This window comes from Streptomyces gobitricini, from assembly GCF_039532985.1.
Lineage (GTDB): Bacteria > Actinomycetota > Actinomycetes > Streptomycetales > Streptomycetaceae > Streptomyces > Streptomyces gobitricini.
The window spans coordinates 113,215-210,045 of record NZ_BAAASR010000015.1 but is presented as its reverse complement, the minus strand read 5'-3'; the positions used below and the strand labels follow the sequence as shown (position 1 = coordinate 210,045).

Sequence of the window (96,831 nt, the reverse complement as noted above, 5' to 3'; positions counted from 1 at the left end):
CGCCCCGGGGGGCGGACAGGGGCCGCGGCTTCCGCCGCGCGGCGGGCCAGCAGCGTGGTGGAGCGGCCGTCGAGGTACGGCAGCACCACCGCCTGGCCGCCCCAGCCGCGCAGCACCTCCGCCTCCGGCAGGTCCTCCGCGGAGTAGTCGCCGCCCTTCACCCACACGTCCGGCCGCAGCCGGCTCAGCAGCTCCGAGGGCGTGTCCCCGTCGAAGACGGCGACCGCGTCGACGCTGCCGAGGCCCGCGAGCACCCGCACCCGGTCGGGCAGCGGGTTCAGGGGCCGGCCGGGGCCCTTCAGCCGCTCGACGGACTCGTCGGAGTTCACGCACACGATGAGGCAGTCGCCGATCCGGCGGGCGCTCTCCAGCAGACCCACATGGCCCGCGTGCAACAGGTCGAAGCAGCCGCCCGTCGCGACCACCGTCCCACCCCGCGCGCGCACCTGCTCCGCCAGCACGAACGGGTCGGCCTCCGGCATCTCGCGGCGCGCGGTCGACGGCGGCGTACGCCACAGCGACGGGTTGCCCGCGCCGCCCGCCGCGACGAACGCCGCCGCCTCGGCCACCGCCCGCTGCACCGCCTCCTCCGGCAGGGCTCCGTCCGCCAGCGCGGCGGCCGTCGCGGCGGCGAAGCAGTCACCGGCACCGCACGCGTCGCCCTGCGCCCGGTACGGTGCCGGGATCAGCATCGGGGTGGCGGCGCCGGGCCGGGTCAGCAGCACGCCCCGCTCGCCGAGGGTGACGGCCACGGTCGCCACCCGCCAGCGTTCCGCCAGGTCGGCGCCCCGCTCCGCGAACGCGCGCAGCGAGTCGCCGTCGCCGCGGCACAGGGCCATGGCCTCGGCGGCGTTCGGCGTGACGATCCGCGAGCCCGGCACCGGCGTGTCGCCCTTGAGGTGCGGGTCCCACACGACGGGTACCTTGGGTGCCACGGCCGCCAGGTGCGCGCGTACCGCGCTCGCGGTGTGCCGCCCGTAGTCGGCGACCAGTACGGCGTGGGCCTGCGCGAGGGTGTCCCGCACCGCCGCGTCCGGCTCTCCCGGGTCGCCGCCGCCGCGGTCGATCCGCACCAGGGGGCGGCCACTGGCGAGCACCCGGGTCTTCACCGGCAGGGTGCCGTTCAGGGGCAGCTCCACCAGTCGGACCCGGCCGCGCAGCGAGCGCCGTACCGCCTCGCTGGCCGGGTCGTCGCCCAGCGCGGTCACCAGCACCACGTCCCGCCCGCCGCGTGTGGCGAGCGCGGCGGCCAGCCCGGCCCCGCCGGGGCGGCGCTGGTCACCGGTGACGTCGACGACCGGGGCGGGGGCGTCCGGCGCCAGCCGGGTGGACACGCCCTCGATGTCCTCGTCCAGCAGGACGTCGCCCACGACCACCAGGGGCTTGTACTCGCTCATGACATCCTCCGCCGGGCCGCGACCGGCGCCGACGCGCCCGCCGCTCGAGTGGGCCGCCCCGCCGTGCTCGCCCCCGCCGCTCCGGCGGTGACCGCCGCGTCGAAGAACTCGCACAGCAGGTGGACGGCCACGAGGTGGGCCTCCTGCACGGTCGCGGTCGAACCGGCGTCGACACAGCACGCCTCGTCGGCTGCCTCTGCCAGGGGGTTGGGCCGTGGACCGGTCAGCGCCCACACCCTGAGCCCGGCCTGCCGCGCGGTCATGGCCGCCGCGATCAGGTTGGCGCTCTTCCCCGACGTGGACAGCAGCATCAGGACGTCACCGGGACGGCCGTGGGCGGCGACCTGCCTGGCGTACACCTGGTCGAACCCGTAGTCGTTGCCGATGGCCGTCACACTGGACGTCTCGGCGTGCAGCGAGATGGCCGAGAACGCGGGCCGTTCCCGCTGGTAGCGGCCGACCAGCTCGGCGGTGAGGTGCTGGGCCTGCGCCGCGCTGCCACCGTTGCCGGCGGCGAGCAGACGGCCGCCCACGGGCAGGACGGCCGCGAGGTGGGCGCCCCATTCCGCGATCCGGTCCAGATGGTGGCGCCGGAGCCGGTCGAGCGCGTCCTGCAGCGCCCGGCAGTGCTCGTGCGCCGCTTCGAGGGTGGGGGGAGCGAGGGGATCGGTCATGGCGTTCGGGCGTACCGCGTTCCGTGTTGCCGCGGAACGGCGGCGGGGCCCACACCTCCTTCGGACTTCGTCGTACCGGTGGACCGGTGGACCGGGTCAGGCCACGCCCGTCACGGCGGGCCGGGCGGCGAGTACCGCTGCGTACTCCTTCTCGGTGGCCGCGGCGACCCGCGCCCAGCCGTACCGGCTCAGCACCCTGCGCCGGCCGGCCGCGCCGCACGCCGTCCGCTGCGCGGGGTCGGCGAGCAGTTCACCGACCGCGCGGGCCAGCGCGTCGGGGTCCCGGGGCGGCACCAGCCGCCCGGTGATCGGGTCGGCCACGGTGTCGAGCTGGCCGCCGACCGCGCTGGCGACGACGGGCCGCCCGCACGCCATGGCCTCCAGCGGCACGATGCCGAACGGCTCGTAGTCCGCCGGGCACAGCACCACGTCCGCGCTGCGCAGCAGCGGCGCCACGTCCTGCGGCGCCACGCCCCCGGTGAACCGGACCCGGTCCGCGACGCCGGCGAGCCGGGCGATCTCCCGCAGCCGGCGCACCTCCGGGTCCTCGTGGAGCCGGTCGGCCGGGGGGCCGCCGACGACGAGCAGCTCGGTGTCCGGCAGCCGGGTCAGCGCCGTGATGGACACCGCCGCGCCCTTGCGGGGCACCAGCCGTCCCAGCTGGATCAGCCGGTACCGGTGGCGGCCGTCCCGTTCGGCGGCCGGGCCCTCCGGGCAGAACACCTCGGTGTCCACGCCGCACGGCACGACGCCCACCTTGTCGGCGGGGATCCGCATCCGGCCCAGCTCGAAGACCTCGTCGTGGCAGGTGGCGATCACCCGGTCGCAGCCCAGGCCCACCTCTCGTTCGAGGGCGACACGTTCGGGCGGACTGGTGTCGGCCTGCTTCTGGTGACGCCGCTTCACCGTTCCGAGCGCGTGGTACGTGTGCAGGAACGGCAGACGCGCCGCCCGGGTCGCCCGCAGGGAGGCCACGCCGGACATCCAGAAGTGCGCGTGCACGAGGTCGGGGGCCCGGCCCCGCCACTCGCGGGCCATCCATCGGCCGAAGTCGGCCATGTAGGGAAGGAGTTCGTCCTTCGGGATGGGCTCGGGCGGCCCGGCGGGCACATGGTGCACCTCGACGCCGGGACGCAGCAGCACCCGGTCGGGCAGGTCCCGTGCGTCGCGCCGGGTGTACACGGTGACGCGGTGGCCACGGTCGGCGAGGGCGCTCGCGAGGCGGGCGACGTGCACGTTCTGGCCGCCCGCGTCGACGCCGCCCAGCACGGCGAGCGGGCTCGCGTGCTCGGAGACCATGGCGATGTACATCCCACGGCCGCCCGGGGCGGGGCCGCCCTCCGCGCCGATGTCGATGTCGATCGCCTCGGCGTCCGGAGCGCCCGGACCGAGCGCACCGGGGCGGAGCGCGTCGGCGGCCTCGATGGCCTCGGCCTCCGCGTCGATGTCGCCGAGCGCGCCGACGTCCACGGGCCGCCGGCCGGGGCCGGTGCCCACCGGGTCCAGGGGATCGAGGGATGTCATGAGCGCACCTCCGTCATCACGCGCTCCCAGTCGTCCAGGAAGCGTTTGAGCCCGTACCGTTCGAGCGCCGCCTGGCGGGCCCGCGCGCCGTCCTCGGCCGCCGCCTCCGGCTCGTTCACATAACGCCGGGCGGCCCGCGCCAGCACCTCGGGCCGTGTCGACAGCGTTCCGGCACCCGCCGGCACCGCCTCGATCGCCTCGGTCGTGGCCAGCGCCACGACCGGCATGCCCAGGTGCATGGCCTCCAGCAGCGACAGGCCCAGCGAGGTCCAGCGGATGGGGTGCAGGTACAGCCGCCGCTCCGCCATCGCCGAGTGCAGCTCCCGCTGCGGCAGGTCGGTGCCGCGGCACCGCTCCTCGGGCACGCCCAGGTGCCGGGCGAGGCCCTCGGTGCGCATGCCGAACACGTCCAGCGGCGCGGCCTCGGCCAGCGCGGGCAGCAGGTCCGTACCGGTGTACCGGCCGCGCCGGACCGGTTCGTTGACGACGACCGCCGCCCGCGCGAGGCGCCCGGTGTACAGGTGGCCGGGGTCGACGATGCCGTGCTCCACGACCTCGGTCCGGGTGGAACCGTTGTCCCAGAACAGCCGGTTGAAGTGCGTGACGTGGACCAGCGTCACGTCGTCCCGGTCGGCGCACGGGTGCCGGGTGTCGGGCACGTCCCCGTCGGGGGCGTTGTGCTCCAGGTACACCGCCGGCACGTCGCGGCCGGGACGGCGCCCGCCCAGCCAGCGTTCGGCCAGGTCCCACTCGTGCGGGCGCTGGAGGACCACCAGGTCCACCGGCAGCTCCCGCAGTCGCTCGGGCGCCACCTCCCGCACCGAGTCGGGCCAGGTGAAGGTACGCGCCCGGCCGAGCCCGTCCGGCCCCCGGTCGGGGGTGACGGGTACCAGGTAGGTGTGGGGCCCCTGGACGAAAGCCGTCGTCCACGACCCGTGCACATGCCACAGCAGGATGTTCATCGTCCGTCTCCTCCCGTCACCGCGCGGCGTCGTCGGTGTCGTCGGAGCGGAAGAAGTCCCCGCGCCGTACCGCGTACGGGCCGATGGCCAGGAGGTCCACGGGCGACGAGCCGAAGCACTCCAGGGCGTCGCGCGGGTCGTCCACCATCGGCCGGCCGGCCGTGTTGAGGCTGGTGTTGACCACGACCGGCAGTCCGGTGCGCCGCTCGAACTCCGTCAGCATCCGCGCGACCAGCGGCTCGGTCCGCCGGTCCACCGTCTGGATGCGCGCCGTCCCGTCGACGTGCACCACGGCCGGGATGCGGTCCCGCCACTCGGGCGCCACGTCGTGGACGAACAGCATGTACGGGCTCGGGATCACCCCGTCGAAGATCTCCGACGCCCGGTCCGCGAGCACCATCGGCGCCACCGGCCGGAACTGCTCACGCCCCTTGACGTCGTTGAGCCGCTCCAGGTTGCCCGCGTGACCCGGGTGCGCCAGCAGCGAGCGGTGCCCGAGCGCCCTCGGCCCGAACTCCGAACGTCCCTGGAACCACGCCACGATCGCGTTGTCCGCGAGCGCCTCGGCCACCGTCTCCGCGATGTCCGCCGGCCGGTCGAACGGCACCGCCGCCGTCTTCAGCCAGGCGCCGAGCTCCGAGTCGGACCAGTCCCGCCCCAGGTCCGCGCCGGGCATCGGGTCCGGATCGTCACCGCCGCCCGCCGCGAGCAGCAGCGCCCCGCCCAGCGCCGTACCGGCGTCACCGGCGGCGGGCTGGACCCACACCCGGTCGAACGGCCCCTCGCGGGCGATCCGCGAGTTGGCCACGCAGTTGAGGGCGACACCCCCGGCGAGGGTGAGGACCCGGTCGTGGGTCCGGCCGTGCAGCCAGCGCACCAGGTCCAGCAGCGTCTCCTCCAGCACGGCCTGCGCGCTGGCGGCGATGTCGGCGTGGTCCTGCGTCCACGCCTCGTCCGGGCGGCGGCGCGGGCACAGCTCCGCCCAGGGCACCCCCGCCGCGTGGAACCCGCCGTCACCGGTGGGGTACACGTACCGGCGGAGCTCCGGCAGCATGCGGGGGCTGCCGTGCGACGCGAGCGCCATCACCTTGAACTCGTCGGAGGAGCGCAGGAAGCCGAGGTGGTCGGTCAGCTCCTCGTAGACCAGCCCCAGCGAGTGCGGCAGGTCCTGCGCGTACAGCGGCTCCAGCCGGTCGTGGACCCGGCGCGCCGCCAGGTGCGAGGCCCGCTCACCCCGGCCGTCGAGGACCAGCACCGAGGAGGTGTCGGCTCCCTCGGCGGCGAAGGCGCCGGACGCGGCGTGCGCCATGTGGTGCGGTACGAAGCGGACGATGTCCGGGTCCAGGCCCGGCAGTGACGCCTTGAGGAATCCGGGCGCCTCACGCGCGTACGTCAGCCGGAGGTGGTCCCACGGGTCGTCGAGGCCCATCTCTTCGGCGGGACGGGCGAGTCCGGGGTCGAAGGAGTACGCCACCGCGTCGAGGTCCTGGGGGCGCAGACCCGCCCGCTTCAGGCACCAGGCGGCGGCCTTCTCGGGCAGTTCCCAGGCGGAGAACGGCAGTGGCCGCTTGCCGTGCTTGCGGCGTGAGAACCGCTCCTCCTCCGCGGCGGCGACGGTCCGGCCGTCGATGACCAGCGCGGCGGCGGGATCGTGGAAGAGAGCGTTGATTCCGAGAATGCGCATGGGGTCCCAGGCCTTTCGGCGAGTCGGGGTGGCACGGACGGGGACGTCCGGGGGTCAGGAGCGGGAGTCCTCGTGGTCGCGGAACCAGGCGATGGTGCGCCGCAGACCCTCTTCCGCATCGACGCGCGGCTCCCATTCGAGCTTGTCGCGGGCGAGCGTGATGTCGGGGCACCGCACCGCGGGGTCGTCCGTGGGCCGTTCGATGAAGCGGATCTCCGAGCCCGAGCCGGTGAGTTCGATGACGAGCCGGGCCAGTTCCAGCATGGTGATCTCGGTCGGGTTGCCGATGTTCACCGGGCCGCGCAGGCCGTGGGCCGCCGCGGCGAGGATGCCGCGCACGGTGTCGTCGATGTAGCACAGCGACCGTGTCTGCAGCCCGTCTCCGGTGACCGTGAGGGGCTCGCCGGACAGCGCCTGGCGTACGAAGGTGGGGACGGCCCGGCCGTCGTGGCCGCGCATCCGCGGACCGTAGGTGTTGAACAGCCGTACGATGCCGGCGTCCGTGCCGTGCACCTCGGCCTCCGCCGTGGTGAGCGCCTCACCGAACCGCTTGGCCTCGTCGTACACACTGCGCGGCCCGACCGGGTTCACGTTGCCCCAGTACCGCTCGTTCTGCGGGTGCTGCTGGGGGTCGCCGTACACCTCGGAGGTGGAGGCGAACAGGAACCGGGCGTCGCTGCGGTGGGCGAGGGCCAGCGCGTGGCGGGTGCCGAGGCTGCCGGCCTCCAGGGTGTGCAGCGGCAGCCGCAGGTAGTCGGCGGGGGAGGCGGGTGACGCGAAGTGCAGCACCAGGTCCGGTGGCCGGTCCACGGAGAACGGCTCTGACACGTTCGCCTCGACGAGCGTGAAGCCGGGGCGGTCGAGCAGCCCGGATATGTTCTCCGGCCGGCCGGTGCTGAAGTCGTCCACGCAGGTGACGGCGGTGCCCGAGTCCAGCAGGGCGTGGCACAGGTGCGAACCGACGAAGCCGGCGCCGCCGGTGACGACGGCGTGCTCCCAGCTGCGCGAGAAGGCGGTGGTCATACGGTCTCCTCCGACGGGTGCCGAACGTGAACGGCGGGCGAGTGCCCGCCGCACCTGCGTCCAGGCTGGGCCGAACGGGGGCCGGGGGCGCGGTGGTCTGAGCCGTTGGAGTGGTCACGCCGAGTGAACAGGGGGCCGAGCGGCGCGCCTGCCGGGCTTCCCGCTCGCGCCGTCGCGGCAGACGGGCGGTGTCCGGGACGTACGGCTCGACGTGACGGGACTTCGCGGACGCGGCCTCGGAGCCGGGCGCCGCGCCTGCCCGGAGTGCGCCGGACCACGGCAGCCGCGGGCGGTGCGCCGCCGCCTCGGCGACCGGCCGGGGCGCCCGGGGTGCGCGCCGCGCCCCGGCCCGGGGTGGTCGGCGGGGAACGGGTTGCCGGAGGCCTGGCCATGAGGCGGCGCGTGGGACCGCGCCCGGCCACCGGCGCCGGGGGCGACGGGGGCCTCGGAGCCCGGCGGGGGCGTCGAGTCGGTGGCGCGGCACGGTGGCGCCCGGGGTGGCGCGTGCCGGGGCCCGGCGGGGCGCCGGGGTCCGGCGGGGGAGCAGGGCACAGCCCGGGGTGGGCGCCCCGGCCCGGCGCGCTCGCGCGACGGCGGGCAGGACGTCGGGCGCGACATCCCGGTTGGTCGGGCGAGCGCGCCACGATGGTCCGTGCGCCAGGGGTCTTTCGGGGACGGGCCACGCGGGCCCGCCGGGGACGGCCTCCCCCGGCGGGCGCCGGGTCAGGGGGCGACGGTCTCGCTGGTGATCAGGTCGACCAGGGCCGGCAGGCCGCCCTCCGCGAGCGCACGGCGCTGCTGGTCCGCCGGGGTGCCCTGCTGGAGCAGCCGGTGCACCAGCGAGGTCACCTCCCGGGTGTCACCGGCCTCGTCGAGCGCGGGTGTCACATGGTCCAGCAGCATGACCAGCACGTCTCCGGCCCGGCGCGCCCGGCCCTCGGGGTCGACCAGCAGACCGCTCAGACCATGACGGGCGGCGTGCCAGTTCGACGCCTGGAGCAGTTCCGGCGGGCACTCGGGCAGCGGCAGCCCCGCCTTCTCGTCCCGAATGGCGGTGGCGATCAGGCCCCGCACGATCCCGGCGAACATGACCGCCGCATCGGCGCGCAACTGCACATCCGCGCAGCGCACCTCGACCGTCGGGTACTTGTCGGACAGCCTCGCCTGCCAGTACAGCTGGCCGGTGTCCGTGATGATCCCGGTGTCCAGCAGCGTCTGTACGCGCCTCTCGTGGTCCTCCAGCGAGGTGAAGCAGGGCGGCGGCCCGCTGACCGGCCAGCGCCCGAAGACCACCGTGCGCCAACTGGCGAAGCCGGTGTCCTTGCCGTCCCACAGGGGCGAGTTGGCCGACATGGCGACCAGGACGGGCAGCCAGACACGGATCCGGCTCAGGACGGCGACACCCATCTCGCGGTCCGGTACGGCCGCGTGCACATGCATCCCGTTGACCAGCTGTTCGGCCACGAGCTGCGGCGCCTGGGAGCGCATCGCCAGGTAGCGGGCCTTCTGGGTGACCGGCACCGGCGCCGGCTCCCGGTAGGGAGCCGTCGCACAGGCGGCGATCCGGCAGCCGTTCTTCTCCGCCGCCGTGCCCAGCGCGTGCCGCAGCCGCAGCAGGTGGCCGCCGGCCTCCTCCAGGTCGGTGCACACCGGTGTGGCGATCTCCACCTGGGCCTGCAACAGCTCCGACTGGACCTCCGCGTCCTCGACGATCGGTTCCAGCCCCGCGGCCGCGCGCACCTGTTCCGCGAGCGGGACCGGCAGGCATGTGTCCGGATCGAGCAGCAAGTACTCTTCCTCGACCCCAATGGTGATCATGTCGTCCCGGGTACCCTCTGAACGATCGGATGAATCGGACATAGTCGGTCCGCCTGGTCAGCTCGTGCGATCAGCCCACATAGCGGCGCGCCGTCGACGTGCGCTGGGCCTCCGCCAGCGCCGTCAGCCGCGCCTCCACCGCCGGCGGCACGACCCGCCGCTCCCGCAGCACCCACGGCAGCCCGGCGATCGCCAGGGCGAACGCCCGCAGCGATGCCCGGTCGCGGGGCACCGTACGCGCCAGGTCCAGCGTCCGGCGCAACGCCGGGAGCGCCGGCCGGCGCAGCCAGCAGAACCACAGGGTGTTGCGCAGCCCGTGCACCCGCCGCAGGGTCGGGTTCCGGGCCGCCGAGGGCGCGTGGTGGACGGTCATCCGGTCCACGTACGCCAGCCACCAGCCCTGGGTCGCCAGATCCGTGGCGAGCAGTTCCTCCTCACCGCCCAGCCACAGCCGCTCGCTGAACCCGCCCGCCGCCAGGAACGCGTCCCTGCGCAGCACGGTCGCCGCCGCGAGGAACGAGCCGAGCGCGGGGCCGGGCAGCCAGTCCGGGCCGGGGACCGGCGAGTCGCGCAGCTCGGCCACGATCGGGTCCTCCCGGCCGCCAGGCTGGACGAGGATCCGCGCGGTGACCGCCACGAGCCCGTCATGCCGGTCCAGCAGGCCCGCCCCGCACGCCAGCGCCCCCGGCTCCCACCACGAGTCGTCGTCACAGAAGGCGACGTACGGCGTACGGGCCCGGCGTACCGCGAGATTGCGGCCCACCGCGCCCAGGTTCCGGCCCGGCGTCAGCAGCGTGACGTCCGGGTGGAGCCGGGCGACGGCCTCGGCGGTGCCGTCCGTCGAGCCGTTGTCGGTGACGATCACGGGCGGGCGCTCCGGCAGCGCGGCGAGCTTCCCGAGCGTACGCAGCAGCTCGTCGCGCCGGTCGCGGGTGATCACGACGACCGTCGTGCGGGGATCCGTCACGGTACGGCTCCTTCCACGGCCCCCCGTACGTCCAGGCGGCGGGCCGCCTCCTCCACGGCGGCCGGAAGCGGCCGGCGCTCCCGCAGCGCGACCGGCAGCCGCTCCAGCAGGGCGCGCAGCGCGTCCCTGGCCTCCGGGTCCCGACGGGCCCGCACGGCGATCCCGCGCGTGTGCCGCAGCGCCACGGCGAGGGGGCGGCGCAGCCACGCGGTGAGCGCGGCGTTGCGGAGCTGGACGGCGGGCCGGCCCGGGCGCACTCCGCCGGCCGGGCTGTGCACCGCCACGACGTCGGGGGAGTGGCACACGCCCCAGCCGTGGGCCGCCAGGTCGTACGCGAGCAGCGTCTCCTCGCCACCGAGGAAGAAGATCGGGTGATAGCCGCCCGCCTCCAGGAAGGCGTCCCGCCGGGCGACGGCGGCGCAGGCAAGGAACCCGAGCACCGGCGGCCCCGGAAGATCGGCGACGGGGTCGAGGGGGGAGGCGGCGAGCAGGTCGTTCAGTGGGTCGGGCTCCCCGTCGGGGCCGACCCGGACGCGGGCGGCGAGCAGCCCGAGCCTGGGGTGGCGGTCCAGCAGGTCCGCCGCGCACGCCAGCGCCCCCGGCTCCCACCAGGAGTCGTCGTCGCTGAAGGCCACGTACGGCGTACGGGCGTGCCGTACGCCGAGGTTGCGACCCGGCGCGCCGAGGTTGCGGCCCGGACTCAGCAGCGTGACGGCGGGGTGGTGCTCGGCGACCGCCTCCGGCGTGCCGTCGGACGAGGCGTTGTCGACGACGATCACCGGCGGTCGCTCGGGCAGCGCGGCGAGACGGTCCAGCGTCTCCAACAGCTGGTCACGGCGGTTGTGGGTGATCACCACGACGGTGGTGCGGCTGTCCGCGCTCACGGGACTGGTCACGGCCGGGCTACCTCCGGGTGGTCGGACAGGGCTTTGAGGACCTCGTCGGGCCGGATGCGCAGCAGCTGGGGGTCCGGTTCCCGCCCGTGCGGATCGCCGGGTGGCCCGGGATGCCACAGCGCCACGTGCCGCGTACCCGGTGGCGGTCCCCACAATCGGGGTGAAACCGGACCGAACAGGGTCACCGAGGGGACGCCGTACGCCACGGCCAGATGGGCGATCCCCGTGTCACCGCTCACCACGGCCGCGGCACCCGCGAACAGCGCCCCCAGCCGGTCGAAGGGCAGCCCGCCCCGGAACACGTCCACGCCTCCGTCCGGCGCCCCGTCCAGGACCCTGTCCAGCAGCTCGTCCTCGCCCGGCCCACCCGTCAGCGCCACCCGGTGGCCGCGCCGCAGCAGCCCCCGCACGACCGACGCGTACCGCTCCGCGGGCCAGCGCCGCGACCCGGAGTCGGCGCCCGGGTGCACGACGACCGCCCCGGGCGCGGGGGACGCGACGCCAGGCACCGGAAGCCGCACGTCACCGGGGTCGGCCGGGATGCCGTACCACTCCAGCAACCGGCACCAGCGGGTCCGCTCGTGCTCGTCGCCCGTCCACGCGGGCCCCGCGATCTCCGGTGTGCCCGGGTGCGCGAATGCCAGCAACCGCCCCGGCCGCAGCCTCTGCAGCAGCCGGTGACTCGCAGGCCCGTTCCCGTGCAGGTCGACCGCGACCTCCGGCGGCGGCCCCTGCCAGTCCAGCCCCGCCGGTACGGCCCGGCCCGGTGCCGACGCGGACAGCAGCCGGTCCACCGCCCCGGACGCCAGGGCGGGCGCCGCCAGTTGCTCCGGAGCGGCGAGGACGATCTCGTACGCGGGAAACCCTCTCCGCAGCCCCCGCAACGCGGGCACTCCGGCCAACAGGTCACCGAGGCCGAGCGCTCGCAGCGCGAGGAGCCGGGGCCTCTCGCCGGGACGTCCCCCCCGCCCCGCCGGGCGATCGTCCTCAGCGGGCCGTTCAGCGGGCCTCGGCCGGGCGCCGGCCGAGGCGGGGCCGTGGCCCGGCGGGGCCGTTCCCGCGGAGGCGGGTCGCTCCGGCGGGGTCCCGGAGGCGAGACGCCCGGGCCCGCCGGTCCCGGACAGACGATTTTGGAGGGGCCGCGCCCTCCGCCCCCCGGCACCGGACGGCCTGCCCCGCGCCGCCCTGGGACGGCTCACTCCCCGCCCTCCAGCAGCTTCTCCACGGCCGCCGGCACGTCCTCCGCCGTCACCCCGTCCAGGCACGGGTGGCCCGGCACCGGACACTCCCGGGCGCGGCTGTCCGCGCACGGCGCCGACTGGTCGCCCAGCAGGACGTGCGGGACGCCGTACGGGCCCCAGCGTTCGGCGGGGACGACCGGCGAGAACAGCGAGACGATCGGGGTGCCGACGGCCGCCGCGAGGTGCGCCGGGCCGGTGTTGCCGACCACCACCGCGCCGGCCGCCGCCAGCACGGCCGCCAGTTGCGGCGGCTGCGTCCGGCCGCCCAGGTCCAGCCCGTCCCGGCCGGCGACCAGCGCGGTCAGCTCCCGCTCGTCGGGCCCGCCGGTGACGACGACCCGGTGTCCGGCGCCGGCCAGCAGCCGTACGGCGTGCGCGCACCGCTCGGCGCTCCACCGCCGGGCCGCCACGCTCGCGCCCGGGTGGACCACCACGTACGGCCCCGGCCCGGTCAGTTCCGGCGCGCCGGGCGCGTGCCGGACGCGCAGCCGCCCGTCGTCGCCGGGCGGCCGGGGGAAACCCGCCGCCTCGGCGAGGTCCAGCGCGGCCTCCGCCTCATGGGCGTGCGGCGCCCGCCGGTGGCGTACATCCAGCAGCGAACCGGGGGCGTCCACGCTGTCGGCGGCGATGTGCGCGACGCCCGCCATGCGCAGCAGGAGCGCGGCGGGCAGGGGACTCTGGTGGAACGAGGTGAGGACCAGCGCGGCGTCCACGCGCGCGGCGGCGACACGGTCCACCACCCGGTCGATGTCGGCGCGCCGCACCGGCGGCGGACCGAACCCCACCCAGGGCGCCTCCCACACCAGCACGTCGTCCACGCCGGGCAGCAGCCGCGCGGCGGGGGCCCCGCGCGGCCCGCACAGCAACGACACCCGGTCAGCCCGGTCGGCGACCGCCCGGACGGCGGGCCCGGCGAGCAGGACGTCCCCGAAGCTGTCGAGCCGCACGACGAGCGCTCTCATACGGGCCTCCCACCCGCCGCCGCGTGACCGTCCGCCGTACGACGGCCCGCCGCCACGTGACCGTCCGCCGTACGACCAGCCGCCTGCGCGTGGCCGTCCGCCGCCGCGTGACCGTCCGCCATGGGGCCGCCTACCGCGTGACCGCCCACTGCGCGACCAGCCGCCGGCGCGTGACCGCCCACTGAGTGATCAGCCGCCGGCGCGTCACCGTCCGCCGTACGGCCGTCCGCCACGGGGCCGGGCGCGGCCCGCGGTGGCGTGGCGCGCGGGCGGCGCGGGTCGTCCCGGAGCACGTGCCTGACCGCGCTCAGCAGGTCCTCGCACACGTGCGGGGCGGACGCCACCTCCTCGGGCAGGGTCCGCGCGGTCGGGACGAGGACACCGCGCGCGCCCGCCGCCCGTGCCGCGTCCATGTCCGAGCCGATGTCGCCGATCACCACGCAGTCCTCCGGCCGCACCCCCAGGAGGCGCGCGGCCTCCACCACCAGGCCCGGCGCGGGCTTCCGGCAGCCGCAGCCGTCCTCGGGGGCGTGCGGACAGCAGGCCCACGCGTCGAAGGGGCCGAGCAGGCTGTCCACCCGGGCGTTGACCGCCCGCACCTCGGCCTCGGTCAGCAGGCCGCGGCCGATGCCCGACTGGTTGGAGACCACCCCGAGCCGCAGGCCCCGCCGCCGGAGCATGTCCAGCGCCTCGCGCGCGCCCGGCATGGGCCGGACCTTCTCCGGGTCGCCGTTGTACGGCACGTCCTCGACGAGTGTGTCGTCACGGTCGAACAACACCGCCGCCGGGCGCGTCACAGGACGCCGTCCCAGCTCTCCGCCGACCGGTGGCGCAGCTCCCCGGAGATCCGGTGCCAGGTGGCGAGCGCGGGGATCACCGCGCTCGTGACGGCCATCGTCACCATCTCGTCGACCGTCCGGGGCCCGGGCGCGATCCGCGCCCGCGCGAACTCGGCGGTCCCCAGCGCCCAGGCCGTCGCCGCGAACACCGCCGCCCGGCGCCGTCCGGCGGACGCCAGCAGCAGGGCGCCGACACCCGCCGCGGTGACCGCCGCGTGCCGCCGGATCCGGCCGCGCGGCGCGGCGGCCCGTTCCCACCAGTCGGGGCCGTGCAACCGCTTCATCAGGGCGTCGTCCGCGTTGCCCTTCTGGAGCCGGACGGACACCCACCGGTCGGCGGGGCGCACCGGATGCTCGGTGAGCCGCTCGCCGCGGACGATCCGCCAGCCCGCGTCGATGACCCGCAGCGCCAGATCGGCGTCCTCCCGGAAGGCCCGGGGGAACCGCTCGTCGAAACCGCCGACGGTCTTGAGCACCTCGGTGCGGTACGCCATGTCGGCGGTCACCCACAGGGCGCCCTGGAGGCCCGCCGTGTTGCGTTCCCAGTCGGTGGGGCGGCGGTCGGCGGGCAGCGGCACCCGGACGACGCCCTGGACGCCGCCGGTGTCGGGGGACGCCTCCGCCAGGTCGCGGGCGAGTTGCTCGCGCCAGTGCGCGCTGACCCGGACGTCGTCGTCGAGGAGGACCGTCCACGGTTCGTCCACCAGCCGCGCCCCGGTGTTGCGGGCGGCCGCGGGGCCGACGCCGCCGGTGTGCACGACCATCGCGCGGTCCGCGAGCGCGCCCAGCGCCTCCACCGGCAGCGGGGTGTCCGGGGCGCCGGGGCGATCGTCCACCAGCACGATCCGGCTCGGCTCGGGTCCGTCGCAGGAGGCGAGGGCGGTGAGGCAGTCGACGAGGCAGGGCCGTCCGATGGTGGGGACGACCACGGCGTACGAGGCGAGCGAGGGGATCATGCGTCTGCGCCTCCACATTCTGGGTCGGTTTCCGGAGCGAGGTACGGAATGCCCACGTTCAGTCACTTTATGCACATCCCCCGGTGCGCCGCACGGGATCAGCCCGCCAGGTGACGCTCCATCCAGTCGGCGGCCGCACGCCGGAAGAGCCGCCGGTTGTCGGCCCGCCGGAACTCGTGCCCCTCCTCGCGGAGCACCAGCAGCTCCGCCGCGTGCCCGCGTTCCCGGGCCGCCCGCACCACCTGCTCCGACTCGCCCGGCGGCACGTTCGTGTCGTGCTCGCCGTGCACCGCCAGCAGCGGGACGCGCAGCTCGTCGATCCGGCTCATGGGGGACAGGGCGCGCAGTAGTTCCCGGTCGCGCGTGGGATGGCCGTACTTGTGGGCCGCCGACTCCGCGATCCACGGTTCCGTGCCGGCGAAGAACGTGCCGAAGTCCGACATCCCGCACACCGCGACGCCCGTACGGAAGAGATCCGGGTGCCAGACCAGCGACGCCAGCGTGAGGTAACCGCCGTACGAGCGTCCCATCACGGCGAGCCGCGTCGGGTCGGCGCGCCCGGTCAGGATCACGTGCGCCGCGCAGTCCGCGACGTCCGCGATCGCGGCGTACCGGCCCGTACCGAGGTCGGCGTCCACGAAGGACCGCCCATAGCCCGAGGAGCCCCGCACATCGGGCGCGAAGACGTCCAGGCCCCGCCCGGTCAGCTCGTGGTACAGCGGCTCGAACACCGGCCGTTCCTGCTCCTCAGGGCCACCGTGAAGGTGGATCACGCACGGCGCCGGGCGCCCCTCGGCACGCCCCGGCGCCCGGTAGTACCAACCGCCCAGCACCAGCCCGTCGCGCGCGGTGGGCCGCAGCGGCGCCGGACGCACGGGCGGACGGCCCGGAGGCACGGCGTCCTCGTCCCGGGACGACCACGGCGTCCGCGCGGCCGGGGCGCCGCGGGGCAGCCACCAGACGCCGGGGCGCCGCTGCGAACCGGACAGCGCCAGCACCAGCCCGCCCGGTCCCGCCCGGCCGATCCGGGTGACCACCTCGTGGGGCAGGGCCACGTCGTGCGGCGGTGCCGTGCCCGTGGCCCCGCCCCACGGCGCCGTACCGGTGGCGTCGCCACCGGGTGCGGGCGCGGCGGGCCCGGCCGCCGGGAGGCCCAGCGTCTGGAGCGCGCTGGCGCCCCGCACGTTCCAGGCGAGCGCGGCGGTGTGACCGTCCTCGGCGAACGCCAGCAGCTCAAGGTCGCTGCCCTCCCGCTCGGCCAGCACCGACAGGCCGGTCCGCCGGCCCTCGGGGTCCAGCCCGGCGGCCAGCAGTGCCGCGAACTCCCGCTCGTGGTCGCTGCGCAGCCACACCGTCCGGCCGTCCGGCGAGAAGCGGCCGATCCACGGGTCGCCGTCGGCCACCCGCAGCACCGATCCGGTGCCGAGGTCGGAGGTACGCACCACCACGGCCTCCCGGCGCCCGCGCGGTCCCCGGCGGACCAGCGCCAGCCGCCCGTCCGGGCTGATGTCGCAGACGCGGAGCGTCGCGGCGCCGCTCTCGGCGGCGACCAGCACGGCCGAAGCCATCCCGTCGGGGTCCACCAGGTAGGCGCTCAACCGGTCCCGCAGGACACCGTCGGCCGACGGCCCGCCGGGCCGGGGGCCCACCTCGCCCCGGCGCGCGCCGCCCAACAGGGTGGCGTGTCCGTCCCGCTCCACCCAGTCGGGCGGCAGCTCTCCGAACACCTCCCGCTCCTCCGCGGCGGCATCCTCGCGGGCGAGGGCGCCGAGCCCCGGCGGGGGTTCGGCGACCGTGACCGCCACGGCCGAGCCGTCGCGCGCCCAGCAGCCGAGGTAGGCCGAGCTGCCGGGGTCCCCGCCCGCCACGATCCGCCGTCCGGTGCCGTCCGGGCGTACGCACAGCACCCGGGTGTGCTCGCCACCGCCGGGCGCGACGGTGTAGGCGATCCAGCGCCCGTCGGGCGACCACGCCACCTCGGTCACCGGGTCGGGGTCGGCGTCGAGCAGGCGGATGCCCGGCCCGTCGACCGCCCCGTGCGCCGGCCCCGTCCACAGCTGCGGCACCCCCGTGCGGTCGCAGATGAACGCCACCTGCTCGCCGGTGGGGTCCGCCGACGGGTACCAGCAGCCGTGCGAGATCAGCGGCTGGGGGGTGTCCCGGGCGCCGGCCGCGTCGGTGAGCGGCACCAGCAGCGGTGCCACCGACGAGGCCCCGGTCAGCTGATCCTGTGCGTCTGCAGCCATATCTCCAGCAACGCTACGTGCCACAGGGCGTTCGCCCCGCGCTTCGTACGGTGGTCGTCGGGGGCGGCGAGGAGCTCGTCGAGGTACTCGCGCCGGTACAGGCCGCGTGCCTTCGCCTCGGGCGCGTTCAGGGCCTGCCGCACCCGTTCGAGGACGGGGCCCGCCATGTGCCGGATCGCCGGCACCGGGAAGTACCCCTTCGGCCGGTCGACGACCTCCCGCGGCAGCAGGGCCCGCCCGGCGTCCTTGAGCACGCCCTTGCCGCCCTCCGCCAGCTTCAGCTCCGGCGGGCAGGCCGCGGCCAGCTCCACCAGCTCGTGGTCGAGGAACGGGGTGCGCGCCTCCAGGCCCCAGTCCATGGTCATGTTGTCGACCCGCTTGACCGGGTCGTCCACCAGCATCACGTGCGTGTCCAGCCGCAGCGCCGCGTCCAGGGCGGTCTCGGCGCCGGGCGGCGCCATGTGCTCACGGACGAACCGCGCGGAGACGTCGTGGTCGGTGAGCAGGTGCGGCTGGAGGATGCGGGCCATCTCGGAGTGCGGCCGGTCGAAGTACACCTCGGCGTACCGCTCGGGCTCGCGCTCCCGCTCGACGGCGGCCATGTCCTGGTACCAGCGGTAGCCGGCGAACACCTCGTCGGCGCCCTGGCCGCTCTGGACGACGCTGACCTCCTTGGAGACCAGCTCGGACAGCAGGTGGAAGGCGACCACGTCATGGCTGATCATCGGCTCGCTCATCGCCGCGATCGCCCCGTCGAGGGCGGTCGACACCCGGTCCGAGGGCACCATCAGCTGGTGGTGGTCGGTCTCGTACCGGCGGGCGATGAGGTCGGAGTACGTGAACTCGTCACCCTCCTCGCCGCCCTCCGCCTCGAACCCGACGCTGAACGTCGCCAGGTCCTTCTGGCCCTCCTCGGCCAGCAGGCCCACGATCAGCGACGAGTCGAGACCGCCGGAGAGCAGTACGCCGACCGGCACGTCGGCGACCATCCGGCGCCGCACCGCCGTCCGCAGCGCGTCCAGCACCGCGTCCCGCCAGTCACCGGCGTCCATCCCGGCGAACTCGGGGCGGCGCGTGTACGACGGCTGCCAGTAGCAGCGGTCGGTGTACGAGCCGTCCGGCTCGACCACCCGTACCGTCGCGGGCGGCAGCTTGCGCACCCCGGTGAGCACCGTGCGCGGCGCCGCCACGGTGGCGTGCCAGCTCAGGTACTGGTGCAGCGCGACCGGGTCGAGCGAGGTGTCGATCCCACCGCCGGCGAGCAGGGCGGGCAGCGTCGAGGCGAACCGCAGCCGGCCGGGCGCGTGGCTCAGATACAGGGGCTTGATGCCCAGCCGGTCCCTCGCCATCACCACTCGGCCGGTGTCGTTCTCGACGACGACGAACACGAACATGCCGATCAGGTGGTCGACGCAGTCCATGCCCCACTGGCTGTAGGCCTTCAGGATCACCTCGGTGTCCGAGGTGGAGAAGAACCGGTGTCCCAGGGCGCGCAGCTCGGCGCGCACCTCCTGGTAGTTGTACACGCACCCGTTGAACACCCCGGTGAGGCGGGCCTCGGTGTCCGTCATCGGCTGCGCGCCGCGCTCCGAGAGATCGATGATCTTCAAACGGCGGTGACCCAGTGCCACCGGTCCCTGCGACCAGATGCCGCGGCCGTCGGGGCCGCGGGCGGCCAGCCGGTCGGTCATGCGCTCCACCGCGGCCACATCGGGCCGCCGGTCGTCGAAGCGGATCTCCCCGCTCAGCCCGCACATAGGGCACCCCCCGTCACACCCGGGACCTCAGCGTCCTCCTCGACCCCACGCGAATCAATCACCACAACTCCTCCAAGACGGGGAGCGAGCCCCTGACCGCCGCTGGTTCCGGCTGTTCCCGGCAGCCCGCTCCGTACCGGCGGGTGCCCCGTTGATCGCGGAGCATTCCTGGCCGGATGGTGACCGTCCGTGACATCACGCCCGTTCGCCCGCCGGACAGCCGACCCCACGGCCACCCCCGCCGCGGCCACGAGAACCCCGTCCGGCGGCGGCGAGGCCTACGCCCCGGCGGCCCCCGCGCGCCGTGGCGGCCGGCGAGGTGCCGGTGCCGGTGCCGGTGACCGAGCGGTACCCCGGCGACGGCGCCCGGTGCCCCCGCGACAGCGCCCCTGCGACGGCCCCCCCCGGGACGGACCCCCTGGGAACGGAACCCCCCGGGACGGACCCCTCGGGACGGACCCCCGGGAACGGAACCCCCCGCGTCGGCGCCGACCGCCGGGGCCCGGCGTCAGCCCGAGCCCGGTACGAGTGGCCCCGCCCTGCCCGACCGGCCCGCCCTGCCCGACCGGCCCGACCGGCCGGTCCGTCCGGCAGCCGCTCCCGCCCCGGCGGCCGGGCACCCGGCGGTGCGGGGCGGTCGCCGCACGCCCGCCCCGCACCGGCACGCCCTCATCCCGGGTCTCTCTCCTTCCCGGGCTCCGCCCGTTCTTCCTCGTCGGCGAGGCGCTCCCCCTCCGCCTGGGACGGGGTCGAACGGGACACGTCGGGGTGTTCGTCGACACCCGGCTCCCGCTCGCCCTCCGCCTGGGAAGGGGTCGGGTAGTCCCACGCATCACTCATGGCTAGGCCTCCGGCGACTCGTTCCGTGCCCGCGATGCCGGGCCGGGGCGCGACGAGTACCCCGGCGCCCCAGCCGCTACCGGCTCCGGCAGCCGCAGGAACAGGGCCATCACGGCGCTGGCCAGGTACAGCCCCGCGAAGATCCACATCACGCCCCCGACTCCCAGCGGACCGAGGAAGACGCCCACCAGCGCCGGTCCCAGGAAGGTGCTGGCGCCCGCGCCCAGGTTCAGGGCGGACATCGCCTGGCCCTTGTGCGCCGGGTCCAGCGACGGCATCAGCGCCGACAGCGGGACGTAACCGGCGAGGGTCGCGCCGAACAGGCTCACCAGCACCATCGCCAGCGCGTAGTCGTCACCCGCCCACACCGTGCCGTAGTACAGCAGCAGCGTGGTCACCGCGCAGCCGACCCCGCCGCACCAGGCGACGGTGCGCTGCCAGCCGATGCGGTCGCCGACGACCCCGAAGACCAGATTGAAGAAGATGTTGGTGGCGAACATGGCGGACAGCAGTCGCAGCCACTCGCTGAGCGTGAAGCCGAGCGTCTCGGTGAAGAAGACCGGCAGGAACACCAGGAAGCCGAACTGCGGCGCCGTGTTGATGGCCCGTACCACCGCTCCGGTACCGATCCTCGGGTTGCGCCAGATGATCGTGAGCGAGCCGATCAGGGTGGCGACCGGGCGCTCCCCGGCGGGGGCGAGCCGCTGTCTGCCGGTCGGCTCGCGCACCAGGAGCAGGGCGATCAGGCCACCCGCCACGACCAGCCCGAGCGACAGCCACAGCGTGCTGTACGCGCCGATGCGCGGCACCGTGAAACTGGCGACCAGCGACCCCAGTGTGGGCAGGCCTCCCGTGAAGGCGAACCAGAACCAGCCCACCGCGGAACCCAGCCGGCGTCGCGGTGTCACCGCCGTGACCCAGATCAGGAACCCGTACGCGAAGAGCGGATAGCCGAACCCGCGCAGCCCGTAACTCAGCAGCAGCAGCCCGAAGTCGGCCGCCGGTACGGCGAACACCAGGAAGACGACCTGGAACACGCCCCAGACGCCCAGGCCGAGCAGCATCACCCGGCGCGGGCCCCACAGGTCGGACAGTGCTCCGGAGAACCAGGCGGCGACGCTGGCCGTGACGCCGTAGACGCTGAACAGCAGCGCCACCCGCTCCGTGGACACACCCTCGCCCAGGAGATAGGGCGACAGGTAACCCGACTCGACCCCGTCCCCGATCATGAAGACGAGGAGGCCGAGAAACCCCCAGGCGAGCGCTCGGGGAATGCCGATCCTGTCCAGCCAATGCCTCGCGGGCGCGTCTTCCGCGGAAGACGACGGATCCACAACGACAGCCACGAGAACCACCCTTTTCGAAGAAGTCGGGGAAAGCGTCCGAGTGTGCCGGGAGCACACGGGAAACCTCGGGAGTTCGAGAAAAACGGAAAAGCTCCGGGATTCTCCGGGAAATCCCGAGAGCTCCGGAAGTTCCGGGCACCCCGGAAAACCCGGGAGCCTCGGGGACCCCGCGAAAGCCTCGGAAAGTGCCGGGGGAGTTCCGGGGAGTTCCGGGGGAGCGCCTATCGGTGCCTCCCGAAGGCGTCATGATGAAACGGCCGGGTGGGAAACGGCGTCAATGAGGGGGTGTGAACCCCTCGCGACCGGATGCCTAAGTGGCGTGAAATCGATGGAGCGTCACGCGCACCGCCCGCCGGGCGACCGCCATCGCCGCAGCTCACCCGGGTGGGGGCGGGACCGCGCCGGCCGGTCGGCCGAGTGAAGGCGGTGTTACGTTCACGCGGGCCCGTGAACCCGAGCGGGCGTCACCGTGACGCGTCGACCGTCCGCACGTCCACCCCTATGTCCCGCAGCCGCCGCACCTGCGCCGCCGGCGTGGCGTCGTCCACCAGCACGAGGTCGAAGTCGGTGAGCGGTGCGAGCGCGTACAGACCCTGGTTGGCGAACTTCGTGTGGTCGATGAGCAGCACACGGCGCGCGGCGGACGCCATCATCGCCCGCTTGACCTGCACCGTCTCGGGCGACATGTGATAGCAGCGGTCCCCGGTCACCGCCGTCGTCGACATGAACAGCACATCCGCCCGGAACGACGCCACGCTCTGCGCCGTGTGCGGCCCCATGAAGGCGTCGTAGGCCGGGAAGTACGTGCCGCCGAGGGCGATCAGCGTCACCCCCGCCTCCCTGGACAGCGCGGTGACGGCCGGCAACGAGTTGGTGATCACCGTGAGCGGGGTGTGCTCGGCCATCTGGCGCGCCAGGCTCAGGCAGGTGGTCGAGTCGTCCAGCATCACGATCTGCCCCGGCGCCAGCAGCTCCGCGGCCGCCCGCGCCAGCCGGTGCTTGGTCCGCGCCATCGTCGTCATGCGCTCGCTCACGCTGCCGTGGAACTGGGCCGACGGAAGACAGCTCGCCCCGCCCCGCACCTTGCGCAGCCAGCCCTGCGCCTGCAGCGCGTCCAGATCGCGGTGGACGGTCATCACGCTCACGCCGAACTCGTCCGCCAGGTCGTTCGTCCGTACGAACCCCTTGGCCGTCACCAGCTCGCGCACCCTGCGCCGCCGCTCCTCCTGGGTGTCCATACGGGTCATGGCGTCCGGCTCCTTGCCGCCTCGTGCGAATATCACGTGAACTTAACACGGCGTCCGAGTCCCGCCGCCCGGCCGGGGCGGCCCGGGGCCGCCGTCTCACACGGCGGCCACATTCGGCCACGTCATAATCGCGCGGCCGATTGACGCTCGGTCCAGCCGCACGTTTACCTGGCGTCCGCGAGTGAAGGGGCAGGTATTCCAGTCATGTCGGTTCTCACCATTGACGTCGGCACGTCCGTCATCAAAGCGGTCGTCTTCGACGACCAGGGGCAGGAAACAGCGCTGTCCCGCATCGGCACCGAAGTGCTGCGCCCCCGGACCGGCTGGGCGGAGCAGGACATGGAAGCCGTGTGGGACGCCGTGGTCCTCACCGTACGGGGGGCCCTGTCCCGACTGGGTCCCGGCCACGACCCCGTGTGGCTGGTGAGTTTCACGGCCCAGGGCGACGGCTGCTGGCTCGTCGACGCCCACGGCCGCCCCACCGGGCCCGCCGTCCTCTGGTCCGACGGCCGCGCGGGCGACCTGCTCACCCGCTGGGCCGCCGACGGTGTCCTGGAGGAGGCCTACCGCCGCAACGGCTCCCTCACCTGCTGCGGCATGCCCAACGCGGTGATCAGCTGGCTCGCCGCGCACGACCCCGAACGCCTGCGGCGCTCCCGCAAGGCACTGACGGCGGCCGGCTGGCTGTTCCTGAAGCTCACCGGCGTGACCGCCATCGACGAGTCCGACGCCTCCGCCCCGTTCCTCGACCACGCCACCGGCGCCTACGATCCGGCGGTCATCGACCTGTTCGGGTTCGGCCCGCACGCCCACCTCCTGCCCGACGTGCTCGGCGAGCACGAGCGCGTCGCCGGGATCACCCACCGCGCCGCGCGCGAACTCGGCCTCCCGGCCGGCCTGCCCGTCGTCATGGCCCCGTACGACATCGCCGCGACCGCCCGGGGCGCCGGTGTCGTCGAACCCGGCCAGGCCTGCGCCATCCTCGGCACCACCCTGTGCACCGAGATCGTCACCCGCCGGGTGGACACCTCCGGCGAGCCGTGCGGCGTCAACATCGCCTACGGCGGCCGGGACCGCCTCCTGCGGGCCTTCCCCACCCTCTCCGGCACCGAAGTCCTCGACTGGGCGTCCCGACTCCTCGCCGTCGACGGGCCCGCCGCCCTCGCGGAGCTGGCGTTCGGCGCCGGACCCGCGCCGGGCGGCGGACCGGCGTTCCTGCCCTACCTCTCGCCCGCCGGGGAACGCGCCCCCTTCCTCGACCCGCGCGCACGCGGCACCTTCTGGGGCCTGTCCCTCGACCACACGCCCGCCCACCTCGCCCGCGCCGTGTTCGAGGGCCTCTCGCTCGTCGTCCGGGACTGCCTGGGGGCGTCCGGCACCGGCGTCCACGAACTGCGCCTGTGCGGCGGCGGTTCCGCCAGCGACGCGTGGTGCCGCCTCATCGCCGACGTCACCGGCGTCCCGACGGCCCGAGCCGCGGACACCGAACTCGGCGCCAAGGGCGCGTTCCTCACCGGGCTCGTCCTCAGCGGCGCCGAGCCCCACCTGCGCGCTGCCGCCGCCAAATACGTCCGCATACGGTCCCGCTGGGAACCCGACCCCGAGCGCGGCGCCGTCTACGACGGGCTCTACGAGTCGTTCCTGACCTGGCGCGCCGCCGCGCGCTCCCTGGGCTGGTCGCCCGCCGCCACCGACGTACAGGAAGCACCGCATGCCTGACGCCCTGACCCCGGACGCCGTCCACCTCGGCCTCGACCTCGGCACGCAGAGCGCCCGGGCGGTCGCCGTCGACGGCACCGGCCGACTGCTCGCCGCCGCCTCCCGCCCGCTCACCGGCCGGCGCGACGGCGTACGCCACGAACAGGACCCCGAGCAGTGGTGGTCCGCCCTCGCCGGAGCCTGCCGCGAGGCCCTCGCCGGTATCGCGCCCGACCGCGTCCGGGGCCTGGCCGTCGACGCCACCTCCGGCACCGTCCTCCTCGCCGACGAGCGCGGCCGGCGCCTGACACCCGGTCTGATGTACGACGACGGGCGCGCCCGGGCGTACACGCCTCGCGTCAACAAGGCGGGCGAGGAGGTGTGGCGGGAGCTGGGCTACCGCACCATGCAGCCGTCCTGGGCGCTGCCCAAGCTGCTGTGGCTGCTGGACAACACCGACTTCCCGGACGCCCGGCTGCTGCACCAGGCCGATCTGATCACCTGGCGGCTCGCCGGGCACCAGGTCGCCAGCGACACCAGCCACGCCCTCAAGACCGGTTACCACCTGATCCAGGAACGCTGGCCCGACGCCGAACTGGCCCGGCTCGGCGTCCCGGCCGGGCTGCTGCCGGACGTGGTCCGGCCGGGCAACGTCATCGGCACCGTGTGCGCCGACGCGGCCACCGCCACGGCCATTCCCGCCGGCACACCGATCGTCGCGGGCATGACCGACGGCTGCGCCGCGCAGATCGGCGCCGGGGCGCTCACGCCCGGCGCCTGGAACTCGGTCCTCGGCACCACCCTCGTCCTCAAGGGCGTAAGCCCCCACCTCGTACGCGACCCCGGGGGAGTGGTCTACTGCCACCGCGGGCCCGGCGGCAACTGGCTGCCCGGCGGGGCGTCCAGCAGCGGCGCCGGAGCCATCGCCCGGCGCTTCCCCGGTGCCGACCTTGAGGCGCTGACCGCCGAGGCCGCCGCGACCGGCTCCACCGCCGTCGCCTACCCCCTGGCCGGCGCGGGCGGTGAACGCTTCCCGTTCCGCGCCCCCGACGCCACCTCGTTCGTCCTCGGTGACGTGCGGGGCGACGCCGAGGAGTTCCACGCCCTGCTGCTCGGCACGGCCTGCGTCGAACGCCTCTGCTTCGACCACCTCGACCACATCGGCGCACCCGTCGACGGCCCGCTCACCCTCACCGGCGGCGGTGCCCGCAACCGCTACTGGTCGCAGCTGCGCGCCGACGTCCTCGGCCGCACGGTCACCCTCCCCGAACACGCCGAGAGCGCCACCGGTATGGCGGTGCTCGCCGCGACCGCCTCGGGCGCCCCCCTGGAGGAGGCGGCGGCCACGATGGTGCGCGTCCGCGAGGAGCTGGCCCCCGACCTCTCCCGCACGGCCCGGCTGACCCCCGTGTACCTCGATTTCGTCGACGAACTGACCCGACTCGGCCGGCTGGAGCCGGCCGTGGCGGCACACGCCCGCGGAAAGGCCGAGCAGTGACCGACTTCATCCTGGTACGCCACGGCGAGACCGCATGGCACGCGGAGAACCGCTACGCCGGCCGCACCGACGTGCCGCTCACCGAACTCGGCCGCGAACAGGCCGCCAGGCTCGGTGCCTGGGCCGCCGGACAGCGGCTGGACGCCGTCCTCTGCTCACCCCTGTCCCGCGCCCGCCTCACCGCCGGTCCCGCCGCGACCGCGCTCGGACTCACCCCCCGCGTCGACGAGCGGCTGTACGAGGTGGACTTCGGGCGCGGCGACGGGCTGACCCGCGAGGAGATGGCCGAGGCGTTCCCGGGCGAGCTGGCCGCCTTCCTGACCGACCCGGTGGCCCACCACCTGCCGGGCGGCGAGGACCCCGTGGCGGCGGCCGACCGCGCCGTCGCCTGCCTGGAGGAGACCGCGCGGGAACTCCCCGACGGCCGCGTCCTCGTCGTCGCCCACTCCACCCTCGTACGCCTGGCGCTGTGCGAGCTCCTCGGCATCCCGCTCGCCCGCTACCGCCAGGTCTTCCCCGCCCTGGAGAACGGCGCCCTGACCGAACTGCGGCTGCTTGCCGGCGGGCAGGCGTCCCTGCTGCGGCTCAACGCACCCGCCGTCCCCACCACCGCCCACTGAACGGGAGCACCACCGTGACCACCACCGTCCTCGCCGCCGGCGACCACTTCGTCCTGCCCCGGCTGCTGCGCCAGGAAATGCGTGCCGCCCTTCCGGAAGGCGCCGACCTGGACGTACGGGAGATCCGGCTGCCCTGGCCGCACACGCCCTTCGGCACGGTCGCCGAGGTCGACGAGGCGTCCGGCACCGAGGACGAGCTCATCGAGGCGCTCAGCGGCGTTCGGGTCTGCCTCACCCAGATGGCCCCGCTCACCGAGCGGATCCTGAACGCCTGCCCCGGCCTGGAGCTGTTCTGCGTCAGCCGGGGCGGCCCGGTCAACGCCAACCTGGACGCGGCGACCCGACACGGCGTCGCCGTCTGCTACGCCCCCGGCCGCAACGCCGTCGCCACCGCCGAGCACACCCTCGCCCTCATCCTCGCCGCCGCCCGCGGCATCGGCGATGTCCACACCGACCTCAGGCAAGCCGTCTGGCGCGGTGACTACTACGACTACGACAACTGCGGCATCGAGATCGACGGCTCGGTCGTCGGCCTGGTCGGTTTCGGTGCGATCGGGTCGCGCGTGGCCCGCGTCCTGGCCGCCATGGGAGCCGAGGTCCTGGTCCACGACCCGTATGTGAAGCCCGAGGCGGTGGAGGGCGTCGCCCGGCTCGTCCCGCTGGAGGAGCTGTTGGGCCGGTCCCGGATCGTCTCGCTGCACGCGCGCGTGACCGAGGAGACCACAGGCATGATCGGGGCCGACCGGATCGCGTCGATGCCGCCCGGCTCGGTGCTCGTCAACTGCGCGCGCGGAGCCCTCGTCGACTACGAGGCCGTGTGCGACGCCCTGGACTCGGGGCACCTCGCGGGCGCCGGCTTCGACGTGTTCCCCGCCGAGCCGGTCCCGGCCGGCGCCCGGCTGCTGTCCACCCCGGGGGTCGTCCTCACCCCGCACATCGCGGGAGCCAGCCGGGAGGTGGCCCATAAGGCGGCCCGTATCGTCGCGGCCGAGGCCGCCCGCTTCCTGCGCGGCGAACCGCTCGCGCACTGCGCCAACCCGCGGGTGCTGGGGCGCTAGCGGACGCCGGTCCGTGGCGCCCCGCGGACCGCGCCCCCCCGCCCCCGCCGACCGGCGCCCGGCGTCCCGTGCGCCCGCCCGTGCCCGGTGACGACGGGCCGACCCGTGCCTGCCGTCCGCGCGCCGACCCGTGCCCGGCGGTGACGTGCCGCCGTCAGCGCCGCGCGCGGGGCCGGGACAGGAACCGCTGGCCGAGGGCCTTGAGGGGGTCGGGCAGCACCCTGGTGGCCGCGCCCAGGGCCTTGGTCCTCGCCGAGCCGGTGATCGCCCGGCCGCGACCGTGTGCGAGGGCCGTGTACGCGTGCCTGGCGACCAGGGCCGGGTCGTCCTTCGCCATGCGCCCCAGCGGGGTGTCCGCCAACCCGGCGCGGTGGAAGAAGGCGGTCCGCGTGGGGCCCGGCATCAGCGCCGTCACCGTCACCCCGGTACCCCGCAGTTCCTCCCGCAGCGCCTGGGCGAAGGACTGCAGGAACGACTTCGAGGCGTTGTAAACGGACTGGAACGGCCCCGGAGCCATCGAGGCCACCGAGGAGGTGACCACCAGCCGGCCGGCCCCCTCCGCGATCATGCCGGGCAGCAGGCGGTGCGCGAGATGCACCGTCGAACTGATGTTGAGGTCGATGATCCGGGCGTGGGCCGCCAGGTCCACGTCGGTGAAGGCCCCGCCTTCGCCCACCCCGGCGTTCAGTACGGCGGCGGCGACCGGGCGGCGCGTGGCGAGCACCGCGGCGTACAGCTGTTCCACCCCGTCGTACACGGCGAGGTCGGCCCGTACGGCGACGACGTCGGCCCCACGGCCGCGCAGCTCGTCCGCGGCGGCCGCCACCGCCGCGTCCTCGGCGCAGACCACGAGGTCGAACCCGTGGCCGGCGAACTCTCTGGCCAGCGCGAGTCCGATGCCGCTCGAAGCACCGGTCACCACCGCCAGCGGCTTCACGGTGTCCATGGGCCGGCGGGTACCCGCGGACGGTGCCGTTTCACCGATTCGGACATGGGGTACCCGCTCGCCCTGTTTACGCCTCGGAGGTGACCATGAGGGAGCCGGAACTCGGGCACGCGTCGAACGGGACCCTGACGACCCAGGTGCCGGCGCGACTGGACAGACTGCCGTGGTCGCGCTGGCACTGGATGATCGTCATCGGGCTCGGCACCGTCTGGATCCTCGACGGGCTGGAAGTCACCATCGTCGGCAGCATGGCCGGCCGGCTCTCCGAGGAGGGCAGCGGACTGGCCGTCAGCTCCGCCCAGGTCACCGGTGTCGCCGCCGCGCTGTACGTGGCGGGCGCGTGCTCGGGCGCGCTGTTCTTCGGCTGGCTCACGGACCGCTTCGGCCGCAAAAAGCTGTTCCTGATCACACTGGCGGTCTACCTCGCCGCGACCGCGCTGACGGCGCTGTCCTTCTCCGCCTGGTGGTTCTTCGTCTTCCGCTTCCTGACCGGCTTCGGCATCGGCGGTGAGTACGCCGCCATCAACTCGGCCATCGACGAGCTGATCCCCAGCAAGTACCGCGGCCGGGTGGACCTGATCATCAACGGCAGCTTCTGGCTCGGCGCCATGGGCGGCGCCCTGCTGTCGGTCCTCGCCCTCGACACGGACATCCTCCCCAAGGACATCGGCTGGCGGGTCTCCTTCGGCCTCGGCGTCGTCCTGGGCCTGGTCATCCTGCTCGTCCGCCGTCATGTGCCCGAGAGCCCCCGCTGGATGTTCATCCACGGCCGCGAGGAGGGCGCCGAGCGGCTGGTGGCGGACGTCGAGCGGCAGGTGGAGGCGGAGAGGGGCCGGCCGCTGCCGGAACCGGCCGGGGCGATCACGATCAAGCAGCGGCACAGCGTCGGTTTCGTACAGATCGCCCGGACGCTCTTCCGCGCCTACCCGCGGCGGGCGGTGCTGGGTCTGGCCCTCTTCATCGGGCAGGCCTTCCTCTACAATGCCATCACGTTCGGGTTCGGGGCGATCCTGGTGACGTTCTACGACGTCGGCACCGGCTCGACCGGGTACTTCTTCGCGGTCATCGCGTTCGGCAACTTCATGGGCCCGCTGCTGCTCGGCCGGCTGTTCGACACCTGGGGCCGTCGCCCGATGATCGCCGGTACGTACATCCTCTCGGGCGTGCTGCTCTACGTGACGGCGTGGATGTTCTCCAACGGCTGGCTGACCGCCACCACCATGACCATGAGCTGGTGCGTGGTCCTCTTCTTCGCGTCCGCCGGCGCCAGCTCCGCGTACCTCACGGTGAGTGAGATCTTCCCCATGGAGACCCGCGCGATGGCCATCGCGTTCTTCTACGCCGTCGGCACGGCCGCCGGCGGCATCTCCGGCCCGCTGATCTTCGCGGGGCTCACCGGGAGCGGTGTGGTCGCGGACACCGTCCTGGCCTTCTGCATCGGTGCCACGCTGATGGTGGCGGGTGGTCTGGTGGCGGTGTTCTTCGCCGTCGCCGCGGAAGGCCGGTCGCTGGAGGACATCGCGACCCCGCTGTCCGCGCAGGCCGCCCAGGACGAGGCCCCGGGCGGACCGGCCGCCGCCACCGTGCGCGCCGCGCCCTGACCGTGAGCCTTCCCGTGACGGTGGACGGGTGGGCGGCGTCCGATTGGAGCGGACACCGGACAATGGTTTATCGTTCATACAGTCGGTTGTGAGGGCGCCCCCACGACCGCCGCACACTGCCCCGGCTGGTTCCCCCGTCCAGCCGGGGCTTCTTCCTGCCCTTCACGTTTCCCCCACTGCCCGTCCCGGCTTCAGCCCGGACGGGCAGGGCACTCGTCACACGGACAACCCCGAGCCGACGAACTAGGAACGGTGGAGCGATGACCGAGTACGAACGTTCCCGCACCATGCCGGCGCTGCCCGAGCACGTCTTCGACCAGGCCGCCAACGTCGACCAGCTCGACAACTGGCTGCCCGAGGCCCTGCACGTGCATCCCGGGCGGCTTCCGGCCGTCACCGTCCACGAGGACCGCACCGACGAGGACACCTCCGCCCTGCTGCGTGCCCAGAAGGACCAGATGCGCCTGGAGTGGGGCACCAGGGAGCAGGGCAGCTACGCCGGATGGCTCCAGGTCGCCGGCATCGGCAGCGGGGCCAGCGAGGTGACCGTGCACCTGTCGTTCTTCGACGAGAGCCACGACCCGGGCGGGAAGCCGGTGAACGACGCCCTCGACCGGAGCCTCCAGCGTCTGGAGGAGCAGGTGCGCATGCGCGTCGACAACGCCTCCGGGTGATCCCCGTGCCGCCGAGGAAGCGTTACGCGATCGCCGCCTCCGGCCGGTGGACGGACGAGGAGGAGGGGCGCCGCCGACTGCCCGCCGGGGAGGTCCACGCGTGGGAACCCGGCCTGAACCAGACCGTCTGCGGGCTCTCCCTCAGCAGGTCCCGGCTCGACCGGTTCCCGCACGTCCCCTGGGAGGACGCGCTGCCCGAGTCAGGGGGCGCCGCCGACGGAGTCCGGCGCGTCTGCCCGCGCTGCGCCTCCGTCGCGGGCCGCCGGGGCGCCGACGCCCGCCCGCGCTGGCAGCGCGTCCGCCCCCGCCCCTGACCGGGCGGACCGGAGCCCGGCGGCCCCGGCGCGTCCATGGACGCCCTGTTTTTGTCCCGTTTTCGGTCCGGTTCGTGGGGCACCGGGGTGGCATGGACCACTCACAGGCACCCGTGCTCGACGCGCTCGCCGCGTACCACTCCGAGAACCAGACGCCCTTCACCCCGCCCGGCCACAAGCAGGGCCGGGGCGCCGACCCGCGCGTCCGCGCCGTCCTCGGCGACGCCGTCTTCCGCTCCGACGTCCTCGCCACCAGCGGGCTGGACGACCGGACCTCCTCCCACGGCGTTCTCGCCAGGGCTCAGGAGCTGATGGCCGATGCCGTGGGGGCCGAGCACACCTTCTTCTCGACCTGCGGCAGCTCCCTGTCGGTCAAGGCCGCCATGCTGTCCGTCGCCGGACCGCACGAGAAGCTGCTCGTCGGACGCGACGCCCACAAGTCGGTGGTGTCCGGCCTCGTCCTCGCCGGGATCGTGCCCGTCTGGGTGGACCCCCAGTGGGACGCCGAGCGCCACCTGGCCCACCCGCCGTCCGCCGACGCCTTCCGCGCGGCCTTCGCCGAGCACCCCGACGCACGGGGCGCCCTGGTGACCACCCCGACTCCGTACGGCACCTGCTCGGACCTGCCCGCCATCGCCGAGGCGTGTCACGAACACGGCGTGCCACTCATCGTCGATGAGGCGTGGGGCGCCCACCTGCCGTTCCACCCGGAGCTGCCCACCTGGGCCATGGACGCCGGAGCCGACGTCTGCGTCACCTCCGTCCACAAAATGGGGTCCGGCCTGGAACAGGGCTCCGTCTTCCACCTCCAGGGCGACCTGATCGAACCGGAGGTCCTCAAGAACCGCGAGGACCTGCTGGGCACCACCAGCCCCTCCGCCCTCGTGTACGCCGCCCTCGACGGCTGGCGCCGCCAGATGGTCCAGCACGGCCACGCCCTCTACGACGACGCGCTCGCCCTCGCCAAGACCGTACGAGCGCGGGTCGCCGAAATCGACGGCCTGCACGTGCACGGGCGGGACGACTTCTGCGGACCCGGCCGCGCGGCCGACCTCGACCCGCTCCAGGTCATCATCGACATCACCGGCCTCGGCACCACCGGCTACCGGGTCGCCGACTGGATCCGCGAGCACCACCGCGTCAACCTGCACCTGTCCGACCACCGCCGCAGCAGCGCCCAGCTCACCCACGCCGACGACGAACGCAGCGCCCACGCCCTGCTCACCGCGCTCCGCGACGTCGCCGACCACGCGGACGAGCTGCGCCCCGCTCCACGGGTGGAGGTCCCCGACCCGGCCGGCCTCCGCCTGGAACAGGTCATGCTGCCGCGCGACGCGTTCTTCGGACGCGTCGAACAGGTGCCGTGGGAGAAGGCCGCCGGCCGCGTCACCGCCGAGATGCTGACCCCGTACCCGCCCGGCATCCCGGCCGCCCTCCCCGGCGAGAGGCTCAACTCCGAGGTGCTGCACTACCTGCGCAGCGGCGTCGACGCCGGCATGGTCGTCCCGGACGCCGCCGACACGGAGGTGAAGACGGTGCGGGTGAGCGTGGAGGACTGACCGGGACGCGGGCGGGGTGAGCTCCCGGGCGGGCCTCACAGACCCGAGGCGGCCTTCTCGCGCAGACAGGCCCAGGCCTTCCCGGGCACCTCGGTGCGGAGCAGCACATCGGCGGCGGTGCAGCCCAGTGCCTCCGCCGCGGCCAGCATCACCTGCCGCCCGCGCGGCCCGGCCGCCGCCTCGGCGAACTCGGGCGTGTGGTCGGACGCCTCCGGACCCATGATGGCGACGAACGGGTGGATCGCCGGCACCCTCGTGCTCACATTGCCGATGTCGGACGACCCCAGGTACACGCCGGGCACGGGCTCCGAGAGGCCGATGCCCGCCCGGTCCGCGTGGTGGGCGAACAGCCCCGACAGCACGTCGTTGTCGCGGAAGTGCTCGTACCGCCCGCCCACACCGGTCACCTCCACCCGCGTGCGGGTGGCCAGCGCCACGCCCTGCGCGCAGGAGCGCACCTCCTCCACCAGCTCCTCCAGTGCGGACGTGGTCGCCCCGCGCAGGCCGAACAGGCCCTCGGCGTACTCCGGGACGATGTTGGTCGCATGCCCGCCGTCCGTGACGATGCCCTGGACGTGCGACCCGGTCGGCAGCCGCCGGTCCAGCACGCCCAGGGTGTTGAACAGCTGGATCAGCGCGCCGAGGGCGTCGACGCCCTCCGTGGGGTTGCCGGTCGGATGCGCGGCCCGTCCGTGGAACGCCACCCGGAGCTGCGCGCTGGCCGTCAGCGGGGCCCGAGCCCAGCTGTAGACGCCCGGGTGGAACATCAGCGCCGCGTCCACCCCGTCGAACAGGCCCGCCTCCACCGCCACGACCTTGCCGCCCCCGCGCTCCTCCGCGGGCGTTCCGACCGCCACGAGCGAGCCCGGCACCCCGCCGAGCGCGCCGCGCACCGCGAGCGCCGCGCCCAGGCCGGCCGCGGCGATCAGGTTGTGACCGCACGCGTGCCCCAGCAGCGGCAGCGCGTCGTACTCCATCAGCAACGCCACACACGGCCCGTCACCGCTCCCGGTCCTGCCGGTGAACGCGGTGGGCAGACCCGCCACCCCCCGCTCCACGCCGAACCCCTCCCGTTCGAGCTCGCCGCTCAGCAGCCGTGCCGCCTCCCGCTCCTCGAACGCCGTCTCCGGCGCTCGGTGCAGCGTGAGGCTCACGTCCCACAGCCGCTCGGCCCGCGCGGCGACCTCCTCCCTGATCCGGTCGTACACGGGCTCCAGGCTCTCCGACACGTGGGCCTCCTTCATCGGTCGACGGACACTCGCACGTGTTCCACGCCCCCGGCGCCCGATGCTTATACGGAGACGTACGCGGCTCAGGTCTCCACGCCCGGCCTCCGCTCGGCCCTGCCCTCGCCGCGCAGCCGACGGCGCATCGCCGCCAGCCGCGGGTAGCGCTCGCTCAGCTCCGCCGAGCGCCGGTCCAGCTCCTGCATGAGGCGCTCGCTGCGCTTGTCGAGGTCCAGCTCGTCGAGGATCCGGTCGATCTCGGCGAGCAGCGCACCGTGCAGCTGCCACTGCCTGGGATGTTCCTGCACGTCCTCCAGCAGCATGTCGGCGACCCGGTCGCGGGCGACCCGGCTCGCGGCCAGGGCGGCGGCCAGCCGCTCCTCGGCCTCCTCGGCGTTGGCGGCCACCTGAGTGGTGATCAGAAGGGCGAAGCTCTCGATGGCGTCGGCCATCTGCTCGAACAGCTCCTTGAGACAGGCCGACACATCCGCCGGGAACAGCGACTCCTCGGTACGGAACTTCGCCAGGTCGGTCATACTCCGGGTCAGCACCCGGAGCACCACCGCGCAGATCTCCAGGGTGTCCAGCCCCGTCCGCAGCACCACCCGGGACAGCAGCCCCTCCCGTACGCGCGGGTTCATCCGCAGGCTCTCCTCCGCCTGCCGCAGCGACGCGTCGACCTCCACGATGTCGTGGTCCAGGCGCCGCGCCTCGTGCAGCCGGGCGGCCGCGTGCGGGAACGGGATGTGGCCCTCGGCGACCTCCATGCCCATGCTGCGGAACATCCGGCCCATCCCGCGCGCCAGTCCGTCGATCGACGCGCCGGCCGACTGCGTCCACACCGGTGGCGCGAAGAGCAGATTGAACAGCAGCCCCACACCGGCGCCGATCAGCGTCTCCAGCACCCGGTGCCAGGCCGCCGACGTGGCCTGGGACACGCCGAGGACGAGCATCGCGCTGATCGCCACCTCGGGGACGAACTCGTTCACCCGCACGAACCGGCCGATGATCAGCGAAGTGAAGATCGTCAGACCGAGGCTCCACCAGGTCAGCCCCACCAGGGCGGTGAATCCGATGGCGATGAGGACCCCGACCACGACCGAGTTGACGCGCCGGATCCCGGTGGTCAGCGTCGCGTAGAGCGTGACCTGGACGACCAGGAGCGCGGTCAGCGGGGCCGTCAGGGGGGCGGGCTGCGCGGGCAGGACCATCAGGGCGACGACGAAGGAGATGACGGCGGCGGCCGTGGAACGCAGCGTCTGCGCAGCGACGGGTTCGGTGGTCCGCCGCACCAGTTTGATCACGGGTGCTGATACGTCCGGCATCCCCTTCACGTGCCCGATCATGAGCCACTCACCACACTCCAGCCACATGAACCCCTCGGACGCCGTTTCGTCTCACCCGTCACGTGGTACCGCCAAGGTCCTGAGCGCACGTCGCGAACCTGCCGAGGAGGCACGATGAACCCGTCCGTGAACAGGGGCACCCCCGTCGCCGTCGTCACCGGCTCCGACTCCGGCATCGGCCGCGCCACCGCCGTACGGCTCGCCGCGCAGGGCATGGACGTCGGCATCACCTGGCACGCCGACGAGGACGGCGCGCGCCGGACCGCCGAGGAGGTACGCGGCCACGGCCGCCGCGCCGCCGTCGCGCACCTCGACCTGACGCGACTGCCGGAAGCCGCGCGCGTCGTCGACGAGCTGGCCGGCGAACTCGGCCGCGTCGACGTCCTGGTGAACAACGCGGGAACCGGCACGGCCACGCCCTTCCTGGACATGTCCTATGACACCGTCCGGCACGTGCTGGACGTCGACCTGGTCGGGCCGTTCCTCTGCTCCCAGGTCGCCGCGCGCCGCATGATCGAGCAGGGGGACGGCGGACGGATCGTCAACGTGACGTCCGTGCACGAGCACCAGCCCCGCGTCGGGGCGGCGCCCTACTGCGCGGCCAAGGGCGGACTGGGGCTGCTCACCCAGGTCATGGCGCTGGAGCTGGCCGAGTACGGCATCACCGTGAACGCCGTCGCGCCGGGCGAGATCGCCACCCCGATGACCGGCCAGGACGAGGAGGACGTACGGAAGCAGTCCCGCCCGGGTGTGCCGCTGGGGCGTCCGGGTGACGCACGGGAGGTCGCGTCGGTCATCGCGTTCCTCGCGGGCGAGGACGCCTCGTACGTCACCGGCGCCTCATGGGTCGTGGACGGCGGCATGCTCCGCATGGGGCCGCAGGCCGGCTCCCACCTGGAGAGCGACGCCTGGCGCCGCCCCTGAGCCCGCCGGCCGGCGGTGCGGAGGCGGGCGCGGCCCGTCGGACCGGACACCGGGGCCCTGCCCCTTGCCGTACGGCGCACGCCCGTCCGGCCCGCACGCCCGAGGGCCCCGCCGACCACGGCGGGGCCCTCGGGCGTGCGGCGCGGTCAGCGGGTCACGACATGCCGCTCGTCGGGCACGCAGTGCGTCATCGTCAGGCCCTCGACGTTCCGGGGCGGGTTGTCCCCGAGGTTGGCCAGCCGCTTCCGGTCCTCCTCGGTGAGGTCCTGGCTCGCCAGGGGCTCGAGGTGCGACACGTCCTGCGGGCCGATGCCGAGGCCCTCGCCGACGCGCAGGCCCAGGTCGTTCTCGACCAGCAGGAAGTGCCAGACCATCCGCTCCTGCACCGGCCGGTCGCACTGCTTCAGCAGGTTGACGAAGTTGTGCACCAGGTCGTCCCGCTCCCACTGCTCCATCAGCAGGTAACGCTGGCCGGCCTGCATGTAGTCGTTGGTGCGCGGGATCCGCTTGCGGGTGAGCCTGCCGCGGATCTCGGGACCCTGCTCGTCGTGCGCGGGGTACTCGCCCTCGCGCAGCCCGCCCCGGATCGACGGCTCGTAGTTCACGTCGGCGTTCTCACCGGCGCCGTCCACGTGGTACGTCATCGACCCGTCGCGCTGGTTGGTCCGCACGTCCGCGTTCTTCGCCTGGTTGACCGGCAGTTGCAGGTAGTTCGGGCCGACCCGGTAGCGCTGGGTGTCGCTGTACGAGAAGGTCCGGCCGACCAGCATCTTGTCGTCCGAGAAGTCCAGGCCGTCCACCAGCACACCCGTGCCGAAGGAGATCTGCTCGTTCTCCGCGAAGAAGTTCTCCGGCATCCGGTCGAGCACCATCCGGCCGACCGGCTTCGGCGGGAAGTCCTGCTCCGGCCACGTCTTGGTGTCGTCCAGCGGATCGAAGTCCAGCTCCGGGTGGTCGTGGTCCTCCATGATCTGGACCAGCAGCTCCCACTCCGGGTGGTCGCCCCGCCCGACCGCCTCGTACAGGTCCTTCGTGGCGTGGCCGAGGCCCTCGGCCTGCACATTGGCCGCGTCCTCCTCGGTCATGCTCCGTACGCCCTGCTTGGGCATCCAGTGGTACTTGACCAGGACCGAGTCGCCCTCCGCGTTCACCCACTTGTAGGTGTTGACGCCGAACCCCTGCATATGGCGGTAGTCGGCCGGGATGCCGCGCGGGCTGAAGAGGTTGACGAGCATGTGCATCGACTCCGGCGTCTGCGACATGAAGTCGAAGATCCGGCGCGGCTGCTGCTCGAAGGTGACCGGGTCGGGCTTGAGGGCGTGGATCACGTCGGGGAACTTGATGGCGTCCCGGATGAAGAACACGCCGAGGTTGTTCCCCACGAGGTCCCAGTTGCCGTCCTCGGTGTAGAACTTCACCGCGAACCCTCGCGGGTCGCGCGCCGCCTCCGAGGAGTCGCGGCCGCCGATCACGGTGGAGAAGCGGACGGCCAGGTCGGTGCGCTTGCCGCGCTCCTGGAAGAGCTTGGCGCGGGTGTAGCGGCTGATCGGCTCGTCGCCCCACGCGCCGTACGCCTCGAAGTAGCCGTAGGCCGTCACCCCGCGGGCATGGACGACGCGCTCGGGGATCCGCTCCCGGTCGAAGTGGCTGATCTTCTCGAGGAACTGGTAGTTCTCCAGCGTTGCGGGACCGCGGGCCCCGACCGTGCGCTGGTTCTGGTTGTCGTAGACAGGGTGGCCCTGCCGGTTGGTGAGTACCTTCCGGTCGTCGCCGGGTGCGGGACCCTGGCTCGAAACGTCCGTCACGATCCTCGGCTCCTCTGCTGCTTTTGTTTGATTGCGTCCTGATTGCGCCCTGTGTGTCGCAGTATGCCCCGTTACCCGTCTGCCGGGGAGTCCAACCACCGGACTAGCGGGCGCCCACCGTGTCGGCCCCCGCCCTCGCACCGCCGTCGCCCGCCGCGGCGCTCCCGGCGTGGACGGGCAGGTGGTAGACGGCGAAGGCCCGGCCGATAACCGGCTGGGCGACATTGCGCACCCGTACGCCGTCGCTGGTCATCCCGTGCTCGGTCCCCATGTGCGCGTGACCGTGCACCGCGAGGTCGGCGCCCGCGTCGTCGACCGCCTCCGCCAGCAGGTAGCTCCCCAGGAAGGGGTAGATCTCCAGCGGCTCGCCCGCCAGCGTGTCCGGCACGGGCGCGTAGTGCGTCAGCGCGATCCGCACCGCGCAGTCCGCCTCGTTCAGCATGGTCAGGGACTTGCGCAGGCCGTCCGCGCAACGCCGGGTGTAGCGGATGAAGTCCTTCATCTCCGGCTCGCCGAACTCACCGCCGCTGCGCCCGGCGAAACCGCCGCCGAACCCCTTCGTCCCGGCGACGCCCACGCGCACGCCGCCGATGTTCAGCACCGTGCCCTCGCCCTCCAGCACGGTCACGCCCGCCCGGTCGAGCGCCGCCGTGACCTCCGCCTCCTGGTCGCTCTGGTAGTCGTGGTTGCCCAGGACCGCGACCACCGGCACGCCCAGCCCGGCCACTTCGCCGGCCACGATCTCGCCCTCCTCGACCGTGCCGTGGCGCGTCAGGTCACCGGCGAGCAGGAGCAGGTCCGCCTGCTCGTGCAGGGTGTCGAAGGCCGGTCGCAAGGTGCCCGCGCTGCCCGGGCCCAGATGGATGTCGCCGACCGCTGCTACTCGGATCACGACAGCTCCTCGGGGTGGTCGGGGGCGTCCGCGCGGACCACGACGAGGTCCTCGCGCAGGGGCAGACCGGCCAGTTCCTCGTGGGCGATGCGCAGGATCTCGGCACGGCAGTCGGCGCTGGCGACGGTTCCGTACAGCATCACGCTGGTACCGCGCTGCTCGATCCTGATGCCGAGTTCGGCGATGTCCTCGCTCGCCAGCCGGTCCCGCAGATGGGCGATGCGGTACTCGGCGGTGTCGGCGGCGCTCATGGCGTTGCCTCCCGGGGTTCGATCACGTTCAGGCGTTCCAGCAGGTACAGGAACGCCTCGGGCATCGGGGAGCCTTCGTTCTCCCGGCGCAACAGCTCCCAGTCGATCTTCTCCCGCAGCGTGCGGGCGATCGGCAGGACGGCACCGAAGTCGCAGTGGTGCTCGGAGAAGGCGGCCAGCAGGCTTCCCACCAGGTCGGTCGGCGCCAGCACCGGCATCCGGACCGAATCCACCGGCAGCGTGTGAGCCCGGTCCAGCAGCTCACGGGTCACCGGATGCCGTGCGAGCTCGAAGATCAGGTCGATCTCCTCACCATGGCTCCGCGCCTTGATCAGCCAGTCCTCCGGCGGCACCCGCACCTGGATACCGGCGGCCTCCAGATCCCGCGTGATCACCTCCGCGTCCTCCCGGAGGATCGCGAAGTCGGTGTCGTGCTGGAGGCTCTGGGGCACACCGTGCGCGTACGCCGCCACACTGCCGACCAGGGCGAACGGGTGGCCGGCGCTCTTCAGCAGCGCCGCCACCTGCTTCGTGGCCTCGAGGATGGCCTGCGTACGGTCCGGAGGATGGCCGCCCCCGGGGCCACCAGGGCCTCCGGCGGCTGCGACGCCTCCGGGGGCTCCGGCACCTCCGGGGCCGCTCGGGGCACCGGCCACCGTCCCGCCGCCCGCGGGCGAGGCGAGGAGCGCGTCGTCGGGCGCGCCCTCCACGGCTCTGCCCCCGGCCAGCCGCAGCCCCAGGGGCCCGGTCGGCCCGGTCGGGTCGGCGGGCCCGGGCGGACCGCCGGACTGGGTGGCGTCTTGCGAGTGGTTCCTCACGGGTGCTCTGCCCTCCTCGTCGGCCTTCGGGAGGCGGTTCGGGTACCCGGGCTCCTGTCTTTTATGGGCGGTCCGGCTCACTCGCCGGCGTCCCGGCGTCCACGGCGGGCCGCCCTGGTCAGGGCGGTTCCGGCGGTGACGAGCACGGCCGCTCCGGCGCCCAGGAGCCAGAGCTTCGACCGGGGCCCGGTCTCCGCCATGGCGGTGCCCGCGGCGGGGGACGGCTCCATCGGGGAAGGTTCGGCAGGGGAGGGCCCGGAACCGGGGCGGTCGCCCGTGACGGCCGCGACAGGGGACTCCGGGCCGGGGTCCGGCTCCGCCTCCCCTTCCGCGTCCGCCCCCGGCCCCGGCTTCGCCTCCGGTTCCGGCTCCCGGCCCGGCTCCGGGCCCGCCCCCGCTTCCCGGCCCGGCTTCGCCTCCGGACCTGGCTCCGCCCCCGCGCTCGCCCCCGCCCCCGCGCTCGCCCCCGCTCCCGCGCTCGCCCTCGCCGCCGCCCCCGCCTCTGCGCCCGCGCTCTCCTCCGCGCTCTCCTCCGCGCCCGCCGCTGGGCCCGCGCCCGCCGCCGGGCCCGCGCCCGCCCCTGTGTCCGCCCCCGGACCTGGCTCCGCTCCCGGCTCCGCCGCCGCCAGGGCCGCCCCGAGGCCCGCCGCCGAGCCCGTCCCCGGGCCCCCGCCCGGCTCCGGCTTCGCCTCCGCCCCCGTGGCCGCAACGCGGGCGGGTGCCGGTGTCCGGGCGCACTGCGGCTCCGCCGCGAACGGGGCGCTGCGGATCCCGCCCGTGCGGGGGCCCGCCTCCAGCGAGCGGACCACGATGTCGCCCGCGATGTCGGCGGGGCTCCGGTCCGTCAGCGCCGCGCGTGGAGCGTGGACGGAACCCCGCAGGGTGGCTCCGGCCGTGAGGGTCAGCTGCCTGGTGTCGGCGAAGGACCACAGCACGTAGGGCGCGTCCTCGTCACCGAGCCCCGTCGTCGTCGGTGTGCGCCAGTTCAGCTCGCCGCCCTCGGCCGTGGTGTCGACGACCACCACGAGGGGTCGCGCCGCCGTGGGCCGGTTCTCGAACGCCAGCGTCCGGATGCCCGCGAGCTGCGTGCCGGTCAGTCGCAGCACGTTCGTCCGGTGGTCGGCGAGCCGGATCCGCACCGTGGCGCCGAGGGCGTGCGGCGTCACCGTGCCCCGGCAGTGGGCCAGGGCGTCGGCGCGCCGCCGGTGGTCGGCGAAGAGCCCGCCGAAGTCGACGAGGCCCGGCGCGGGGCCGACGGACGCGGGTGGCTGGGCGGTGGACAGTTCGACGCGCGGCGTCGTGCCGTACCCCGCGCCGGCCGTCACCAGCCGGGTCTTGACCGGTGCGCCGTCCATGCCGGTGGCCAGCGTGGCGCTGCCCGTCAGGTCGCCGATCTTGATGTAACCGTCGCCGGTCACCCGCAGCACCGCGTCCGCCGCGCTGCCGGCGAAGTCGACCGCGCCGTGCACCAGGAGGGCGGTGGGCCGGGCGTCGCCGGGCGCCGTGTAGCCGCCCTCGCGGCGGGGCGCGACGCCGAACCTCGACCCCAGGGTCAGGTCGCCGCCCACGGCGACGGGGCTCCCGGCCTCCGTGCCCGCCAGCAGCGCGTCCCGCCGTGTCACGACGCCGAAGCCGTGGTTCCCGGCCATCGGGTTGCCGGTCACGGACGGCGCTTCATCCGCACCGAGCGCCACCCCCTGCGCACCGAGCGCCCTTTCCGTACCCGCCGCTCCGTAGACGCCGACCGCCGTGCGCGTCCCCGGCGCCTCGTGACCATCGCCCGGCAGTGCCGCGGCTCCGGGGCCCGCCACGCACAACCCGCACAGCACGGCCGGAAGCACGGTCAGTCCAGTCATTCGCATAACGGTGAAAATAGGATCATCTGATGCATGGAGGCTGCGACGCGCCCGCCCCGCAAGGGGACGTTTCACCCGATCGGCGGTGGGGGAGCGGTTGCTGCGACGGCAATGGCGCCGCGGCGTCCGGGGGTGGGGATCGTGCGTGACAAGAAGCTGTTCCGGCGTGCCTGGCGGACGGAGCCGCCCGTCTCCGACAGTGAGCGCGAGCTGTTCGGCGGTGCCCTGCGCTACGACTTCGGCTGGGCCAGGCACGAGTACGCCATGCTGGACCTCAAACCCCTGGCCGCCGTACGGGCCCTGCCCCACCTCCTGGGCGGCACTCTGCGGCTCGCCTGGGAGTCGGACCGGCGCGCGCTGCTGACCGTCGGCCTCACCGAGATCGGTCAGGGCGCCGCCCAGGCCGCCGGGCTGCTCCTGACGAACCAGGTCCTCCACGCCCTCTTCGCCACCGGCACCACCGTCGAACGCCTCCGCGCGGCCCTTCCCGCGCTGATCGCCGCCGGGGTGCTCGCCGTGGTCAACGCGGTGCTCGCCAGCCTGTCCACCGCCGGCACCGGCCGCCTGGAACCCAAGGTCGAAAGGCTCGCCACCGAGAAGTACCTGCAACGCGCCGCTGACGTGGAGCTCGAAGCCATCGAGGACGGAGCCTTCCGCAAGCTCCTGGACTCCGCCCAGTTCGGCGCCCTGGCCGCCCGGAACATGATCGGCGCATGCGTGGGGGCCCTGAACGGCGTCTTCACCATCGTCGCGGCCGCCGGCGTCCTCACCGTGCTGCACCCGGCGCTCCTGCCGCTGCTGGTGCTGATCGCCCTGCCACGCGGCTGGGGAGCCATGCATGTGGCGCAGCGCCGCTACGCCTCCCGTATGAACTGGATCGAGCACGAACGAGCGGCCCGCCTGGTCAACAACCTCATCACCAGCCGTGAATCGGCCCAGGAGGTCCGTGTCCACCAGGTGGGCCGCTACCTCCTCGACCGGTTCCACGACATGGCCGAGACCTCCGAGGCCGAACAGACCCGCCTCGCCGACGGGCGCGCCGTCACCGAACTGCTCGCGGCGGCGTTCTCCGGCCTCGCCACCCTCCTCACGTACGCCGCCCTCGGCATCCTGCTGGTCACCGGCCGTATGGACATCGCCATGGCGGGTACCGCCGCCCTGGCGGTGCGCACCGGTTCCGCCAGCCTCAGCGCCCTGATCACACACGTCAACACGCTCCACGAGGAGTCCCTCTACGTCCGCGACCTGGACCGGTTCACCGCGGCGGCCGAGAGGCGGGCCATCCCCACCGGCGGCACACCCGTCCCGGACTTCCCCGAGAAGATCACCTTCGAGAACGTCAGCTTCCGCTATCCGGATCGCGAGGAACCCGCTCTGCGCGGCGTCTCCCTGACCATCGCCGCCGGCTCGGTCGTCGCCCTGGTCGGTGCGAACGGATCGGGCAAGTCCACCCTCGTCAAGATCCTCGCCGGGCTCCACCGCCCGGTCGACGGCCGCGTCCTGTGGGGAGACACCGACCTGGCCGAAGCCGACCGGCTGGACGTCTTCCGCCATGTCGCCGTCCTCGACCAGGACTTCCAGCGCTGGCCCTTCACCCTGCGCACCAACATCCACATCGGACAGCCCGACGCGCCCCCGGACGCGGACCGTGTCGAGCGTGCCGCCACGTACTCCGGCGCCGACCGGCTCGGCTCCACCCTGCCGCGCGGCTACGACACCCTGCTCGCCCGTCAGTTCCGGCACGGCTCCGACCTCTCCGGTGGGCAGTGGCAGACCGTCGGCCAGGCCCGCCTGCGGTACCGCGAGGCCCCCCTCGTGATCGCCGACGAACCGACCTCCGCCCTCGACCCCGAGGCGGAGATCGAGTCCTTCCGGCGCGTCCGCGCCCTCACCGGGGAGGGGCGGACCGTCGTGCTCGTCAGCCACCGCATGGCCGGCATCCAGTCCGCCGACGTCATCCACGTCCTCCACGAGGGCCGGCTCGTCGAGTCGGGCTCCCACGAGGAGCTGATGGACCGGCCGGACTCCCGCTACCGGCGCATGTACCTCCTCCAGGCCGAGCAGTACGGTACGGGGACATGAGCCGTCCCGGCTCCGGGGGCGGTGCGGCCGGAGCCCGAGACCCGGAGCCCGGAGCCGCGGCGCCGGGCGGCGGGACGCGACCGGCCCCGTACGCGCGCGCCGCCGGGAACGCCGGCACCGGCCCCGTGCCCCGGCCGTCCTGCGGCGCGGGGCCCGCGACACCCGGAGCGCTGACGGGGGATCTCCTCCCGGCCGCCGGACGGTCACCCCCGTACGCTGCCCCCATGTGCTGGAACGCGACGGCCGACCTCGTGGCCGGCACCGTCATCGCGACGGTCGGCGCCGTCTGCGTGGCACGTGCCCGCGATGTGCGCGAACTGCCGCTCGCCGCCCTGCCGTTGCTGCTCGGCGCCCATCAGATCGTCGAAGCCGCCGTGTGGGACGCCGACGGCGGCAGCGGCGCCGCGACCCAGGCCTGGGCCGTCATCGCGCTGCCCCTGCTGCCCCTGTGGGTTCCGCTCGGTGTCCTGCTCGTCACCCCGCCCGGGGGACGCGCCCGCCTCGCCGTCCCGGCCGCCGTGGGACTGGTGACGGCGGCCGCGCTCGCGTACCGGCTCGCCCTCCGGCCGGTGACGGCCCACATCCGGGGCCGCACCATCGGGTACGTGCTCGACCTGCCGTACGCCCCGCTGTTCGTCGGCGGCTACCTGCTGGCCACCATCGGCGCGCTGCTCCTCGCGGGCGACCGGCTGCTGCGGCTGCTCGGAGCGGTCGTCGCCGCCGGGGCGGCGCTGTGCCTGGTGCTGTGGCGCACCGAGTTCATCTCCACCTGGTGCGCCTTCGCCGCCGTGGCGTCGCTGATCCTGCTCGCCAGGACGCGGCGTACCGCTCACTGATCCCCGTCCGGCCCGGGCGGTTCGGCGGCGGCCGGGTCGAGGACGCGGGTCAGGAAGTGCCGTGTGCGTTCGTGCTGCGGGTCGCCCACCACCTGCGCGGCCGGGCCCTCCTCGACGATCCGGCCACCGTCCATGAACACCACCCGGTCGGCGACCTCCCGGGCGAAGCTCATCTCGTGCGTGACCACCATCATCGTCATGCCCTCCGCCGCCAGCATCCGCATGACGGCAAGCACGTCACCGACCAGCTCGGGGTCGAGCGCCGACGTCGGCTCGTCGAACAGCATCACCTCCGGTCCCATCGCCAGCGCCCGCGCGATCGCCACCCGCTGCTGCTGACCGCCCGACAACTGCGCCGGGTACGCGTCCGCCTTGTCCGCCAGCCCGACCCGCTCCAGGTTCTCCCCGGCGACCTTCGCCGCGTGCGCCTTGGCGCGCCCCAGCACCCGCCGTTGGGGCAGGGTGAGGTTCTCGGTCACCGTCACGTGCGGGAAGAGGTTGAACTGCTGGAACACCATGCCGATGCGGCGGCGCACGGCGTCGATGTCGACGTCCAGGTCCGTCACCTCCGTACCGCCCACGAACACCTGCCCCCGGGTCGGCTCCTCCAGCAGGTTCACACAGCGCAGCAGCGTCGACTTGCCGGAGCCGGACGGCCCGATGACGCACACCACCTCGCCGGCGGCGACGTCCAGGTCGATGCCGCGCAGCACCTCGTTGTCGCCGAAGGACTTGTGCAGGCCGCGGATCTCGATCTCGTTCGGTGTCGGCATCGGCATCCTCACTTGGCCCTGGCGGCACGGACCTCGAGGCGGCGCACCACGAAGCTCAACGGAATCGTCACCAGCAGGTAGCACAGGCCGGCGACGAGGATGGGTGTGGAGTTCGCGGTCTGGCTGGCCAGGTCCCGGCCGAACTTGGTCAGTTCCCGCTCGTCCAGGGTCACTCCGAGGAACAGCACCAGTGAGGAGTCCTTGAACAGCAGCACCAGTTCATTGGTGAGCGGCGGGATGATGATGCGGTACGCCTGCGGGAGGATCACCGACACCATGGCGCGGGCGTGGGAGAAGCCCAGCGATCGCGCCGCCTCCATCTGGCCCTTCGGCACGGCCTGGATGCCCGCCCGGATCGTCTCCGCCATGTACGCCGCGGCCACCAGCCCGAGGCCGAGGGCGACCTTGCCGTACGTACCGCCGGGGATGTCCGTTCCCGGGAACGCCAGCGGTACGGCCACCCCGACGAAAATGAAGATCAGCAGGGCCGGCAGGCCGCGGAAGATCTCGATGTAGACGCTCGCCGCCCAGCGGTAGGGCGCCACCGACGACAGGCGCATCAGGGCGATGACCAGACCCAGCACGAGGCCGAAGGCGAACCCGGAGAGCGTGTACACCACCGTGTTGCGCAGCGCGGTGGTGATGATGTCGGGGAAGAGCCGCCCGGCCAGGTCCGCCTGGGCGAACTGGTTCCGCAGACGGTCCCAGTCGGCCAGGACGGCGATCGCGACGACGACGGCGACGAAGACCGCGTACTGGACACCCTGCGAGACCCGGCGCCGCTGCCGCCTGGTCAGCCGTGAGGTCACGACCGGCCCTTCGGCAGGGGGCCGATCCACTGCTCGTAGATCTTGTCGTACGTGCCGTCGGCCTTGGCGTCCCTGATCGCCTTGTCGATGGCGGCGCGCAGCTTGTCGTTGCCCTTCTTCACCGAGAAGCCGTACTGCTCGCCGGTCTCGATGTTCTGCCCGAGGGTGAAGGCCTCGGCGTTGGCCTTGTCCTTCAGCCAGCCCCGTACGACCGGGTAGTCGATGACGACGGCGTCGACCTGGCCGGTGCGCAGGCCGTTGAGCACGGCGTCGGAGCTCTCGAACGCCACCGGGTCGAAACCCTGGCCGGTGGCGTAGCTCTCGCCGGTGGTCTCGGCCTGGGCGCCGAGCTTCAGCTTCTCCGCCTTGACCTCGGCGAGGGTGGTGACACCGCTCTTCCTGCTCGCCAGCAGGGCCTGGGTGGCGTCGAAGTAGGGGACGGAGAAGTCGACGTTCTTCCTGCGCTCATCGGTGATCGTCATCCCGGCGGCGGCCAGGTCGCACTCGCCGGAGTTGAGGAACGCGCCGGTCTTGAAGTTCTCGAACGGCGTGTCGAGGATCTTCTGTTCGACCTGGAGGTCCTTCGCCACCAGGTCGACCAGCGCCACGTCGAAGCCGACGATCTTGCCGTCCTGCTCGAACTGGAAGGGTGGGTACGGCAGATGGGTGCAGGTCGTCAGCTTGCCCTTCTCGACCACGGGCACCCCGCCCGCGGCCTCGCCCGGCCCGTCGTCGCCGTTGCCGCACCCGGTGGTGACGAACAACAGCCCGGCCGCCGCGGCACCGGCGGTGAAGACGGTACGGGAGCGGTGGGCGCGTCGCTTGCCGCCGGCAGTCCTCGTCACGGTTGACCTCCATGGGCGCGTGGGCGGCCTTCGGGCGGCGCCGGGGGTGACGCCGGTGACGCGGCCGCCGGGCGTGATCGTATGACACGGAGGGCGCGCCGTCGCGGAGATCGGTGGGATGAGGACGCGGGCGGGCGGCCAGAACACGCCCCCTCCCGGCCACGGACCTAGGGCCCCACTCCGGCGCGGTTCGCCGCCCTCGGCCGGACCCGCTGCCCGCCGGCGGGCGCTGGGCGGGCGGCGTACCACAGGCGCGGAGGACGCGACCGTCCTCGTCCTCGTCGACAGGACGGGCGCCGCGCTGTCCGGGCGTGGTTACCACCGGGCCCCTGTGGCGCGGGCCGCGCGCACCGCGCGCGAGAACAGGGGGGCGGTCCGCTTCGGGGCCCGTGGCCGAGACCTCCACCGGCCCGCTCTCTCATACCTGCTGGGACCCGATCCTCCTGCGGAAGCAGATCCTGTCCTGCCCCGGACCGTCGTAGTCACGGTGCACCGGAACCCCCTCCACCTCGTGGTCGCCGCCCACCACGCTGAACCCCAGCGCCCGGTGGAACGCGACCGCCCCGCCGTCTCCCGGGACCGCCACCGCCCGCACCTCCCGCCGCCCGGCCGCGGCGGCCCGGTCGAGGAACGCCGTGTACAGGCCGCGCGCCAGGCCGCGCCCCCGCAGCACCGGATCGACCACCACGAAATGGATGTAGGCGTCCTCCTCGTTGTCGGCCGAATGGAGGCCGACCAGGAACGCCTTGACCCCCGTACTGTCCTCCGCGACCAGGCTCGTGCCCGCGAAGAACTGCAGGAAGAGCTTCGGCAGCAGCAGCGACGGCTCGCGGGGCCCGGCGGGTGCGGGCGACTCGCCACACCACCTGTGCACGCAGTCGACGAGCGTGTGGTGGTCGGACACGCGTGCCCGGCGCATCATCGGCATGTCAATCCCCTTAGGACTCGGTGTGCTCGGTGTGCCACCAGCGAGGGTTCGGGTCGGTCCCTCCCCTTCCCACCATGCCGCCCACCGTGCGACGCAGCGCGGCGACCTCGGGTGTGTCGCGGCGTGCGGATGACCAGGCGAGCACCGCCGTGCACACGGCCGCGTCCGACACGTCGACGTAGCGGATGCCCGGCCGGGGGAACAGCTCGCGGCAACTGGCCGACACGAAACGGATGCCGTGCCCCTGGATGACCGCCGACATCCCCGCCTCGAACGTCGCAGCCGTGTGCCCGGTGTACGTGACCGGCGCCCCGCCCGGGCGGGGGTCCGCCGCCCAGAAGTCCCGCCACACCCGGGCCACGCCGGGCGAGGATCCGATGACGGGCAGGTCCGCCAGCTCCGCGAGCGACACGGAGTCCCGGCCCGCCAGCGGGTGCCGCTCCCACAGGCACACCACCTGCCGCTCCGTCGCCAGCGGGAGCGTCTGGATCCCGGGCGGCAGGGGACCGTACGCCAGTACGGCGTCCACCCGGCCGTCCAGGAGGGCGGCGGTCTGATCGACGAAGTCCACCTCCCGCAGCACCACCTCAAGGCCGGGATGGCGGTCGCGCAACCCTCCGGCCAGAGCGGTGACGAAGGGCAGGGCGGTGATGTAGCAGCCCACGACCACCCGGCCCGCGAGTGTCCGCGCCCGCTGCCGTACGGCCTCCCGCAGCTCGTCGGCGGCCCCCACCAGGGCGCGGACCCGGGGGAGGAGGGCTTCTCCGGCAGCGGTCAGCCGCACACGCCGGGTGGAGCGTTCCACGAGGACGAGACCCAGGTGGTCCTCCAGCCTGCGGATCTGGCGGCTGAACGCCGGCTGGCTGATGTAGAGGCGCCTGGCCGCCCGGCCGAAGTGCAGTTCCTCGGCCAGCACGAGCAGCAGCCGCAGCTGATGCACACTCGGATCACAGCCGCCCGGCTCACCGCCCATACCCCGCACGGTATCAATCAGGGCGCGGGGCGCATCACCGGGCGCTTCCGCCCGGGAGCACTCCGGCCGACGATGGAGACCGGTCACCCGGACAGGGCGGTGGCGCGGTGAGAGGTGGGGGAGTGGTCGTGTCGTCACGTCGGGGCTTTCAGTGGGTGCTCACCCTGCTGACGCTGTTCGTACTGGTCACCGGGGTGCTGGAAATGGTCGTCGGGCCCTCGCTGCTGCCGGGCGACCCCGAGGTGAGCACGACGGTCGACAGCAACTACCGCTTCTTCGCCGGGATCTGGTGCGCCCTCGGCCTCGTCCTGGCGGTGGCCTCCCGCCGCCCGGAGGACCACGCCGCCGCTGTCTGGGCGGCCTTCGGCGCCGTGTTCCTCGGGGGGATCGCCCGTGGCGTCTCGTACCTCGACGTGGGTGCGCCGCACCCCGTGCACACGGCCTTCATCGGCGTCGAGCTGCTCCTGCCGCCGATGATGCTGCTGTGGTACACCCGGGTGCGTCGCACGGCCCCTGTCCGACCGCTGCGGGCCGGGGGCGAACGGCTGTAGATTCACCGCCGAGCCGAGCGGGCCCGAGGGGGACGCGCCCGGGTGGAAAAGCAGTGGTGTTGGCGTGGAGGTACGGCTGTGCTGATGATGGGCAAGATCCTTCGGTTCGACGAGGTCCGCGGTTACGGGTTCATCGTTCCCAGGGAAGGCGGCGAGGACGTCTTCATGCACGCGAACGACCTGCTCGACGACAAGTACCTGTACCAGGCGGGCCGCGAGGTCGAATTCCACCTGGAGATGGGGGACAAGGGGCCCAAGGCCTCCGGGATCCGGCTCGTTCACCAGCCCGTCCGCCGCCCGGCGCCCGAGAGTGTCCCCGCCCTGCGGGACGACCCCGACGACGACACCCTCGACGTGTTGTCCACCGCGGAGTTCCAGGCCGAGCTGACCGAGGTCCTCATCGACGCCGACGCCACCCTGACCACCGCGCAGCTCAAGCGGGTGCGCACCCGGGTCGCCGAGCTGGCCCGCTCACACGGCTGGGTGGAGGGCTGACGGCCCGCGCGACACTACCCGGGCGCGTCGTCGTGCGTCCGTGTGACGAGTTCCGTGGGGCGGATGGGAGACCGCTCATGAACGCCGCACGACCGCGCCGTACGGACCCCGTCGGCGGCTGTCCGCATGCCGCCGACCCGCGGCTCCTCGCCCAGGGCGCCGTCGCGCCCGTCGTTCTCCCCGGCGACGCACCGGGTACGGCCGTGCTCGGCCACAAGGCGCTGTGGCGATTCCTCACCCCCGTACGTGGCCAAGGGGGCCCAACGCTTCACGGCCCCGCGGGGACGGGCTGATACCCGGCGGCCGGCCCCGGCGGACCTTCGCCACCGTCCCGGGCATGACCTGCCGACGGCGCCGGCCACCGGCGGCCGCGCGGCGTGGGGAGGCACGGAGGCCCCGCGTCCCGAGCTTCGTGGGCAACAGCGTGCGCACCCTGCCCGTACGGCTACGAGGAGGCGGCAGCGCCCGGTGACCGCAGCGCGGACACCAGCCGCAGCAGCCGCGCCTCATTGCCCGTCAGGCCGGCCCGGCGCAACGCCTCGTCCGCCTCCGCCATCGGCGCCGACAGGTACACGCCCGCCATCGGAGCGAGCGCCGGATCGGTGAGCACCGCCTGCGTCGCCTCCAGCAGACGGATGTACGCCTGCGCCGCGGCCCGCTCGGGCGTGGTCAGGGTGGTGGTCATCTCTCGCTCCCTGTCGACCGGTTGGTGTGATCCCCGCAGTCCACTCTCGCGCACGGCACTGACAATCAGCTCTCGTCGCGCTCGCGCACGTACTCCACCAGCCGCTCCAGGAACACCCGCTGGCCCGAGACGAGCCGGGGCGCCGCCTCCTCCGGAGTCATCCACGCCACCCGGTCCACCTCCGGGAACTCCCGCGTCCGTCCCGATCCGCGCGGCCACTCCATGGTGAACGTGCCGGGCACCACCGCCGCCGGGTCGAGGTCGGCCTCCACCGCCCACACGGTGACGGTCTTGCCGCCGGCCTGGCGCGTCTCGCCGAGCGGCACCGGCTTCCCGTCCGGGACCGGCAGGCCCAGCTCCTCCACGAACTCGCGCCGCGCGGCCGCCTCGGGCGTCTCGTCCGCCGTGTACTCGCCCTTCGGGACCGACCACGCCCCCGCGTCGCGGGACGCCCACGCCGGGCCGCCCATATGGGCGATGAGCACCTCCAGCTCCCCGCCCGAGATCCGGAACAGCAGCAGACCCGCGCTTCGCCTCACCGTCATGCCGGAAGTCTGCCCATCGGCCACCGCGTTAGCGTCGGTAGGCGGAACGATCACCCCGAGCGAGGGAGCGAGAGGTCACATGTCCGTGTCCGAAGGGTCCGGCGGCCGAACCGACGATCCCGCCTTCCCCGAGCGGGAGGCCGCCGCCGCCCCGTCCGTGCCCGTACTCGACGAGCGCGTCACACACTGCCGGGCCTGCCCCCGGCTGGTCGCCTGGCGGGAACAGGTTGGCCGGGAGGGGCGACGGGCTTACACCGGCTGGGACTACTGGGCCAGGCCCGTGCCCGGCTTCGGCCCCGACGACGCCAGGCTCCTCGTCATCGGCCTCGCGCCCGCCGCCCACGGCGGCAACCGCACCGGCCGCATGTTCACCGGCGACCGCTCCGGCGACGTCCTCTACGCCGCGCTGCACCAGGTCGGTCTCGCCAGCCGGCCGGACGCCACCCGCGCCGACGACGGGCTGCGCCTGTACGGGGTACGGGTCACCGCCCCGGTCCACTGCGCCCCGCCCGCCAACAAACCCACGCCCGGGGAACGGGACACCTGCCGCCCCTGGCTGGCCGGCGAGCTGCGGCTGCTGCGCCCCACCGTGCGCGCCGTCGTCGTCCTCGGCGCCTTCGGCTGGCAGGCCACCCTGCCCGCCCTCGCCGCGGGCGGCTGGTCGGTGCCCAGGCCCCGGCCGGCGTTCGCGCACGGGGCGCACATCACCCTGGCCGCCACCGACGGGGGACCGCACCTGGACCTCTTCGGCTGCTACCACGTCAGCCAGCGCAACACCTTCACCGGCCGTCTCACCCCCGCCATGCTCAGGGACGTGCTGAGCCGTGCGGCGACCGCCGCCGGCATCACACCACCCTGACCCGGACCGGCCCACCGCCCGGATCGACGCGCGCCGCCCATCCGGCGGGCAGCGTCAGCGAACGGGACGGGACGACCACGCGCCACACCCGCCGCCGGAGCAGCGGGGCGCCGTCCTGGCTCACCACCACCACGGGCAGCGCCAGCGGCCGGCCGGCGCGCAGCAGGAGGCGGCCGCCCGCCGTGCCCAGCCGGTTCGGTGTGACCCACCGCAGCGGCGCGTCCGCCACCACCGGGACGCAGGCCCCCGGCCAGGGCGCGCGGCCCGACAGGTGTGCCAGCACCGGCGCCGCCACCGCCCGTCCCTCCTCGACGGCCGTACCGGCCGGCTCACCGCCGTGCAGCAGGCCGCCCACCGCGAACACGCCCGTCACCGACGTGCGGAACGCGCCGTCCACGGCCGGCCCGCGCGTCGCCGGGTCGAGGGCCACCCCGCCCGTGCGCGCCAGGTCGTGCTCCGGGATCCAGTCGCCGGTGAAGACCACGGTGTCGCACGCCACGGTCGCCGCCCGCCCGTCCCGGCGCAGCACCCGTACGCCCGACAAGCGCCCCCGCCCCAGGATCTCGGCGACCGTGGTACCGCCCAGCACGGGCGTCCGGCCGGTCAGGGCCCCCGGCGCACGCCACGGCTCCTCCGTGACCAGCGCCGCCACCTCCACGCCCGCCCGGCGCAGCGTCCGCACCGCCCGCCGGGCGTCCGGCCCCGCCCCGACGACAACCGCGCGGGTGCCGACGTCCTGCCCGTGGCCGTACACCGCCCGGCGCAGTTCGCCCCCGGTCCACACCCCGGCCGGGCGGGTCCCCGGCACCAGCCGGGCTCCACGCGGGCGTTCCCGGGCACCGGTCGCCAGGATCACCGCCCGCGCGGTGACCCGCTCCCGGCCGGACGGGCTCGTCGTGCCGAGCGTGAGCGGGCCGGACCAGCCGGTGGCGGTGACTCCGGTACGGAGCACCGCCCCGGCCCGTACCGCCGCGTCCGCCCACCGCCGGACGCCCGCGGGGTTCGGCTCCCGCTCCAGGACCTCCACGGTGCCCGCGCCCAGGGCCGCCAGCCGGGCGGCGGCGCAGAGCCCGGCGGGCCCCGCCCCGACGACGAGCACGTCGACCGTGCGTGCCGTCGTCACCGTGCCTCCTCGAACAGCGCCCGGATCGCCGCCCCGCAGTAGTACCCCTGGCAACGGCCGCCCCCCGCCCGCGTCCGGCGCCGCAGGCCGGCGGGCGAGGCGGGCGGGACCGTCGAGGCGAGCGCGTCGCGGATCTCACCGCGCGTCACCCGCTCGCAATGGCACACGATCTCCCCGTACGCCGGATCGGCCGCTATCGCCTCCGCGTCGGCGTACGGGCGTGGGAACGCCTCGCCCACGTTCGGCATCCGCACCGCGGGGAGCCGGTGCGCGGGCCCCAACTCCAGTCCGGCGCCGGCCAGCAGTTCCACCACATGGGCGGCGATCGCCATCGAAGCCGTCAGCCCCGTCGAGCGGATGCCGCCGACGGTGACGTACCGCTGCCGGGGATGGCAGGCGATCCGGTAGTCGTCCTCCTCGGTCGCCGCCCGCAGGCCCGCGTAGACCGCCGTGACCTCCTCCTCCAGCAGGGCGGGCAGGATCCGGCGGCCCTTCTCCCGGAGGAACGCCAGGCCCTCGGCCGTCGATCCGGTCGCCGTCCGGTCGTCCATGTCCTCGGCGGTGGGTCCGAGCAGCACCTTGCCGTGCACGGTGGGGGCGACCAGCACGCCCTTGCCCAGCGCGGTCGGTACCGGCAGCAGGATGTGCCGCACCAGGTCGCGGGCGAAGGAGTCGAACACCATCAGCTGGCCGCGCCGGGGCCGCACGGTGAAGTCGCGGTGGCCGAGGCGCCGGTCCAGCTCGTCCGCGTACAGGCCCGCCGCGTTGACGAGGTACCGGGTGCGCAGCACACCCCTGGTCGTCACCAGCTCGTGACCCGGCCGGACGTCCTCCACCCGGTGGCCCAGCAGCAGGTCCACCCCCGCGCGGACGGCCTGCGTGGCGTACGCGAGCACGGTCGTCCACGGACAGATGACGCTCTCGTCCGGCACGTCCAGGGCGCCGAGCGCGCCCGGCCCGAGGTGCGGCTCGCGCAGGCGCAGTTCCTCGGGGCCGATGAGCCGGGCCTTTCCGTACCCGTTCTCCTCGGCCTTGCGCGCCAGGCCGGGCAGCGCGGCGAGCTGCTCCTCGTCCCAGGCGACGAGCAGCGCGCCCACGGGCTCCACGGGAATGCCCACCTCGGCGGCGTACTCGGTGAGACGCCGCTGCCCCTCCCGGACCAGCCGGGCCTCCAGTGAACCGGGGACGGCGTCGAAACCGGTGTGCAGGATCGCGGTGTTGGCCTTCGACGTGCCCTCGCCCACATCGTCCGCCGCGTCCACCAGGGCTGTGCGCAGCGGGTGGCGGGCCAGTTCCCGGGCGATGGCCGAGCCGACGACCCCGGCGCCGACGACGACCACGTCGTACGGTTCGGCGGACGGCCCGCCGCCGGTCACGGCGTACGCTCCGGCAGCGCGGCGACCGCCGCTCGGAAGGCCTCCATCCGCCCGGCCGCCTCGTCGGCGGAGACGCGCGGTTCGTACACGGCGGACGGCCGCCACCGGGGGACCGCCTCCCCGAGCGGCAGCCGCGGGTCGACGCCGAGGCGGGCGAGGGCGCCCACGCCGAGAGCGGTGGCGTCCGGTGACTGGGCCACCTCCACGGGCAGTTGGAGCAGGTCCGCCTGGGTCTGCATCAGCAGCGCGGAGCGGGTCAGCCCGCCGTCGACGCGCAGGGACGCGAGCGGGGCGCCCAGGTCGGCCCCGGCCGCCCCGGCGAGCTCCACCACCTGGGCGGCGATGCCCTCGCACAGGGCCCGCACGAGGTGCCCGGCCGTCGTGTCCAGCCCGAGGCCGGTCACCGCCCCCCGGGCGTCCCCGCGCCACCAGGGGGCGGCGAGCCCCGCCAGCGCCGGTACGAAGGTGACGCCGCCCGCGTCCGGGACGGAGGACCCCACCCGGTCGAGGTCGGCGGCCCCGCCGATGACCCCGAGGTCGGTGAGCCAGCGCACGGCGGAGGCGGCCGTGTACACCTGACCGTCCAGGCAGTAGCGGGCCCGCCCGGCGAGCCGCCACGCCACGCAGGCGACCAGCCCCGAGTCGCCGCGCCGGGGGCGGTCGCCGGTCTGGGCGAGCAGGAACGCCCCGGTGCCGTAGGTGCACTTGGCGGCGCCCGGCTCGATCGCGCCCTGGGCCAGGAGCGCGGCCTGCTGGTCGACCAGCAGGCCGGTCAGCGGCACGTCGGGGCCGAAGGCGTCCGTGCCGCCCACAACACCCGCCGCGTCCACGATCCGTGGCAGGGGTTCGCCACTGAGTCCGTAGGTCTCCAGGGCGTCCGGTGACCAGGCGACCCGGTCGAGGTCGAGCAGCTGGGTGCGCCCGGCCGTCGCCGCGTCGGTGACGAACTCCCCGGTGAGCCGGTGCACCAGCCAGGCGTCGCTGGTCGTCACCACGCCCTCGCGGGTCAGGTGCCGGCGGATCCAGGCCATCTTCGGGGCGGCGAAGTACGGATCGAGCGGCAGTCCGGTCGTCTCCCGCAACCGGTCGGCGTGCGGCGCGAGTTCGGCGCAGATTCCCGCCGCACGTCTGTCCTGCCAGACGATCGCGTCGGTCAGCGGCGCACCGGTCGCCGGCTCCCAGGCGAGGACCGTCTCGCCCTGGTTGGACAAGCCCACGGCGACGACCGGCTCCCCCGCCGCGGCCAGGGCGCGGCGCCCGGCGTCGACGACCGATCCGAGCAGTTCGAGCGGGTCGGCCTCGACCCGGCCGCCCGGCAGGTGGCGCGGGCGCACCGGGGAGGTGCCGGAACCGATGACGCCGCGTTGTGGGCAGATCACCAGGGCCTTGGTGCCCGACGTGCCCTGGTCGACGGCCAGCACGGGGCCCGTCATCGCCCACTCCCGTCCGTCTCGTGTCCGCTTCATGCCCGTTTCGTGCCCGGGCAGGCCGCTGAAGGACCGTCCCAGCCCGTTGAAGATCGTTGATCGGAAGGGTGGTCCAGTCCGGCTCCGACGTCAAGGCCTGTCCGTGATCGCGCGGACACGGAGGGGAGGTGGCGGGGGCGGGAGTGTTACCGACGAGTCGTCAACGGCCAGCAAGACTCTCGCTGTTGCACTTCTCTCGCAAAAGTGGACCACGGTCGTCCAACGAGGCCTATAGTGATCGCCGATCAACGGCCGGTAGTCATGGAGTGGTCCGACCGCTCTCCGTGGCGTGCCGGCCGCACCCCCCACGTGCGCCCAGAGGAACCATGACCGTCACACCGATACCGGCCTGCCCACCGACGGGGACGGGGTGATGCCCGGCCAGGACTTCCGGCCGGTGTACCACCCGGCGGGCCATGACAGCGCCTTGCGCGGAGTGCTCCAGGACCTGCGTACCGGACGGTGGCTGTCGATGGCCCAGCTCCTGGCCGACACCGCCCGGAGCGCCGACCGGTCCCTGTGGACCCGCCGCACCCAGGTGCTGGCCGCCGTCGCGGCCGGCTCCGACGTCGTACAGGCCTGGCGCGTGGAGCAGCCCCACAGCATCGCGGCGGCCGTCATGCACGCCAGGGTGGCCGTGGAACGCGCCCTGCGCGCCCACCGGGAGGGTCACCCACGCACCGGGGAGCTGTGGCGGCTCGCCTGGGAGGCGTGCCGCGACGCCTCCCGAGTCGCCCCGGCCGACCCGGTGCCCTGGGTGTGCCTGCTGGCCCTCGCCGTACTGGACGGTGACCGGAGCATGGACGAGCACCGGGTCCGGCCGCCCGGGCCGATGCTGCCGCCCGGGCCGTGGGGCCTGCTCGCGGAGGCCGACAAGCGCGACCCGCACAACCGCGAGGCGTACCACCGGATGCTCCAGTTCCTGTACGCCCGCCGGCCGGGCAACGGGTCCCTGTCGCAGGCCGTCAACTTCGTCCAGTGGGCCGCCGCTTCGGCGCCCCCCGGCTCGGCGCTGCACGCCCTGCCGTTGTACGCCAGGGTCGAGCGGTACCGCCGCGAAGGAGGCCACGAACGGGCCCTGGACCTGCACTGGGTGGCCGAGGACGCGACGCGGGACGCCGACCGGGCCCTGCTCGCCTGGTTCGACCACGCCGACCCGGCCGCCGAGTCGCTCCTCGACCTCAACCACCTGGCGCACGCCCTGTGGGGAGCCCTCCGGTTCGACGCCGCCGCCCGCGTCTTCGAGGCGCTGGGCCCGTACTACACACCGCAGCCGTGGGCCTACCGCACCCGCGACACCGCCGACCAGGCTCTGGCCGAGGAGCTGTTCATCCGCGCCCGTGCCCGCTGCCTGCACACCCCCCGCTGACCACCCCGCACCACGCCCCACCCAACCTTTCGGAGGTATCGCCATGTCCCGCACGCTATGGGCCGGTCCGGAGCGGCCGGCCCCGGTCACGGACGAGGAGGAGCGGCTGAGGGAACTCGGCTACCAGCCGGTCCTGGCCCGCCGTATGGGGGGCTTCGGCAACTTCGCCATCAGCTTTTCCGTCATCTCCGTCCTGTCGGGCTGCATGACCCTCTACGGCTTCGGCCTGGGCACCGGCGGCCCCGCCGTGATGATGTGGGGCTGGGTGGGCGTCGGCCTGTTCGTGCTCTGCGTCGGTATGGCACTCGCCGAGGTGACGAGCGCGTACCCGACGTCCGGCGCCCTGTACTACATGGCCGACCGGCTCGGCGGACGCCGCTGGGGCTGGTACACAGGGTGGCTGAATCTGCTCGGTCTGCTCGGCGCGATCGCCGGCATCGACTACGGTGCCGCGCTGTTCACCGGCGCGTTCCTCAACCTCCGCTTCGGCTTCGAGCCCACGCCCGGTTCCACCTTCGTCATCTTCCTGTGCATCCTCCTGCTGCACGCCGTGCTGAACCTCTTCGGCGTACGGCTGGTCAGCGTCCTCAACTCCATCAGTGTGTGGTGGCACCTGACCGGTGTCGCGGTGATCGTCGGGGCCCTCGCGATCGTCCCCGACCAGCACCGGTCCGCCGAGTTCGTCTTCACCGAGTTCGTCAACGACACCGGCTGGGCCAACCCCTTCTACGTGGCGGCGATCGGCCTGCTGCTCGCCCAGTACACCTTCTCGGGATACGACGCCTCCGCCCACCTCTCCGAGGAGACGTCCAACGCGTCCGTCTCGGCGGCCAAGGGCATCGTCCGGGCCATCTGGGTGTCCTGGCTCGCCGGGTTCGCGCTGCTCGCCGGGCTGACCTTCGCCATCCAGGACTACGCCGGCACGCAGAACAGCGCCACCGGCGTGCCGCCCGCGCAGATCATGCTCGACGCGCTCGGCTCCGCCGGCGCCACCGCCCTGCTCCTGGTCGTCATCGTGGCGCAGTTGTTCTGCGGCAACGCCGAGGTGGCCGCCGCCAGCCGCATGGTGTTCGCCTTCAGCCGGGACAACGCGCTGCCCGGCTCCGCGCTCTGGCGGAAGGTCAGTGCCCGCACCCAGACCCCGGTCCCCGCGGTCTGGCTGTCGGTCGCCGTCGCGGCCGTGCTCGCCGTGCCGTCGCTGTACTCGGCCACCGCCTACGGCGCCGTCACCGCCATCAACGTCATCGGCATCACTCCCGCCTACGCGATCCCCATCTTCCTGCGGCTGCGCGCCGGCGACCGGTTCCGTCCCGGGCCCTGGTCGCTCGGTCGCTGGAGCAGGCCCATCGGCTGGACGGCGGTCGCCTGGGTGGCGGTGGTCACCGTCCTGTTCTGCCTGCCCCAGAAATCGCCGGTGACCATCGACACGATGAACTACGCCGTGATCGCACTCGCCGCCGTACTCGCCCTGGCCACCGCGTGGTGGTACGTCGCCCGCCACTCCTACGGCACCCCCGCCCCGTACGGGACCGCCCGCGAGCAGGCGGAACTCTCCGAGGGCATCGTCTGACGCGGCGGCTCGGCTAGCTCATGAACTCATAGGTCCAGCAGGCCGAGTCGGGCGAGAACCGGATGTCCGTCACCTCCAGCACGTGGCCGTGCTGGTCGCTCACGACCCGGTGCACGGTGAGGCAGGTGGTGGCGATCGGCCCGGGGCCGACGCCGATGGACTCCCGGCGCGTGAGCCGCAGTCCCGCGCGGTGCATCCAGTGGTACAGCAGCCGCAGGTCGGGCCGTGCCGGCCAGGACTCCGGCCGCCGGTAGCGGGCGAGTTCGGGCACCTCGGCGAGCGCGTGCCGGGAGAACCGGGACAGCGCCTCCTGTACGGGCGTCTCCCCGGTGCCCGGCACCTGGTGGCGGTGGACGAGCGACGGCTCGCCGGGCGGCAGGCCCAGCTGTCCGGCGAGGCCGGTCGGCGTGGGCTCCCAGGCGAGCCCGGTCACGGCGGACGCGTCGGGGGTGCCCGTGCCGCAGGGGAAGCGCAGCAGGCCCGGCGCGAGGACGGGCCCCGTGGCCTCCGGGGCGGTCGCCGCCGCGAACGTCCCGCGCCGCTCGGTCACCACGAGCCGTTCGTCGCGCAGCAGCTGGAGCGCGCTGCGTACGGTGTGCCGGTTCACCCGGAAGCGGTGGACCAGTGAGCGCTCGGACGGCAGGCGGGTGCCGGGGGCGATGCGCCGTTGGGTGAGGTCGTCGCGCAGCGCGGCGGCGACCCGGAGGTAGAGCGGAAGTGCCGCGGGGGTCTCGGGCTCAGCCATGTTCAACCCTCAATTTCCTTCGCTCCCAGTAGTCGGGCGTGCCGTATCGGTGATCAATCACTATCATTGGTCTAAACCTTTATGGAAGGGGTTCCCTCGCATTCCCTCGCACTCTGGCCGGATCGGATTCACCGGCGGGGCGCCCGGGTACCCGGGCCGCGCCCCCGCAGGAGACCGGCGAAGGGAAGCGCACGATGAGGGCCGTGACATGGCAGGGAAAGCGCGACGTACGAGTGGAGACGGTGCCCGACCCGAAGATCGAGGAGCCGACCGACGCGATCGTCAGGGTCACCTCCAGCGGCCTGTGCGGCTCGGACCTCCACCTCTACGAGGTCCTCACCCCGTTCATGACCCCCGGCGACATCCTCGGGCACGAGCCGATGGGCGTCGTCGAGGAGGTCGGCGCCGACGTCCCGCACCTCAAGCCGGGCGACCGCGTGGTCGTCCCCTTCCAGATCGCCTGCGGGCACTGCTGGATGTGCGCCTCCGGCCTGCCGACCCAGTGCGAGACGACCCAGGTCGCCGAGGAGGGCATGGGAGCCGCGCTCTTCGGCTACACCCGGCTGTACGGCGCGGTCCCCGGCGGCCAGGCCGAGTACCTCCGCGTCCCGCAGGCCCAGTTCGGCCCCATCAAGGTCCCCGAGGGCCCGCCGGACGACCGCTTCCTGTACCTGTCCGACGTCCTGCCCACCGCCTGGCAGGCCGTCCAGTACGCCGCCGTCCCGCCGGGCGGCTCCGTCGCCGTCCTCGGCCTCGGCCCGATCGGCGACATGAGCTGCCGCGTCGCCCTCCACCGGGGCGCCGCCCGGGTGATCGGCGTCGACCTCGTACCCGAACGCCTCCAGCGCGCCCGGGACCGCGGCGTCGAGGTGTTCGACCTGAACGAGTACGACAAGCACGACGACCTCGTCGACGCCATCAAGGACCGCACCGCGGGCCGCGGCCCGGACGCCGTCATCGACGCCGTCGGCACCGAGGCCCACGGCAGCCCGGTCGCCCGCACCCAGCAGAACGCGGCCGGACTGCTGCCCAAGGCGTGGGCGGCCCGGCTGCACCAGAAGGTGGGCACCGACCGCCTGGCCGCCCTCCACCTGGCCATCGCCCTGGTGCGGCGGGGCGGCACTATCTCGCTGAGCGGCGTCTACGGCGGAGCGGCCGACCCGATGCCGATGCTGACGCTCTTCGACAAGCAGATCCAGCTGCGCATGGGCCAGGCCAACGTCCGCCGCTGGGTCGACGACATCCTGCCGCTCCTCACGGACGAGGACCCGCTCGGCGTGGACGGCTTCGCCACCCACCACCTTCCGCTGGCCGACGCCCCGCACGCCTACAAGATGTTCCAGCAGAAGCAGGACGGCGCCGTGAAGGTCGTCATGCGCCCCTGAGGGCGAGCGCCGGCGGGCGCCGTCACTCGGCCCCGCTCTCCCGGTGCAACGGCGGCGCGGCCGGTGTCCCGCGCACCGGGCCGAACAGCGTGGCGCGCAGCACGGGCGGGGCGAACAGCGAGGTCAGCGGCGTGGACAGGGCCAGCGCCGACCGGAAGGCGGAGCCCACGACCGGATCGCCGGGGGCCCGGTCCTGAATCCGCTTCAGGTACCACGCGACCGGCCGGTCGGCGGGCCGGGTCCGTGCCGCGCTGCCCTCGGCGCCCGGCATGTTCTTGTCGGCTCCCGCCGAGATGTCCCACGCCTGCCGGGACGCGGCGAACAGCGCCCGCTGGACGCGGCGTGTCGTGGGCGTCCGGCGAGGATCCGCCAGCGCGTCACGCAGCGCCACCGCGCTGATCGCGGCGACCGACATGCCCTGCCCGTAGACCGGGTTGAAGGTGCACAGGGCGTCTCCCGTCGCCAGGAACCCGGCGGGGCGGAGTCCCGGACGGTCGTACCGCCGCCGGACGTTGGACGACGCCCGGAAGCCGTGCACCGCCGACTCGGGCTCCGCCTTCGCCAGCCAGTCGCGCAGCACCGGGTGGGGCAGCCGCTCCGCGTACTTCTCGAAGGCGTCCCCGTCCGTCGGCGGTTCCTCGCCGCGCAGCCCGGAGAGGGTGACCAGATACCGCCCGCCCTCGACCGGGAGCACCACACCGCCGTACGTCTGCTCGGGGTTGGGGATGAGGTAGTGGCCCTTGAAGTCGCCGTCGTCCTGCGCCCGGCCCGGCCGGTAGAGCCGGGTCGCGTACGCCAGGCCCGTGTCGATGACCTCCTCCCGCGGCGGCTCGGCGCCGATGGCCGCCAGCCACTCCGAGGCGTGCGAGCCGCGGCCGGACGCGTCCACGACCAGGTCCGCCTCCAGGACGCGCGGTGGCTTGTTCCTCCCGGCGCCGCGTTCGCGCAGCACCACCCCGCGTACGCGGGTGGCGTCACCGGCCAGGCCGGAGGCCTCCGTCCCCTCCACCGCCGAGATCCTCGGATCGGCCAGCACACGGCGGCGTACCAGGTGTTCGACCAGCGGGCGGGTCCCGGTGAAGAAGTGCACGGTGGCGGGGGTGCGCCGGTACCACCGGCCCTGCTGCCACTGGACGATGTCCTCGGGCATGCCCACGACCGGCGCCCCGTGCTCCCGCAGGTCGCCGACGATCCCGGGGAGCAGCTCCTCCAGCGCGCGCTGGCCGCCGGTGAGCATGACGTGCAGATGCCGCCCCTGCGGCACCCCCGCGCGTGGCTCCGGCTCGACGGGGAAGCGGTCGCGCTCGACGATCGTGACCCGTTCCGCGTGCTCGGCGAGCACGCGGGCCGCGAGCAGCCCCGCGATGCTTCCGCCGATGACCACGGCGTGCCGTGTCCCGCGCCTCGTTCCCAACTGGTCGGCCATGCGCGCCCCTTAGCGTCGTCGGTCTACGACTGACCAGTATCCACGGCCGGTCAGGGGAGGTCCCGCGCTCCGAGGCGGAGGTGCTCGATGTGGTAGACGGCCTCGTCGAGGAGCTGGGCGACATGGTTGTCGTACAGGCTGTACTCGATGCGCCGGCCCTGGCGGGTACCGGTGACGAGGCTCAGCGCGCGCAGGAGCCGCAGCTGGTGGGAGACCGCCGACTGCTCCATGGCGACCGACTCGGCCAGCTCCGTCACTCCGCACGGCCCCTGGCGCAGCCGGGTGAGGATCATCAGCCGGGAGGGGGTGGCGAGGGCCTGGAGCGTGGCGGCGATGGTGGCCGCGGACTCCGCGTCCAGGCGTGCCGCCGGGGTCGTCTCACCATTCGCTCCGTGTCCCATGCCGGTCATCGTAACCGCGTGTCCCGACGCATGAATGAAGAGGTCTTCATGTGTTCCGGTACGGTGGTGCCGTCCCGCCCGCCCCGTGAAGAGGTGTACGCCCATGGCTTCCCCGGTGATCGACGCCAGCCCCGCGGCCGAGCCCGCCCATGCCGCCCCGCCACCCCGCCGGACCAGGGTCCTCGCCCTGCCCGAGGCCCGCTGGGCCGCGCTGTCCGCAGCGGCCTTCCTCGCCGCGTTCCCGCTCGACCTGGCCGGAGCGCCCGCGTGGGTCTGGGGTCCGCTCTACACCGTCTGCTACCTCGCCGGAGGGTGGGAGCCGGGCCTGGCCGGGCTGCGTGCCCTGCGGGACAAGTCGCTCGACGTCGACCTGTTGATGGTCGTCGCCGCGATCGGCGCGGCCGCGATCGGGCAGTACCTGGACGGCGGGCTGCTCATCGTCATCTTCGCGGTGTCCGGCGCCCTGGAGGCCCTCGCCACCCGGCGCACCGCCGACTCGGTGCGCGGCCTGCTGGACTTGGCGCCCGCCACGGCCGTACGCCTCAAGGGCACCGGGGAGGAGCCGGTGGGCGTGGCCGATCTGCGGGTCGGCGACACCGTGCTCGTACGGCCGGGGGAGCGGCTGCCGGCGGACGGGGCCGTCCTGGACGGTACGAGCGATGTCGACCAGGCCACCATCACGGGCGAGCCCCTGCCCGTCCCCAAGGCGCCCGGTGACGAGGTGTTCGCGGGCACCCTCAACGGCACCGGGGCGCTGCGCGTACGGGTCGGCAAGGACGCTTCGGCGTCCGTCATCGCCCGGATCGTCGCCATGGTGGAGGAGGCCAGTGCCACCAAGGCCCCCACACAGCTGTTCATCGAGAGGATCGAACAGCGCTACTCCGTGGGCGTCGTCGTCGCGACCCTCGCCCTGTTCGCCCTGCCCCTCGCCTTCGGCGCGGACCTCACCGAGACGCTGCTGCGGGCGATGACCTTCATGATCGTGGCGTCGCCGTGCGCGGTGGTCCTCGCCACCATGCCGCCGCTGCTCTCCGCGATCGCCAACGCCGGCCGGCACGGTGTCCTCGTCAAGTCGGCCGTGGTGATGGAACGGCTGGGTCAGGTGGACCGGGTCGCGTTCGACAAGACCGGCACCCTGACCGAGGGCGCGCCCCGTGTGGCCGAGGTCCGACTGACCGGAGCCCTGGCGGAGCCGGACGTCCTCGCCCTGGCCGCGGCCGCCGAGCTGCCGAGCGAACACCCCCTGGCCCGCGCGGTGGTGGCCGCCGCCCGCGAACGGGGCGTCGAGGTGCCCCGCGCCACGGAGTTCTCGTCCGCCCCCGGCCGGGGCGTACGGGCCGTGGTCGGCGGCCGGGAGGTCACGGTGGGCCGCCCCGCCGCACCGTCGCGCCCGGGCCGGGCCCCGGAACCGGCGGGCCGCGACTCGGAGCCGACGGGCCGCGCCCCCGAGCCCTCCGTCGGTGAGGTCCGTGAGGTCCGTGACCTGGAAACCTCGGTCCGTGAGCTGGAGGCCGCCGGCCGGACCGCCGTCGTGGTGACCGTCGACGGCTCGCCCGTCGCCGTACTCGGAGTCTCCGACCGGCTGCGCGACGGCGCCGCGGCCGCCGTCACCGCACTCGCCCGGCTCAGCGGCACCGGCCCGACGCTCCTGACCGGCGACAACGACCGCGCGGCGCACCGCGTCGCGGCCGACGCCGGGATCACCGACGTACGGGCCCGGCTGCTGCCCGAGGACAAGGTCGCGGCCGTACGGGAATGGGAACGCGCCGGTCGGCGCACCCTCGTGGTCGGCGACGGCGTCAACGACGCTCCCGCGCTCGCCGCCGCGCACACCGGCATCGCGATGGGCCGGGCCGGCTCCGACCTGGCCCTGGAGACCGCCGACGCCGTCGTCGTACGCGACGAACTGGCCACCGTCCCGGCCGTCGTGGCCCTCTCCCGCCGCGCCCGCGCGCTCGTCGTGCAGAACCTGGTGATCGCCGGCGTGTGCATCGGCGCCCTGGTGGTCTGGGACCTGGCCGGACACCTGCCGCTGCCCCTCGGCGTGGCGGGCCACGAGGGCTCCACGGTCCTCGTCGGCCTCAACGGTCTGCGGCTGCTGCGTGAGTCGGCCTGGCGGAAGGCGCTGGGCTAGAGCGCGGCGTCCTCGGGGGCGTGTTCGTGGTCGCAGACCTCGTCCGTGGCGTGGACGTCCCACACGGGGAAGGGGTCGTGCCACGGGCCGCGCTCGCCCTCGGTGACGAGGCAGTCCTTCAGCGCCCGGTGCAGGGCGGAGGCGCGCAGGCCGGTGCCGATGAAGACCAGCTCCTGACCCGGGCCGCCGTCCTCCCGGATCCCGGACGGTTCGAACCGGGCGACCGCCCCGGCCTGCGACCACAGACCGGTCACCCGGTCGCGGCCGGCCAGCCGGAAGAAGCCCTTCGAGCGCAGCACCTGGCCGAAGTCCCCGCTGTCCAGGCCCTCGGTGACGAACCGCCACAGCCGCTCGGGGTGGAAGGCGCGGCCGGCCCGGAAGACGGTGGACGAGATGCCGTACTCCTCCGTCTCCGGGACGTGGTCGCCGTTGAGCTCCCTGACCCAGCCGGGCGCCTGCTGGGCGCGTTCCAGGTCGAACAGTCCGGTGCCGAGGACCTCCCCGAGGTACACCCGGCCGCGTACGGCGGTCACGATCCGCGCCACCGGGTTGAGGCGGCTCAGCGCGGCCGTCAGCCGCGTCGCGTCCGCATGGCTCACCAGGTCCAGCTTGTTGACGACGATGACGTCCGCGAACTCGATCTGGTCCATCAGCAGATCGCTGACGGTCCGCTCGTCGTCCGCGTACTGGTCCAGCCCGCGCTCCGCGAGCCCGTCGCCGCCGGTCAGCTCGGGCAGGAAGTTCGCGGCGTCGACGACCGTGACCATGGTGTCGAGCCGGGCCAGGTCTCCCAGCGTCGCGCCGTCGTCGCGCGGGAAGGAGAAGGTCGCGGCGACCGGCATGGGCTCGCTGATGCCGCTGGACTCGATGAGCAGGTGGTCGAAGCGGCCCTCGCGGGCCAGCCGGTCCACCTCCTCCAGCAGGTCGTCGCGGAGGGTGCAGCAGATGCACCCGTTGGTCATCTCGACCAGCCGCTCCTCGGTGCGGGAGAGCGCCGCCCCGCCGCCCCGTACCAGGGCCGCGTCGATGTTGACCTCGCTCATGTCGTTGACGATCACGGCGACCCGCAGGCCGTCCCGGTTGCTCAGGACGTGGTTGAGCAGGGTCGTCTTCCCGGCGCCGAGGAAGCCGGAGAGGACCGTCACGGGAAGTCGCACGCCGGAGCCGGGCGCCGTGGCCGTCGTCATCGCGCTCAGCCCTCCGGGTGGATCAGGCCGCGCTCGTACGCCTTCACCAGGCGCTGCGGCACCTGGTACACGGCTCCGTCGACCGTGACGGGCACCAGCTGGGGCGTGGACGCCTTCCACTGGGCGCGGCGGTGGCGGGTGTTGGAGCGGGACATCTTCCGCTTGGGTACGGCCATGACTGGGGGACCTCCATCGTCGGTACGGTGGCGGTCACGCTACATGAAAATGATTACCGTTAACAATCCGCTCGGTGGTCCCGGCCGTCGAACTCGGCCAGCGCCTCCGTCAGCCACGCCGTCCAGAACCGCTCCAGCTCGATCCCCCCGCGCAGCACCAGATGCCGCAGCCGGTCCGCCTCCGTGGTGCGGCGCTCCGCCGGGAACTGCCGCTCCTCCATGCCCCGGTACTCCTCCAACTGGGCCCGGTGCAGGGACAGATGGCGGCGCAGCTCGTCCGCGAAGCCCTCCGTCCCCACCACCGCCGCCGCCCGAAGCCGCAGGAGCAGGGCGTCCCGGATCGGCTTGGGGTCCTCGCTGCGCCGCACCCAGTCGGCCAGTTCCGTCCGGCCCGCGGGCAGTACCTCGTACTCCTTCTTCTGCCCACGGGACGGGACCGGGGCGGGCAGCGCCCGGATGTGCCCCGCCTGCTCGAGTTTGCCCAGCTCGCGATAGATCTGCTGGTGCGTCGCGGACCAGAAGTAACCGATCGACCGGTCGAATCGGCGGGTCAGCTCCAGACCCGAGGACGGCTTCTCGAGCAGAGCGGTGAGGATCGCGTGCGGGAGTGACATGACCGCATCCTAGGGACGCGGGGCCGTCACAGGGTGGCCGCCAGCCGCGTCCCCTGGTCGATCGCGCGCTTGGCGTCCAGCTCCGCCGCCACGTCGGCGCCGCCGATGAGATGGACCGCCGCCCCCGCCGCCACGAGCTCCTCGTACAGCTCGCGCCGCGGCTCCTGGCCGGTGCACAGCACCACGGTGTCCACCGGTACGGTGCGGGTCTCGCCGTCCACGGTGATGTGCAGGCCCTCGTCGTCGATCCGCTCGTACGTCGCGCCCGCGACCATGGTCACGCCCCGGTGCTTGAGCTCGGTGCGGTGGATCCAGCCCGTCGTCTTGCCGAGACCCGCGCCGACCTTCGACGCCTTGCGCTGGAGCAGGTGCACGGTGCGCGGCGGCTTCGGCCGCTCGGGTACGCGCAGCCCGCCGCGCCCGGCGTACGACGTGTCGACGCCCCACTGCCGGAAGTACGTCTCGGCGTCCAGGCTCGCGCCCTCGCCGCCGTCCGTCAGGAACTCGGCCACGTCGAAGCCGATGCCGCCCGCCCCGACGATCGCGACCCGCTCGCCGACCGGCGCGCCGTCACGCAGTACGTCCAGGTAGCTCACCACCGACGGGTGGTCGACGCCCTCGATGGCGGGGGTGCGCGGGGTGACGCCGGTCGCGACGACCACCTCGTCGTAACCGCTCAGCAGCTCGGCCGTGGCGTACGTCCCCAGCTTCACGTCCACACCGCGCAGCGCCAGTTGTGTGCGGAAGTAGCGCAGCGTCTCGTCGAACTCCTCCTTGCCCGGCACCCGCTTGGCGACGTTCAGCTGTCCGCCGATCTCGTCCGCGGCGTCGAACAGCGTGACCTCGTGGCCGCGTTCGGCGGCCGAGACGGAGCAGGCGAGTCCGGCGGGGCCCGCGCCCACGACGGCGATCCGCTTGCGCAGCCGGGTGGGGGAGAGGACCAGTTCGGTCTCGTGGCAGGCGCGCGGGTTGACCAGGCAGGAGGTGATCTTCCCGCTGAACGTGTGGTCGAGGCAGGCCTGGTTGCAGCCGATGCAGGTGTTGATGGTCTCCGGCCGGCCGTCCGCCGCCTTGGCGACGAAGTCGGGGTCGGCGAGGAAGGGGCGGGCCATCGAGACCACGTCCGCGCGCCCCTCCGCCAGGACCGCCTCGGCGACCTCGGGGGTGTTGACGCGGTTGCTGGTGATCAGCGGGACGGACACCGAGCCCATCAGCTTCTTGGTGACCCAGGTGTAGGCCCCGCGCGGCACCGAGGTGGCGATGGTGGGGATGCGTGCCTCGTGCCAGCCGATGCCCGTGTTGATCATCGTGGCGCCGGCCGCCTCGATCTCCTTGGCGAGCGCGACGACCTCCTCGAGGGTCGAGCCGCCCGGCACCAGGTCCAGCATGGACAGGCGGTAGATGAGGATGAAGTCCGCGCCGACCCGCTCACGCGTCCGGCGGACGATCTCCAGCGGGAACCGGACCCGGTTCTCGTAGCTGCCGCCCCACCGGTCCTCGCGCCGGTTCGTCGCGGCTGCGATGAACTCGTTGATCAGGTAGCCCTCGGAGCCCATGATCTCGACACCGTCGTACCCGGCCGACTTCGCCAGCTCCGCGGTGCGCGCGTAGTCCTCGATCGTCTGCTCGATCTCGGCGTCGGTCAGCTCGTTCGGTACGAAGGGGCTGATCGGTGCCTGGAGGGCGCTCGGCGCGACGAGGTCACGGTGGTAGGCGTACCGCCCGAAGTGCAGGATCTGCATCGCGATCCGGCCGCCCGCCGCGTGGACCGCGTCCGTCACGACGCGGTGTTTCGCGGCCTCCTCCCCGGTGGTGAGCTTGGCCCCGCCCTCATAGGGCCGCCCCGCGTCGTTGGGCGCGATGCCGCCGGTCACGATCAGCCCGACGCCGCCGCGGGCGCGCTCGGCGTAGAAGGCGGCCATGCGCGCGAAGCCGTTCTCGGCCTCTTCCAGTCCGACGTGCATGGACCCCATGAGCACCCGGTTGGGCAGTGTGGTGAACCCGAGGTCCAGCGGGCTGAGCAGGTGCGGGTACGGGGTCGGGGCCGGGGTCGCAGTCATGGGGGCGCCTCCTCGCGCGGTGTCGTCGCCCCAGTTGTAGACGACGCCGGACCCGTTGTGCAACAAGTTGCATAACGATCGGGGGGTGACCTGCGCTACGTGCCCGGTCGGCGGCCTGGCCGGTCTCCTCGTGCCCCGGTCGCCGCCGGAGTGGCGCGCTGCGGAAGCGCGGCGGCCCGGTGAGGCCGCCGGGCGCTGTCCGCGTCACCTTCCGGCCCGGGGCCGGGACCGCCGGGCGGCGCCCTCGTGCACGGGGGAGGAACACGGCGTACCCCGGCGTGCCCGCCGGCGGCGGATGGCGCCCGGGCGCCGGGAGAAGCGTGCGCGGAGCGGCGCCACCGGCGCACCCGGTCCCGGCGCCGTTCGCCTGCGGAAGTCCGCCGCCCGCCCGGGCCCGGAGGGCGGTACGGGTCTCCGGGCCGTCCTCGGGGCGGTCGCCGCCCGCGGTACGCCACGCCCCAGCCGGTGACCGGGCGCCCGTCGTCCCCGACGCCGCCCTCGACGAGGCGGCGAGGGGGCGGGGGTGAACCGAGCCCCATCGGCTGTCGGGTTTCCTGCCGCGCGGACGCGCGCCGCCGGGCGTGAGCCGTTCCGCCGCGTCGCCTCGTACGGCGGACCGTGCCGTCCGGGAGCCGCGCCGCGCCCGCGCCTACGCCCCCGGCACCGCCGCCGCCCAGGCGTCGAGCTCCTCCGGGGTGCGCGGGCCCGGCGCGGCCGCGTCCAGCAGGCCGCGGTCGCGCAGCACCCGCGCCACCGCCATGCCCCAGGGGCGGCGGAGACCGGCCGCGTCGAGGAGCGCCTGGTCGGCGAGCAGGTCGGCGACCGGTCCGGTGCGCAGGCCGTCCGGGGTGAGGACGGCCGCGTCGTCCGCCCAGCGCAGGGCCAGGTCCACGTCGTGCGTCGCCATCACCACCGTGGTCCCGGTGGCGCGCAGCCGGTCCAGTACGGCCAGCAGCCGTTCCTGGCCGTGCGGATCGAGGCCGGCCGTCGGTTCGTCCAGGACCAGGACCCGGGGCCGCATGGCGACCGCGCCCGCGATCGCGGCCCGCTTGCGCTGGCCGTACGAGAGCAGGTGCGTCGGCCGGTCCTCCAGCGCCGTGATGTCCAGCGCCTCCAGAGCCTCGCGCACCCGCTCCCGCACCTCCGGCTCCGCCAGCCCCAGGTTCATCGGCCCGAACGACACGTCCTGGCCCACCGACGCCGCGAACAGCTGGTCGTCCGGGTCCTGCACGACCAACTGCACCGTCGTGCGCAGCCGCGTCAGACCCGCCCTGTCGTACGACACCTCCCGCCCCTCCAGGCGCAGCTGCCCGCTCCCGCACCGCAGGCCACCGCTCAGCAGCCGGAGCATCGTCGTCTTCCCGCTGCCGTTGCGGCCGAGCAGCGCGATGGACCGCCCCTCCGGCACGGCGAAGTCCACGCCCCGCAGGACGGCGGGGCCGTCCTCGTAGGCGTAACCCGCGCCCAGCAGTTCCACGACGGCGGAAGGCATCACGGCAGCAACCTTTCGAGTACGAGAGTGAGCGCGACGAGCCCGGCGAGCAGCGCGCCGGTCGCCCCCAGGAACCGCCGGGACACCTCCGTCCGCGGCACCAGCACGCGCAGGGTGCCGTCGTAGCCGCGCCCGGTCAGGCCCGTCTGGAGCCGGGCCGCCCGGTCGAAGGCGCGTACGAACGCCGTCGCTCCCAGGCCCGCCAGGGAACGCCAGGCGGCCGCCCGGCTCGTCAGTCCGAGCCGCGCGGCCTGCGCCTCCCGGATCCGCCGGACCGAGTCCAGCAGCAGGAAACTGATCCGGTACATCACGAGCGCGACGTCGACGACCGGCGCCGGCACCCCCGCCCGCACCAGCCTGGGCAACACGTCGCACACCGGCGTGGTGAACGCGAACAGCAGCACGCCGAGCGAGGCGGCCGACGTACGCAGCAGCAATTGGCCCGCGTGCGCCGGCCCGTCCGGGGCGAGCGTGACGAGCCCGCCCGCCCCGCCCACCTGGAACAGCAGGGGCACCGCACCCGTTACGCAGAAACCCAGTGGGATGCGCCACGCCCGCCACAGCTGCCGCGGCGCCACCCCCGCCGGGCCCAGCAGCACCGCGAGGGTCGCGGCGGCGACGAGCACGGCCCCCGGCCAGGGCGGCAGGCACACGGCCAGCACGGTCAGACCGAAGCCCAGCAGGGCCTTCTCGCCCGGATGGCGGCGGCGCCAGCGACTGCTGTGCGCCGCCGCGTCGATCGGCAGCACCGGCGGCTAGGCGGAAGGCCGGGGCACACCGGCGTCGGCACCGGCCGGACCGGCGACCGGAGGTTCCGTGACCGGAGGTTCAGCGCCCGCGGGCTTCACCGGGTCGTCCCCGTCGGAGGATCCGTCGGGGGATCCGTTGCGGGATCCGTCGCGGGATCCGGCAGGAGACCCGGTACGCGCCCGCGCCTCACCCTGCCGACGCCCGCGCCGCAGGCCGAAGTAGTACGCCAGCACACCGGCGCCCAGAGCGGCCTGCAGCGAGAACAGCGCCGACTCGATCTCGCCGGACGGGGGTTCGTACAGCGGACTGAACCACGGCTCGTAGTCCGGGTTCGTCTCGGTGATCGCCGTCTCCGCCTGCGCGTCGGCGCCCGCGAACGGCTCCTCCCTGTGGTCACCCATCCCCAGGGCCAGCGGGAGGACGGCGAGCGCGGCCACGACGAGCAGCAGCAGCGTGTTGATCCTGGCGTCACGGCTCATCGCGCCACGGCCTCCTTCTTCACGGACACCACGCCGAGCCGGACGAGATCCCCCTTGCTGGACCGCGTCAGCAGCCGCATCACCAGCACGGTGAGCAGCCCCTCGCTGACGGCCAGCGGGATCTGCGTCACCGCGAAGATCCCGCCGAACTTCGCCAGAGAACCGACGAGACCGCTGCTCGGGTCCGGGAAGGCGAGCGCGAGCTGCACGCTGGTGACGCAGTACGTGGACAGGTCGGCCACGAAGGCCCCGAAGAACACGCTCACCATCAGCGGCACCTCGAAGCGGCGCAGCAGCCAGTACACCCCGAAGCCGGCCCACGGGCCGACGACAGCCATCGAGAAGACGTTGGCGCCCAGCGTCGTCAGGCCGCCGTGCGCCAGCAGCAGCGCCTGGAACAGCAGGGTGATGGTGCCGAGCACCGCCATGATCGGCGGCCGGAACAGGATCGCGCCCAGCCCCGTACCGGTCGGGTGGGAGCAACTCCCCGTCACCGACGGGAGCTTGAGGGCCGAGAGGACGAAAGTGAAGGCGCCGGCCGCGCCGAGCAGGAGAGTCGATTCGGGATTGGCCCTGACCTCACGGGTCAGGGCCCGGACGCCGTGGACGACGAAGGGGGCGGCCGCCACGCTCCAGGCGGCCGCGTGCACGGGGGGCAGATAGCCCTCGGCGATATGCATGTTGGGGGAGACCCTCTCCAGCACCTCGTGGATGGACAACGCGCCCTGGCCGGTCTCCTGGCTGACGGGTCATGCCGCCGCGACTCCGCCTTCCCGGACCCCGCGGTCTCCCGCGGCGTTCCAGTGGCTTCCCGAGATGGTCCCCGGGGGGTGGAGCCGGACTTCCCGATCACAGTGGCGAGGGCCGCACCGGTACCGCACCGGTTTCCCGTACACCAAGGCCCTGCGACACTAGTGCGTTGACCAGGTACATCACAAGCCGCGCGTCGGCGCACGGCCCGGCTCCACCCCGCGGGCGCGCCTTACTCCTTGCGGTAGCCGTACGCCTCCGACGCGGCCGCGACCACCGCGTCCAGGTCACCGCCCGCCGACGCGGTGACCACCGCCGCCACCGCGCCCTCCACGAACGGCGCGTCCACCAGCCGCGTGCCGTCGGGCAGCTCGTCGCCCTCCGCGAGCAGCGCCTTCACCGTCAGCACGGCGCTGCCCAGGTCCACCAGGACCGCCACGCCCGCCCCGCCGTCGACCGCCGTCGCCGCCCGCGTGATCAGCTCCGCGCTGGTGCCCAGCCCGCCGTCCGGCGTACCGCCCGCCGCCGCCACCGGAGCGGTCTCCCCGCCCCCGGCGAGACCCCGCGCCAGCCCGGCGACCGAGTCGGCGACCGCCGCGCTGTGCGAGACCAGCACGATGCCCACCCGCGCGCTCACCGTGCCTCCTCCGCCGCGGCGGCGAGCGCGGCGATCAGCAGCGCCGAGGACGTCGCGCCCGGGTCCTGGTGCCCCACGCTGCGCTCCCCGAGGTAACTGGCCCTGCCCTTGCGGGCCCGCATCGGTACGGTCGCGAGGGCGCCCCGGTCCGCGGCCTCCGCCGCCGCCGCGAACGACTCGCCGAGCGACTCGGCCATCGCCTCGACCGCCGGCTCCAGCGCGTCCAGCATCGTCTTGTCCCCGGCCTTCGCCCCGCCGAGCTGCGCCACGGCCGCCACGCCCACGCGCAGCGCCTCGGCCAGCTGGACGGGCGCGACCTCGTCGGCGGCGCCGAGCGCCTTGCCGGTGCGCCGCAGCAGCGTCCCGTACAACGGGCCCGACGCGCCACCGACCGTCGAGATCAGTTCCCGCCCCGCGAGCGTCAGCAGCGATCCCGGCGTCCCGGACGGCTCACCTTCCAGCGCCGTGACCACCGCGGCGAAACCGCGTCGCAGATTCGCGCCGTGGTCGGCGTCCCCGATCGCCGAGTCGAGCTCGGTGAGCCGGTCCGCCTCACGGTCCACGGCCGCCGCCGCGCCGGTCATCCAGCGCCGGAAGAACTCCGCGTCGAGCATCACGGCCCTCACACTCCCCACCGCAGGGCGGCGGTGCGTACCGGCGCGTCCCACAGCCGTAGCAGTTCCTCGTCGGCCTGGCACAGGGTCACCGAGCAGCCGGCCATGTCGAGCGAGGTCACGTAGTTGCCGACGAGCGTACGGGCCACCGGGACGCCTCGCTCGCCCAGCACCCGCTGGACCTCCGCGTTGAACCCGTACAGCTCCAGCAGCGGCGTCGCCCCCATGCCGTTCACCAGCACCAGTACCGGTCCGCTCGGCTTCAGATCCTCCAGGACCGCGTCCACCGCGACGTCGGCGATCTCCCCCGACGTCATCATCGGCCGCCGCTCCCGTCCTGGCTCGCCGTGGATGCCGATGCCCAGCTCCAGTTCGCCCGGCGGCAGGTCGAACGTCGGACTGCCCTTGGCCGGGGTCGTGCAGGCGCTCAGCGCCACGCCGAAGCTCCGGGAACGGGCGTTCACCTGCCGGGCGATCGACTCCACCCGCTCCAGCGGCGCCCCCTCCTCGGCGGCGGCGCCGGCGATCTTCTCCACGAACAGGGTGGCGCCCGTCCCGCGCCGTCCCGCCGTGAACGTGCTGTCGGCGACGGCCACGTCGTCGTCCACCAGTACCCTGGCGACCCGCACGCCCGCGTCCTCGGCGAGTTCGGCCGCCATCTCGAAGTTCAGTACGTCCCCGGTGTAGTTCTTGACGACGAACAGCACCCCGCGCCCGCTGTCCACGGCGGCCGCCGCCCGCACCATCTGGTCGGGAACCGGTGAGGTGAACACCTCACCGGGACAGGCCGCCGCCAGCATCCCGGGGCCTACGAACCCGGCGTGCAACGGCTCGTGCCCGGACCCGCCCCCCGACACCAGGGCGACCTCCCCGGCGACGGGCGCGTCCCGCCGTACGACGACCCGGTTCTCCACGTCCACGGTGAGTTCGGGATGGGCGGCAGCGATCCCGCGCAGCGCGTCGGCGACGACGGTCTCGGGTACGTTGATCAGCATCCGCAACGGTGACTCCTGGAGAAGGTGGCCTGGTGCGTCCGGGCGCCTCGCACCCGGAAGCCGAACGGTGACGCCCCACCACCGTACTGACGCGCGCTCAGCCGCGGCGGCGGATCCCGGTGCCGGATCCGGTGCCGAAGCCGGTGCCGCATCGTGGCGCGGACCCGCGGTGCGTGAACCGCGGTGCCGGTCCGCCCGCCGGTACCGGAGCGGCAGCCGCGCCCGGCATCCGTCCCCGGCACGGGGCCGGGGCACGGAGCGCCGTGCGCGCCGGGAGGGCCGTCAGGACCTGCCCTTCCTGCGCAGAGCGGCCGGCTTGTGGACGGCCGAGCGGCCCGACTTGTCGCTCTCCACCTCGTACTGAGGGTCGTCCTTCGAGGCGTCGACCGTCCGGCCCGCCGCCCGGGTGCGGTCGGTGATCTTCTTCTTCACCTTTCCGGTCACGTTCTGGCCATGGCTCTTCCATGACACCTTGTCGCCCTTTCTCAGGTTGTCCTTCGCCATGCTGTGCTCCTTCGTCGGTCCTTCGCGGGCCCGGGGCCGGCCCTGCGCCGGATCGGTGCCGCGGTACGGGGTCGGGCGGCGGCTCACAGGCGGACGGCACGGCCGACGAGGAGAACCGCCCACCGTCACGGCGCCGGAGACGATGAGCCGAACGGGGACGGCCGGGACGGCCGGGTGCTCCCACCCACCGCCGTCCGCGCGTTCCCTGTCTCCAGACTCGTGCAGGACCCCCGGACGCGCATCCCGCGGCCCTCCGGCACCGCGCCCTCCGGCACCGCGCCGGTGCCGATCGGCGCCCGGGGCCCTGGCGCCCGGAGGCGCCGACGTCAGCCCACCCGGAGCGGGAGGGCTCACGTCCGGCGCGGTGACCGCGTGTGCCGCCCTGGGGAGAGCCGCTCGACGAGACCGGCCAGGGCCCCGGCGAGCGCGTCGACGCCCCCGGCGCGGGGCACGCCCCGCTCGTCCATGTACAGATCGCGCCGGATCTCCACCATCACCGCACCCACCCTCGCGTCCCGCCCGTAGTACCGCAGTGGCACGTACGTCCCCGCGAACGGACTGTCCAGCTCCGTGCCGCCGAAGTCCGCGAACGCCTGCCGTGCCGCGTCGAGCAGCGGACCGGACGTGTGGAAGGAGTCGGTGCCGAGGCAGATCGGCGGCCGCGGCCCGTCGCCGTGCAGCTCGTACGGCAAGGGTTTCGCCGGGTAGGAGTGCACGTCGACGATCACGGCCCGCCCCACCGTCCCGAGCCGCTCGGCCACGGCCGCCGTCATCGCCTCCGCGTACGGGTGGAAGTACCGGTCGAGCAGCGGCTGTACGTCGGCGCGCGGCGGGCGCAGCTCCTCCCGGTGCGTGGTGCGGGTGTAGACCGCGCCCATGCCCACCGCCCGCATCTCCTCACGCTCGTCGGGGAACCGCTCCGGGTCGACGACCAGGCGGGACAGCCGGTTGACGAACCGCCAGGGCCGCACCCGCGCCGCCTGCGCCGCCGCGTCGGCGATCCGCTCCGTGTACGCGTCGGTGATGTGGTCCAGCTCCGCCGCCAGCGCACGGTCGTCGAGCACGATCCCGGCACGGACCTCCGCGGGTATCACGCGGGAGGAGTGCGGGACATGGAGGATCACGGGGGAGCCGGGGTCGCCCGGGTGGAGCCGGAAGGCGGCGGAGGCGTCGGTCATCTGGTTCCTCGGTGTGCGTCGTGAAGGGCCCCCGCCCGGGGGTAGGCGGGCGGCATGGGTGAGATCCTGATCGGTACATGTTCCTGGACGGACAAGGCACTTGTGGGCAGCGGGTGGTACCCGCCGGGGCGGCGCGACGCGGAGGGGCGGCTGCGCCACTACGCCGAACGGTTCCCCGTGGTGGAGGTCGACGCCACGTACTACGCCCTCCCCAGCGCGCGCAACAGCCTCCTGTGGGCCGAGCGCACACCCGCGGGCTTCCGCTTCGACGTCAAGGCGTTCTCCCTCCTCACCGGGCACCCGACCCGCACGGCCGCCCTCCCCGCAGACCTGCGTGACCGCGACACCGGCGACCCCGGGTTCCTCGACGAGATCTGGCACCGTTTCAGCGAGGCGCTGCGACCGCTGAGGGAGGCGGACCGGCTGGGCACCCTGCTGTTCCAGTTCCCGCCCTGGTTCGCCCCGGGCGCCCGGGCGGAAGCCGTCCTCCACCGCACCAGGCGGCGCGCCGGCGACTGGCCCGTGGCCGTGGAGTTCCGGCACCCCGACTGGTGGCGGGACGCCCGGCGGGCCCGCACCACCGCCCTGCTGACCGACCTGGACGCGGCGGCCGTGGCCGTGGACATGGCGCAGGACCTGCCCACGTCCATACCTCCGCTCACCCCGGTCACCTCCGACGGTCTCGCGGTCGTCCGCTTCCACGGGCACAGCTCCGCCTGGGGCCGCGGCACCAAGGAGGGCCGTTTCCGGCACACGTACGACGAGGAAGAACTGAGGGAGTGGCGCCCCCGGCTCCGCTCCCTCGCCGACCGTGTCGCACACCTGCACGTCCTGTTCAACAACTGCTGCGCCGACGCCGCCGTACGCGCCGCCGAGGCCATGCGGGGCCTGATGTGCCCGGCCACACATCGTCGGGACGTTGCCGGGTAGACGTGCCGTACACACTCTCGAGGAGGTCCCATGTCCGGACTGATGACACGCATCAAGCAGTTCACCCGAAGCCCGCAGGGACGGCGGACGATGTCGTCGGTGCGCCGCAGCGCCGCCGACCCGCGCAAGCGCTCCCAGGCCCGCCAGATGCTGGGCCGGCTGCGCGGACGCCGCTGACGACGTAGCGAGGGAGGACGAGCGGGCAGATGGCGATGGGAACCCTGACACGCTGGGAACGGGCCCTGGAGCGCTGGCAGAGCGCCCTGCTCTCCAAGGCCCGCCGCCACGAGCCGGTCGAGCTGCTCGACGCGCTGCGCCATGAGTGCGACGAGCACGCCGTGGTCTGCAGCCAGAGCAGAGTGGTGGTGCCCAACGCGTACGAGGTCGAGCTCGACGCCCGAGTCCACGAGAAGCTGCTGCGCCACGGGTGCGGCGACGTGGGACAGGCCCTGACGGACGCCCTGGCCCGCCACGGCGAGCGCCGCGGCTACGAGTGGGCCGGGCCGCTGACCGTACGCGTCAGCCCGGCCGCCCGCCCGGCCGACGACCCCTACCGGGTCCGCAGCGGCCCGATGCCGCACGTCCGCGCCGACGCGTTCCCGGCGGCCGGATGACGGGCTGACCGGCTGCCGGCGCCCGGGGAAGGCGCGCACGGAGGAGAAGGAGACGGCGGGCGCCGCGCGCCGCTTCCTTCCCCGGCCCGGCAGGCGGAGAGCACATGTGGGGCGGGCAGCTCCCCGCGACCGGCGGGGACGGCCTGCGAGGCCGGGGCCCGCCGGCGTCCGCGTACCGTCCCAGGACGCCGCCGGACGGCGGCTCGCCGAGACCATCCGGGACTGCCGCAAGCCGTACGCGATGCCGTCGGCTCACACTCTTCCCGGACGCCCACGACCGGGTCCGGCCCGGCTGTCCACCGCTCTCCGCCACACGCTCTCCGGCCGAGATAGCTATGTTGACATAGGTATGTGACCGTACCTACGCTGGACCCATGCCCGCCCCCGACACGTCCGCGCAGGACACCAGCGACGTCGCCTCCCGGCTCGCCGCCGTCCTGCCCGTGCTGCAGCGGGCCCTCGACCGGCGTCTCGCCGAGGACTTCCCGCACCCCAGGCCCCCGGAGGGGCAGATCGCCCTGCTGCGGCTGGTCGGGGAGCGTGACGGGATCACCGTGCGCGAGGCCGCCGGCCTCCTGCTGATGAAGCCGAACAACGTGAGCGCCCTGGTCTCCCAGTTGACCGTCGGCGGCATGCTGGAGCGCCGGCAGGACCCGGCGGACAAGCGGGTCGCGCACCTGCACCTGACCGCCGAGGCCCGCCGCAGGCTGGCCGCGGTCCATGAGCTGTCCGACGGGTACGTCGCCGAGGCGCTGCACGCGCTGACGGACGGCGAGCGCGACGCGCTGGGGTCCGCCATCGGCGCCCTGTACGGACTGGCGCGGCACCTTCACCCCGCCGCCCGCTGAGGCGTTCCTCCTCCCGTCTTCACCAGGAAGCACCACACCTCCATGTCCTCCACCGCCGTGGATCACTCACCCCTGCCCGCACACTCCCCGCCCGCCGCCCCGCGCGGCCGTCGCGGCAACCCCTGGCTGACCCTGGTCGCCGTCGCGTTCGGCCTGTTCATGGTCGGCCTGGACGGGTCCGTCGTCGCGATCGCCAACCCGGAGATCGGCCGCGACCTGCACGCCTCCACCGCCGACCTGCAGTGGGTCACCAACTCCTACCTCCTGGCCCTCGCCGCCGCGCTGATCCTCGGCGGCAAGCTGGGCGACCGCTTCGGGCGGCGTACGTACTACCTGATCGGCGTCGCCGGATTCACCCTCGCCTCCGTCGCCATCGGCCTGGCCGGCTCCATCGAGGGCGTCATCGCCTTCCGGGCCGCGCAGGGCTTCTTCGGCGCGCTGCTGATGCCCAACACCCTCGGCCTGCTGCGGGCGGTGTTCCCCCCGAAGAAGTTCGGCATGGCCGTCGGCGTCTGGGCGATGGTGTCGTCCGTCTCCACCGCGCTCGGCCCCATCGTCGGCGGGCTGCTCGTCGAGCACGTCACCTGGGAGTCGGTCTTCTACATCAACGCCCCGATCGGCGTCCTCGCGCTCGCCTTCAGCGCACTCGTCCTCCCGCAGAGCAAGAGCCCCGCGGGCCGCCACCGCTTCGACGTTCCCGGCGTGGTCCTGCTGGCGCTCGGCCTGCTCGTCGTCGTCTTCGGCGTCGTCAAGGGCGAGACATGGGGCTGGGCCTCCGGCTCGACCCTCGCCACGCTCGCCGCGGGCCTCGCCGTGCTCCTGGTGTTCTGCTGGTACGAGACGCGCGTCGAGCACCCGCTGCTGCCGATGCGGCTGTTCCGCAGCCCCGCGCTCACCATCGGCACGATCATCACCGCCGTCAACTTCTTCGTGCTCCTCGGCGTGATCTTCTTCGTCATGCTGTACCTCCAGAACGTGCGTGGCTTCACCCCCGTCGAGGCGGGTGTGCGCACCCTGCCGCTGAGCCTCGCCTCCGTCGTCGCCTCGCCGCTGGGTGCGAAGCTCACCGAACGGTTCGGCGCCCGCCTGACGATGCCGCTCGGTATGTCCCTCCAGGCCGCCGCCTCCTTCGGAATGCTCGGCTGGGGCGCGCACTCCTCGTACGCCGCCATGTGGCCGCCCTTCGTCGCGCTCGGCCTGGGCGTCGGCATGGTGATGGCCGCCTCGTCCGACGCCATCGTCGGCAGCGCTCCGGTCAAGGACGCCGGTGTGGCGGGCGGTCTCCAGGCCACCGCCCTCCAGGTCGGCGGGGCGCTCGGCACCTCGGTGCTCGTATCCCTCATCAGCAGCCGGGTCGGCTCCACGCTGACCGGGGAGCTCACCGGCGCCGGTGTGCCCGCGCCCCTCGCCGAGCGGCTGCACGAGGCGAAGGACGCGGTGGCGATGGGCGTCGCCCCGGCCGGCGGTGACATGCCCTCCCAGGTGCGGGCCGCCGTCGTCGAGGGGAGCGGCCAGGCGTTCATGAACGGTGTCCACACCGCCGTCCTCGTGACCGGAGTGCTGTGTGTGGCCGGCGCCGTCCTCGCCGCGGTCGGCGTCCGGCGCGGCGCGGCCGAGGAGTGAACGCGGCTGCGGACGCCGGCGCGCCGGCGCGCCGACGGCGCCGTGAACCGCCGCGGTCAGCCCAGCCGCTTCAGCAGCTCGGCGGCGAGCGGCGCCGAGGAGGCCGGATTCTGGCCGGTCACCAGGTTGCGGTCCACGACCACGTTCGGCGCCCACGGCTCGCCCTCCTCGAACTCGGCGCCGATCTCCACCAGGCGGTCCTGAAGCAGCCACTTCGCCTTGTCCGCGAGGCCGGCCTGGGCCTCCTCGGCGTTGGTGAAGCCGGTCAGCCGGTACCCCGCGAAGGCGTTGCCGCCGTCCTCCCCACGGGCCGCGAGCAGCGCCGCCGGACCGTGGCACACCACGCCGAGCGGCCTGCCCGAAGCCAGGGCGCGGACCAACAGCCGGCCCGACTCGGCGTCGACGGCGAGGTCCTCCATGGGGCCGTGGCCGCCCGCATAGAACACCGCGGCGTACTCGTCGAGCTTCACGTCCGACAGGGCCAGGGGGCGCTGGAGGCCGGTGAAGGACGCGAGGGCGTTCGCCACCCGGTCGGCGCCTTCCTGGCCGCCGTTGGCCTCGGGCGCGAGGCTCGCCCGGTCGACCGTCGGCACCACGCCGCCGGGCGTGGCGACCACGACCTCGTGCCCCGCCGCCGTGAACGCCTCGTACGGGGCGACGGCTTCCTCGGCCCAGAAGCCGCTGGGGTGCTCGGTGCCGTCCGCCAGCGTCCAGTGGTCGGCGCCGGTCAACACGAAAAGAATCTTCGACATGGTGTTCTCCCAGGTGTGTGGTCGAGGCTCCCGACCGTAGGCCGGACACCCCGGGAAGATCCAATGGGCGTGCCGATCGCAGGTGTCGGCACGCCTATGCCTACCGAGCGGGGTGCGCCGTGATCGCGGCCACCGGCGCCGTCTCGCTCAGGTGCCCCACCTGGTGCCGCGCCCGGTCCGTGGCCGCTGCCGGGGCACCGGAGACGGCCGCCGCCGGGGCGGGCGGTGCCGCCTTGCTCCGGTCGTCGGGCGCGTTCGCCACCGAGGACCAGGTGCGCAGGCGGTGACTGGCGGCGTCGTCCAGGCTCACCGGGGCTCCGCGCTGCTCGGCCAGCCGGCTCGCCTCCCGGCCGAGCGCCGCGATGTCGTCCCAGCGCAGCCGCAGCACCACGGCCACCTCGGCACCACCGTCCGGGAGTCCCCGCACCGTCGGCTCGTCGCGCTCGCTCATCACCGCTCCCTTCGTCGCATCGTCGCAGAGACGTCTCACCGCCCAGTACGAAGCGCTTCCGCGCCCTGTTCAGCACCCGGCGGCCGGAACGCCTGGCCCCCGGGTCCCCGAATGGGCGTACGCGCGCCCGCGGGTGCACGCTGGAGGGGTGAGGGAGTGACCTGGAGGTGTGAGATGAAGACGATCGTCGGCTGGCACGTCAATGTCGAGTTCACCGAGGACGAAGCCGCGGGCAGGACCCGCGCGGCCTGCATGGTCAGGCTCCCGGACGGTACGGAGCTGCGCGCCCACGGCCATGCCAAGCGGCACCCCGACGACATGGAGCAGCAGCGCGTCGGGGAGGAGATCGCCGCGGCCCGCTGCCTGAACGAGCTCTCGCGCCGTCTGATGAAGAAGGCCGGGGGCGAGATCGAGGAGGCGACGCACATCCCGGCGCACCTGGCCATGTGAGCCCGGGCCTCGCGGCCATGCCGCGGCCGGTCCCGCCGTGCACCACCGCGACCCGTCCGCGTGGGCACCGGCCCGGCACCCGAAGGACCATCAGGACGACCGCGCCTGCCGCGTCCGGGTCCTGTTCTCCTTACGGATGGCCTCCAGCAGTTCGGGCTTGGACATCCGCGACCGACCCGCGATGTCCAGTCTGCTCGCGAGGTCGTAGAGGTGCCGCTTGGAGGCGTTCTCGTCGACGCCCTCACCACTGCGGCCGCCCTGCCGCCGGGGTCGCGCGGCCAGCGGGTCCGACGGGCCCTTGCGGCCGCCCTCCTTGCGCTCCCAGTGGTCGCCGACCTTCTCGTGGGTGTGCTTGAGGGCGCTGTACGCGACCCGGTGCGCGCGCTCGCCCTCGCCGTACTCCTCGACCGCCGAGTCGTGCGCCTTGACCCAGGTACGCCGCGCGCTCGCCGGTGAGCGCCGCAGCGTCGAGGGCAACTCCTGCTCTCCTGGCACGTTCCTCACCTCCGTACCGCTCCGTCACGGGACGGGTGTCCGGGAGCCGCCGGGACAAACAGGTGGCGGGAAGGGGTCATGAGTGCGGGGGACGGGGGCACACGAGGGCCCGAGGGAACCGACGCGGTCGATGTCCGGCGTACGGCCGGGCGGTCGGAACCAGGGAAGGACGCAACAGCACATGTCGCAGGTCGAGGAATCCATCGAAGTCCGCGTGCCGGTGCGCACCGCCTACAACCAGTGGACCCAGTTCGAGACCTTTCCGCAGTTCATGGAGGGCGTGGAGCGGATCGAGCAGCGCACCGACACCCTCACCCACTGGGTGACCCAGGTGAACGGCGCGGCGCGGGAGTTCGACGCCGAGATCACCGAGCAGGTCCCCGACGAGCGGGTCGCCTGGACCACCGTCGGCGGTGAGGCCAGGCAGGCCGGTGTGGTGACGTTCCACCGCATCGACGACACGACCACGAAGGTCATGCTGCAGATGGACTTCGAGCCCGACGGGATCGCCGAGACCGTCGGGGACAAGCTCGGGTTCGTCAAGCGGCAGGTCACCGGAGACCTCAAGCGGTTCAAGTCCTTCATGGAGTCGCACGGCACGGAGACCGGCGCCTGGCGGGGCCAGGTCTGAGCCGTACGCACGGGGGCCCCGGGCCCGGCGGGCGTACGGCCCCCAGCCGACGGGTGGTTCGTGGCCCGCATGCGGTCCGTGGGCCGCATGCGACCGGCGCGGGCGGCGCAGGTCGGCGAGGACGCCGGGCCGGACGGGTGACACGCCACCGTGTCCGCGCCCTGCCTGCCGCGGACCGACCCGCCCCGGGTGGCATCGTGGGGTGCGTTAACTCCAAGCGCTCCGCCACAGGGGCTGCTGGGCCGGGCCCCCGGACGGGTCGACCGTCCGGGGGCCCCGGCTTGTCCACAGGCGGGCCCACCCGTCGGCGGGGACGCGGGAGAGGCCTCTACGATGGGCGCCATGAGCACCGATCCGCACCGCCGCCGCGTACGCCTCCGGGCGTGCCGAGGGGCGCTGCTGATCCTGGCCGTACTGGCCGGGGTGTTCGCCATGCACGGACTGGCGGCCGGCACCATCGCCCCCGCGACCGCCGGTCACGCACCCGCGGAACCGGGCGGCCATGTCACCGGCCACGCACATGCGGAACCGGCCGGTCATGTCGCCGGCGACGCCTGCGACCACGTGGACGAGAGCGGCGGCGGGGCGGGCCACGCCCAGCACGCGGACTCCACGTGCGCGGCCGGTGGTGTCTCCGGCGCGCCCGGACAGGCACCCCTGCTCGCCGCCACCGTCCCGGCGGCGGCCGACCCGCTGCTCCACGCCCGCCCGGGCGGCGCGACGGTGCCCGGCCGCGCCCCGCCCGACCTGGCCCAGCTGCAACTCCTGCGCATATAGGGACGCCCGCGCGGCGCACCGTCCTCCCGCGAGGACGGCTGCCGCCGTGTCCGTGAGTCCGTTCTCAGCGCATGCAAGGAGTCGCACCACCCATGACCGCACGACGTCTTCCCCGTGCCCGTAAGGCCGCCGCCGCCGCTGTCGGCGCCGCCGCCGCACTCGTCCTCGCCGCCTGCGGCACCGGCGGCGGGGAGCCCACCCGCCACACGGGCCACGACAGCGCGCCGTCCGCCTCCCCCTCGGCATCCGCCTCCGTCGCGCGAAGCGGCCACAACGCCGCCGACGTGGCTTTCGCCCAGGGCATGATCCCGCACCACCGGCAGGCCGTCGACATGGCCGACATGGCGGAGGGCCGTGCCGCCGCCAAGGAGGTGAAGGACCTCGCCGCCGCGATCAAGAAGGCCCAGGACCCCGAGATCCGGACCCTGACCGGATGGCTGACCTCCTGGGGCGAGCAGGTCCCCGCCGAGGGGGCAGCCGACCACTCCGGTCATTCCGGTCACGGTGACGCGATGTCCGGGATGATGACCGACCAGGAGATGGAGCAGCTGGAGAAGTCCTCCGGGAAGGCCTTCGACACGGCGTTCCTCACGCTGATGATCAAGCACCACCAGGGCGCGGTGACGATGGCGAAGACCGAGCAGACCCAGGGCTCCCACCCGCCCGCGCGGGCCATGGCCGGCGAGATCATCGCCTCCCAGTCCGCCGAGATCGCCGAGATGCGCGAGCTGCTCGGTACGGACTGACCCCGGGCCGCCCGGACCGGCGGGGGCACCGTCGCTCACGGTGCCGTCGCCGGCCGCTCCCGGGACCGGGGCTCAGGCCGCCGCGTGGGCCGGGGCCCGGTCGCGACCGCCCGGGTGGCGGTGGCGCCAGAACCAGAACACGGCACTGGACACCAGCGCCCACGCACCCAGTACGGCGAACGGGAACAGGTGCTGGTGTCCGCCGAAGTACACGGCCGTGTGCTGGGCGTTCACCGACGCACCGGGCGGCAGCCAGCGCCCGATGTGGCCGAGTGCGGACGGCAGCAGCGGCCAGGAGACCGCTCCGCCCGAGGAGGGGTTGCCCAGCAGCACCATCAGCCCCCAGGTCGGCAGCATCGCCCACCGCCCCATGAGCGTGTTGAACATGGTGAAGACCATGCCCGACGTGAACATCGTCAGGGCCAGGATCAGCCAGGACTCCACGAACGGCAGGTCCAGGGCGCCCAGCAGCCAGTCGACGGCCGCCGCGATCGCGAAGCCGCCGAGCAGGGCGTACGCCGCCGTGAAGGCGATCCGCTCGGCGGGGTCGAGCGCCCGGGCGTGCACGCTCAGCTGGATCGCGCCCACGAAGCCGATGATCACCGCGGCGAGCGAGATGTAGAACAGCGCCAGCCCCCGGGGATCACCCTCCTGCAACGGTTTGATGTCCCGCACCACGACCGGTACGCCCGTGGCCCGGCCCACCTCCGCCCCCGCCTCGGCGAGCAGCCGCGCGACGGACGCCCCGGCGGCACCGACCACGTCCAGCCGCACCCCGGAGCCGTCCGGACGGCTCGTGAGCACGGCGAAGACCTCCTGCTCGTCCACCGCGCGGCGCGCCTCGGCCGCACTGTCGTACCGCCGCAGCTCCAGCGAGGCGTTCAGCGCCCGCTCCATGCCGTCGACGAACCTCTCGCCCCGCGCCGTGTCCACGGCCCCGACCACCGCCGTGGGGATGTGCCGCGGCGTCGGGTTCGCCATGGTGTACGTGTACGAACCGGCGAACAGGGCGGCCGCCGCGGCCAGGATCAGCACCAGCACGGTGGCCGGCAGGAGGGGCGAGGCCTTGAACGCCGCCCACCTGTCGGCCCGTGTCGGCGGACGGCCGTGGGCTCCGTGGGGAGCGCCCTGGGCTTCGTTGGCATCATGCGTGTCGGACATGCCGCCAGGCTAAAGCGAACATATCCGTCGATAAGACGGGCACACGCACGTGGAACCGGGTGGGAAAGCGGATCCGGCTTCGTCCACGGACGCGGGGGAAGGTACCGTCAGTGGTCGGACGGAATTCACGGAGGGGCGATGGCGGTGCCGCGCACCGAAAGAGTGTCCGTGCCCGGACGACCCCGGCGCCCCCTGGTGACCGACGAGTGCGGGTCCGGGGACTGTGTCCGAGTCTCGGGTCAGGTCTACCTCGACACGCTCACGGACTGGGAGCGGATCCTGGGAGTCCTGCTCCAGCGTGAAGGGGATATCCGCATGGACATGTCGGATCTCACCTTCGTCGACGTGGCGGGCGCGACCTCGCTCGCTCGCGCGGCGCAGCGCCTGCCGGACGGCCGACGGATCGTGGTCCGCAAGCCACCGGCCTCGCTGACTCGGGTGCTGGAGTTCTTCTGGCCGGAACTGGTGGCAATCGAGGTGGTGGAGTGAACGACATGGCGCCTGCGGCGGAGCCGTTCACGCACCCTGCCCTTTTCTACGCCGACGAGGCCGGGTACCTGGCGGGGACCGTGCCGTTCGTCGAAGCGGGCCTCGCCGCCGGCGAACCGGTCGCGGTCGCCGTTCCCGGGGAGAACCTCGCCCTGCTGCGCAAGGCGCTGGGCGGCGACGCCGACCGCGTACGGCTGCTGGACATGGAGCAGGCGGGCCGCAATCCCGGCCGCATCATCCCGCGCGTACTGCGCGGCTTCGCCGACGCCCACCCCGGCCGCCGCGTGCGGATCATCGGCGAACCGATCTGGCGGGGTCGCAGCGCCGGTGAGTACCCGGCCTGCGCCCAGCACGAGGCACTGATCAACCACGCGTTCACCGGGCGCGAGGTCACCATCCTGTGTCCTTACGACACCTCCGAGCTGGACGAGGTGGTGCTGGCCGACGCCCGTACAACCCACCCGGTGCTCATCGAGGACGGCGTCGAGCGGACCAGCGACGCGTACGCGCCCGACCGGATCGTGAGCGGCTACAACCTGCCCCTGGTCCGGCCGCCGGGCGCCGCGCGGCTGGCCTACGACGCGGACCTGCTGCCCGACGCGCGTGGCTTCGCGCTGGAGCGGGCGGACCGGCTCGGGCTGCCCGCGGACCGGCGCGACGACGTGGCCCTGGCGGTGGCGGAGCTGACCACCAACAGCGTCGTCCACGGCGGCGGCACGGGCACGCTGTGGGTGTGGGCCGAGGACGGGCACCTGGTGTGCGAGGTCCGGGACGGCGGCAAGTTGACCGATCCCCTCGCCGGGCGCCGCCCGGCCCAGCCGGGCCAGATCGGAGGGCGGGGGCTGCTGCTGGTCAACTACCTCGCCGACCTCGTACGCGTCCACGCCGTGGACGAGGGCACCACCATCCGGTGCTACTTCCGGCTGCGGTCCTAGGGCGCGCCGAACGGACTCCGTGACGCTGGACGGCGTGGCCATCCGCCACGGCGGCGCGGGTTCCGGCAGCGGCGGTCCGCCGTCCCCGGCCACGGGCGCGCCTTTCAGCCGCATCCCGCGGGACACCGCGTCACCGTCGTCGGCCCGCGCGGCCACGGCGACGGTGAGGCGTGCCCGGTGAGGCCGATCCGCTGAGGTCCCAAACGGCCCGCGGGCGGCCGGGCCCGGCTGCACGGTGCCGAGCCGTGCGGTGCCGAGCCGTGCGCGGGGCGACAGGGCGGGGACACCCGGCGGTCAGGACGCGGGCGCCGAGGGGGCGGTCGGTGGGCCGTCGTCGGGGGACTGCTCGGTGGTGGTCTCGCCGGGGGGCGGCTCCGTGGTCGTCCCGGTGTCCGGCGTCTGCGGGCTCACCGGGGGCTGGGGCTCGGGGGGCTGGTCGCTGGGGGAGGACGGCGGCTGAGGCTCGGGGGAGGACGGGGTCGGGGACGTCGCGGTGCCGGTGGGCGCGGTCGTCGGCGCCTCGGTCTCCCGGTCGCGGTCGGCGTTGGAGTCGCCCGGCCGGCGGACGACCCACTCCCCGGTGTCGATGTCGACGATGACGAAGACCTTCACGACCCGCGGGGCCGGTTTGACGACGACCGTGTTCGACATCCGGTAACCGGGCCAGGGGGTCCCGACGGGCCGCGGAGCGGTTCTGGGGATCACCGGCTCGCCGAGCGGATTGCCGCAGGCACACCGCACACGGGGCACACCGCGGTTGTCGACCAGGACGGCGGTGCCTGCCTGGAGGACCGCCTGGTACGCCCGCGGGGCCCCGTCCCGGTACCCGTGGTTGGTGACCCAGGTGTCCGCGCGCAGCCGCAGGGGGGTCAGCGACCGCAGGTGGTCGGGCACCGTGGGCGGCTGGATGCGCAGGGCGTCGGCGAAGGCCCGGTTCTTGGCCGGTTCCGCGGCCAGGTACTCGATCTGACGCTCGACGTCGCAGCTGGCCGCGTTCTTGGTGCCGCCGTACAGGCCCCGCCGCGAACCGTCGTACTGCCGGACGGCGTTGTCACCGGGTGGCGGCTGGGTCGTGGGCACCTGGACCGAGGGGGAGGCCGAGACGACCGGGTCGCGCGCCGTGGACTCGGTGAACGGGTCCGGGCCGGTGGCCGCGGCGTTCTGCAGGGAGATGGTGCCGCCTCCGCCGCCGGCCCCGCCGTCCTTGCCCCCACCGCCGGGGCGGGTCAGGACGACAGCCACCACCACCGCCACGACGACCGCGACGGCGGCGATGGCGATACGGGGGGCGGAGCGCCACCACGGACGGCCTCCACCGCCGGCCCCGCCACCAGCGCCGCCGGCCCCGCCACCAGCGCCGCCGCCGGTGCCGCCCGGCCCGCCTCCCGGGCCACCGGCCCCGCCGCCGGTCCCACCGGCCTGATGCGAACCGCCGGTTCCGCCGCCACCAGGGGCGGAGGGAGGCGGCGGACCGCCGTGCGGATGCGAGGACTGGCCCGAGATGGGACCGGGGGGAGGGCCGGTCGGGCGATCGGAGGGCGGTTGGGAAGTCACATTTTTCCCTTTCTTCCGTTCCGCGCCATTGTGTGCTCCCTCCGGGTGTGCCGCGCAAGCGGAAGGTGGCGGCCCGGTGACGCACCGCCACCGCCCCGCAGGCGAGTGCCCGCCCACGCGCTTACCGTGGCAGCGTGATCCGTAAGGGACCCCCCGCACCGCACCCCGCACCGCGGTCCTCGGCCGGTGGCGTCCACAGCGCCGTACGCGACTGGGGCGACGCCCTCGTCACCGTGCTCGCCGCGCTGTGCGCCATGGGCGTCGTGGCCGCCCTCGGCCTGTGGGCGGCGGGCGCCGCCGACCTGCCCGGCGGCGCGTTCCCGCGCGTCGTCGCCGCCGTCGTGCTGATCGCCGCGGGCGGCTCGGTCGACGTCTCCGGTCAGGCCGGCGGCCTCGCCGGCACGGACGCGGAACTCACCCTCATGCCGCTCTCCGTCACCCTCGCGGGCGCGCTGCCGGCCGGCTGGACGTTCCTGCGGCCGCTGCGACACCGCGCCGTCGCCGGAACCGGCGAACTCCTCGCCCGGTTCGCCCGCACCGCCGTCCTGTGGCTGGCCGGGCTCGCCGCCCTGACCGCACTCGCCCGGCACACCTTCTCCATCGTGCCGCCCGACTCGCCCGTCGACATCATCGGCGGACTGCTGGGCGCGACGCCCACCGTCGGCTTCCGCGCCGCCGTCGTCCCCACGCTCCTGTTCGGTCTCGCCTGGCTGCTCGGCGTCCTCGCCATGGCCCTGCTCGTCTCCCGCCGCGCCCCGCTCCCCGCCCGGCTGCTCCGCTACCAGGAACCGGTGCGCCCGGCCGCCTTCGCCATGCTGCTCCTGCTCCTCGCGTACGTCGCCATCGGCCTGGTCGTCGGTCTGGTCGTGGCGGCGACCAAGGGGCACGCCGCCGAGACGTTCGCCGTCATCTTGCTGGGCCTGCCCAACGTCGTCTGGCTCGCTCTGGGCCTGGGCATCGGCGCGTCCTGGGAGGGCAGGGTGGAGGGCCCGTTCGGCCTGCCGATGCCCCAGGTCCTGGACGCGGCGCTGCGCGGCTCCGAGAACACCACCCTGGACGTGGCCGCCCTCGCCCAGCACGACGGGCGTGCCTGGTGGCTCGTCCCGGTCGCCGCCGTACTGCTGCTGGCCGCCGCGTTCGCCATGGCGGTGCGCTCACCGGCCGGCACCCGGCTCTGGCAGTACGCCCTCCACCTCGGCGTCGCCTTCGCGCTCACCATGCTCGCGGTGGCCCCCGTCACGCGGGTCGTCGCCCGGCTGGGCCTGTCGATCCTGGGCATCGTGGAGATCGACGACCTGGGCGGCCAGGTGGCGCTGCACCCGCGCCTGTGGAGCGCGGTCGGTCTCGCCCTGCTCTGGGGCCTGGTCGCCGGCCCCCTCGGCGCTCTGCTTGCCTCACGTGTACGCCGCCGCGGAGAGGTCCCCACGGAGCCCGGCCCACCGCCGGCGGCATAGCCGGCGCCATGGCCGGGGTCGTTCTCACAGCTCCCGGAACACCGGCAGCGCCCAGGCGGGAGGGGCGGGCGGCGGCTCGGGGGCGTCGGCACCGCCCACCAGCGCCGCCCGGAGCTCGGCCACGAACTGCAGGCACGTGTCGTACCGCTCGTCCGGCGCCTTCGCGAGCGCCTTCGCCAGCACGGCGTCGACCGCGGCCGGCAGCCCCCGGCGCTCCCCGGTCAGCGGCGGCGGCGGGTCGTACTGGTGGGCCCAGAGCAGCGCCATGTCGTCGTCCCGCCGGAACGGCGGCACGCCGGCGAGCGTCTCGAACACCACGCACCCGAGGCTGTACACGTCGCACCGGCCGTCCACCGGCCGCCCCGCGATCTGTTCCGGCGCCACATAGTCGAGCGTCCCCACGAACTGGCCCACACTCGTGAACCCCGTCAGGGACAGGGACTTCTTCGTCAGGCCGAAGTCAGTGAGGTACACGTGCTCGGGGTGCTCGCTGTCCGTTCCCGGCGCCACCAGGATGTTGCCCGGCTTGACGTCCCGGTGCACCAGGTCGTGCGCGTGGGCCGCGTCCAGCGCGGACGCCACCTGCGAGGCGATCCGCCCCGCCTGGTCGGGCGGCAGTGGGCCCACTCGGTCCAGCAGCGCCCGAAGGTCCTGCCCGGCGACGTACCGCATGGCGATGTAGAGCACGCCCTCGGTCTCGCCCGCCTCGAACACCGGGACGATGTGCGGGTGGTCGATCGCGGCGGCCACCCGGGACTCGTGCGCGAACCGCCGCCGGAAGGTGTCGTTGCGGGCCAGCTCGGGGGCGAGGAGCTTCAGCGCCACCGCGCGCTCCAGCCGCAGGTCGAGCGCCCGGTACACCACGGCCATGCCGCCCCGCCCGATCTCGCTCTCCACCCGGTAGTCCGCGATCTGCTTGCCGACCAGCCCGGACGGCCGGCCGGCGGGCAGGTCGTCGCGCGTGACGCGGTCCGCCATCAGCGGTCACCCGCCCGGTCCGGCGGACCGTCCGCATCGTCGTCCTGGGTGGGCCCGAATTCCACCACCCGGGTCGGTTCGGGGGCCGTGTCGGGCGCCGGGGGGTGGTCGACGACCCGGGTCGGTTCGGGGTTCGTGTGGTCGTCCTCGACGGGCCGGAGGTCCGCCACCCGCGTCGGTTCGGGGGCTGTGTCGGGTACCTGGGCCTGGTCCACGACCCGGGTGGGTTCGTACCCCGCGGGTGCGGCGGGCGTGCCGGAGACAGGGGTGCCCGGCACGGCGGAGACCCCCCGGCCACCGGGGGCGGCCACGGGCGGCGGCTCCTCGCCGACGGCCGGACCGGTTCCGGCGGTGGACGGGCCGGCCGAGGCGGCGTACGTACTCAGCCGCGTACCGTCGCAGTACAGCCAGCGCTCGCGCCGCGCGTCGTACAGCCACAGGGCCTCGCCGTCCACCACCAGGCCGATCCGCAGCCCGTGGGTCCGGCGCCGGAACGCCTCGCCGTCCACGCGCCCCGCCGCCAGGTCCTCGGTGGCCAGCCGGTAGCGGCTCACCGCCTCCTCGGCCCGGGTGAGGAGCGGCCGCGGATCCGTGGCCGTGCCCATCGGCTGCCCCACCGCCGGGGGGTCGGGCGGCACGGACACCAGCAGTCGCCCGTCCACCCAGGCGGACCAGCCGTTGGCACACAGCACCCGGCCCCAGTCACCGAGCCGCTCCAGCAACCGCACGGGCAGGAACGGGTCCAGCGGCACGGTCGGGCGGCCCGGATCCGGCGCCTCCCAGGCGGGCAGCCCCTCGGCCGGCACGACATGGCTGGGCCGGAAGCCGCCGTCGTCCGGAGAGTCGGACGCACCAGAGGGACCGGAGCCGGGAAAGACCATCAACCGCGCCTACTTTCGCATGATCACCGGCTCGTGCCGGCGCAGCAGCCTCGCCACCAGGAAACCGAGGACGAGGCTCAGCACCACGAGCATCCCCATGTCGAGCAGCCACGTTCCCACCGTGTGGTCGAAGAGCGGGTCGGCGGTCTTCTCGGTCGGCGAGAGCCTCTGGAGGTCGACGGTCGAGCCCATCGCCCCGAACGCCCACCGGGAGGGGACGAGCCACGACAACTGCTCCAGGACCAGAGCCCCGTGGATCTTGAGCAGACCGCCGCAGAACACCACCTGCACGATCGCGAGGAGCACCAGGAGCGGCATGGTGACCTCCTCCTTGCGCACCAGCGCGGACACGAACAGGCCCAGCATCATCGCGGTGAACGACAGCAGCGCCACGGCCAGGGTGATCTCCACGAGCGGCGGCATCAGCACGCCCTTGCCGCCCGGGGCGTTCAGCGGGACGCCGATCAGCGCGACCAGGGTCAGGACGACGGCCTGGACGACCGTGATCACACCGAGGACCACGACCTTGGACATCAGATACGCCGACCTCGACAGGCCGACGGCTCTCTCCCGGCGGTAGATCGTCCGCTCCTTCACCAGCTCCCGCACCGCGTTGGCCGCGCCCGTCAGCACACCGCCGACGCACAGGATCAGCAGCACGTTCATCGCCGACTCGCGGCCGAAGCCGCCCTCGGACAGGGCCCTGGCCATCGCTCCCATCACGAACGGCAGCGCGATCATGATGGCGATGAACGTCCGGTCGGCGCTCAGCGCGGCCGTGTACCGCCGTACGAGCGTGCGCAGCTGGGCGCCCCAGCTCTGCGCCTTGGGCGGTGGCGCGGGCGGCATGGCCACCCCCGCGCCGTCGGGTGACGGCGGCCGCTGCATGGCGCCCGCGATGTACTGCTGATGGAGCCGCGAGGCACGGTACTGCCCCGCCCAGTCGCGGTCCCGGTCGTTCTCGAAGGCCTCGAACGCCTCGGGCCACTGCGCGAAGCCGAAGTAGCCCAGCGCGTCCTCGGGCGGCCCGTAGTACGCGATCCGCCCGCCCGGCGCCAGGACCAGCAGCCGGTCGCAGACGTCCAGGCTGAGCACGCTGTGGGTGACGACGACGACCGTACGGCCGTCGTCGGCGAGCCCGCGCAGCATGTGCATCACCGACCGGTCCATGCCCGGGTCCAGCCCGGAGGTCGGCTCGTCCAGGAACAGCAGCGACGGCTTCGTCAGCAGCTCCAGCGCCACGCTGACCCGCTTGCGCTGGCCGCCGGACAGGCTGTGGATGGGCTGCTCGGCGCGCTGCCGGAGGCCCAGTTCCTCGATCACCTCGTCGACGCGGGCCTGCCGCTCGGAGCGTGCGGTGTCCTCGGGGAAGCGCAGCTCGGCGGCGTAGGTGAGGGCGCGCCGCACGGTCAGCTGGAGGTGCAGGATGTCGTCCTGCGGTACGAGTCCGATGCGGCGGCGCAGTTCGGCGTAGTCCCGGTACAGGTCGCGGCCGTCGTACAGGACCGTGCCCCGGTCGGCGGGGCGCAGTCCGGTCAGCGCGTTGAGCAGCGTCGACTTGCCCGAGCCGCTGGGTCCGACGACGCCGAGCAGGCACTTCTCGCCGACGGGGAAGGACACCTGGTCGAGGAGGGTCTTACGGCCCCGGTCCACCGTGACCGCCAGGTCCTGTACGTCGAGGGACACCTCACCGGTGTCGGTGAACTCCACCAGCTGGGAGCCGACGAGACAGAAGGCCGAGTGCCCGATGCCGACGATGTCGTCGGGCGTCACCCGCGCGCGGGTGACCGGCTGGCCGTTGAGGAACGTGCCGTTGTGGCTGCCCAGGTCGTGGATCCAGTGGGTGCCGTCCGGGTGGGCGAGCAGTTCGGCGTGCCGGCGCGAGACCGTCAGGTCGTCGACGACCAGGTCGTTGTCGTCGCCCCGCCCGATGCGTACGGTCCGGCTGGGCAGCGGCCGTACCGACGTGGGCTGCCGGAACGTCCCGGTGGCGCCGGGCAGTGACACGGAGGACGGCCGGGGTACGGCAGGCCGGGCGTGGGACGCGGGCGGGGCGGGGGACCAGGAGTGTGACGGGGCGGGGGGCGGGGCGGGGTCCGGCGGGGGCTCCGGGGGCGACTCCGGCGGCGCGGGCCGCTCGGGTGTCGACAGCACGGCGCACGGCCCGTCGGCCGGATGCCCGAAGTGAAGCACGGTGCCGGGTCCCACGCCCCACATCTCGACGCGTCTTCCCCCGGCGAAGGTGCCGTTGGTACTGCCCTCGTCCTGAACGGTCCACTGACCCCCCTGGGGACGCAGCACCGCGTGATGCCAGGAGACACGGGCGTCGGCGAGCACGATGTCGCTCGCCGGGTCACGCCCGACGTGGTACTCCCGACTCGGACTCATCACGGTGGAGTCCCCGTCGATGTCGAGGACCAGCTCGGGCGCGGTGGACATATATGGCCGCTCTCCCATACGGGAATTTTATCCGCCGAAGCGAACATACGCGCGGGAAGTGTGAAATGACGGGTTGATCCGGGCTCCGGCACCGCCCCGGTCGGCCCCCGGCCACCCCCGGCGCCCCGGGCCCGGGTGGCAGGCGTTGCCTCGCCGGCAGTCGGCGGCGGTGACCTCGCCGTTAGCGGTGGACGGCCGCCCCCGGTTGGTCGCGGCGGGCGGCTCTCGCCGAGGCGCGGCTCCGGGTGAAGCGACCTTCCGGTGAAGCGACCTTCCGGTGAGGCGGCGCCCGGTGAGGCGCGTCGGTCGGGCTGCCAGGGGGCCCGCCGCTCACCGCGCCGGGCGGCGGCGGTAGTCGGCCACGATGCCCACCACGGCGTTGAAGGCGCGGACGGTGTCGGCGGGTCTCGGTCGGCCCAGGGGTGAACCGAGCCGCTCACCGCGGTACGTCTGACGGGGGTTGGAGTAGCGGTTGATGCGTCGGCAGGGGCCACCGGTCGCCTTGCGGCAGCTCGACTCGTACGCCTCCAGGGTCGACCATCTGCCGGAGGGCGGGAAGTAACCGCGGGCGCTGTTCGCGCCGCGGGGAGCGGTGACGTAATCGTGCATGGCGCCCAGGTTGTGCCCGATCTCGTGGGCGAGCGAGTGGTGTGCGAGGGCGTTCTGCGCGACGAGGCTGTAGCCGTGGTTGCTGGTCCGGGGCGTCACGCGCCGGGGCCGGTTGGCGAGCCCGGCGGCGCCCTTGCTGCCCGTCACCACCGTGACCAGGTCGGCTCCCAGGCGGTCGCGCAGGCCCGGCAGGTGGTCCGCCACGCCGTCGCCCCGCCGGGCGACCCCCTTCAACAGAGCGCCCCCGGACCGGTCCAGCCGGGCGGGCACCGTGGCGCGGACGATGCCCGTGAGCCGGAGGCGGGCACGGACGGCGCCGGCGGCGAACGCCTGGGAGGCGGAGGTGACGGCCTGTCGGATCCGGGCCCGCAGGACGCGCTCGCCGCCCGCCTCGCCGACAGCGCGGGTGGTGAACCCGGCCAGGATGTCGATGGTGACGGTCCGCTGGCCGTAGTGGGGCCGGGGCACCCGTGTGCAGTGACGTTTCTTCTCCATCGGCGCACGACACGCCCCGCCGGCTTCCTGCCGTGGTGGCGCGGGGGGCGCGGCGGCCGGCAGGGAGAGGGCGGACGACCGGTCCTGGGCCGGCGCGCATCCGGCCGTGCTCAGTACGAGAGCCAGCGCGACGGCACCCCAAGAGGAACGTGCAAGGCGCATCTCCATCCTTTCGCAGAGCGAAACTCCTGGGTGTCCTTGCGGGAAGAGCGGTGCCCCATGCGCGGGGCGGCGCCGATTCACCGGTTCGGCGGTGCGCTCCTCCCGGCCCCCGGCGCGCCGCGTCCGCCCCGGGCGGCCGCGTCCAGCAGTAGAGCCGCGGCCTCCCGTGCCTCCCCGGCCGGTGCGGAGGAGCCGGTGAGGGCGGCGGTCGTCATGGCGCCCTCCGCCAGCAGGGCCACATGGCGTCCGGCCGGGGCCGGGGCGTCCGTCACGGCCACCAGGCCGGTGACGTACCGGAGGAACTCCTCCTTGTGCCGCCGCGCCGCCTCGGCCACCTCCGGCGAAGTGGCGCCGAGCTCCCCGAAGGAGTTGATGAACGCGCAGCCGCGGAAGCCCGGTTCCTCGAACCAGCCGCGCAGCCAGTCGAAGACCGCCAGCACCCGCTCACGCGGCGGGGCGTCGACCGAGTCCACGTAGGCGGCGAGGCTGTCGCGCCAGCGGGCGTCGCGCCGCAGCAGGTACGCCTCGACCAGCGCGCCCTTGGAGGGGAACAGCTGGTACAGGCGCCGCAGGGTGACTCCGGACGCGCTGCGCACGGCGTCCATGCCGACGGTCTGGATGCCCTGTCCGTAGAACAGTTCCTCGGCCGCGTCGAGGACCCGGCTCCTCGCCTCCCCGTTGTCCATGCCGCCACTCCCTTGCCTGAGAACCACCGTTCTCGTAGGGTACCCGAGCAGGTGAGAACGATCGTTCTCACGGTCCTTCGAGAGGAACCCGCCATGCGCCCGCCCCTGCCGCCGTTCACCGAGGAGACCGCCCGCCTGAAGGTGCGGCTCGCCGAGGAGGCCTGGAACACCCGCGACCCCGAGAAGGTGGCTCTCGCCTACACCGAGGACTCCGAGTGGCGCAATCGCGACGTCTTCCTCACCGGCCGGGACGAGATCGTCGCCTTCCTCACCGCCAAGTGGCGGCGCGAACTGGGCTACCGGCTCCGCAAGGAGCTCTGGGCCTTCACCGGGGACCGCATCGCCGTGCGCTTCGCGTACGAGTACCACGACGCCGCCGGGCAGTGGTTCCGCG

Annotated in this window: 93 protein-coding genes and 1 riboswitch (1 of these 94 only partly in view); of the genes, 31 read left to right on the top strand and 62 right to left on the bottom strand. The window is 74.1% G+C overall.

Annotated elements, in window-relative coordinates:
- The 18 genes from rfaE2 to ABD347_RS13400 form a co-directional block, all read right to left on the bottom strand.
- Window positions 1-1,397, bottom strand: a 1,397-nt coding sequence (rfaE2, locus tag ABD347_RS13485) for a D-glycero-beta-D-manno-heptose 1-phosphate adenylyltransferase (protein ID WP_344360506.1), incomplete at its 3' end; no start/stop codon positions are given.
- Window positions 1,394-2,071, bottom strand: coding sequence for a D-sedoheptulose-7-phosphate isomerase (locus ABD347_RS13480; RefSeq protein ID WP_344360504.1), 678 nt, complete (start codon window positions 2,069-2,071; stop codon window positions 1,394-1,396). The genes ABD347_RS13480 and rfaE2, both read right to left, overlap by 4 nt.
- A gap of 96 nt (window positions 2,072-2,167) precedes the next feature.
- Complete coding sequence (locus ABD347_RS13475; protein WP_344360874.1) at window positions 2,168-3,382, bottom strand: glycosyltransferase; 1,215 nt, start codon at window positions 3,380-3,382, stop codon at window positions 2,168-2,170.
- A 209-nt stretch (window positions 3,383-3,591) separates the two neighbouring features.
- The gene (locus tag ABD347_RS13470; protein ID WP_344360502.1) at window positions 3,592-4,557 is read right to left on the bottom strand and encodes a glycosyltransferase; all 966 of its coding nucleotides are present in this window, start codon (window positions 4,555-4,557) and stop codon (window positions 3,592-3,594) included.
- A 16-nt stretch (window positions 4,558-4,573) separates the two neighbouring features.
- The gene (locus ABD347_RS13465; protein WP_344360500.1) at window positions 4,574-6,241 is read right to left on the bottom strand and encodes a carbamoyltransferase family protein; all 1,668 of its coding nucleotides are present in this window, start codon (window positions 6,239-6,241) and stop codon (window positions 4,574-4,576) included.
- 54 nt (window positions 6,242-6,295) lie between these two features.
- Complete coding sequence (locus ABD347_RS13460) at window positions 6,296-7,264, bottom strand: UDP-glucuronic acid decarboxylase family protein (RefSeq protein ID WP_344360498.1); 969 nt, start codon at window positions 7,262-7,264, stop codon at window positions 6,296-6,298.
- Window positions 7,265-7,987: 723 nt separating this feature from the next.
- The gene (locus ABD347_RS13455; RefSeq protein WP_344360496.1) at window positions 7,988-9,082 is read right to left on the bottom strand and encodes a carboxylate-amine ligase; all 1,095 of its coding nucleotides are present in this window, start codon (window positions 9,080-9,082) and stop codon (window positions 7,988-7,990) included.
- A 70-nt stretch (window positions 9,083-9,152) separates the two neighbouring features.
- Window positions 9,153-10,049, bottom strand: coding sequence for a glycosyltransferase family 2 protein (locus tag ABD347_RS13450; protein ID WP_344360494.1), 897 nt, complete (start codon window positions 10,047-10,049; stop codon window positions 9,153-9,155).
- Entirely contained in the window at window positions 10,046-10,945 is a 900-nt protein-coding gene (locus tag ABD347_RS13445) for a glycosyltransferase family 2 protein (protein ID WP_344360492.1), read from the bottom strand. Before ABD347_RS13445 ends, ABD347_RS13450 begins: the two co-directional genes overlap by 4 nt.
- Complete coding sequence (locus tag ABD347_RS13440) at window positions 10,942-11,847, bottom strand: glycosyltransferase family 9 protein (RefSeq protein ID WP_425575648.1); 906 nt, start codon at window positions 11,845-11,847, stop codon at window positions 10,942-10,944. Before ABD347_RS13440 ends, ABD347_RS13445 begins: the two co-directional genes overlap by 4 nt.
- 293 nt (window positions 11,848-12,140) lie before the next feature.
- Window positions 12,141-13,148 (bottom strand): glycosyltransferase family 9 protein, encoded by a 1,008-nt coding sequence (locus tag ABD347_RS13435; RefSeq protein ID WP_344360490.1) that lies wholly within the window; start codon window positions 13,146-13,148, stop codon window positions 12,141-12,143.
- Entirely contained in the window at window positions 13,145-13,945 is an 801-nt protein-coding gene (locus ABD347_RS30660) for a D-glycero-alpha-D-manno-heptose-1,7-bisphosphate 7-phosphatase (RefSeq protein ID WP_425575647.1), read from the bottom strand. The genes ABD347_RS13435 and ABD347_RS30660 overlap by 4 nt, the downstream gene beginning before the upstream one ends.
- Window positions 13,942-14,943, bottom strand: a complete 1,002-nt coding sequence (locus ABD347_RS13425) for a glycosyltransferase family 2 protein (protein ID WP_344360488.1) — start codon at window positions 14,941-14,943, stop codon at window positions 13,942-13,944. Before ABD347_RS13425 ends, ABD347_RS30660 begins: the two co-directional genes overlap by 4 nt.
- A 98-nt stretch (window positions 14,944-15,041) precedes the next feature.
- Window positions 15,042-17,189 (bottom strand): prolyl oligopeptidase family serine peptidase, encoded by a 2,148-nt coding sequence (locus ABD347_RS13420; RefSeq protein WP_344360486.1) that lies wholly within the window; start codon window positions 17,187-17,189, stop codon window positions 15,042-15,044.
- Window positions 17,162-18,946, bottom strand: coding sequence for an N-acetylglutaminylglutamine amidotransferase (locus ABD347_RS13415; RefSeq protein ID WP_344360485.1), 1,785 nt, complete (start codon window positions 18,944-18,946; stop codon window positions 17,162-17,164). Before ABD347_RS13415 ends, ABD347_RS13420 begins: the two co-directional genes overlap by 28 nt.
- 669 nt (window positions 18,947-19,615) lie before the next feature.
- Window positions 19,616-19,786: a hypothetical protein gene (locus ABD347_RS13410; protein ID WP_344360484.1), complete on the bottom strand. Its 171-nt coding sequence runs from the start codon at window positions 19,784-19,786 to the stop codon at window positions 19,616-19,618.
- 2 nt (window positions 19,787-19,788) lie between these two features.
- On the bottom strand, window positions 19,789-21,132 hold the full coding sequence (locus ABD347_RS13405; protein WP_344360482.1) for an MFS transporter: 1,344 nt from the start codon (window positions 21,130-21,132) through the stop codon (window positions 19,789-19,791).
- Between the two features lie 464 nt (window positions 21,133-21,596).
- On the bottom strand, window positions 21,597-22,379 hold the full coding sequence (locus tag ABD347_RS13400; protein ID WP_344360480.1) for a DeoR/GlpR family DNA-binding transcription regulator: 783 nt from the start codon (window positions 22,377-22,379) through the stop codon (window positions 21,597-21,599).
- A 204-nt stretch (window positions 22,380-22,583) separates the two neighbouring features.
- Here ABD347_RS13400 and ABD347_RS13395 point away from each other — a divergent pair, with 204 nt between their 5' ends.
- Genes ABD347_RS13395 through ABD347_RS13380 form a run of 4 tightly spaced genes read left to right on the top strand, consistent with a single transcriptional unit; the run spans window position 22,584 to window position 27,253 of the window.
- Window positions 22,584-24,098: an FGGY family carbohydrate kinase gene (locus tag ABD347_RS13395; protein WP_344360478.1), complete on the top strand. Its 1,515-nt coding sequence runs from the start codon at window positions 22,584-22,586 to the stop codon at window positions 24,096-24,098.
- Window positions 24,091-25,575: an FGGY-family carbohydrate kinase gene (locus tag ABD347_RS13390; RefSeq protein ID WP_344360476.1), complete on the top strand. Its 1,485-nt coding sequence runs from the start codon at window positions 24,091-24,093 to the stop codon at window positions 25,573-25,575. The genes ABD347_RS13395 and ABD347_RS13390 overlap by 8 nt, the downstream gene beginning before the upstream one ends.
- Window positions 25,572-26,195, top strand: coding sequence for a histidine phosphatase family protein (locus ABD347_RS13385; RefSeq protein ID WP_344360474.1), 624 nt, complete (start codon window positions 25,572-25,574; stop codon window positions 26,193-26,195). Before ABD347_RS13390 ends, ABD347_RS13385 begins: the two co-directional genes overlap by 4 nt.
- Before the next feature lie 14 nt (window positions 26,196-26,209).
- Window positions 26,210-27,253, top strand: coding sequence for a 2-hydroxyacid dehydrogenase (locus tag ABD347_RS13380; RefSeq protein ID WP_344360472.1), 1,044 nt, complete (start codon window positions 26,210-26,212; stop codon window positions 27,251-27,253).
- 154 nt (window positions 27,254-27,407) lie between these two features.
- On the opposite strand, the gene ABD347_RS13375 is transcribed toward ABD347_RS13380, so the two are convergent.
- The gene (locus ABD347_RS13375) at window positions 27,408-28,199 is read right to left on the bottom strand and encodes an SDR family NAD(P)-dependent oxidoreductase (RefSeq protein WP_344360470.1); all 792 of its coding nucleotides are present in this window, start codon (window positions 28,197-28,199) and stop codon (window positions 27,408-27,410) included.
- 86 nt (window positions 28,200-28,285) lie between these two features.
- Between ABD347_RS13375 and ABD347_RS13370 the strand changes: the two genes are divergently transcribed.
- The 4 genes from ABD347_RS13370 (at window position 28,286) to ABD347_RS13355 (ending at window position 32,347) form a co-directional block, all read left to right on the top strand.
- Complete coding sequence (locus ABD347_RS13370; protein WP_344360468.1) at window positions 28,286-29,800, top strand: MFS transporter; 1,515 nt, start codon at window positions 28,286-28,288, stop codon at window positions 29,798-29,800.
- A gap of 260 nt (window positions 29,801-30,060) precedes the next feature.
- On the top strand, window positions 30,061-30,474 hold the full coding sequence (locus tag ABD347_RS13365) for an SRPBCC family protein (RefSeq protein WP_344360466.1): 414 nt from the start codon (window positions 30,061-30,063) through the stop codon (window positions 30,472-30,474).
- Between the two features lie 5 nt (window positions 30,475-30,479).
- Window positions 30,480-30,788: a hypothetical protein gene (locus ABD347_RS13360; RefSeq protein WP_344360464.1), complete on the top strand. Its 309-nt coding sequence runs from the start codon at window positions 30,480-30,482 to the stop codon at window positions 30,786-30,788.
- Between the two features lie 92 nt (window positions 30,789-30,880).
- On the top strand, window positions 30,881-32,347 hold the full coding sequence (locus ABD347_RS13355; protein WP_344360463.1) for an aminotransferase class I/II-fold pyridoxal phosphate-dependent enzyme: 1,467 nt from the start codon (window positions 30,881-30,883) through the stop codon (window positions 32,345-32,347).
- A 35-nt stretch (window positions 32,348-32,382) separates the two neighbouring features.
- Here ABD347_RS13355 and ABD347_RS13350 read toward each other — a convergent pair whose 3' ends face one another.
- Together ABD347_RS13350 and ABD347_RS13345 are read right to left on the bottom strand one after the other, a co-directional pair.
- Window positions 32,383-33,591 (bottom strand): amidohydrolase, encoded by a 1,209-nt coding sequence (locus ABD347_RS13350; RefSeq protein WP_344360461.1) that lies wholly within the window; start codon window positions 33,589-33,591, stop codon window positions 32,383-32,385.
- Window positions 33,592-33,659: 68 nt separating this feature from the next.
- Window positions 33,660-34,898, bottom strand: coding sequence for an FUSC family protein (locus tag ABD347_RS13345; RefSeq protein ID WP_344360869.1), 1,239 nt, complete (start codon window positions 34,896-34,898; stop codon window positions 33,660-33,662).
- Between the two features lie 135 nt (window positions 34,899-35,033).
- Between ABD347_RS13345 and ABD347_RS13340 the strand changes: the two genes are divergently transcribed.
- Window positions 35,034-35,843: an SDR family oxidoreductase gene (locus tag ABD347_RS13340; RefSeq protein WP_344360459.1), complete on the top strand. Its 810-nt coding sequence runs from the start codon at window positions 35,034-35,036 to the stop codon at window positions 35,841-35,843.
- A 146-nt stretch (window positions 35,844-35,989) separates the two neighbouring features.
- Here the strand turns inward: ABD347_RS13340 and ABD347_RS13335 are convergent, their stop codons facing one another.
- The 5 genes from ABD347_RS13335 to ABD347_RS13315 form a co-directional block, all read right to left on the bottom strand.
- Window positions 35,990-37,648: a catalase gene (locus tag ABD347_RS13335; protein ID WP_344360458.1), complete on the bottom strand. Its 1,659-nt coding sequence runs from the start codon at window positions 37,646-37,648 to the stop codon at window positions 35,990-35,992.
- 103 nt (window positions 37,649-37,751) lie between these two features.
- On the bottom strand, window positions 37,752-38,540 hold the full coding sequence (locus tag ABD347_RS13330; protein WP_344360456.1) for a metallophosphoesterase family protein: 789 nt from the start codon (window positions 38,538-38,540) through the stop codon (window positions 37,752-37,754).
- Window positions 38,537-38,791 (bottom strand): hypothetical protein, encoded by a 255-nt coding sequence (locus tag ABD347_RS13325; RefSeq protein WP_344360454.1) that lies wholly within the window; start codon window positions 38,789-38,791, stop codon window positions 38,537-38,539. Before ABD347_RS13325 ends, ABD347_RS13330 begins: the two co-directional genes overlap by 4 nt.
- Window positions 38,788-39,609 (bottom strand): nucleotidyltransferase family protein, encoded by an 822-nt coding sequence (locus ABD347_RS13320; RefSeq protein ID WP_425575646.1) that lies wholly within the window; start codon window positions 39,607-39,609, stop codon window positions 38,788-38,790. The genes ABD347_RS13325 and ABD347_RS13320 overlap by 4 nt, the downstream gene beginning before the upstream one ends.
- Before the next feature lie 77 nt (window positions 39,610-39,686).
- Window positions 39,687-41,465, bottom strand: coding sequence for a collagen-binding domain-containing protein (locus tag ABD347_RS13315; protein ID WP_344360452.1), 1,779 nt, complete (start codon window positions 41,463-41,465; stop codon window positions 39,687-39,689).
- A 141-nt stretch (window positions 41,466-41,606) separates the two neighbouring features.
- On the opposite strand from ABD347_RS13315, the gene ABD347_RS13310 reads away from it, so the two are divergent.
- Both ABD347_RS13310 and ABD347_RS13305 read left to right on the top strand, forming a co-directional pair.
- On the top strand, window positions 41,607-43,547 hold the full coding sequence (locus ABD347_RS13310; RefSeq protein WP_344360450.1) for an ABC transporter ATP-binding protein: 1,941 nt from the start codon (window positions 41,607-41,609) through the stop codon (window positions 43,545-43,547).
- Between the two features lie 224 nt (window positions 43,548-43,771).
- The gene (locus ABD347_RS13305) at window positions 43,772-44,383 is read left to right on the top strand and encodes a DUF6629 family protein (RefSeq protein ID WP_344360448.1); all 612 of its coding nucleotides are present in this window, start codon (window positions 43,772-43,774) and stop codon (window positions 44,381-44,383) included.
- Here ABD347_RS13305 and ABD347_RS13300 read toward each other — a convergent pair.
- The 5 genes from ABD347_RS13300 to ABD347_RS13280 all read right to left on the bottom strand — a co-directional run bounded on the left by ABD347_RS13300 (window position 44,377) and on the right by ABD347_RS13280 (window position 48,711).
- Entirely contained in the window at window positions 44,377-45,156 is a 780-nt protein-coding gene (locus ABD347_RS13300; protein WP_344360446.1) for an amino acid ABC transporter ATP-binding protein, read from the bottom strand. The genes ABD347_RS13305 and ABD347_RS13300 overlap by 7 nt on opposite strands.
- 8 nt (window positions 45,157-45,164) lie before the next feature.
- A complete protein-coding gene (locus ABD347_RS13295) occupies window positions 45,165-45,965 on the bottom strand; it encodes an amino acid ABC transporter permease (protein WP_344360444.1) in 801 nt (266 codons plus the stop codon).
- Window positions 45,962-46,810: an ABC transporter substrate-binding protein gene (locus tag ABD347_RS13290; RefSeq protein WP_425575645.1), complete on the bottom strand. Its 849-nt coding sequence runs from the start codon at window positions 46,808-46,810 to the stop codon at window positions 45,962-45,964. The genes ABD347_RS13295 and ABD347_RS13290 overlap by 4 nt, the downstream gene beginning before the upstream one ends.
- A 418-nt stretch (window positions 46,811-47,228) precedes the next feature.
- Window positions 47,229-47,738, bottom strand: a complete 510-nt coding sequence (locus tag ABD347_RS13285) for a GNAT family N-acetyltransferase (RefSeq protein WP_344360442.1) — start codon at window positions 47,736-47,738, stop codon at window positions 47,229-47,231.
- 10 nt (window positions 47,739-47,748) lie between these two features.
- Window positions 47,749-48,711, bottom strand: a complete 963-nt coding sequence (locus tag ABD347_RS13280) for a LysR family transcriptional regulator (RefSeq protein ID WP_344360440.1) — start codon at window positions 48,709-48,711, stop codon at window positions 47,749-47,751.
- Between the two features lie 128 nt (window positions 48,712-48,839).
- On the opposite strand from ABD347_RS13280, the gene ABD347_RS13275 reads away from it, so the two are divergent.
- Both ABD347_RS13275 and ABD347_RS13270 read left to right on the top strand, forming a co-directional pair.
- Complete coding sequence (locus ABD347_RS13275; RefSeq protein WP_344360438.1) at window positions 48,840-49,262, top strand: DUF4345 domain-containing protein; 423 nt, start codon at window positions 48,840-48,842, stop codon at window positions 49,260-49,262.
- Between the two features lie 84 nt (window positions 49,263-49,346).
- Complete coding sequence (locus ABD347_RS13270; RefSeq protein WP_425575644.1) at window positions 49,347-49,757, top strand: cold shock domain-containing protein; 411 nt, start codon at window positions 49,347-49,349, stop codon at window positions 49,755-49,757.
- A 445-nt stretch (window positions 49,758-50,202) separates the two neighbouring features.
- Here the strand turns inward: ABD347_RS13270 and ABD347_RS13260 are convergent, their stop codons facing one another.
- Entirely contained in the window at window positions 50,203-50,442 is a 240-nt protein-coding gene (locus ABD347_RS13260; protein ID WP_344360434.1) for a hypothetical protein, read from the bottom strand.
- Window positions 50,443-50,507: 65 nt separating this feature from the next.
- Window positions 50,508-50,987 (bottom strand): NUDIX hydrolase, encoded by a 480-nt coding sequence (locus tag ABD347_RS13255; protein WP_344360432.1) that lies wholly within the window; start codon window positions 50,985-50,987, stop codon window positions 50,508-50,510.
- A 79-nt stretch (window positions 50,988-51,066) separates the two neighbouring features.
- On the opposite strand from ABD347_RS13255, the gene ABD347_RS13250 reads away from it, so the two are divergent.
- Window positions 51,067-51,846: a uracil-DNA glycosylase gene (locus ABD347_RS13250; protein WP_344360431.1), complete on the top strand. Its 780-nt coding sequence runs from the start codon at window positions 51,067-51,069 to the stop codon at window positions 51,844-51,846.
- Here ABD347_RS13250 and ABD347_RS13245 read toward each other — a convergent pair.
- From ABD347_RS13245 to ABD347_RS13235, 3 genes are read right to left on the bottom strand one after another with little or no spacing between them, the layout of a single operon-like run.
- Window positions 51,833-52,969, bottom strand: a complete 1,137-nt coding sequence (locus tag ABD347_RS13245) for an NAD(P)/FAD-dependent oxidoreductase (protein WP_344360429.1) — start codon at window positions 52,967-52,969, stop codon at window positions 51,833-51,835. The genes ABD347_RS13250 and ABD347_RS13245 overlap by 14 nt on opposite strands.
- The gene (locus ABD347_RS13240) at window positions 52,966-54,345 is read right to left on the bottom strand and encodes an FAD-dependent oxidoreductase (protein ID WP_344360427.1); all 1,380 of its coding nucleotides are present in this window, start codon (window positions 54,343-54,345) and stop codon (window positions 52,966-52,968) included. The genes ABD347_RS13245 and ABD347_RS13240 overlap by 4 nt, the downstream gene beginning before the upstream one ends.
- Window positions 54,342-55,778 carry an FGGY family carbohydrate kinase gene (locus ABD347_RS13235; RefSeq protein WP_344360862.1) on the bottom strand — a complete coding sequence of 479 codons (1,437 nt, stop codon included), beginning with the start codon at window positions 55,776-55,778 and terminating at the stop codon, window positions 54,342-54,344. The genes ABD347_RS13240 and ABD347_RS13235 overlap by 4 nt, the downstream gene beginning before the upstream one ends.
- Window positions 55,779-56,184: 406 nt before the next feature.
- Between ABD347_RS13235 and ABD347_RS13230 the strand changes: the two genes are divergently transcribed.
- Together ABD347_RS13230 and ABD347_RS13225 are read left to right on the top strand one after the other, a co-directional pair.
- The gene (locus ABD347_RS13230) at window positions 56,185-57,180 is read left to right on the top strand and encodes a hypothetical protein (protein WP_344360426.1); all 996 of its coding nucleotides are present in this window, start codon (window positions 56,185-56,187) and stop codon (window positions 57,178-57,180) included.
- A gap of 43 nt (window positions 57,181-57,223) precedes the next feature.
- The gene (locus ABD347_RS13225; protein ID WP_344360424.1) at window positions 57,224-58,750 is read left to right on the top strand and encodes an amino acid permease; all 1,527 of its coding nucleotides are present in this window, start codon (window positions 57,224-57,226) and stop codon (window positions 58,748-58,750) included.
- Window positions 58,751-58,763: 13 nt separating this feature from the next.
- Here ABD347_RS13225 and ABD347_RS13220 read toward each other — a convergent pair whose 3' ends face one another.
- The gene (locus ABD347_RS13220; protein WP_344360422.1) at window positions 58,764-59,495 is read right to left on the bottom strand and encodes a GntR family transcriptional regulator; all 732 of its coding nucleotides are present in this window, start codon (window positions 59,493-59,495) and stop codon (window positions 58,764-58,766) included.
- Window positions 59,496-59,689: 194 nt separating this feature from the next.
- Here ABD347_RS13220 and ABD347_RS13215 point away from each other — a divergent pair, with 194 nt between their 5' ends.
- Complete coding sequence (locus ABD347_RS13215) at window positions 59,690-60,880, top strand: zinc-dependent alcohol dehydrogenase (RefSeq protein WP_344360420.1); 1,191 nt, start codon at window positions 59,690-59,692, stop codon at window positions 60,878-60,880.
- Between the two features lie 22 nt (window positions 60,881-60,902).
- Here the strand turns inward: ABD347_RS13215 and ABD347_RS13210 are convergent, their stop codons facing one another.
- Window positions 60,903-62,306, bottom strand: a complete 1,404-nt coding sequence (locus ABD347_RS13210; RefSeq protein ID WP_344360419.1) for an FAD-dependent oxidoreductase — start codon at window positions 62,304-62,306, stop codon at window positions 60,903-60,905.
- Between the two features lie 50 nt (window positions 62,307-62,356).
- Complete coding sequence (locus ABD347_RS13205; protein WP_344360418.1) at window positions 62,357-62,707, bottom strand: ArsR/SmtB family transcription factor; 351 nt, start codon at window positions 62,705-62,707, stop codon at window positions 62,357-62,359.
- A gap of 103 nt (window positions 62,708-62,810) precedes the next feature.
- Between ABD347_RS13205 and ABD347_RS13200 the strand changes: the two genes are divergently transcribed.
- Window positions 62,811-64,841, top strand: coding sequence for a heavy metal translocating P-type ATPase (locus tag ABD347_RS13200; protein ID WP_344360416.1), 2,031 nt, complete (start codon window positions 62,811-62,813; stop codon window positions 64,839-64,841).
- On the opposite strand, the gene ABD347_RS13195 is transcribed toward ABD347_RS13200, so the two are convergent.
- The 13 genes from ABD347_RS13195 to ABD347_RS13135 all read right to left on the bottom strand — a co-directional run bounded on the left by ABD347_RS13195 (window position 64,838) and on the right by ABD347_RS13135 (window position 76,277).
- Window positions 64,838-66,028, bottom strand: coding sequence for a GTP-binding protein (locus ABD347_RS13195; RefSeq protein WP_344360414.1), 1,191 nt, complete (start codon window positions 66,026-66,028; stop codon window positions 64,838-64,840). The genes ABD347_RS13200 and ABD347_RS13195 overlap by 4 nt on opposite strands.
- A gap of 5 nt (window positions 66,029-66,033) precedes the next feature.
- On the bottom strand, window positions 66,034-66,204 hold the full coding sequence (rpmF, locus tag ABD347_RS13190; RefSeq protein ID WP_073755986.1) for a 50S ribosomal protein L32: 171 nt from the start codon (window positions 66,202-66,204) through the stop codon (window positions 66,034-66,036).
- Window positions 66,205-66,263: 59 nt separating this feature from the next.
- The gene (locus tag ABD347_RS13185; protein ID WP_344360410.1) at window positions 66,264-66,818 is read right to left on the bottom strand and encodes a PadR family transcriptional regulator; all 555 of its coding nucleotides are present in this window, start codon (window positions 66,816-66,818) and stop codon (window positions 66,264-66,266) included.
- A gap of 26 nt (window positions 66,819-66,844) precedes the next feature.
- A complete protein-coding gene (locus ABD347_RS13180; protein ID WP_344360409.1) occupies window positions 66,845-68,878 on the bottom strand; it encodes an oxidoreductase in 2,034 nt (677 codons plus the stop codon).
- 649 nt (window positions 68,879-69,527) lie between these two features.
- Complete coding sequence (locus ABD347_RS13175; protein WP_344360408.1) at window positions 69,528-70,370, bottom strand: energy-coupling factor ABC transporter ATP-binding protein; 843 nt, start codon at window positions 70,368-70,370, stop codon at window positions 69,528-69,530.
- The gene (cbiQ, locus tag ABD347_RS13170; protein WP_344360407.1) at window positions 70,370-71,119 is read right to left on the bottom strand and encodes a cobalt ECF transporter T component CbiQ; all 750 of its coding nucleotides are present in this window, start codon (window positions 71,117-71,119) and stop codon (window positions 70,370-70,372) included. The genes ABD347_RS13175 and cbiQ overlap by 1 nt, the downstream gene beginning before the upstream one ends.
- A 6-nt stretch (window positions 71,120-71,125) precedes the next feature.
- Entirely contained in the window at window positions 71,126-71,599 is a 474-nt protein-coding gene (locus ABD347_RS13165) for an energy-coupling factor ABC transporter substrate-binding protein (protein ID WP_344360406.1), read from the bottom strand.
- Window positions 71,596-72,279 carry an energy-coupling factor ABC transporter permease gene (locus ABD347_RS13160; protein ID WP_344360859.1) on the bottom strand — a complete coding sequence of 228 codons (684 nt, stop codon included), beginning with the start codon at window positions 72,277-72,279 and terminating at the stop codon, window positions 71,596-71,598. Before ABD347_RS13160 ends, ABD347_RS13165 begins: the two co-directional genes overlap by 4 nt.
- Before the next feature lie 30 nt (window positions 72,280-72,309).
- A riboswitch (cobalamin riboswitch) is annotated at window positions 72,310-72,514 on the bottom strand.
- 67 nt (window positions 72,515-72,581) lie between these two features.
- Window positions 72,582-72,986, bottom strand: a complete 405-nt coding sequence (locus tag ABD347_RS13155; RefSeq protein ID WP_344360405.1) for a PTS-dependent dihydroxyacetone kinase phosphotransferase subunit DhaM — start codon at window positions 72,984-72,986, stop codon at window positions 72,582-72,584.
- Window positions 72,983-73,600 carry a dihydroxyacetone kinase subunit DhaL gene (gene dhaL, locus ABD347_RS13150; protein WP_344360856.1) on the bottom strand — a complete coding sequence of 206 codons (618 nt, stop codon included), beginning with the start codon at window positions 73,598-73,600 and terminating at the stop codon, window positions 72,983-72,985. Before dhaL ends, ABD347_RS13155 begins: the two co-directional genes overlap by 4 nt.
- A gap of 8 nt (window positions 73,601-73,608) precedes the next feature.
- Complete coding sequence (gene dhaK, locus ABD347_RS13145; protein WP_344360404.1) at window positions 73,609-74,601, bottom strand: dihydroxyacetone kinase subunit DhaK; 993 nt, start codon at window positions 74,599-74,601, stop codon at window positions 73,609-73,611.
- A 276-nt stretch (window positions 74,602-74,877) separates the two neighbouring features.
- Complete coding sequence (locus ABD347_RS13140) at window positions 74,878-75,099, bottom strand: hypervirulence associated TUDOR domain-containing protein (RefSeq protein WP_344360403.1); 222 nt, start codon at window positions 75,097-75,099, stop codon at window positions 74,878-74,880.
- Between the two features lie 350 nt (window positions 75,100-75,449).
- Window positions 75,450-76,277, bottom strand: a complete 828-nt coding sequence (locus ABD347_RS13135) for an N-formylglutamate amidohydrolase (RefSeq protein ID WP_344360402.1) — start codon at window positions 76,275-76,277, stop codon at window positions 75,450-75,452.
- Between the two features lie 54 nt (window positions 76,278-76,331).
- On the opposite strand from ABD347_RS13135, the gene ABD347_RS13130 reads away from it, so the two are divergent.
- The 5 genes from ABD347_RS13130 (at window position 76,332) to ABD347_RS13110 (ending at window position 80,292) form a co-directional block, all read left to right on the top strand.
- Entirely contained in the window at window positions 76,332-77,207 is an 876-nt protein-coding gene (locus ABD347_RS13130; protein ID WP_344360401.1) for a DUF72 domain-containing protein, read from the top strand.
- 30 nt (window positions 77,208-77,237) lie between these two features.
- Window positions 77,238-77,384, top strand: coding sequence for a hypothetical protein (locus ABD347_RS13125; protein ID WP_344360400.1), 147 nt, complete (start codon window positions 77,238-77,240; stop codon window positions 77,382-77,384).
- Between the two features lie 29 nt (window positions 77,385-77,413).
- Complete coding sequence (locus ABD347_RS13120; protein ID WP_425575642.1) at window positions 77,414-77,821, top strand: FhaA domain-containing protein; 408 nt, start codon at window positions 77,414-77,416, stop codon at window positions 77,819-77,821.
- A gap of 374 nt (window positions 77,822-78,195) precedes the next feature.
- Entirely contained in the window at window positions 78,196-78,669 is a 474-nt protein-coding gene (locus ABD347_RS13115) for a MarR family winged helix-turn-helix transcriptional regulator (protein ID WP_344360399.1), read from the top strand.
- A gap of 42 nt (window positions 78,670-78,711) precedes the next feature.
- Complete coding sequence (locus ABD347_RS13110) at window positions 78,712-80,292, top strand: DHA2 family efflux MFS transporter permease subunit (RefSeq protein ID WP_344360398.1); 1,581 nt, start codon at window positions 78,712-78,714, stop codon at window positions 80,290-80,292.
- 56 nt (window positions 80,293-80,348) lie between these two features.
- Here ABD347_RS13110 and ABD347_RS13105 read toward each other — a convergent pair whose 3' ends face one another.
- Together ABD347_RS13105 and ABD347_RS13100 are read right to left on the bottom strand one after the other, a co-directional pair.
- A complete protein-coding gene (locus ABD347_RS13105; protein ID WP_344360397.1) occupies window positions 80,349-81,044 on the bottom strand; it encodes a type 1 glutamine amidotransferase domain-containing protein in 696 nt (231 codons plus the stop codon).
- Window positions 81,045-81,144: 100 nt separating this feature from the next.
- Entirely contained in the window at window positions 81,145-81,495 is a 351-nt protein-coding gene (locus ABD347_RS13100) for a hypothetical protein (RefSeq protein WP_344360396.1), read from the bottom strand.
- A gap of 174 nt (window positions 81,496-81,669) precedes the next feature.
- Between ABD347_RS13100 and ABD347_RS13095 the strand changes: the two genes are divergently transcribed.
- Window positions 81,670-81,945 carry a DUF1876 domain-containing protein gene (locus tag ABD347_RS13095; protein WP_344360395.1) on the top strand — a complete coding sequence of 92 codons (276 nt, stop codon included), beginning with the start codon at window positions 81,670-81,672 and terminating at the stop codon, window positions 81,943-81,945.
- Window positions 81,946-82,035: 90 nt separating this feature from the next.
- On the opposite strand, the gene ABD347_RS13090 is transcribed toward ABD347_RS13095, so the two are convergent.
- On the bottom strand, window positions 82,036-82,440 hold the full coding sequence (locus tag ABD347_RS13090) for a ChaB family protein (RefSeq protein WP_344360394.1): 405 nt from the start codon (window positions 82,438-82,440) through the stop codon (window positions 82,036-82,038).
- A gap of 181 nt (window positions 82,441-82,621) precedes the next feature.
- On the opposite strand from ABD347_RS13090, the gene ABD347_RS13085 reads away from it, so the two are divergent.
- The 3 genes from ABD347_RS13085 (at window position 82,622) to ABD347_RS13075 (ending at window position 84,594) form a co-directional block, all read left to right on the top strand.
- Window positions 82,622-83,071, top strand: a complete 450-nt coding sequence (locus ABD347_RS13085; protein ID WP_344360393.1) for an SRPBCC family protein — start codon at window positions 82,622-82,624, stop codon at window positions 83,069-83,071.
- Window positions 83,072-83,413: 342 nt separating this feature from the next.
- Window positions 83,414-83,848 carry a DUF6153 family protein gene (locus ABD347_RS13080; protein WP_344360392.1) on the top strand — a complete coding sequence of 145 codons (435 nt, stop codon included), beginning with the start codon at window positions 83,414-83,416 and terminating at the stop codon, window positions 83,846-83,848.
- A 92-nt stretch (window positions 83,849-83,940) separates the two neighbouring features.
- Window positions 83,941-84,594 (top strand): DUF305 domain-containing protein, encoded by a 654-nt coding sequence (locus ABD347_RS13075; protein WP_344360391.1) that lies wholly within the window; start codon window positions 83,941-83,943, stop codon window positions 84,592-84,594.
- A gap of 72 nt (window positions 84,595-84,666) precedes the next feature.
- Here the strand turns inward: ABD347_RS13075 and ABD347_RS13070 are convergent, their stop codons facing one another.
- The gene (locus tag ABD347_RS13070; protein WP_344360390.1) at window positions 84,667-85,755 is read right to left on the bottom strand and encodes an ABC transporter permease; all 1,089 of its coding nucleotides are present in this window, start codon (window positions 85,753-85,755) and stop codon (window positions 84,667-84,669) included.
- A gap of 168 nt (window positions 85,756-85,923) precedes the next feature.
- Here ABD347_RS13070 and ABD347_RS13065 point away from each other — a divergent pair, with 168 nt between their 5' ends.
- Window positions 85,924-86,244, top strand: a complete 321-nt coding sequence (locus tag ABD347_RS13065) for an STAS domain-containing protein (RefSeq protein WP_344360389.1) — start codon at window positions 85,924-85,926, stop codon at window positions 86,242-86,244.
- A gap of 5 nt (window positions 86,245-86,249) precedes the next feature.
- On the top strand, window positions 86,250-87,179 hold the full coding sequence (locus ABD347_RS13060) for an anti-sigma factor RsbA family regulatory protein (protein WP_344360388.1): 930 nt from the start codon (window positions 86,250-86,252) through the stop codon (window positions 87,177-87,179).
- A gap of 294 nt (window positions 87,180-87,473) precedes the next feature.
- On the opposite strand, the gene ABD347_RS13055 is transcribed toward ABD347_RS13060, so the two are convergent.
- Complete coding sequence (locus tag ABD347_RS13055) at window positions 87,474-88,421, bottom strand: DUF6777 domain-containing protein (RefSeq protein WP_344360387.1); 948 nt, start codon at window positions 88,419-88,421, stop codon at window positions 87,474-87,476.
- A 449-nt stretch (window positions 88,422-88,870) separates the two neighbouring features.
- Between ABD347_RS13055 and ABD347_RS13050 the strand changes: the two genes are divergently transcribed.
- The gene (locus tag ABD347_RS13050) at window positions 88,871-90,187 is read left to right on the top strand and encodes a streptophobe family protein (RefSeq protein ID WP_425575653.1); all 1,317 of its coding nucleotides are present in this window, start codon (window positions 88,871-88,873) and stop codon (window positions 90,185-90,187) included.
- A gap of 24 nt (window positions 90,188-90,211) precedes the next feature.
- Here ABD347_RS13050 and ABD347_RS13045 read toward each other — a convergent pair whose 3' ends face one another.
- The 5 genes from ABD347_RS13045 to ABD347_RS13025 form a co-directional block, all read right to left on the bottom strand.
- Window positions 90,212-91,165, bottom strand: coding sequence for a serine/threonine-protein kinase (locus ABD347_RS13045; RefSeq protein WP_344360385.1), 954 nt, complete (start codon window positions 91,163-91,165; stop codon window positions 90,212-90,214).
- On the bottom strand, window positions 91,165-92,046 hold the full coding sequence (locus ABD347_RS13040; RefSeq protein ID WP_344360384.1) for a hypothetical protein: 882 nt from the start codon (window positions 92,044-92,046) through the stop codon (window positions 91,165-91,167). Before ABD347_RS13040 ends, ABD347_RS13045 begins: the two co-directional genes overlap by 1 nt.
- Window positions 92,047-92,055: 9 nt before the next feature.
- Complete coding sequence (locus tag ABD347_RS13035; protein WP_344360383.1) at window positions 92,056-94,503, bottom strand: FHA domain-containing protein; 2,448 nt, start codon at window positions 94,501-94,503, stop codon at window positions 92,056-92,058.
- A gap of 312 nt (window positions 94,504-94,815) precedes the next feature.
- Window positions 94,816-95,589 carry a zinc-dependent metalloprotease family protein gene (locus tag ABD347_RS13030; RefSeq protein WP_344360381.1) on the bottom strand — a complete coding sequence of 258 codons (774 nt, stop codon included), beginning with the start codon at window positions 95,587-95,589 and terminating at the stop codon, window positions 94,816-94,818.
- A gap of 239 nt (window positions 95,590-95,828) precedes the next feature.
- The gene (locus ABD347_RS13025) at window positions 95,829-96,437 is read right to left on the bottom strand and encodes a TetR/AcrR family transcriptional regulator (RefSeq protein ID WP_344360380.1); all 609 of its coding nucleotides are present in this window, start codon (window positions 96,435-96,437) and stop codon (window positions 95,829-95,831) included.
- A 93-nt stretch (window positions 96,438-96,530) separates the two neighbouring features.
- On the opposite strand from ABD347_RS13025, the gene ABD347_RS13020 reads away from it, so the two are divergent.
- A protein-coding gene (locus ABD347_RS13020) for a nuclear transport factor 2 family protein (protein ID WP_344360378.1) crosses the window boundary here: on the top strand, window positions 96,531-96,831 show its 5' portion. 110 nt of this gene lie beyond the right edge of the window; only the first 301 of its 411 coding nucleotides appear in the window; it begins with the start codon at window positions 96,531-96,533; the stop codon falls past the right edge of the window.

Excerpts from the sequence above, each read along its gene's own strand:
- ABD347_RS13095 (WP_344360395.1), top strand. The coding sequence starts at position 81,670 with ATGAAGACGATCGTCGGCTGGCACGTCAATGTCGAGTTCACCGAGGAC.
- ABD347_RS13400 (WP_344360480.1), bottom strand. The coding sequence starts at position 22,379 with ATGACCCGTATGGACACCCAGGAGGAGCGGCGGCGCAGGGTGCGCGAG.
- ABD347_RS13325 (WP_344360454.1), bottom strand. The coding sequence starts at position 38,791 with ATGAGCGCCGCCGACACCGCCGAGTACCGCATCGCCCATCTGCGGGAC.
- ABD347_RS13305 (WP_344360448.1), top strand. The coding sequence starts at position 43,772 with ATGTGCTGGAACGCGACGGCCGACCTCGTGGCCGGCACCGTCATCGCG.
- rpmF (WP_073755986.1), bottom strand. The coding sequence starts at position 66,204 with ATGGCCGTACCCAAGCGGAAGATGTCCCGCTCCAACACCCGCCACCGC.
- ABD347_RS13250 (WP_344360431.1), top strand. The coding sequence starts at position 51,067 with ATGTCCGTGTCCGAAGGGTCCGGCGGCCGAACCGACGATCCCGCCTTC.
- ABD347_RS13025 (WP_344360380.1), bottom strand. The coding sequence starts at position 96,437 with ATGGACAACGGGGAGGCGAGGAGCCGGGTCCTCGACGCGGCCGAGGAA.
- ABD347_RS13470 (WP_344360502.1), bottom strand. The coding sequence starts at position 4,557 with ATGAACATCCTGCTGTGGCATGTGCACGGGTCGTGGACGACGGCTTTC.
- ABD347_RS13390 (WP_344360476.1), top strand. The coding sequence starts at position 24,091 with ATGCCTGACGCCCTGACCCCGGACGCCGTCCACCTCGGCCTCGACCTC.
- ABD347_RS13110 (WP_344360398.1), top strand. The coding sequence starts at position 78,712 with ATGTCCTCCACCGCCGTGGATCACTCACCCCTGCCCGCACACTCCCCG.
- ABD347_RS13225 (WP_344360424.1), top strand. The coding sequence starts at position 57,224 with ATGTCCCGCACGCTATGGGCCGGTCCGGAGCGGCCGGCCCCGGTCACG.
- ABD347_RS13480 (WP_344360504.1), bottom strand. The coding sequence starts at position 2,071 with ATGACCGATCCCCTCGCTCCCCCCACCCTCGAAGCGGCGCACGAGCAC.
- ABD347_RS13415 (WP_344360485.1), bottom strand. The coding sequence starts at position 18,946 with ATGTGCGGGCTGAGCGGGGAGATCCGCTTCGACGACCGGCGGCCCGAT.
- ABD347_RS13120 (WP_425575642.1), top strand. The coding sequence starts at position 77,414 with ATGGCGATGGGAACCCTGACACGCTGGGAACGGGCCCTGGAGCGCTGG.
- ABD347_RS13460 (WP_344360498.1), bottom strand. The coding sequence starts at position 7,264 with ATGACCACCGCCTTCTCGCGCAGCTGGGAGCACGCCGTCGTCACCGGC.
- ABD347_RS13315 (WP_344360452.1), bottom strand. The coding sequence starts at position 41,465 with ATGACTGGACTGACCGTGCTTCCGGCCGTGCTGTGCGGGTTGTGCGTG.
- ABD347_RS13070 (WP_344360390.1), bottom strand. The coding sequence starts at position 85,755 with ATGTCCGACACGCATGATGCCAACGAAGCCCAGGGCGCTCCCCACGGA.
- ABD347_RS13210 (WP_344360419.1), bottom strand. The coding sequence starts at position 62,306 with ATGGCCGACCAGTTGGGAACGAGGCGCGGGACACGGCACGCCGTGGTC.
- ABD347_RS13285 (WP_344360442.1), bottom strand. The coding sequence starts at position 47,738 with ATGCCGATGATGCGCCGGGCACGCGTGTCCGACCACCACACGCTCGTC.
- ABD347_RS13420 (WP_344360486.1), bottom strand. The coding sequence starts at position 17,189 with ATGGCTGCAGACGCACAGGATCAGCTGACCGGGGCCTCGTCGGTGGCA.
- ABD347_RS13175 (WP_344360408.1), bottom strand. The coding sequence starts at position 70,370 with ATGCCTTCCGCCGTCGTGGAACTGCTGGGCGCGGGTTACGCCTACGAG.
- ABD347_RS13350 (WP_344360461.1), bottom strand. The coding sequence starts at position 33,591 with ATGAAGGAGGCCCACGTGTCGGAGAGCCTGGAGCCCGTGTACGACCGG.
- ABD347_RS13030 (WP_344360381.1), bottom strand. The coding sequence starts at position 95,589 with ATGGAGAAGAAACGTCACTGCACACGGGTGCCCCGGCCCCACTACGGC.
- ABD347_RS13370 (WP_344360468.1), top strand. The coding sequence starts at position 28,286 with ATGAGGGAGCCGGAACTCGGGCACGCGTCGAACGGGACCCTGACGACC.
- ABD347_RS13455 (WP_344360496.1), bottom strand. The coding sequence starts at position 9,082 with ATGATCACCATTGGGGTCGAGGAAGAGTACTTGCTGCTCGATCCGGAC.
- ABD347_RS13180 (WP_344360409.1), bottom strand. The coding sequence starts at position 68,878 with ATGACTGCGACCCCGGCCCCGACCCCGTACCCGCACCTGCTCAGCCCG.
- ABD347_RS13425 (WP_344360488.1), bottom strand. The coding sequence starts at position 14,943 with ATGATCCCCTCGCTCGCCTCGTACGCCGTGGTCGTCCCCACCATCGGA.
- ABD347_RS13300 (WP_344360446.1), bottom strand. The coding sequence starts at position 45,156 with ATGCCGACACCGAACGAGATCGAGATCCGCGGCCTGCACAAGTCCTTC.
- ABD347_RS13465 (WP_344360500.1), bottom strand. The coding sequence starts at position 6,241 with ATGCGCATTCTCGGAATCAACGCTCTCTTCCACGATCCCGCCGCCGCG.
- ABD347_RS13365 (WP_344360466.1), top strand. The coding sequence starts at position 30,061 with ATGACCGAGTACGAACGTTCCCGCACCATGCCGGCGCTGCCCGAGCAC.
- ABD347_RS13200 (WP_344360416.1), top strand. The coding sequence starts at position 62,811 with ATGGCTTCCCCGGTGATCGACGCCAGCCCCGCGGCCGAGCCCGCCCAT.
- ABD347_RS13130 (WP_344360401.1), top strand. The coding sequence starts at position 76,332 with ATGGGTGAGATCCTGATCGGTACATGTTCCTGGACGGACAAGGCACTT.
- ABD347_RS13100 (WP_344360396.1), bottom strand. The coding sequence starts at position 81,495 with ATGAGCGAGCGCGACGAGCCGACGGTGCGGGGACTCCCGGACGGTGGT.
- ABD347_RS13280 (WP_344360440.1), bottom strand. The coding sequence starts at position 48,711 with ATGGGCGGTGAGCCGGGCGGCTGTGATCCGAGTGTGCATCAGCTGCGG.
- ABD347_RS13075 (WP_344360391.1), top strand. The coding sequence starts at position 83,941 with ATGACCGCACGACGTCTTCCCCGTGCCCGTAAGGCCGCCGCCGCCGCT.
- ABD347_RS13080 (WP_344360392.1), top strand. The coding sequence starts at position 83,414 with ATGAGCACCGATCCGCACCGCCGCCGCGTACGCCTCCGGGCGTGCCGA.
- ABD347_RS13230 (WP_344360426.1), top strand. The coding sequence starts at position 56,185 with ATGCCCGGCCAGGACTTCCGGCCGGTGTACCACCCGGCGGGCCATGAC.
- ABD347_RS13125 (WP_344360400.1), top strand. The coding sequence starts at position 77,238 with ATGTCCGGACTGATGACACGCATCAAGCAGTTCACCCGAAGCCCGCAG.
- ABD347_RS13260 (WP_344360434.1), bottom strand. The coding sequence starts at position 50,442 with ATGACCACCACCCTGACCACGCCCGAGCGGGCCGCGGCGCAGGCGTAC.
- ABD347_RS13035 (WP_344360383.1), bottom strand. The coding sequence starts at position 94,503 with ATGGGAGAGCGGCCATATATGTCCACCGCGCCCGAGCTGGTCCTCGAC.
- ABD347_RS13135 (WP_344360402.1), bottom strand. The coding sequence starts at position 76,277 with ATGACCGACGCCTCCGCCGCCTTCCGGCTCCACCCGGGCGACCCCGGC.
- ABD347_RS13205 (WP_344360418.1), bottom strand. The coding sequence starts at position 62,707 with ATGGGACACGGAGCGAATGGTGAGACGACCCCGGCGGCACGCCTGGAC.
- ABD347_RS13040 (WP_344360384.1), bottom strand. The coding sequence starts at position 92,046 with ATGGTCTTTCCCGGCTCCGGTCCCTCTGGTGCGTCCGACTCTCCGGAC.
- ABD347_RS13115 (WP_344360399.1), top strand. The coding sequence starts at position 78,196 with ATGCCCGCCCCCGACACGTCCGCGCAGGACACCAGCGACGTCGCCTCC.
- ABD347_RS13215 (WP_344360420.1), top strand. The coding sequence starts at position 59,690 with ATGAGGGCCGTGACATGGCAGGGAAAGCGCGACGTACGAGTGGAGACG.
- ABD347_RS13375 (WP_344360470.1), bottom strand. The coding sequence starts at position 28,199 with ATGGACACCGTGAAGCCGCTGGCGGTGGTGACCGGTGCTTCGAGCGGC.
- ABD347_RS13045 (WP_344360385.1), bottom strand. The coding sequence starts at position 91,165 with ATGGCGGACCGCGTCACGCGCGACGACCTGCCCGCCGGCCGGCCGTCC.
- ABD347_RS13355 (WP_344360463.1), top strand. The coding sequence starts at position 30,881 with ATGGACCACTCACAGGCACCCGTGCTCGACGCGCTCGCCGCGTACCAC.
- ABD347_RS13105 (WP_344360397.1), bottom strand. The coding sequence starts at position 81,044 with ATGTCGAAGATTCTTTTCGTGTTGACCGGCGCCGACCACTGGACGCTG.
- ABD347_RS13165 (WP_344360406.1), bottom strand. The coding sequence starts at position 71,599 with ATGAGCCGTGACGCCAGGATCAACACGCTGCTGCTGCTCGTCGTGGCC.
- ABD347_RS13085 (WP_344360393.1), top strand. The coding sequence starts at position 82,622 with ATGTCGCAGGTCGAGGAATCCATCGAAGTCCGCGTGCCGGTGCGCACC.
- ABD347_RS13195 (WP_344360414.1), bottom strand. The coding sequence starts at position 66,028 with ATGACGACGGCCACGGCGCCCGGCTCCGGCGTGCGACTTCCCGTGACG.
- ABD347_RS13140 (WP_344360403.1), bottom strand. The coding sequence starts at position 75,099 with ATGGCGAAGGACAACCTGAGAAAGGGCGACAAGGTGTCATGGAAGAGC.
- ABD347_RS13185 (WP_344360410.1), bottom strand. The coding sequence starts at position 66,818 with ATGTCACTCCCGCACGCGATCCTCACCGCTCTGCTCGAGAAGCCGTCC.
- dhaL (WP_344360856.1), bottom strand. The coding sequence starts at position 73,600 with ATGCTCGACGCGGAGTTCTTCCGGCGCTGGATGACCGGCGCGGCGGCG.
- ABD347_RS13395 (WP_344360478.1), top strand. The coding sequence starts at position 22,584 with ATGTCGGTTCTCACCATTGACGTCGGCACGTCCGTCATCAAAGCGGTC.
- ABD347_RS13255 (WP_344360432.1), bottom strand. The coding sequence starts at position 50,987 with ATGACGGTGAGGCGAAGCGCGGGTCTGCTGCTGTTCCGGATCTCGGGC.
- ABD347_RS13060 (WP_344360388.1), top strand. The coding sequence starts at position 86,250 with ATGGCGCCTGCGGCGGAGCCGTTCACGCACCCTGCCCTTTTCTACGCC.
- ABD347_RS13160 (WP_344360859.1), bottom strand. The coding sequence starts at position 72,279 with ATGCATATCGCCGAGGGCTATCTGCCCCCCGTGCACGCGGCCGCCTGG.
- ABD347_RS13475 (WP_344360874.1), bottom strand. The coding sequence starts at position 3,382 with ATGTACATCGCCATGGTCTCCGAGCACGCGAGCCCGCTCGCCGTGCTG.
- ABD347_RS13270 (WP_425575644.1), top strand. The coding sequence starts at position 49,347 with ATGATGGGCAAGATCCTTCGGTTCGACGAGGTCCGCGGTTACGGGTTC.
- ABD347_RS13220 (WP_344360422.1), bottom strand. The coding sequence starts at position 59,495 with ATGGCTGAGCCCGAGACCCCCGCGGCACTTCCGCTCTACCTCCGGGTC.
- ABD347_RS13345 (WP_344360869.1), bottom strand. The coding sequence starts at position 34,898 with ATGCCGGACGTATCAGCACCCGTGATCAAACTGGTGCGGCGGACCACC.
- ABD347_RS13410 (WP_344360484.1), bottom strand. The coding sequence starts at position 19,786 with ATGAGTGATGCGTGGGACTACCCGACCCCTTCCCAGGCGGAGGGCGAG.
- ABD347_RS13435 (WP_344360490.1), bottom strand. The coding sequence starts at position 13,148 with ATGAGAGCGCTCGTCGTGCGGCTCGACAGCTTCGGGGACGTCCTGCTC.
- ABD347_RS13235 (WP_344360862.1), bottom strand. The coding sequence starts at position 55,778 with ATGACGGGCCCCGTGCTGGCCGTCGACCAGGGCACGTCGGGCACCAAG.
- ABD347_RS13340 (WP_344360459.1), top strand. The coding sequence starts at position 35,034 with ATGAACCCGTCCGTGAACAGGGGCACCCCCGTCGCCGTCGTCACCGGC.